General features: G+C 71.4%; 54 protein-coding genes and 2 pseudogenes (2 of these 56 running past the window's edge). 29 read left to right on the forward strand and 27 right to left on the reverse strand.

Going from position 1 to position 115,343, the window contains the following annotated elements:
- The 6 genes from ACH4U7_RS01985 to ACH4U7_RS02010 form a co-directional block, all read left to right on the forward strand.
- A protein-coding gene (locus ACH4U7_RS01985; protein WP_398526080.1) for a type I polyketide synthase crosses the window boundary here: on the forward strand, positions 1–2,567 show its final stretch. 30,043 nt of this gene lie to the left of the window's left edge; only the last 2,567 of its 32,610 coding nucleotides appear in the window; its start codon lies off the left edge, out of view; the stop codon is at positions 2,565–2,567.
- Positions 2,568–2,617: 50 nt separating this feature from the next.
- Positions 2,618–13,543 (forward strand): type I polyketide synthase, encoded by a 10,926-nt coding sequence (locus ACH4U7_RS01990; protein ID WP_398526081.1) that lies wholly within the window; start codon positions 2,618–2,620, stop codon positions 13,541–13,543.
- Position 13,544: 1 nt separating this feature from the next.
- Positions 13,545–19,022 (forward strand): SDR family NAD(P)-dependent oxidoreductase, encoded by a 5,478-nt coding sequence (locus ACH4U7_RS01995; RefSeq protein WP_398526082.1) that lies wholly within the window; start codon positions 13,545–13,547, stop codon positions 19,020–19,022.
- A 45-nt stretch (positions 19,023–19,067) separates the two neighbouring features.
- Complete coding sequence (locus tag ACH4U7_RS02000; protein WP_398526083.1) at positions 19,068–29,882, forward strand: type I polyketide synthase; 10,815 nt, start codon at positions 19,068–19,070, stop codon at positions 29,880–29,882.
- Positions 29,883–29,994: 112 nt separating this feature from the next.
- Complete coding sequence (locus ACH4U7_RS02005) at positions 29,995–31,050, forward strand: DegT/DnrJ/EryC1/StrS family aminotransferase (protein ID WP_398526084.1); 1,056 nt, start codon at positions 29,995–29,997, stop codon at positions 31,048–31,050.
- Positions 31,051–31,182: 132 nt separating this feature from the next.
- Complete coding sequence (locus ACH4U7_RS02010) at positions 31,183–61,053, forward strand: SDR family NAD(P)-dependent oxidoreductase (RefSeq protein WP_398526442.1); 29,871 nt, start codon at positions 31,183–31,185, stop codon at positions 61,051–61,053.
- Positions 61,054–61,114: 61 nt separating this feature from the next.
- Here the strand turns inward: ACH4U7_RS02010 and ACH4U7_RS02015 are convergent, their stop codons facing one another.
- The 4 genes from ACH4U7_RS02015 to ACH4U7_RS02030 form a co-directional block, all read right to left on the reverse strand.
- Positions 61,115–62,251 (reverse strand): mandelate racemase/muconate lactonizing enzyme family protein, encoded by a 1,137-nt coding sequence (locus ACH4U7_RS02015; RefSeq protein ID WP_358644783.1) that lies wholly within the window; start codon positions 62,249–62,251, stop codon positions 61,115–61,117.
- The gene (locus ACH4U7_RS02020; protein ID WP_398526085.1) at positions 62,248–63,210 is read right to left on the reverse strand and encodes a dihydrodipicolinate synthase family protein; all 963 of its coding nucleotides are present in this window, start codon (positions 63,208–63,210) and stop codon (positions 62,248–62,250) included. Before ACH4U7_RS02020 ends, ACH4U7_RS02015 begins: the two co-directional genes overlap by 4 nt.
- Complete coding sequence (locus ACH4U7_RS02025; protein WP_398526086.1) at positions 63,207–64,508, reverse strand: MFS transporter; 1,302 nt, start codon at positions 64,506–64,508, stop codon at positions 63,207–63,209. The genes ACH4U7_RS02020 and ACH4U7_RS02025 overlap by 4 nt, the downstream gene beginning before the upstream one ends.
- Before the next feature lie 444 nt (positions 64,509–64,952).
- Positions 64,953–66,128 (reverse strand): DUF2235 domain-containing protein, encoded by a 1,176-nt coding sequence (locus ACH4U7_RS02030; protein WP_398526087.1) that lies wholly within the window; start codon positions 66,126–66,128, stop codon positions 64,953–64,955.
- A 422-nt stretch (positions 66,129–66,550) separates the two neighbouring features.
- Between ACH4U7_RS02030 and ACH4U7_RS02035 the strand changes: the two genes are divergently transcribed.
- Genes ACH4U7_RS02035 through ACH4U7_RS02050 form a run of 4 tightly spaced genes read left to right on the forward strand, consistent with a single transcriptional unit; the run spans position 66,551 to position 70,838 of the window.
- Complete coding sequence (locus tag ACH4U7_RS02035) at positions 66,551–67,666, forward strand: ABC transporter substrate-binding protein (RefSeq protein WP_398526088.1); 1,116 nt, start codon at positions 66,551–66,553, stop codon at positions 67,664–67,666.
- A 39-nt stretch (positions 67,667–67,705) separates the two neighbouring features.
- The gene (locus tag ACH4U7_RS02040) at positions 67,706–68,548 is read left to right on the forward strand and encodes an ABC transporter ATP-binding protein (protein ID WP_398526089.1); all 843 of its coding nucleotides are present in this window, start codon (positions 67,706–67,708) and stop codon (positions 68,546–68,548) included.
- A gap of 8 nt (positions 68,549–68,556) precedes the next feature.
- Positions 68,557–69,336 carry an ABC transporter permease gene (locus ACH4U7_RS02045; protein WP_358644795.1) on the forward strand — a complete coding sequence of 260 codons (780 nt, stop codon included), beginning with the start codon at positions 68,557–68,559 and terminating at the stop codon, positions 69,334–69,336.
- A complete protein-coding gene (locus ACH4U7_RS02050) occupies positions 69,333–70,838 on the forward strand; it encodes a dihydroorotase family protein (protein ID WP_398526090.1) in 1,506 nt (501 codons plus the stop codon). The genes ACH4U7_RS02045 and ACH4U7_RS02050 overlap by 4 nt, the downstream gene beginning before the upstream one ends.
- Before the next feature lie 92 nt (positions 70,839–70,930).
- On the opposite strand, the gene ACH4U7_RS02055 is transcribed toward ACH4U7_RS02050, so the two are convergent.
- Positions 70,931–72,163: a right-handed parallel beta-helix repeat-containing protein gene (locus tag ACH4U7_RS02055; RefSeq protein WP_398526091.1), complete on the reverse strand. Its 1,233-nt coding sequence runs from the start codon at positions 72,161–72,163 to the stop codon at positions 70,931–70,933.
- 310 nt (positions 72,164–72,473) lie between these two features.
- Here ACH4U7_RS02055 and ACH4U7_RS02060 point away from each other — a divergent pair, with 310 nt between their 5' ends.
- From ACH4U7_RS02060 to ACH4U7_RS02070, 3 genes and pseudogenes are all read left to right on the forward strand, one after another.
- Entirely contained in the window at positions 72,474–72,911 is a 438-nt protein-coding gene (locus ACH4U7_RS02060) for a Fur family transcriptional regulator (protein WP_014174569.1), read from the forward strand.
- 33 nt (positions 72,912–72,944) lie between these two features.
- The gene (gene katG, locus ACH4U7_RS02065) at positions 72,945–75,167 is read left to right on the forward strand and encodes a catalase/peroxidase HPI (protein WP_398526092.1); all 2,223 of its coding nucleotides are present in this window, start codon (positions 72,945–72,947) and stop codon (positions 75,165–75,167) included.
- Positions 75,168–75,368: 201 nt separating this feature from the next.
- A pseudogene (locus ACH4U7_RS02070) lies at positions 75,369–75,656 on the forward strand (LysE family transporter); the annotation flags it as partial.
- A 96-nt stretch (positions 75,657–75,752) separates the two neighbouring features.
- Here ACH4U7_RS02070 and ACH4U7_RS02075 read toward each other — a convergent pair.
- The 6 genes from ACH4U7_RS02075 to ACH4U7_RS02100 all read right to left on the reverse strand — a co-directional run bounded on the left by ACH4U7_RS02075 (position 75,753) and on the right by ACH4U7_RS02100 (position 81,325).
- On the reverse strand, positions 75,753–76,163 hold the full coding sequence (locus tag ACH4U7_RS02075; RefSeq protein WP_398526093.1) for a VOC family protein: 411 nt from the start codon (positions 76,161–76,163) through the stop codon (positions 75,753–75,755).
- Positions 76,164–76,254: 91 nt separating this feature from the next.
- Positions 76,255–76,851: a GTP-binding protein gene (locus ACH4U7_RS02080; protein ID WP_398526094.1), complete on the reverse strand. Its 597-nt coding sequence runs from the start codon at positions 76,849–76,851 to the stop codon at positions 76,255–76,257.
- Entirely contained in the window at positions 76,832–77,206 is a 375-nt protein-coding gene (locus ACH4U7_RS02085; RefSeq protein WP_089509251.1) for a DUF742 domain-containing protein, read from the reverse strand. The genes ACH4U7_RS02080 and ACH4U7_RS02085 overlap by 20 nt, the downstream gene beginning before the upstream one ends.
- Positions 77,207–77,217: 11 nt before the next feature.
- On the reverse strand, positions 77,218–77,604 hold the full coding sequence (locus tag ACH4U7_RS02090) for a roadblock/LC7 domain-containing protein (RefSeq protein ID WP_391190850.1): 387 nt from the start codon (positions 77,602–77,604) through the stop codon (positions 77,218–77,220).
- Between the two features lie 35 nt (positions 77,605–77,639).
- Positions 77,640–79,901 carry a nitrate- and nitrite sensing domain-containing protein gene (locus ACH4U7_RS02095; protein WP_398526095.1) on the reverse strand — a complete coding sequence of 754 codons (2,262 nt, stop codon included), beginning with the start codon at positions 79,899–79,901 and terminating at the stop codon, positions 77,640–77,642.
- Between the two features lie 395 nt (positions 79,902–80,296).
- Complete coding sequence (locus ACH4U7_RS02100) at positions 80,297–81,325, reverse strand: helix-turn-helix domain-containing protein (RefSeq protein ID WP_398526096.1); 1,029 nt, start codon at positions 81,323–81,325, stop codon at positions 80,297–80,299.
- A 166-nt stretch (positions 81,326–81,491) separates the two neighbouring features.
- On the opposite strand from ACH4U7_RS02100, the gene ACH4U7_RS02105 reads away from it, so the two are divergent.
- Positions 81,492–82,895: an NAD(P)/FAD-dependent oxidoreductase gene (locus tag ACH4U7_RS02105; RefSeq protein ID WP_398526097.1), complete on the forward strand. Its 1,404-nt coding sequence runs from the start codon at positions 81,492–81,494 to the stop codon at positions 82,893–82,895.
- Here ACH4U7_RS02105 and ACH4U7_RS02110 read toward each other — a convergent pair.
- Positions 82,867–84,267 (reverse strand): hypothetical protein, encoded by a 1,401-nt coding sequence (locus ACH4U7_RS02110; RefSeq protein ID WP_398526098.1) that lies wholly within the window; start codon positions 84,265–84,267, stop codon positions 82,867–82,869. The two genes, ACH4U7_RS02105 and ACH4U7_RS02110, sit on opposite strands and share 29 nt — an antisense overlap.
- A 114-nt stretch (positions 84,268–84,381) precedes the next feature.
- On the opposite strand from ACH4U7_RS02110, the gene ACH4U7_RS02115 reads away from it, so the two are divergent.
- Both ACH4U7_RS02115 and ACH4U7_RS02120 read left to right on the forward strand, forming a co-directional pair.
- Entirely contained in the window at positions 84,382–85,632 is a 1,251-nt protein-coding gene (locus ACH4U7_RS02115) for a molybdopterin-dependent oxidoreductase (protein WP_398526099.1), read from the forward strand.
- A gap of 11 nt (positions 85,633–85,643) precedes the next feature.
- Positions 85,644–86,105, forward strand: a complete 462-nt coding sequence (locus ACH4U7_RS02120) for a hypothetical protein (RefSeq protein WP_398526100.1) — start codon at positions 85,644–85,646, stop codon at positions 86,103–86,105.
- A 22-nt stretch (positions 86,106–86,127) separates the two neighbouring features.
- Here the strand turns inward: ACH4U7_RS02120 and ACH4U7_RS02125 are convergent, their stop codons facing one another.
- Positions 86,128–86,745 carry a DUF2064 domain-containing protein gene (locus tag ACH4U7_RS02125; RefSeq protein ID WP_398526101.1) on the reverse strand — a complete coding sequence of 206 codons (618 nt, stop codon included), beginning with the start codon at positions 86,743–86,745 and terminating at the stop codon, positions 86,128–86,130.
- The gene (locus tag ACH4U7_RS02130) at positions 86,742–87,467 is read right to left on the reverse strand and encodes a glycosyltransferase family 2 protein (RefSeq protein ID WP_398526102.1); all 726 of its coding nucleotides are present in this window, start codon (positions 87,465–87,467) and stop codon (positions 86,742–86,744) included. The genes ACH4U7_RS02125 and ACH4U7_RS02130 overlap by 4 nt, the downstream gene beginning before the upstream one ends.
- A 114-nt stretch (positions 87,468–87,581) precedes the next feature.
- Between ACH4U7_RS02130 and ACH4U7_RS02135 the strand changes: the two genes are divergently transcribed.
- Positions 87,582–88,358 (forward strand): response regulator transcription factor, encoded by a 777-nt coding sequence (locus ACH4U7_RS02135; RefSeq protein ID WP_398526103.1) that lies wholly within the window; start codon positions 87,582–87,584, stop codon positions 88,356–88,358.
- Positions 88,359–88,360: 2 nt separating this feature from the next.
- Positions 88,361–89,473 (forward strand): sensor histidine kinase, encoded by a 1,113-nt coding sequence (locus tag ACH4U7_RS02140; RefSeq protein ID WP_398526104.1) that lies wholly within the window; start codon positions 88,361–88,363, stop codon positions 89,471–89,473.
- Positions 89,474–89,506: 33 nt separating this feature from the next.
- Here ACH4U7_RS02140 and ACH4U7_RS02145 read toward each other — a convergent pair whose 3' ends face one another.
- Positions 89,507–90,508, reverse strand: a complete 1,002-nt coding sequence (locus ACH4U7_RS02145) for an NAD-dependent epimerase/dehydratase family protein (RefSeq protein ID WP_398526105.1) — start codon at positions 90,506–90,508, stop codon at positions 89,507–89,509.
- Positions 90,509–90,630: 122 nt separating this feature from the next.
- On the opposite strand from ACH4U7_RS02145, the gene ACH4U7_RS02150 reads away from it, so the two are divergent.
- Positions 90,631–91,023 (forward strand): helix-turn-helix domain-containing protein, encoded by a 393-nt coding sequence (locus ACH4U7_RS02150; RefSeq protein ID WP_179284991.1) that lies wholly within the window; start codon positions 90,631–90,633, stop codon positions 91,021–91,023.
- Between the two features lie 10 nt (positions 91,024–91,033).
- Here ACH4U7_RS02150 and ACH4U7_RS02155 read toward each other — a convergent pair whose 3' ends face one another.
- The 9 genes from ACH4U7_RS02155 to ACH4U7_RS02195 form a co-directional block, all read right to left on the reverse strand.
- The gene (locus tag ACH4U7_RS02155; protein ID WP_398526106.1) at positions 91,034–91,675 is read right to left on the reverse strand and encodes a pentapeptide repeat-containing protein; all 642 of its coding nucleotides are present in this window, start codon (positions 91,673–91,675) and stop codon (positions 91,034–91,036) included.
- 154 nt (positions 91,676–91,829) lie between these two features.
- Positions 91,830–93,050, reverse strand: a complete 1,221-nt coding sequence (locus ACH4U7_RS02160) for a beta-ketoacyl-[acyl-carrier-protein] synthase family protein (protein ID WP_398526107.1) — start codon at positions 93,048–93,050, stop codon at positions 91,830–91,832.
- A complete protein-coding gene (locus ACH4U7_RS02165; RefSeq protein ID WP_398526108.1) occupies positions 93,050–93,280 on the reverse strand; it encodes an acyl carrier protein in 231 nt (76 codons plus the stop codon). The genes ACH4U7_RS02160 and ACH4U7_RS02165 overlap by 1 nt, the downstream gene beginning before the upstream one ends.
- A gap of 48 nt (positions 93,281–93,328) precedes the next feature.
- The gene (locus ACH4U7_RS02170) at positions 93,329–94,375 is read right to left on the reverse strand and encodes a beta-ketoacyl-ACP synthase III (protein WP_398526109.1); all 1,047 of its coding nucleotides are present in this window, start codon (positions 94,373–94,375) and stop codon (positions 93,329–93,331) included.
- Between the two features lie 34 nt (positions 94,376–94,409).
- Positions 94,410–94,886, reverse strand: coding sequence for a type II toxin-antitoxin system RatA family toxin (locus ACH4U7_RS02175; protein WP_398526110.1), 477 nt, complete (start codon positions 94,884–94,886; stop codon positions 94,410–94,412).
- An 11-nt stretch (positions 94,887–94,897) separates the two neighbouring features.
- Positions 94,898–96,181, reverse strand: a complete 1,284-nt coding sequence (locus ACH4U7_RS02180; protein WP_385619716.1) for an aspartate aminotransferase family protein — start codon at positions 96,179–96,181, stop codon at positions 94,898–94,900.
- Positions 96,182–96,257: 76 nt separating this feature from the next.
- Positions 96,258–97,856: an aldehyde dehydrogenase family protein gene (locus ACH4U7_RS02185; protein ID WP_398526111.1), complete on the reverse strand. Its 1,599-nt coding sequence runs from the start codon at positions 97,854–97,856 to the stop codon at positions 96,258–96,260.
- Positions 97,857–97,889: 33 nt separating this feature from the next.
- Complete coding sequence (locus tag ACH4U7_RS02190) at positions 97,890–98,513, reverse strand: hypothetical protein (protein WP_385619711.1); 624 nt, start codon at positions 98,511–98,513, stop codon at positions 97,890–97,892.
- A gap of 5 nt (positions 98,514–98,518) precedes the next feature.
- The gene (locus ACH4U7_RS02195) at positions 98,519–99,232 is read right to left on the reverse strand and encodes an AMP-binding protein (protein ID WP_398526112.1); all 714 of its coding nucleotides are present in this window, start codon (positions 99,230–99,232) and stop codon (positions 98,519–98,521) included.
- 386 nt (positions 99,233–99,618) lie between these two features.
- Here ACH4U7_RS02195 and ACH4U7_RS02200 point away from each other — a divergent pair, with 386 nt between their 5' ends.
- The 4 genes from ACH4U7_RS02200 (at position 99,619) to ACH4U7_RS02215 (ending at position 103,905) form a co-directional block, all read left to right on the forward strand.
- On the forward strand, positions 99,619–100,572 hold the full coding sequence (locus tag ACH4U7_RS02200) for a LuxR C-terminal-related transcriptional regulator (protein WP_398526113.1): 954 nt from the start codon (positions 99,619–99,621) through the stop codon (positions 100,570–100,572).
- Positions 100,573–100,742: 170 nt separating this feature from the next.
- Positions 100,743–100,901 (forward strand): hypothetical protein, encoded by a 159-nt coding sequence (locus ACH4U7_RS02205; protein WP_358644855.1) that lies wholly within the window; start codon positions 100,743–100,745, stop codon positions 100,899–100,901.
- A 108-nt stretch (positions 100,902–101,009) separates the two neighbouring features.
- Entirely contained in the window at positions 101,010–101,771 is a 762-nt protein-coding gene (locus ACH4U7_RS02210) for a DUF6065 family protein (protein WP_398526114.1), read from the forward strand.
- 19 nt (positions 101,772–101,790) lie between these two features.
- Positions 101,791–103,905, forward strand: a complete 2,115-nt coding sequence (locus ACH4U7_RS02215) for a BTAD domain-containing putative transcriptional regulator (protein ID WP_398526115.1) — start codon at positions 101,791–101,793, stop codon at positions 103,903–103,905.
- A 24-nt stretch (positions 103,906–103,929) separates the two neighbouring features.
- On the opposite strand, the pseudogene ACH4U7_RS02220 reads toward ACH4U7_RS02215, so the two are convergent.
- Positions 103,930–104,894, reverse strand: a pseudogene (locus ACH4U7_RS02220) (ADP-ribosylglycohydrolase family protein).
- Positions 104,895–105,179: 285 nt separating this feature from the next.
- Here ACH4U7_RS02220 and ACH4U7_RS02225 point away from each other — a divergent pair.
- The 4 genes from ACH4U7_RS02225 to ACH4U7_RS02240 are packed head-to-tail and all read left to right on the forward strand — an operon-like array spanning position 105,180 to position 110,871.
- A complete protein-coding gene (locus ACH4U7_RS02225) occupies positions 105,180–107,654 on the forward strand; it encodes a hypothetical protein (protein WP_398526116.1) in 2,475 nt (824 codons plus the stop codon).
- Entirely contained in the window at positions 107,647–109,032 is a 1,386-nt protein-coding gene (locus tag ACH4U7_RS02230; protein WP_398526117.1) for a hypothetical protein, read from the forward strand. The genes ACH4U7_RS02225 and ACH4U7_RS02230 overlap by 8 nt, the downstream gene beginning before the upstream one ends.
- A gap of 2 nt (positions 109,033–109,034) precedes the next feature.
- The gene (locus ACH4U7_RS02235; RefSeq protein ID WP_398526118.1) at positions 109,035–109,634 is read left to right on the forward strand and encodes a hypothetical protein; all 600 of its coding nucleotides are present in this window, start codon (positions 109,035–109,037) and stop codon (positions 109,632–109,634) included.
- 7 nt (positions 109,635–109,641) lie between these two features.
- Entirely contained in the window at positions 109,642–110,871 is a 1,230-nt protein-coding gene (locus tag ACH4U7_RS02240; RefSeq protein ID WP_398526119.1) for a hypothetical protein, read from the forward strand.
- Between the two features lie 72 nt (positions 110,872–110,943).
- On the opposite strand, the gene gndA is transcribed toward ACH4U7_RS02240, so the two are convergent.
- Positions 110,944–112,401, reverse strand: coding sequence for an NADP-dependent phosphogluconate dehydrogenase (gene gndA / locus ACH4U7_RS02245; RefSeq protein ID WP_398526120.1), 1,458 nt, complete (start codon positions 112,399–112,401; stop codon positions 110,944–110,946).
- 181 nt (positions 112,402–112,582) lie between these two features.
- Here gndA and ACH4U7_RS02250 point away from each other — a divergent pair, with 181 nt between their 5' ends.
- The gene (locus ACH4U7_RS02250; RefSeq protein ID WP_398526121.1) at positions 112,583–113,170 is read left to right on the forward strand and encodes a hypothetical protein; all 588 of its coding nucleotides are present in this window, start codon (positions 112,583–112,585) and stop codon (positions 113,168–113,170) included.
- Between the two features lie 69 nt (positions 113,171–113,239).
- The gene (locus tag ACH4U7_RS02255) at positions 113,240–114,046 is read left to right on the forward strand and encodes an SAM-dependent methyltransferase (RefSeq protein WP_398526122.1); all 807 of its coding nucleotides are present in this window, start codon (positions 113,240–113,242) and stop codon (positions 114,044–114,046) included.
- A gap of 16 nt (positions 114,047–114,062) precedes the next feature.
- Here ACH4U7_RS02255 and ACH4U7_RS02260 read toward each other — a convergent pair whose 3' ends face one another.
- A protein-coding gene (locus ACH4U7_RS02260) for a hypothetical protein (protein ID WP_398526123.1) crosses the window boundary here: on the reverse strand, positions 114,063–115,343 show its 3' portion. 873 nt of this gene lie beyond the right edge of the window; the window shows 1,281 of its 2,154 coding nt (coding positions 874–2,154); its start codon lies off the right edge, out of view; the stop codon is at positions 114,063–114,065.

Genomic DNA, 115,343 nt, shown 5'->3' on the forward strand with positions numbered 1-115,343 from the left:
TGGGCGCGGACTACTGGTACCGCAATCTGCGGCGGACGGTGGGCTTCGAGCCCGCCGTACGGGAGCTGCTGGCCCGGCGCCATCGGGCGTTCATCGAGATCAGCGCCCATCCCGTACTCACCGTCGCGGTCCAGGAGACCGTCGACGACGTCGACGAGACCGCCGTGGTCGCCGGCACGCTGCGCCGTGACCAGGGGGGACTGGACCGCTTCGCCCTGTCGCTGGCCGAGCTCTTCGTCCGTGGTGTGCACACCGGCTGGGCCGGTTTCTTCACCGCGACCGGCGCACGCCGTATCGAACTGCCGACCTACGCGTTCCAGCGGCAGCGGTTCTGGCCCGAGGCGGCCGAGACCGAGCCGCTGCCCGGTGACAAGGAAGCGGTGGACGCGGAGTTCTGGGCCGCCGTCGAAGAGGAGGAGCTGGAGTCCCTGGCCGCGCGGCTGGAGGTCGACACCGACTCGCTCGGCGCCGTGCTGCCCGCGCTGTCGTCGTGGCGGCAGCAGCGGCGCGAGCGTTCCACGGTCGACGGTTGGCGCTACCGGACCATATGGAAGCCCGTGACCGCGCAGGCCGCCGCCCCGTCGGGCACCTGGCTGGTGGTCGTACCGCAGGGCCTGGCCGACGACCCGTGGGTGTCCGCCCTGGCGGACGCGGCGGGAGCCGGCGCGGTGCGGCTGGAGGTCGGGGACGCCGATCGCGCCGCACTGGCCGACCGACTGGCGTCCTACGTCGCCCATCGCGTCGGTGGCCCGGACGGCGTGGGTGGCCCAGGCGGCCCGGGCGGCGCGGAGTTCGCGGGTGTGCTGTCGCTGCTGGCGCTGAGTGAATCGGCCCTTCCCGAGCACCCGTCGGTCCCGGCCGGAGTGGTGCTGACCGCGACCCTGATGCAGGCCCTGGGCGACGCGGGGATCGAGGCGCCGGTGTGGGCGGTCACCCGGGGCGCGGTGTCGCTGGGCCACTCGGACCGGGCGACGGCCCCGCTGCAGAACGCCGTCTGGGGCCTTGGCCGGGTCGCGGCACTGGAGTACCCGCGCAGCTGGGGCGGCCTGATCGACCTGCCCGCCGACCTGGACGACCGGATCATCGGCCGCTTCGCGGGTGCGCTGGCCGCCCCCGCGGGGGAGGACCAGCTCGCGATCCGCTCCACCGGCGTGTTCGGCAGGCGGATGGTGCAGGCCCCGGCCGAGGCGTCGGACCAGCCGTGGCAGCCCAGCGGTACGGTCCTCATCACCGGCGGCACGGGAGCGCTGGGCGGACACGTCGCCCGGTGGCTGGCCGGCAACGGCGCCGAGCATCTGCTGCTGACCAGCCGTCGTGGCCCCGACGCCCCCGGCGCGGACGAACTGCGCGCCGAGCTGAGCGCCCTGGGCGCCCGGGTCACCATCGCCGCATGCGACGTGGCCGACCGGGACGCGCTGGCCGCCCTCTTGGCCACCGTCCCGGCCGAGCACCCGCTGACCGGCGTCGTTCACACGGCAGGTGTGCTCGACGACGGCCTGATGGACGGGCTCACCCCCGAGCGCTACGAGCCGGTCTTCCGCTCGAAGGTGGCGTCGGCGCTGCTGCTGGACGAGCTGACCCGCGATCTGGACCTGGCGGTGTTCGCCCTGTTCGCCTCGTCCTCCGGTGCGCTCGGCAGCCGTGGCCAGGCGAACTACGCCGCGGCCAACGCCGTACTCGACGCCCTGGCCGAGCGGCGCCGCGCCGATGGCCTCGCCGCCACCTCGGTGGCGTGGGGTCTGTGGGCCGGCGCCGGAATGGCCGCCGACACCCCGGTGGAGGCGGTGTCCCAGCGAGCCGGTGTGCTCGCGATGGACCCGCAGCTCGCGGTGGTGGCGCTGGCCCAGTTGGTCACCGGCGTGGAGCCGACCGCCTTCGTCTCGGCCCTCGCATGGGACCGGTTCGCGCCGACCTTCAGCGCGGTCCGGCCGAGCCCGCTGCTGAGCGAGATCCCCGAGGCCCGGCGCGCCATGCGGGCGGTGTCCGACGAGGCCACCGACGGGGCCGGCGAGTCGCTGCGTGAGCGGCTGGCGCGGATGCCCGAGCCGGAGCGTGTCTCGGCCGTCGTGGGGCTCGTACGTAAGACGGCCGCGGCGGTGCTCGGGTACGACTCGGCCGACGCGGTCGAGTCCGGCGTGCCGTTCCGCGACCTCGGCTTCGACTCGCTGACCGCGGTGGAGTTCAGCAACCGGCTGGCCGCCGCCACGCAGCTGCGGCTGAAGCGGGCGCTGGTGTTCGACTACCCGAGCCCGACCGCGCTCTCGCAGCACCTGCTGGAGCAGTTGCTGCCGGCCGGCACGGCGGACGACACGGCCACGGCCACGGCCGGTGGCGCGGGCGGCCAGGGCCAGGTGCTCGCCGAGATCGACCGGCTGGAGGCCACGCTGGCCACCGCCACCACCCACCGGGAGACCCGACTCCAGGTCCGGGAACGGCTGACCAAGCTGCTCGCCCAGTGGGGCGACGAGGACCTGGACGGTGGCCCGGGCGGAGTCGACGAGCAGCTGCTCCAGGCGTCCGACGAGGAGGTGTTCGACTTCATCGGCAAGGAGTTCGGCATCTCCTGACACCGGCATCCCTCCCCGACACCGCGGCCATTGAATTGAGAGAGATTCAGATGGAAAACGAAGACAAGCTCCGTTACTTTCTCAAGAGGGTGACCGCCGACCTCCATGAGACCCGGCAGCGCCTGCGTGAAGCCGAGTCCGGGCGGCATGAGCCGGTCGCCATCGTGGGCATGGGATGCCGCTTCCCCGGCGGAGTGGACGGCCCCGAGTCGCTGTGGGAACTGCTGGCCGAGGGGCGGGACGCCATCTCGCCCTTCCCGGCCGACCGGGGCTGGGACACCGACGCGGTGTACGACCCGGAGGAGCGGCAACGGGGCACCTCCTACGTCCGCGAGGGCGGATTCCTCACGGACGTAGGGGGCTTCGACCCCGCGTTCTTCGGGATCTCCCCGCGCGAAGCGCTGGTGATGGACCCCCAGCAGCGGCTGCTGCTCGAAGTGTGCTGGGAGGCCCTGGAAAGAGCCCAGATCGATCCCCTGTCGCTGCGCGGCAGCCGTACCGGCGTGTTCGTCGGCAGCAACGGCCAGGGCTACGGCCGGCTCGCGGCCCGCAGCGAGGGCGCGGTGGACTACATGACCACCGCCACCACCTCCAGCGCGCTGTCCGGGCGGGTGTCATACGTACTGGGCCTCGAGGGCCCGGCGCTCACCGTGGACACCGCGTGCTCATCGTCCCTGGTCTCGCTGCACCTGGCCGCGCAGGCGCTGCGCCAGGGCGAGTGCTCGATCGCCTTGGCCGGTGGCGCGACGGTGATGGCCGACCCCGGCCTGTTCATCGGGTTCAGCAGGCAGGGCGGGCTGGCCGCGGACGGCCGCTGCCGTACCTTCGCGGCAGGGGCGAGCGGCACCGCGTGGGGGGAGGGCGCCGGGATCCTCGTGCTGGAGCGGCTGGCCGACGCCCGCGCCAACGGGCATCGCGTACTCGCTGTGATCAGCGGCAGCGCGGTGAACCAGGACGGCGCGTCGAACGGCCTGACCGCGCCCAACGGGCCCGCGCAGGAGCGGGCCATCCTCGCCGCTCTGACGAGTGCCGGGCTGACCACCGACGACGTGGACGCGGTGGAGGCGCACGGCACCGCCACCCCGCTGGGCGACCCGATCGAGGCGGAGGCGCTGCTGGCCACGTACGGCCAGGGCCGTACCGCCGATCCGCTGTGGCTCGGCTCGATCAAGTCCAACATGGGCCACACCCAGGCGGCCGCGGGCGTGGCGGGCGTCATGAAGATGGTGCTGGCCATCGAGCACGGCCTGCTGCCGAAGTCGCTGCACATCGACGAGCCGACGCCCGCCGTGGACTGGACCGGCGGAGCGGTGTCGCTGCTGGCGGAGGCGCGCCCGTGGCCGCTGACGGGGCGGCCCCGCCGCGCCGGAGTGTCGTCCTTCGGGGTCAGCGGTACCAACGCACACCTCATCGTCGAGCAGGCCCCGCAGCTCGCCGAGCCGCCCGTGTCTGCCGAGCCATCTGCGCCCGCGGAGCCATCCGTGCCGGCCGAACCCCCGGTGGCCGCCTCGGCACCGGCGCCGGCCTCGGCCGCGGCGCCTCCCGTGCTCGCCTACCCGCTGTCGGCGCGTACCGGCCAGGCCCTGCGGGCACAGGCCGGTCGTCTGCTGGCACACCTGGACGCCCACCCCGACACCGCCACCGCCGATATCGGCCTGTCCCTGGCGACGACCCGGGCCACGCTCCAGCACCGGGCGGCCGTGGTCGCCGCCGACCGGGACGAACTGCGGACCGCCCTCACCGCCCTCGCCGAGGGCGCACCCGCCCCCGGCGCACCCGCCCCCGGCGTGGTCCAGGGCGTCGCGGGCGATGGTCACCTGGCCTTCCTGTTCACCGGGCAGGGCGCGCAGCGCATCGGCATGGGCCTGGAACTCCGCCGCGGCCACCCCGTGTTCGCCGAGACGTGGGACGCCGTGGCCGCCGAGCTGGACAAGCATCTCGACCAGCCCTTGGACAGCGTCGTACACGGAGCGGACCAGAGTCTCCTCGACCGGACGATGTATGCCCAAGCGGGCCTGTTCGCCCTGGAAGTGGCCCTGTTCCGGCTGCTTGAGTCCTGGGGAACACGCCCCGACTACCTCCTGGGCCATTCGATCGGCGAGCTCGCGGCGGCCCACGTGGCGGGGGTGTTCGACCTTCCCGACGCCTGTGCTCTCGTGGCCGCGCGCGGCCGGCTGATGCAGGCGCTGCCCGGGGACGGGGCGATGGTGGCGCTGCGCGCCCGCGAGGACGAGGTGTTGCCGCTGCTGGACGAACGGGTGGCGGTCGCCGCGGTCAACGGGCCCGAGTCCGTGGTGGTCTCCGGTGACGCCGAGGCCGTCGACCGGCTCGCGGACCACTTCCGCGCCCTGGGCCGCAAGACCAGGCGGCTCCAGGTGAGCCACGCCTTCCACTCCCCGCTGATGGAACCGATGCTGGCCGACTTCGAGAAGGTCGCCCGCGGTCTGTCGTACGGGCCACCGGCCATCACCGTGATCTCCGATGTCACCGGCGAGGCGGCGAACTCCGAGCAGCTGGCCGACCCCGCGTACTGGGTGTCCCACGTACGCCGGACGGTGCGCTTCTACGACGGTGTCCGCTGGCTGGCCGACCGGGATGTCACCAGGTACGTCGAACTGGGCCCGGACGGAACACTCTCGGCGATGGCGCAGGAGTCCATCGGCCGTGAGAGCGCGCTCTGTATTCCCCTGCTGCGCGAGGGCCGCCCCGAGCCCCGCACCCTGCTCACCGCCGTGGCCCGGCTCCATGTGAACGGCGTGTCCCCCGACTGGGCAGCGGTCTTCGCCGGCTCCGGCGCACACCACGTCGAGTTGCCCACCTACGCCTTCCAGAACGAGCACTACTGGCTCAACCCGCCACCCGAAGAGCCCGGCGCGGACCGGCTCGGGCTCACCCCGGCGCGACACCCGCTCCTCGGCGCCCGGCTGGCCCTGGCCGAGGACGACGGCCACGTCTTTACGTGCCACCTGTCGACGCGCGCCACCCCCTGGCTCGCCGATCATGTGATCGCGGGTTCGGTGCTGTTCCCCGGCACGGCCTTCGTCGAACTGGCCCTGCATGCCGGACACGAGGTCGGCTGCCCGCTGCTGGAAGAGCTCACCATCCACGCGCCCGTACCGCTGCCCGAGGGCGGCGGCGCCCGGCTGCAGATCCTGGTGGGCGGCCCGGACGAGGCCGGCCGCAGGCCGCTGACCGTGTACGCGCGCCCGGACGACGGGCCCGGCGACACGGACGACGGCGCGGAGTGGATCCGACACGCCGTGGGCACGCTCGCGCCGGGCGGGCAGGCCGCCACCGAACCGCTCACGGCGTGGCCACCGGCCGGCGCGGACCCGATCGACCTCGACGGCTACTACGACCGGCTCGCGGAAGCCGGCTCCGACTACGGTCCCGCGTTCCGGGGGCTGCGCGCGGCGTGGCGCCTGGGCGACGAGGTGTTCGCCGATATCGAGCTGGACCGGGAACACCACGCCGCGGCCGAGACCTTCGGGGTGCACCCGGCGCTGCTGGACGCCGCCCTGCACGCCATGGGCGGGCTGCGCCAGGACCAGGGGCCGGGCGCCCGGATCCCGTTCGCCTGGCAGGACGTGGCCCTGCACGCCGTCGGCGCGTCGTCCCTGCGGGTACGGCTGACTCCTACCGGCTCCGACGGCGTGTCGGTGCTGGCCGCCGACACGGCGGGCCAACCGGTCGCCACCATCGGCTCGCTGGTGCTGCGGCCCGCGTCCCCGGTCGACGGCATGTCGCGCCGCGGGCTGCGCGACTCGCTGTTCGGCGTCGACTGGCTGCCGGTGACCACCGGACCCGCCGAGGCCGAAGAGACACCGGCCGACGCCGGGGACACACCGGCGGCCGGCGGGGGCACACCGGCCGGCGAGGCCTGGGCGGTGATCGGTCCCGAAGGGACCGCGCTGGCCGACGCCGCCGATGCCCGGCACCCGACCCTGGCCGACCTCGCCGACGCGGTCGACGAGGGAGCGCCGACTCCCGCGTACGTCCTCGTCGACCGCCCCGCACCACCCGGAGACCTGCCGGCGGCGGTGCGCGAGGCGCTGTACGACACGCTCGCGCTGGTCAAGGAATGGCTGGCCGACGAACGATTCACCGCCTCCCGGCTCGTGGTGGTCACCCGGGCGGCCGTCTCGGTTCGGCCCGCCGAGGACGTCGTGGCACCGGCGCTCGCCCCGGTGTGGGGGCTGCTGGCCTCGGCGCAGGCCGAGCATCCGGGCCGGATCGTCCTGGCCGACTTGGCCGACCTGACCGATCTGACCGGCGCCGACGGCCGCCCGGCCGATGCCGCTGCGCTCCGCGCCTCGCTGGCGTCCGGCGAACCCCGTATCGCCGTGCGTGGCGGCGAGGTCTACGCCCCCCGACTGACGCGACTCGCCGCCCCCGGCGGGGAGGCGGCGTCCTGGGCCGACGCGGCGGGCACCGTGCTCATCACCGGCGGCACCGGCGGCCTCGGCAGCCTGGTGGCGCGTCACCTGGTGGCCCGACACGGCGTACGCCATCTGCTGCTGACCAGTCGGCGCGGCCTCGACACGCCCGGCGCCACCCGGCTGTGCGATGAACTGGCCGCCGAAGGCGCACAGGTCGCCGTCGCCGCCTGCGACGTATCCGACCGGGCCGCACTGGCGGACCTGCTCGACTCCGTACCGGCCGACCGGCCGCTCACGGCCGTGGTGCACACGGCGGGGGTGCTCGACGACGCGACCATCGAATCGCTCACCCCGGAGCGGGTTGACACCGTGCTGCGGCCCAAGGTCGACGCCGCGTGGAATCTGCACGAGCTCACCGGGGACCTCTCCGCGTTCGTCCTCTTCTCCGCGGCCGCCGGCCTCCTCGGCGGGCTCGGCCAAGGCAACTACGCGGCGGCCAACACCTTCCTCGACGCGCTCGCCCAGCACCGCCGGGCCCAGGGGCTGCCCGCCGTCTCCCTCGCCTGGGGTGCTTGGCAGCCCCAGGCAGGTCGGCCAGGCGGAATGACCGGCACCCTCACCGACACCGACCTCGATCGGATGAGCCGCCACGGCACCCGGATGATCTCCGCCGAGCAGGGTCTTGAACTTCTCGACGCCGCGCTGTCCGTCGACCGCGCCGTGGTGGCGCCGTTCCGGCTCGACACGGCGACCCTTGAGAAGCTGTCCGACGTCCCGCCGCTCCTGCGCCATCTCGTACGGGGCCCGGCGCGCCGCGCCGCACACCGCGGCGCGCCCGAACCCACGGAACTCGCGGCCCGGCTCGCCGGCGCGGCTGAGACCGAACGGCCTCGCATCCTCCTCGAGCTGGTGCGCGGTCAGGTGGCCGCGGTCCTCGGATACGCGGCCACCTCCCAGATCGAGGAGGACCAGGCGTTCAAGGACCTCGGCTTCGACTCGCTCACCGCACTCGAACTGCGCAACGGCCTCAACGCGGCGACCGGGCTGCGGCTGTCCGCCACCTTGATCTTCGACTATCCGACGGTCCGCGAGCTCGCCGGACATCTGCACGACGAGCTGGTGGTGCCCGGCAGCGCGGTGCACACCGCCGCGTCCGCGGCCGGACCGGCGCGCCCGGCCGTGCCCGCGGACGACGACCCGATCGCCATCGTCTCGATGAGCTGCCGCTACCCCGGCGGCGTACGGTCGCCCGCCGACCTGTGGGACCTCGTCCTCGCGGACCGGGAAGGGATCTGCGGGTTCCCCGACGACCGGGGCTGGAACCTGGAGTCCCTTTACGACGCCGACCCCGAACACCAGGGCACCACCTACACCCGGGAAGGCGGCTTCCTCGACGACGCGGGCGCCTTCGACGCGGGCTTCTTCGGCATCTCCCCCCGTGAGGCGCTGGCGATGGATCCGCAGCAGCGGCTGCTGCTGGAGACGTCCTGGGAGGCACTGGAACGGGCCGGGCTCGACCCGCTGTCCCTGCGCGGCAGCGACACCGGCGTCTTCGCCGGGATCATGTACCACGACTACGCGAGCGGCGACGCCGAGTTCCCGCCGGAGTCCCTGGGCTTCCTCGGCACTGGCTCGGCCGGGAGCGTGCTCTCCGGGCGGATCTCCTACACCCTCGGCTTCCAGGGACCGGCGCTGACGGTGGACACCGCCTGCTCCTCGTCGCTGGTCGCGCTCCATCTCGCCACCCAGGCGCTGCGGCAGGGCGAGTGCTCCATGGCACTTGCGGGCGGTGTGACGGTCATGGCCGGCCCGGAGACCTTCCTCGACTTCGGAGCGCAGGGCGGCCTGGCCGCCGACGGCCGCTGCAAGTCCTTCGCTGACGCGGCCGACGGGGTGAGCTGGGCCGAGGGGGTCGGCGTCGTGGTCCTGGAGCGGCTGTCCGACGCGCACCGCAACGGCCACCCGGTGCTCGCCCTGGTCCGCGGCTCCGCCGTCAACCAGGACGGCGCGTCCAACGGTCTGACCGCCCCCAACGGCCCCGCGCAGCAGCGGGTCATCCGGCAGGCCCTCGCGAGCGCGGGGCTGTCGGCCGCCGACGTCGACGCCGTGGAAGGACACGGCACCGGCACCACGCTGGGCGACCCGATCGAGGCCCAGGCGCTCCTGGCCACCTACGGACAGGACCGCGCCCCCGATCAGCCGCTGCTGCTGGGATCGATCAAGTCGAACCTCGGCCACACCCAGGCGGCCGCGGGGGTGGCCGGCGTGGTCAAGATGGTGCAGGCGATGCACCACGGCCTGCTGCCGCGCACCCTGCACGTGGACCAGCCGTCCTCCCATGTGGACTGGTCGGCCGGCGGCGTGGCGCTGCTCACCGAGCCCACGCCGTGGCCGGAGACCGGCGGCCCGCGCCGCGCGGCGGTGTCGTCCTTCGGGATCAGCGGAACGAACGCACACATCATCCTGGAACAGGCGCCGCCGTCCCGGCACCAGCCGACACGGCCCACCTCCACCGTAGAGCGGCCGGAACCCGTTCTCGTGCCGTGGTTGCTGTCGGCCAAGACGCCGGAGGCGCTGCGGGCACAGGCAGCCGCGCTGCTGCCCCTCGTAGCCTACTCGGCGGACTCGGCCGATCCGCGCCCGCGTTCGCTGGACATCGGATACTCATTGGCCACCTCGCGCTCGGCCTTCGAACACCGCGCTGTGGTCCTCGCCGAGGATCCGGCGGACGTCCGGCAGGCGCTGACCGCGCTGTCCCGCGGCGAGACCGCGGCCTCGCTGGTCGTGGGCGATACGCGTGCGGGCGGTTCGACCGCGTTCCTCTTCGCCGGACAGGGCTCTCAGCGGCTGGGGATGGGGCGGGAACTGGCCGACCGCTTCCCCGCGTTCGCCGCCGCCCTGGATCCGGTGCTCGACGAGCTGGACCGCCACCTTCTCCGACCCGTCCGGGAGGTGCTGTGGGGCTCGGACGACCAGCTGCTCGACCGCACCGACTTCGCCCAGGCCGCGCTCTTCGCCATCGAGGTGGCCCTGTTCCGGCTGGTGGAGTCGTGGGGCCTGCGGCCGGACCACGTGGCGGGGCACTCGATCGGCGAGATCGCCGCCGCGCATGTGGCCGGTGTCCTGTCCCTCGCGGACGCCTGCGCTCTGGTGGCCGCCCGCGGCTGGCTGATGTCCGAACTGCCCCCCGGCGGCGCGATGGTGGCCCTGCAGGTGGCGGAGGACGAGGTGTCCGCCCTGGTCAGTGACCGAGTGAGTATCGCAGCGGTCAACGGTCCCCGGTCGGTGGTGATGTCCGGCGACAAGGACGTGATCGACGAGATCGCGGCGCGGTTCGGCGCCGAGGGGCGCAGGACCCGCATGCTGCGGGTGTCGCATGCGTTCCACTCGGTGCTGATGGAGCCGATGCTCGACCGGTTCCGGGCCGTGGCCGAGGGGCTGACCTACCACACGCCCACGATCCCGCTCGTCTCGAGCGTCACGGGCACGGCCGCGGACCCGGAAGACCTCTGCTCCGCCGAGTACTGGGTGCGGCATGTCCGGGCCACCGTACGGTTCGCCGACACCGTCCGCTTCCTCGCGGACCAGGGCGTCTCGCGCTTTGTGGAGCTGGGCCCGGACGGTTCCTTGAGCGCGGCGGCCCAGGAGTCGGTGACCTCCGATACGGCGGTGTTCGTCCCCCTCGTACGCAAGGACCGGCCGGAGCCCGCCGCCGCGCTCACCGCGCTCGGGCGACTGCATGCCCACGGTGCGTCGGTGGACTGGTCCGCGTTCTTCGCGGACAGCGGCGCCCGGCGGATCGACCTGCCCACCTATCCGTTCCAGCACGAGCGCTACTGGGCCAAGAGGCGGCGCGGTGTGGGTGATCCGGTGTCGTTGGGGTTGGGTGTGGTGGGGCATCCGGTGTTGGGTGCGGTGGTGGTGTCGGCGGGTTCGGATGGGGTGGTGTTGACGGGTCGGTTGTCGCGGGAGGGGCAGGGGTGGGTGGTTGATCATGAGGTGTTGGGTGCGGTGTTGTTGCCGGGTACGGGGTTTGTGGAGTTGGTGGTGCGGGCTGGGGATGAGGTGGGTTGTGGGGTGGTTGAGGAGTTGATGTTGGGTGCTCCGTTGGTGGTGCCGGAGCGGGGTGGTGTGCAGGTGCAGGTGGTGGTGGGTGATGAGGGGGTTGGTGGTCGGCGTTCGGTGCGGGTGTTTTCGCGGGTGGATGAGGATGCGGGGTGGGTGTTGCATGCGGAGGCGACGGTGTTGCCGGGGTCGGTTGTCCCGGCCGCCGATCTCACGCAATGGCCGCCTCCCGGCGCGGTCGCGGCCGACGTGGCGGGCGCGTACGACCGGCTCAGGGACTTCGGCTTCCACTACGGTCCGGCGTTTCGGGGGTTGCGGGCGGCGTGGCGGCGTGGTGACGAGGTGTTCGCCGAGGTGGTGTTGGACGAGTCGGCTCATGCGGACGCGCGCCGTTTTGGTCTGCACCCCGCGCTCCTGGACGCGGCCATGCACGCACCCATGGTGATCGCCGACCGAAGCGGCAGTGGCGAGGGCACCTTCCTGCCCTTCGTCTGGAATCAGGTGTCGTTGCATGCGTCGGGTGCGACGCGGTTGCGGGTGCGGTTGACGCGTCCGGGGAAGGATGCGTTGGCGCTGGAGGTGGCTGATGAGGGTGGTCGGCCGGTGTTGTCGGTGGGGTCGATGGTGGGGCGTCCGGTGACGGCTGAGCAGTTGGGTTCGGCGGATGGCGCGGGGTTGTTGGAGGTGGAGTGGCGTCCGGTGGCCGTGGAGCCGGGCGGCGAGGTGTCGTGGGTCGGCTGGGATGTGGTGGCTGCTGAGGCCGAGGGTGCTGAGGCCGAGGGTGCTGAGTCCGAGGTGGTCGTGCTGGATTGCGGCGGTGTCGTAGGTGACGAGGTGCCGTTGGTGGTGCGGTCGGTGGTGGATCGGGTGTTGGGTGCGGTGCGGGGTGTGTTGGTGGGTGGTTCGCGGTTGGTGGTGGTGACGCGGGGTGGGGTTGCGGTGTCGTCGGGGGAGGGGGTGGTGGTGTCGCAGGCTCCGGTGTGGGGGTTGGTGCGTGCTGCGGAGGCGGAGAATCCGGGGCGTTTTGTGCTGCTGGATCTGGCGGAGGGTGAGGATGTGGCGGGGGTGCTGCCGTCGGTGGTGGCCGGCGGTGAACCCGAGGTGGCATGGCGTAAGGGAGAAGCGCTGGTACCTCGGTTCAGGCGTCGGGAAGCAGCGGAAGCGGGTGCGCCGCCGTTCGGCGATGGTGCCGGAACGGTGCTCGTGACAGGTGGCACCGGCGGTCTCGGCGCAGTGGTGGCCCGTCATCTGGTGGAAGAACACGGCGTACGTCATCTGCTGCTGGTCTCCCGCCGGGGGCCGGCCGCGCAGGGTGCGGACGTGCTGCGGGATGAGCTGGCGGAGCTGGGCGCGTCGGTGGTCGTGGCGGGCTGTGATGTCGCGGACCGGGCGTCGGTGGAGCAGCTGCTGGCTTCCGTTCCTCCGGAGCGTCCGCTGACCGCCGTGATTCATGCGGCCGGTGTGGGTGACAGCGGTTTGGTCGGGTCGTTGACGGCTGAGCAGTGGGATGGAGTGCTGCGGCCGAAGGTGGATGCGGCGTGGCATCTGCATGAGCTGACTCGGGATATGCCGCTGACCGCGTTTGTGTTGTTCTCGTCGATCGGTGGTTCGGTGGCGGCGGCGGGTCAGGCGAATTACGCGGCGGCGAATGTGTTCCTGGACGCTCTCGCCCAGCAACGGCACGAGGAGGGCCTGCCCGCAACCTCCGTGGCCTTCGGCCTGTGGTCCGGCGCGGGTGCCGGTCAGGCGCTCGGCGAGGTGGACATCTCCCGGCTGCGGCGCCAGGGTCTGCCACCGCTGTCGGTCGCGGAGGGGTTGCGGGGCTTCGACGCGGCGCTGGCCTCCGGGGCGGCGACGGTGACGGCCTCGCGGGTGGACACCGCTGCCCTGCGTACTCGTAGGGGCGAGATTCCCGCGCTGTTGCGCGGGTTGGTCCCGGCGTCGCGCAGGCTGAGCCGACAGGCCGCGGGCGGCGGTGACGCCGACGGCCTCAAGCGGCAGCTGTCCGGGCTGGACGCACAGGAACGGGCGCGGGTGCTGACCGACATGGTGCGCGGCCATGTCGCCACGGTGCTCGGACACGGGTCGGCCGAGACGGTCGATCCGGACCGCAACTTCGGTGAAATCGGGCTCGACTCGCTGACCGCGGTGGAACTGCGCAACCAGCTCAACGCGGCGACCGGACTCCGGCTGCCCGCCACCTTGGTCTTCGACTACCCCACCGCGCGGGACATCGCCACGTTCGTGGGTTCGGAGCTCGTACCTGAGGCGGCCGACACCGACGCAGTGGGACACGAGGAGCGGGTGCGCCGCGTACTGACCAGCATCCCGCTCAGCAGGCTGCGCGATGCCGGCCTGCTGGACACCCTGCTGGAACTCGGTGGAGCCACCGCCACGCCGCGGGACGGGGCCGAGGACGCGGACGGGTCCGACCAGCCCGGCTCGATCGACGCGATGGACAAGAACGATCTGATCGACATGGCGTTCAACAGCCTTGGCCTTGAGGGTGCCACCTGGGAAGAGGGTAACTGACATGACCGACTCCGATGAGAAGCTGGTCAGTGCGCTTCGCCTGTCGCTGAAGGAGAACGAGCGCCTGCGGGTGCAGAACGCCAAGCTCTCCGGTGCGACGCGGGAGCCCGTGGCCATCGTGGCGATGAGCTGCCGCTACCCCGGCGACGTCACCTCGCCCGAGGAGCTGTGGCAGCTGGTGGCCGACGGCGTCGACGCGGTGTCGGACTTCCCGACCGACCGTGGCTGGGACATCGACGGCGGCTATGATCCGGAGCCGGGCAAGGCGGGGAAGTTCTACGCCCGCGAGGGCGGCTTTCTGCACGACGGCGGGGAGTTCGACCCGGCCCCGTTCGGTATCAGCCCCGTCGAGGCGCTGCACATGGACCCGCAGCAGCGGCTGCTGCTGGAGTGTTCATGGGAAGTGCTCGAGCGCGCCGGTATCGACCCGCTGTCCCTGAAGGGCGCCACCACCGGGGTGTTCACCGGGGCCATGCACCACGACTACGCACTCGGCCAGCCCGTCAGCACCACCTCGGGCGGCAGCCTGCTCAGCGGCGGCGTCTCGTACACCCTCGGGCTCGAAGGCCCCTCCGTCACGATTGACACCGCGTGTTCGTCCTCGTTGGCCGCCGTCCATCTGGCCTGCCAGGCGCTGCGCCGGGAGGAGTGCGGTCTCGCGCTCGCGGGCGGGGTCACGGTGATGGCGACCCCCCAGCTCTTCAAGGTCTTCTCCCAGCAGCGCGGACTGTCACCCGACGGCCGCTGCAAGTCCTTCTCGGACGCCGCCGACGGCACCGGCTGGGGCGAGGGCGCCGGGATGCTGCTCCTGGAGCGGCTGTCCGACGCGCGCCGCAACGGCCACCCGGTGCTCGCGGTGATCCGCGGCAGCGCCGTCAACCAGGACGGCCGCAGCAGCGGACAGACCGCGCCGAACGGCCCGGCGCAGCAGCGGCTGATCCGCCAGGCCCTCGCGAACGCGGGCCTGTCCGCCGCCGATGTCGACGCGGTGGAGGCACACGGCACCGGTACCACGCTGGGCGACCCCATCGAGGCCCAGGCGCTGCTCGCGACCTATGGGCGGGGCCGGGAAGGCCATCACCCGCTGTTGCTGGGCTCCATCAAGTCCAACATCGGGCACACCCAGGCGGCCGCCGGGGTCGCGGGCGTGATCAAGATGGTCATGGCCATGCGCCACGGCACCCTGCCCCGTACGCTGCACCTGGACGCGCCCTCCGCACAGGTCGACTGGTCGGCTGGGGCGGTGGAGCTGCTGACCGAACCGGTGGCGTGGCCGGAGACGGGACATCTGCGCCGCGCGGGCGTCTCCGCGTTCGGGGCCAGCGGCACCAATGTGCATGTGATCCTGGAGCAGAGCCCACCCGGCGAGGAACCCGAAAGCCCCGGTCCGGAGTGGTCCGGGGCGGTCCCCTGGGTGCTCTCCGGCAGGACACCGGAGGCGCTGCGCGCCCAGGCCGCCCGGCTGCTGGCCACCGTGACGGGGAACGACGGGCTCGCGCCCGCCGACATCGGGCTTTCGCTGGTCACCGGCCGGACCAGGTTCGAGCACCGTGCCGCCGTGGTCGGCCGGGACCGCGAGGAGTTCGTACAAGGACTCGCCGCGCTGGCCACCGGCACACCCGCCACCGGGGTGGTGACCGGGGCCGCCCGCGAGGCGCCGCGGGTCGTGTTCGTGTTCCCGGGCCAGGGCACCCAGTGGACCGGCATGGCGGCAGAACTGCTGGAGTCCAACACCGTCTTCCAGCAGACGATGCTCGCGTGCGAGAACGCGCTGTCGAAGGTCGTGGACTGGTCGCTGTCGGCTGTCCTCGACGACCAGGACGCGCTCGACCGGGTGGACGTGGTCCAGCCGGCGCTGTGGGCGGTGATGGTCTCGCTCGCCGCGGTATGGCGCTCCTGCGGCGTGGAGCCGGCCGCCGTGGTGGGCCACTCCCAGGGCGAGATCGCCGCCGCCTGCGTGGCGGGTGCGCTGTCGCTCGATGACGGGGCCCGGGTGGTGGCCCTGCGCAGCAGGATCATCGCCGAAGTACTGGCCGGTCAGGGCCGGATGATGTCGATCCCCGAGCCGCTGGAACAGGTCGAGCGGCGACTCGCGGGATCGGAGTCGGAGTTGAAGCCGGCAGGCGGCTTTGCGGACGCCGTGTCGATCGCGGCGGTGAACGGACCGTCGTCCGTGGTGGTCTCCGGTGAGGCCGGAGCGGTCGAGAAGTTGCACACCGCCCTGGTGGAGGAGGGTGTCCGCGCCCGGCTGATCGAGGTGGACTACGCCTCGCACTCCGCACAGGTGGAACAGATCGCCGACCGCCTGGCCGAGGCCCTTGCGCCGATCCGCCCCCGGCCCTCGGACATCCCCTTCTACTCCACCGTGGACGACGGCTGGCAGGACACGGAAGGACTGGACGCCGGGTACTGGTACCGCAATCTGCGCCAACCGGTGCGGTTCGAACCCGCGGTGCGGGCCTTGCTGGACAAGGGTTTCCGCGGGTTCGTCGAGATCAGCAGTCACCCTGTGCTGACGGTCGGCGTGCAGGAGTCCATCGAGCGTGCCGAGGTACGGGCGGTGGCCACCGGCTCGCTGCGCCGCGACGAAGGCGGCTGGGACCGGATGGTGCTCTCGCTGGCCACCGCGCATATGGGCGGGGTGGCCGTGGACTGGCCGGCGGTGTTCGCGGACACCGGTGCGCGCCGCGTGGACCTGCCCACGTACGCCTTCCAGCGGCAGCGGTACTGGCTCGACAGCGAGATCGGTGTGGGTGATCCGGTGTCGTTGGGGTTGGGTGTGGTGGGGCATCCGGTGTTGGGTGCGGTGGTGGTGTCGGCGGGTTCGGATGGGGTGGTGTTGACGGGTCGGTTGTCGCGGGAGGGGCAGGGGTGGGTGGTTGATCATGAGGTGTTGGGTGCGGTGTTGTTGCCGGGTACGGGGTTTGTGGAGTTGGTGGTGCGGGCTGGGGATGAGGTGGGTTGTGGGGTGGTTGAGGAGTTGATGTTGGGTGCTCCGTTGGTGGTGCCGGAGCGGGGTGGTGTGCAGGTGCAGGTGGTGGTGGGTGATGAGGGGGTTGGTGGTCGGCGTTCGGTGCGGGTGTTTTCGCGGGTGGATGAGGATGCGGGGTGGGTGTTGCATGCGGAGGCGACGGTGTTGCCGGGGTCGGTTGTCCCGGCCGCCGATCTCACACAATGGCCGCCCGCCCGAGCCACTGAGCTGGACGTCGACGGTGTCTACGGATTCCTCGACGGCGCCGGATACCACTACGGTCCGGCGTTTCAGGGGTTGCGGGCGGCGTGGCGGCGTGGTGACGAGGTGTTCGCCGAGGTGGTGTTGGACGAGTCGGCCCATGCGGACGCGCGCCGTTTCGGCCTGCACCCCGCGCTCCTGGACGCGGCCATGCATGTCAACAGCGTCGCCGCGGCGATGGGCGAGGACGGTCCGGTCGCGGACGACGGCGAGGGGCGCGGCGGAGTGCTGCTCCCGTTCGTCTGGAATCAGGTGTCGTTGCATGCGTCGGGTGCGACGCGGTTGCGGGTGCGGTTGACGCGTCCGGGGAAGGATGCGTTGGCGCTGGAGGTGGCTGATGAGGGTGGTCGGCCGGTGTTGTCGGTGGGGTCGATGGTGGGGCGTCCGGTGACGGCTGAGCAGTTGGGTTCGGCGGATGGCGCGGGGTTGTTGGAGGTGGAGTGGCGTCCGGTGGCGGTGGAGCCGGGCGGTGAGGTGGAGTGGGTCGGTTGGGATGTGGTGGCTGCTGAGGCCGAGGGTGCTGAGGCCGAGGGTGCTGAGTCCGAGGTGGTCGTGCTGGATTGCGGCGGTGTCGTAGGTGACGAGGTGCCGTTGGTGGTGCGGTCGGTGGTGGATCGGGTGTTGGGTGCGGTGCGGGGTGTGTTGGTGGGTGGTTCGCGGTTGGTGGTGGTGACGCGGGGTGGGGTTGCGGTGTCGTCGGGGGAGGGGGTGGTGGTGTCGCAGGCTCCGGTGTGGGGGTTGGTGCGTGCTGCGGAGGCGGAGAATCCGGGGCGTTTTGTGCTGCTGGATCTGGCGGAGGGTGAGGATGTGGCGGGGGTGCTGCCGTCGGTGGTGGCCGGCGGTGAACCCGAGGTGGCATGGCGTGACGGTCAGATGCTGGTGCCTCGGCTGACCCGCATGGCGCGGCCTGAGGCACCGGACGTTCCGTCGTTGGGCGGGGATGAGGGAACGGTACTGGTGACGGGAGGTACGGGCGGTCTCGGCGCGGTGGTGGCCCGTCATCTGGTGGTCGAGTACGGGGTGCGGCATCTGCTGCTTGTCTCCCGTCGGGGGCCGGCGGCTGAGGGCGCAGAGGCGTTGCGGGATGAGCTGGTGGAGTTGGGCGCGTCGGTCACCGTGGTGGGCTGTGATGTCGCGGACCGGGCGTCGGTGGAGAAGCTGCTGGCTTCCGTTCCCCGGGAGCGTCCGCTGACCGCCGTGATTCATGCGGCGGGTGTGGGTGACAGCGGGCTGGTCGGGTCGTTGACGGCTGAGCAGTGGGATGCGGTGCTGCGGCCGAAGGCGGATGCCGCCTGGCATCTGCATGAGCTGACGCACGATATGCCGCTGACCGCGTTTGTGTTGTTCTCGTCGATCGGTGGTTCGGTGGCGGCGGCGGGTCAGGCGAATTACGCGGCGGCGAATGTGTTCCTGGACGCTCTCGCCCAGCATCGGCACGAGGAGGGCCTGCCCGCCACCTCCGTGGCCTTCGGACTATGGTCGGACACCGGAATGGGCGGCCTGCTGAGCCAGGTGGACCGTGCCCGGCTGCTGCGCCAGGGGCTGCTGCCGCTGTCGGCTGCGGAGGGGTTGCGGGCGTTCGACGCCGCGCTGGCTTCCGGCGTGGCGACGGTGACGGCCTCACGGGTGGACACCGCTGCCCTGCGTACTCGTAGGGGCGAGATTCCCGCGCTGTTGCGCGGGTTGGTCCCGGCGTCGCGCAGGCTGAGCCGACAGGCCGCGGGCGGCGGTGACGCCGACGGCCTCAAGCGGCAGCTGTCCGGGCTGGACGCACAGGAGCGGCTGGATCTGCTGACCGATCTGGTACGCGGCCATGTCGCCGCCATTCTGGGCCACGGTTCCGCCGACGCGGTCGAGGCGGACCGTAACTTCAACGAGCTCGGATTCGACTCGCTGACCGCGGTGGAACTGCGCAACCAGCTCAACGCGGTGACCGGACTCCGGCTGCCCGCCACCTTGGTCTTCGACTACCCCACCGCGCAGGCCGCCGCGGGGTACATGGCGGCTCAGCTGTCCGATGACACCGAGACCATGGATCCGGCCCTGCGCGAGATCGACCGGCTGGAAGAGCTGCTGTTCTCGGTGTCCGACGACGAACGACGCCGCGCCGTGACCGTGCGGCTGCAATCCCTGCTGCTCAAGTGGACCGGTGGCGAGTCCGATTCGGCCTCGGTGGAATCCCGGCTCGGTGCGTCCTCGGCGGAAGAGATCTTCGCCTTCATCGACAACGAGCTGGACCTCCACTGAGCCGACGGCTGGCGACCATCTGACCGAATACGGGTGAAGGCTGCTATGGACGACGAAAAGCTCCTCGAATACCTCCGGAAGGTGACGACGGACCTGCACCAGACCCGTCAGCGGGTGCTCGCGCTGGAGACGGGCGAGCGGGAGCCGATCGCGATCGTCGGGATGAGCTGCCGCTATCCGGGCGGGGTGACGTCGCCGGAGGAGCTGTGGCGGTTGGTCGCCGAGGGCACCGACGCCATCTCGGCGTTTCCCACGGACCGCGGCCGGCCCTCCGGCTACCCGGTGGGGCGGGGATGGGACCTGTCGGAGCTGTACGATCCGGAGCCGGGCACGCCGGGCAAGTCGTATACGCGCTCGGGGGGTTTCCTCTACGACGCGGCCGACTTCGACCCGGGCTTCTTCGGGATCTCACCGCGCGAAGCCCTGCACATGGATCCGCAGCAGCGGCTGTTGCTGGAGACCTCGTGGGAAGCCGTCGAGCGGGCGGCGATCGACCCGGCCTCGCTGAAGGGCAGCCGGACCGGTGTCTTCATGGGGCTGATGTACCACGACTACGGCCTCGACGGGGCCTCGGGCTCCATCGCCTCCGGGCGGCTGTCGTACTTCTACGGGCTGGAGGGGCCGGCCGTCACCCTCGACACCGCGTGCTCGTCGTCGCTGGTCGCCCTGCACTGGGCGGTGCAGTCGCTGCGGACCGGCGAGTGTTCGCTGGCCCTGGCCGGCGGTGTCGCGGTGATGTCCACCCCCGGGGTGATCATCGACTTCAGCGCCCAGCGGGGACTGTCCGAGGACGGCCGGTGCAAGGCGTTCGCTGAGGCGGCGGACGGGACCGGGCTGTCGGAGGGGGTCGGCATCCTCGTACTGGAGCGGCTGTCCGACGCAGAGCGCAACGGCCACCAGGTGCTCGCGGTCATCCGCGGTACCGCGGTGAACCAGGACGGGGCGTCCAACGGCCTGACCGCGCCCAACGGCCCGGCCCAGCAGCGGGTCATCCGGGAAGCGCTCGACAACGCCCGGCTGACGACGTCGGATGTGGACGCGGTGGAGGCCCACGGCACCGGCACCACCCTCGGCGACCCCATCGAGGCACAGGCGATCCTCGCCACCTACGGTCAGGGCCGGGACGCCGACAGTCCGCTGTGGCTGGGGTCGATGAAGTCCAACATCGGACATTCCCAGGCCGCGGCGGGCGTGGCCGGTGTGATCAAGATGGTCATGGCGCTGCGCCACGGCACATTGCCCAGGACGCTGCACATCGATCGGCCGTCGTCCCATGTGGACTGGTCGGCGGGGGCGGTGGAGCTGCTGACCGACCCGGTCGAGTGGCCGGACCCCGGGCGGCCGCGCCGGGCGGGGGTGTCGTCGTTCGGTATGAGCGGCACCAACGCCCATGTCATCGTCGAACAGGCGCCACCGGCCGAGCAAGAGCCGGACCCGGGGACCCATGTCCCCCGCGTCGTACCGTGGCCGGTGTCGGCGAAGACCGAGGAGGCGCTGGACGGTCAGATCGAGCGCGTCGCCGCGCTCCTGGCGGACACCGGGCCCCGATCGGTGGACGTCGGTTTCTCGCTGGTGACGGGCCGTCCCGCCTTTGAACACCGTGCCGTACTGCTGGCCGGTCCGGACGGTGTGGCGCGGGCAGCCCGGGGCGTGGCGCGGCCGGGCGGCGGGCTCGGGTTGCTGTTCTCCGGCCAGGGCAGCCAGCGGGCGGGGATGGGCCGGGAGCTGTACGAGCGGTTCCCGGTGTTCGCGAAGGCTCTGGACGAGGTGTTCGGGCACCTCGACGGCCACCTGGACCGTCCGTTGCGTCAGGTGATGTTCGCGCCGGCCGGGTCGGCCGAGGCCGCGCTGCTGGACGAGACGGGGTGGGCGCAGCCCGCGCTGTTCGCTCTCGAAGTGGCGCTGTTCCGGCTGGTGGAGTCGTGGGGGGTGCGCCCCGACCACCTGGCGGGCCATTCGGTGGGCGAGGTGGCCGCCGCTCATGTGGCGGGCGTGTTGTCGCTCGCGGACGCGTGCGCGCTGGTGGCGGCGCGCGGCTGGCTGATGCAGGCGCTGCCCGCCGGTGGCGTGATGGTGTCCCTGCAGGCCACCGAGGAGGAGGTGATCCCGTATCTGGGCGAGCGCGTGTCGATCGCGGCGGTGAACGGCCCCCGTTCGGTCGTGATCTCCGGTGACGAGTCCGCGGTGTCCAAGGTCGCGGCGCGGTTCGCGGACGACGGGCGCAAGACCAAACGGCTGACGGTCAGCCATGCGTTTCACTCCCCGCTGATGGAGCCCATGCTGGAGGAGTTCCGGACCGTGGTGGCCGGGATGTCCTTCCAGGCACCGCGTATCCCACTCGTCTCCGATGTGACCGGCGCGCCCGCGCCGGCGGAACTGGTGTGTTCGCCCGAGTACTGGGTGCGGCATGTACGCGAGCCCGTCCGGTTCGCCGACGGGGTGGCCGCGATGGGCGCGGCCGGAGTGACCGCCTTCCTCGAAATCGGCCCCGACGGCGTGCTCTCCGCCATGGCGCAGGACAACCTGCCCGAGCGATCCGGCGACACGGTCGTGGTTCCGGCGCTGCGCCGGGGCCGGGACGAGGAGACCGCCCTGCTCACGGCGGTGGCCCGACTGCATGTCGCCGGGGTGGCGGTGGACTGGCCGGCCTTCTTCGCGGACACCGGGGCACACCGGGTCGAGTTGCCCACCTACGCCTTCCAGCGCGAGCGCTTCTGGCCCGAGGCGGCCGGGGAGGAGGAGGCGGACATCCGGAGCACGGTCCATGCGGACCCGGCCGACGCGGAGTTCTGGACCGCGGTGGAGCGGGAGGACGTCGAGTCCCTGGCGTCGAGCCTGCGCGTCGACGGCGCCGCGCTGAGCCCCGTGGTACCCGCCCTGTCGTCATGGCGACGGCAGCGACGGGAGCGGTCGCTGGTCGACGGCTGGCGCTATCGGGTGGTGTGGACGCCGCTGGCCGATACGGCGGTGGAGGCCGCCCCCGGGACCTGGCTGGCGGTGGTGCCGGCGGGGTACGCCGAGGACGCGTGGGTGACCTCGGTACTCGCGGCCCTTGGGACCGGTGCCGTCCTCCTCGAAGTCGACGAGCCCGGAGCCGGTGAGGCGGACCGTACGGCCTTGGCCGGGCGGCTGGCCCAGTTGGCCACAGCCACAGCCACAGCCACAGCCACGTCCACGGACGGGGCGGGCTTCGCGGGGGTGCTGTCACTGCTGGCGCTGGGCGAGTCGCCGGTCGCCGAGCATCCCGCCGTGCCCGTCGGCCTGGCACAGACCGTGGCCCTGGTGCAGGCCCTCGGCGACGCCGGGATCGAGGCGCCGCTGTGGTGTGTGACCCGGGGCGCGGTGTCGATCGGCCGCTCGGACCGGGTGGCGAGCCCCGTTCACGCCCAGGTGTGGGGCTTCGGCCGGGTGGCCGCGCTGGAGCATCCGCGGCGCTGGGGCGGTCTGGTCGACCTGCCCGAGGACGTCGACCGGCGGGCCGCCCGGCGGCTGGCCGGGGTGCTGGCCGCCGGGCCCGTCGGCGATGGCATGGGCGGCGGCAACGGCGAGGACCAGGTGGCGATCCGGCCGTCCGGTCTGTTCGGCCGCAGGCTGGCATCCGGCCGTACGGAGCGCGAGGAGCGCGGCTTCTCCGCGACGGGAACGGTGCTGGTGACCGGCGGCACCGGGGCGCTGGGCGCGGAAGTGGCGCGCTGGCTGGCCCGCAGCGGAGCCGAGCGGCTGGTGCTGACGAGCCGCCGCGGACCGGATGCGCCGGGCGCGGCCCGGCTGGCGGCGGAGCTGGGCGAGTCGGGCTGCCAGGTCTCGATCGTGGCCTGTGATGTGGCGGACCGCCCGGCGCTGGCCGCCGTGCTGGCCGACATCCCCGCCGACACCCCGCTGACCGGCGTCGTCCACACGGCCGGCGTCGGCAGGTCGGTCCCGGTGGGAGAGATGGGGCCTGCGGATGTCGCCGACATCGTGTCCGCCAAGGTGGCGGGCGCGGCCAACCTCGACGCGCTGCTCGGCGACCGTCCGCTGGACCTGTTCGTGCTGTTCTCCTCGATCGCCGGGGTGTGGGGCAGCGGTGGGCAGAGCGCGTACGGAGCGGCCAACGCGTATCTGGACGCCCTGGCCGAGGCCAGGCGGGCGCGCGGCGCCACGGCCACGTCGGTGGCCTGGGGCGCCTGGGCCGGGGCCGGAATGGCCACCGAGGACGCGATGTCCGAGTATCTGCTTCGGCGCGGGCTCGGCCTCCTCACCCCCGATCTGGCCATCAGCGCGCTGCGGGACGCGGTGACCCGGCAGGACGCGGCCGTGACCGTGGCCGACATCGACTGGGAGCGCTTCGCCCCCGCCTTCCTGTCGGCCCGGCCCAGTCCCCTGCTGTCCGGGCTCCCCGAGGTCCGGCGCGTCCTCGAGCGGGCCCGGGCGGCACGGCAGGGGGAGCGGTCGGCGGTCGCCGCGTTCCGGGAGCGGCTGGAGAGCCTGCCGGACGCCGGGCGCGCCGAGTTGCTGCTCGGCCTGGTCCGCGATCAGGCCGCGGCGGTGCTCGGACACGCCGACGCGGACGCGATCGGCGCCGACCGCGCGTTCAGGGAGCTCGGGTTCGACTCCTTGACCGCGGTGGAGCTGCGTAATGTGCTGGACGCCGTCACCGGCCTGAGCCTGCCGTCCACCCTCGTCTTCGACTACCCCACCCCGCTCCTCCTCACGGACTTTCTGCTCACCGAGCTGTTCGGCGACGGCGACGGCGACGGGGACGGCGACGGGGACGAAGTGGCGGTGCCCGCCATGGCCGCCGGCCGTCACCGGGTGGATCTACGCGACACCGACGACGACCCGATCGTGATCGTGGGCATGGGCTGCCGCTACCCCGGTGACGTCGCCTCGCCCGAGGACCTGTGGCGGCTCGTGGCCGACGGCCGGGACGCGATGTCCCCGTTCCCCGCCGACCGCGGCTGGCCGCTGGAGGGGGATTACGTGCGGGAGGGCGGATTCCTCTCCGCCGCGGGCCACTTCGACGCGGGCTTCTTCGGCATCTCCCCGCGCGAGGCACTGGCCACCGATCCGCAGCAGCGCCTGCTGCTGGAGGTCGCCTGGGAGGCCCTGGAGCGGGCGGGCATCGACCCGGCCGGTCTGCGCGGCAGCGACACGGGCGTGTTCATCGGCGCCGCCGGGAGCGGCTACACCCCGCCCCCGGAGCTCCAGGGCCGCTATCTCACCGGCGAGGCCACCAGCGTGATCTCCGGTCGGCTGGCGTACACCTTCGGCCTGGAGGGCCCCGCGGTGACGGTGGACACGGCCTGCTCGGCGTCGCTGGTGGCGCTGCACTGGGCCGCTCGGGCGCTGCGCTCGGGCGAGTGCTCCCTGGCGCTGGCCGGTGGCGTGGCGGTGATGGCCAACCCCGGGCCGTTCCTGGCCTTCAACGCACAGGGCGGGCTGGCCGCCGACGGCCGCTGCAAGGCGTTCTCGGAGTCCGCGGACGGCACCGGCTGGGCCGAGGGCGCGGGTCTTGTCGCCCTCGAGCGGCTGTCGGACGCCCGGCGCAACGGGCATGAGGTGGTGGCCGTCCTACGCGGCTCGGCCGTCAACCAGGACGGCGCGTCGAACGGCCTGACGGCTCCCAACGGCCCGTCCCAGCAGCGGGTGATCCGCCAGGCCCTGGCTGACGCCGGCCTGGCGGCCGCGGATGTGGACGCCGTGGAGGGGCACGGCACCGGAACGCCCCTGGGCGACCCGATCGAGGCCCAGGCGCTGCTCGCGACGTACGGCCGTCGGCCCGCCGAGGCGGCGCCGCTGTGGCTGGGGTCGGTCAAGTCCAACATCGGCCACGCCCAGGCGGCCGCCGGTATCGCCGGGGTCATCAAGATGGCGATGGCGCTACGGCACGGGGCGCTGCCCAGGACGCTGCACGTGGACGCGCCGTCCTCGCACGTCGACTGGTCGGCGGGGGCGGTGCGGCTGCTCACCGAACCGGTGCCCTGGCCGACGGGCGACAAGGCCCGCCGGGCGGGCATCTCGTCGTTCGGGATCAGCGGCACCAACGCGCATGTGATCCTCGAAGAGGCACCGACACCTGCACCGGCACCTGCCCCGGCCCCGGAGCGCGGACCCGGCGACGTCAGCGCGCCGTTCGACCGGCCGGCGCCCTTGTTCGTCTCCGGAGCCACCGAGGAGGCGCTGCGCGCCCAGACCGAACGGCTGTTGGCACACCTGGACCACCACCCCGGCCTCCGGCCGCTGGACGTGGCGTATTCGCTGGCGACGAGCCGTTCCGCGCTCGACCACCGAGTGGCGCTGCTGGCCACCGACGACGGAGTCGTGGAGCTGGCCCGGGGCGCGGCCGGTGGCGGTCGCAAGACGGCGTTCCTGTTCGCGGGCCAGGGCTCACAGCGACCCGGTATGGGCCGGGAGCTGTACGACCGCTTCCCGGAGTTCGCACGGGCCCTGGACGCGGTGTTCGCGCATCTGGACACCCTGCTGGACCGGCCGCTGCGGGATGTGGTGTTCGCCGAGCCGGACACCCCCGAGGCCGCCGAGCTCGACCGGACCGAATACACCCAGCCCGCGCTCTTCGCCCTCGAGGTCGCGCTGTTCCGGCTGCTGGAGTCCTGGGGCGTCACCCCGGACCAGGTGGCGGGCCACTCGATCGGCGAGATCGCGGCCGCCCACGTCGCGGATGTGCTGTCCCTCGCCGACGCGTGCGCGCTGGTGGCGGCGCGCGGCCGGCTGATGCAGGCGCTGCCCGCCGGCGGCGCGATGGTGTCGCTGCAGGCCACCGAGGAGGAAGTGACACCGCTGCTGGCCGACCGCACCGACCGGGTGTCCCTCGCCGCCGTCAACGGTCCGCGCTCGGTGGTGATCGCAGGGGCCGAGGACGCGGTGCTGGAACTCGCCGCCCGCTTCACCGCCGACGGCCGCAAGACCCGGCGGCTGACGGTCAGCCACGCCTTCCACTCGCCGCTCATGGAGCCGATGCTGGAGGACTTCCGACGGGTCGCCGAAACCCTTACGTACCAGGCCCCGCGGATCCCGCTGGTGTCCACCCTGACCGGCCACCCGGCCACGGCGGAGGAGATCGGCTCGCCCGACCACTGGGTGCGGCACGCACAGGAGGCGGTACGGTTCGACGACGCCGTGCGCCGACTGGGCGACCAGGGCGTGGACACCTTCGTCGAGATCGGTCCGGACGCGGTCCTGTCCGCGCTGACCCGGGACATCCTCGGCGAACGGGCCCCGGAGGCGGCCGTGGTGCCCCTGTGCCGCAAGGACCGCGGTGAGGAGGCCTCGGTCGTCGCGGCCCTGGCCGGACTGTATGTCGCCGGCGCCGGGGTGCGGTGGGAGGCGTTCTTCGCGGGCAGCGGCGCGCGCCGCGTGGAGCTGCCGACGTACGCCTTCCAGCGCGAGCGTTACTGGTCGGCGGCGCTCCCCGCGGCCCACGACGCCTCCGGCCTGGGCCTGGCGCCCGCCCGGCACCCTCTGCTCGGCGCCGAGGTGGAACTCGCGGGCTCCCAAGGTGTCCTCTTCACCGGCCGCCTGTCGGTGGGCTCCCACCCGTGGCTGGCCGACCATGTGGTGGGCGGCACGGCGCTCTTCCCGGGTACGGGCTTCCTGGAGCTCGCGACCCGCGCGGGCGACCAGGTCGGCTGCTCCCGAGTGGAGGAGCTCACCCTCGCCGAGCCGCTGGCCCTGGGTGAGCGGGACACGGCGGTCGTACAGCTGTGGGCGGGCGCACCCGACGCGTCGGGCCGCCGGGAGCTGAGCCTGTACTCACGCCCCGCCGACGCGCCCGACCACCCGTGGACCCGGCATGCCACGGGCACCCTGGCCCCGGGCGAGCCGCACGACATGCCGTACGACACACCCGGCGCGCCGGAGGGCGCGGCCTGGCCTCCGCCGGGTGCCGAGCCCGTCGACGTCGACGGCTTCTACGAGCGCACCGCCGCGGACGGATTCGCATACGGGCCGGTCTTCCAGGGGCTGCGGGCGGTGTGGCGGCGCGGTGGCGAGGTGTTCGCGGAGGCCGCCCTGCCGGAGGAGGCGCGGGACGCGGCCTCGTTCGGGCTGCATCCGGCGCTGCTGGACGCCGCCTTGCACGCGGTGTCCTTCGTGGACCTGGGAGCGGGCGGGGGCGGCCGGCTGCCGTTCTCCTGGAACGGAGTGTCGCTGCACGCCGGCGGCGCCTCCATGCTGCGCGTCCGGCTCGCCCAGGTCGGCACCGACGCGGTTGCGCTGACGGCGACCGATCCGGCCGGAGCCCCGGTGCTCTCGGTGGACTCGCTGGTGCTGCGCCTGGTGTCGCCGGACGCCATGGCCCAGGACGGCGGCGCGGTGGCGCGCGACGCCCTGTTCCGCCTGGACTGGATTCCCGCCCAACGCGGTGAGGGCGGCGCGGCGGCGGACGGCGCTGCGGACGTCGTCGAGCTGACGGACACCACGGCGACGGGACTGGCGGCGCTGGCGGCGCTGGAGTCGGTGCCGGACGCGGTGTCGGTGGCCATCGGATCGCCGGAGTCCACGGACGTGGCCGAGGTCCACCGAACCATCGCGCAGGTGCTCGAATTGGTCCAGACGTGGCTGACCGAGGAGCGGTTCGCCCACTCTCGGCTGGTGTTCGTGACTCGGGGCGCGGTCGCCGCCGACGACGACGGCGGACCCGTGGCGGACCTCGCCGCCGCGGCGGCATGGGGGCTGGTGCGCTCGGCCCAGACGGAGAACCCCGGCCGGTTCGTGCTGCTCGATCTCGGCGCGGAAGACGGCACACCGTCGGAGGACCACGGCGTGCTCGCCGCCCACCTGCCCGCTCTGCTGGCGTCGGGTGAGCCGCAGGCCGTCGTACGGGACGGCGCGCTGCGCGTCGGACGCCTTGCCCGGCTGGCCCCGGACGAGGACGCCACCCAGCCGTGGGACGGCACGGGGACCGTACTGATCACGGGCGGGACCGGCGGTCTGGGCGGCGAACTGGCCCGCCATCTGGTGACCGGACACGGAGTGCGCCGACTGCTGCTGACGAGCCGCCGTGGGCTGGATGCTCCGGGTGCGGCCGAGCTGCGGACGGAGTTGGTGGAGCTGGGCGCCGAGGTGTCGGTGGTGGCGTGTGATGTGGCCGACCGGGACGCGGTGGCGGGTGTGCTGGCGTCGATTCCGGCGGAGCATCCGCTGACGGCGGTGGTGCATGCGGCGGGTGTGCTGGACGACGGTGTGGTGGGGGCGCTGACGCCGGAGCGGCTGAGTACCGTACTGCGTCCCAAGGTGGATGCGGCGTGGCATCTGCATGAGCTGACGCGCGACCTGGACCTGGCCGCCTTCGTGATGTTCTCCTCCCTGGCCGGAGTCAGCGGCGCGGCCGGACAGGGCAACTACGCGGCGGCGAACGCCTTCCTGGACGCCCTGGCCGCGCACCGCGCCGCACACGGCCAGGCCGCGACCTCCCTGGCCTGGGGCGCATGGGAGCAGAGCGCCGGGATGACCGCGACCCTGGACGGGGCCGAGCTGCGGCGCAGCGCGCGGACGGGTCTGCCACCGCTGTCCGTGGCCCAGGGCCTGGCCCTGTTCGACGCCGCGGTTCCGCTGCGCCACGCCAACCCGGTGCCGGTGCGGATGAACATGGCGACCCTGCGCGCCCACGCCGACCAACTGCCGCCGCTGATGCGCGCCCTGGTGCCACCGGCCCGCCGTACCGCCACCGCCGCCACCCTGGACGGCACCGGTCCGGACTGGCTGCGCAGGCGCCTCGCCGGGCTCACCGAGGACCAGCAGGACACCGCGGTGGAGGAGCTGATACGTGGCTACGCGGCCACCCTGCTGGGCCACGGCGAGGCCTCGGCCGTCCACCCCGAACGCGACTTCCTGGAGCTGGGATTCGACTCGCTCAGCGCGATCGAGCTGCGCAACAAGCTCACCGCACTGACCGGGCTGCGACTGTCCCCGATGCTGGTGTTCGACAAGAAGACCCCCGCCGAACTCGCCCGCTGGGTACGGCGCGAGTTCGCCGGCCCCGGCGGAACCGGTCCGCAGTCGGCCTCGCGGGAGGGGACGGCCGGGGAACAGGACACCGTCAGCAGGATGTTCCGTACCGCGGTCGTCGAGGACAAGGTGGGCGACGGATTCCATATGCTGCAGGCGATCGCCAAAATCCGGCCCACCTACGACCAGCCGGACGACCCCCGGCATATGGCCCGCCCGGTGTCCCTCGCCGACGGGCCCGCCACGCCCCGCCTGATCTGCCTCAGCTCGACCGTCGTCAACGGCGGTGTGCACCAGTACGCCCGGCTGGCCGCCCACTTCCGTGGCAGCCGGCCGGTCTCGGCGATCCCGCTGCCCGGTTACGGCGCGGGGGAGAGCCTGCCCGCCACGGCCGAGGTCGCCCTCCGCACCCTGGTGGCGAGCATCGAGCAGGCCGCCGACCACGACCCCTACGTCCTGGTCGGCCACTCCTCGGCGGGCGCGCTCGCCTACTCCGTCACCGGCCATCTCGAGCGGACCGGCGGACGCCTCCCGGAGTCGGTCGTCATGATGGACACCTTCCGCCCCACCGGTGTGGAGTCACAGGGCAGCCTGGTCGGCGGGTTGCTGGACCAGATCTTCCGGAGCGAGTCGGAGTTCGGGGAGTTCCACAGCGCGCGGCTGTCCGGCATGGCCCACTGGTTCGAGATCGCCGCACACCTGGAGTACGACCCGGTGCCGGTGCCGGTCCTGTTCCTCCAGTGCGCGGAGGGGTTCCCCGGCGCCGAGCCGGAGTTCGACCGCTGGCGAAGCTCCCCGCTCGACCCCTCGCACACCGTACGGCCGATGGCGGCCAATCACTTCTCGGTGATCGAGGAAAAGGCGGCGGACACCGCGCGTGCGATCGAGGAATGGCTCGTTCCAGGGCGGTGACCGGACCCCGCACCGAAGGGCTCTGGTACTTCCCTTAGAGATTCTGCATTGGGTCGCGGATAGAGTGGCATAAGGGCAGCGCCCATGGCCACACGGCTGAATGAGGAATGGCATGACCTTCACATACCAGGCCGCGAAACCATATCTGGTGGGCGCGGAATTGAAGTACGTCACCGAGGCGATCGCCTCCGGGTGGATATCGGCCGCGGGGCCCTATGTCCGGCAGTTCGAGAGCGAATTCGCGCGCTACAACGGAGTGGCGCACGGAGTGTCCTGCTCCTCGGGTACGGCCGCGCTCACCCTGGCGCTGCGCGCCCTGGGTGTGGGCCCCGGCGACGAGGTGCTGGTCCCCGAGTTCACGTTCGTCGCGTCCGCGTGGGCGGTCACCTACACGGGCGCGACGCCCGTCTTCGTCGACTGCGGCGACGACCTGAACATCGACGCGGCGCTCATCGAGTCCAAGATCACGCCGCGTACCAAGGTCATCATGCCCGTCCATGTGCACGGGCGCCGCTGCGATATGGACGTGATCATGCGGATCGCGTTCGAGTACAACCTGCGGGTGATCGAGGATTCCGCCGAGGCGCACGGCATCCGGCCGGTCGCCGACGTGGCGTGCTTCTCCCTTTTCGCCAATAAAATCATCACTTCCGGTGAGGGCGGCATCTGCCTGACCGACGACGGCAGGCTCGCCGAGCAGATGGCGCATCTGCGTGGCATGGCCATCGGTCCCGAGCACGACTTCCTGCACAAGAAACTGGCCTACAACTTCCGTATGACCAATTTGCAGGCCGCGGTCGCTCTCGGCCAGCTGGAGAAGATCGACGAATTCCTCGACCGGCGCAGGAAGATCGAGGCATATTACGACGCCGGACTCGGGGAAATCAAGGAAATCACCCGCATGCCGCCGCGGGATGTGCTGTGGATGTACGACGTGCTGGCCGAGCGCCGCGATGAACTGTGCGCGTTTTTGGCCGAGGAGTCGATCGAGACCAGGCGGTTCTTTCAGCCGATGAGCAAGCAACCCCTCTACTTCGATCCGGACTGGGCCTCTTTGAACGCCAGCCGCTTCACCGCGGATGGCCTCTGTCTGCCCACCCACACCGGACTGACCGAGGCGGACCAGGACTACATCATCGGCAAGGTCGCGGAGTTCTACGGGCGTTGACCCGGGCTGCCGGGTGTGTTGGGCCGGCACGGGGCCGGACGAGACAACTTGTGTGTGGGGAGCGGAGCGTTGAGTCCATCCGAGTCCAGTCCTGCCGACCGGCCCGGTACACACCGGGAAAGTGCCATCGCCGTGGTGGGGCTGTCCTGCAGGCTGCCATCCGCGCCGGACCCCGCGCGGTTCTGGGAGCTGCTGCGCGACGGGGTGAGTGCGGTGTCCGAGCCGCCTCCTGGCCGTCACGGATACGCCCACCAGGAAAACGCCCACCACGAAAACGGCGACGGTGGCCCCGGCCACGGCGGCTCCGGCGACGACGGCTCCGGCCATCGCGGGCGCGGCGGCTTCCTGGCGGACGTCGACCGCTTCGACGCCGAGTTCTTCGGGATCTCCCCGCGCGAGGCCCGGGCGATGGACCCACAGCAGCGCCTCATGCTGGAGCTGGGCTGGGAGCTGCTCGAAGACGCCGGAATGCCGCCGGACGCCGTCCGCGGCAGCGACACCGGAGTGTTCGTCGGCGTGACCGCGGACGACTACGGCGCCCTGGACCGGCGTCGGGGTGTCGCGGACATCGGCCACCACACCCTCACCGGGCTGAACCGCAGCATCATCGCCAACCGTGTCTCGTACTTCCTCGGGTTGCGCGGCCCCAGCCTGGTGGTCGACACGGGGCAGTCGTCATCCCTGGTCGCGGTCCACATCGCCTGCGAGAGCCTGCGCCGCGGCGAGTCACGGGCCGCGCTGGCCGGCGGTGTCCAGCTGAACCTCACGCCCGAGAGCACCGAGGCCGCGGCCCGCTTCGGCGGGCTGTCCCCGGACGGCCGGTGCTTCACCTTCGACGAGCGTGCCAACGGCTACGTCCGCGGTGAGGGCGGCGGTCTCGTCCTGCTCAAGCCGCTGGCGGACGCCGTGGCCGACGGCGATGAGATCTACTGCGTCATCGAGGGCGGCGCGGTCAACAACGACGGCGCCGGCGACGCCTTGACCACCCCCGACCAGCGGGCCCAGCAGGCCGTACTGCGCGCGGCCTGCCGCCGCGCGGGCGCCGACCCGACCGCCGTACGGTACGTCGAACTGCACGGCACCGGCACCCGCGTCGGCGATCCCGTCGAGGCCGCCGCCCTCGGCGCGGTGTACGGGGCCGACCGCCCCGCCGACGAGCCGCTGCTGGTCGGCTCCGCGAAGACCAACGTCGGCCACCTGGAGGGCGCGGCGGGCATCGTCGGGCTGCTGAAGGTCGCGCTCTCGCTCCGCCACGGAACCCTGCCCGCGAGCCTGAACTTCGAGCGGCCCAACCCGCGGATACGGTTCGACGAGTGGCGCCTCGACGTGGTGACGGCGGCGCGCCCCTGGCCCGCCCACCACGGCTCGGTCCTGGCCGGGGTGTCGTCGTTCGGCATGGGCGGCACCAACTGCCACCTCGTCGTATCGGACGCGACGTCGCTCGGACACGCCACACCCGCCGTGGCGGGACCGGCCACGGACCTCACGGCGGCCGAGGACGGCGAGGGCCCCGAGGACTTCGAGCCCTGCGTTGTGCCGTGGCTGCTGTCGGGCAGGACACCGGACGCGCTGCGCGCACAGGCGGCCCGGCTCGCGGCCCATGTGACCGGCGATGGTGGTGCGGACGGGGCGGATGACGCGGACGGCGGCCCGGAAACCAGTCCGGCGGCCATGGCCGACGTGGGCTTCTCCCTGGCCACGACGCGGGCCACGTTCGACCACCGCGCCGTGGTCCTCGCCCGGCACCGGGACGGCGCACTGCGCACCCTGACCGCGCTGGCCGACGGTACTCCCGGCAGCGGTGCGATCCAGGGCTGGGCGCCGCGCTCTGCCGCCACCACCGCGTTTCTGTTCTCCGGCCAGGGCTCGCAGCGGGCCGGGGCCGGTCAGGAGCTGTACCGGCGGTATCCGGCGTTCGCACGGGCGCTCGACGACGTCTGCGCCCTGATGGACGGACACCTCGAAAGGCCGCTGCGCGAGGTGATGTGCGCGCCGGAGGGCACCGACGACGCCGATCTGCTGCACCACACCGCCTACACCCAGCCCGCGCTCTTCGCCCTCCACGTGGCCCTCTTCCGGCTGCTGGAGTCCTGGGGCACCACCGCGGACTTCGTGGCCGGGCACTCGATCGGGGCCGTCGCAGCCGCCCATGTGGCCGGCGTGCTGTCCCTCGCCGACGCGTGCACCCTGGTGGCGGCGCGCGGCCGGCTGATGCAGGCGCTGCCCACCGGCGGCGCGATGGCCTCGATCCAGGCCCACGAGGACGAGGTGCGTCCGCTGCTGGCCGGTCGCGAGCACGAGGTCTCCCTCGCGGCGGTCAACGGCCCGGCGTCCGTGGTCGTCGCGGGCGACGAGGGCGCGGTCGAGGACGTCGTCGCACACTTCGCCGACTCGGGGCGCAGAACCAAGCGCCTGCGGGTCTCCCACGCGTTCCACTCGCCCCGCATGGACGCCATGCTCGACGAGTTCCGCCAGGTCGTGGCCGGGCTGTCCCTCGCCGAGCCCCGGATCCCCGTGGTGTCCGACCTCACCGGCGAACTCGCCACCGCCGAGCAGCTGTGCTCCGCGGAGTACTGGGCGCGGCACGCCCGCGAGACCGTCCGCTTCGCGGACACCGTACGTACCCTTCGGGACCGGGGCGTCGGCGCGTTCCTGGAGCTGGGCCCGGACGGCGTGCTCACCGGGATGACCCGGGAATGCCTCGACCAGCTTCCCACAAGCGCCGCAAACGCCGAGGACGCTCACGGTCCCACCGACACGCCCCCCGCGGTCGTCAGGACACTCCGCCCCGGCAGTGACGAGTCGCTGACGGTACTGACCGCGATGGCCGAACTGCACGTCCACGGCGCCCCGGTGCGCTGGGACGCGTATTTCGCCCAGCGGGGCGGTCGGCGAGTGGCACTGCCCACCTACGCCTTCCAACGGGAACGTCACTGGCTGGACGGCCAGCCGGCGGGTCAGCTGACCGAATACGGCGCCGCCACGCCCCCGGGCGCCCCCGAGCCCGTACCGGGTGAGGCACCCGCGCCCGCGGAGCCGGCCGCCAGGCAGCCGCGTGTGGACGTGGCGCGGCTGGTGCGGGCCGAGACCGCGATGGTGCTCGGCTACGCCGAACCGGAGCGGGTCGACACGAGCCTGACGTTCAAACAACTCGGCTTCGACTCCACCATGACCGTGGAACTGGTGTCCCGGCTGAGGTCCGCCACCGGTCTGCGACTGCCCAACACCGCGCTGTTCGACCACCCCACACCGGACCGGATCGCCGCCCGGCTGGCCACCGAGCCCAGCGGCGCCACCGGTACCGGCGAGACCCCGCCCCGGGCCACCGCCGCGCCCGCCGATGAGCCGGTGGTCATCGTGGGCATGGGCTGCCGCTACCCGGGCGGGGCCGACACCCCCGAGGCGCTGTGGGACCTGGTGGCGAGCGAAGTGGACGCCGTCTCCGCGATGCCGACCGACCGCGGCTGGGCGGCCGAGGTGCTGGCCACACAGCGGCCGGGCGGTTTCCTGTACGACGCCGACCGGTTCGACGCGGCGCTGTTCGGGATCTCGCCCCGGGAAGCCCTTGCCATGGATCCCCAGCAGCGACTGGCGCTCGAAGTGACCTGGGAGGCGGTCGAGCGGGCGGGGATCGCGCCCTCGTCACTGCACGGCAGCCGGACAGGTGTGTTCGTCGGCGCGATGGCCCAGGACTACGGCCCGCGGCTGCACGAGGCGACCGGCGACGCCGAGGGCTATGTGCTGACCGGCACCTCTCCCAGCGTCCTGTCCGGCCGGGTCGCCTATACGCTCGGGCTGCGCGGACCGGCGCTCACGGTCGACACCGCCTGCTCCTCGTCGCTGGTGGCCCTCCACCTCGCGGCCCAGTCGCTGCGCGGCGGCGAGTGCTCGCTGGCCCTGGCCGGTGGCGTCACCGTGATGTCCGAGCCCGGCATCTTCGTCGAGTTCGCCAAGCAGGGCGGGCTGTCCGAGGACGGCCGGTGCAAGGCGTTCGCGGAGGCCGCCGACGGCACCGGCTGGTCCGAGGGCGTGGGCATGCTGGTGCTGGAGCGGCTGTCGGACGCCCGCCGCAACGGCCACCGTATCCTGGCGGTGCTGCGCGGCTCGGCGGTCAACTCCGATGGCGCGTCGAACGGGCTGACCGCGCCGAGCGGCGTGTCCCAGCAGCAGGTCATCGGCCAGGCGCTGGCCGGAGCGGGACTCGTCCCCGCGGACGTGGACGCCGTCGAGGCACATGGCACCGGCACCAGGCTGGGCGACCCCATCGAGGCGCAGGCGATCCTCGCCACCTACGGCCAGGGCCGGGACGCGACACGTCCACTGCTGCTGGGGTCGATCAAGTCCAACATCGGACATACTCAGGCCGCGGCGGGTGTTGCGGGCGTCATCAAGATGGTCATGGCCATGCGCCATGGCACGCTGCCCAGAACACTGCACGTGGACGCGCCGTCCTCGCATGTGGACTGGACGGCGGGCACGGTGGAGCTGCTGACCGAGCCGACGTCGTGGCCGGAGGCGGAACGGCCGCGCCGCGCGGGCGTGTCCTCGTTCGGCATCAGCGGCACCAACGCCCATGTCATCGTCGAGCAGGCACCGCACGAGCCGCCACCGGCCACCGCCGCGGAGCTCGTGCCCCCGGACACAACACCCGAAGCCGCCCCCCGCGTGGTGCCCTGGCCGGTGTCGGGACGGACCGACGCCGCGCTGCGGGCCCAGCTCGACCGCCTGCACTCCTTCCTCGCCGACACCCGCGCCCCGGCGCCCGACATCGGCTACTCCCTCGCCACGACCCGCGCCCAGCTGGAGCACCGCGCCGTGCTGCTGTCCACCCCGGACGGCGTGGTGGAGGCGGCGCGGGGCGTCGCCGCGAGCGCGGGGCCCCTGACGCTGCTGTTCGCCGGCCAGGGCGCGCAGCGCATCGGCATGGGCCGCGAGCTTGCCCACCGCTTCCCCGTGTTCGCCCGCGCACTCGACGAGGTGTGCACGCTGCTGGACGGCGAGCTGGGCCGGCCGCTGCGCGAGGTGATGTTCGGCGCGGACGCCGATGCGCTCGACCGTACGGAGTACGCGCAGCCCGCGCTGTTCGCGCTCGAAGTGGCGCTGTTCCGGCTGGCCGAGTCCTGGGGGATCGTCCCCGACCTCCTCGTCGGTCACTCGATCGGAGAGATCGCCGCCGCGCATATCGCCGGTGTGCTCTCCCTCGGCGACGCATGTGCCCTGGTGGCCGCGCGTGGTCGACTGATGCAGGCGCTGCCCGAGGGCGGGGCCATGGTGGCGCTGCGGGCGGGCGAGGACGAGGTGGAACCGCTGCTCGCGGACCACACCGACCGCGCGCAACTCGCCGCGGTCAACGGCGCGTCCTCGGTGGTCCTCTCCGGCGACGAGGAGACCGTGGCGGACATCGCGGCCCGCTTCGAGGCGCGGGGCCGGAAGGCCACGCGGCTGCGGGTCAGCCATGCGTTCCACTCCCCGCTGATGGCCCCGATGCTGGCGGACTTCCGGGCGGTCGTCGAGCGGCTGGCCTTCCAGGCGCCGCGCGTCCCCATCGTCTCGACCGTCACCGGCGAGATGGTCGACGCGGCGCAGATCGGCACACCGGACTACTGGGTGGACCATGTCGTACGCCCGGTGCGCTTCGCCGCGGCGATCGCCGCGGCCGCCTCCGCCGGGTCCCGGGTGTTCCTGGAACTGGGCCCCGACGCGACACTGACGGCCCTCACCGGGGACAACCTCGCCGAGCTGACAGGCGTCACCGCGGTGCCGATGCTCCGTACGGACCGCGGCGAGGACGACGACACCGCCGCCGTGACCGCCGCGGCCCGGCTGCACGCGCACGGCGTCCCCGTACAGTGGCCCGCCCTGTTCACCGGGACCGGAGCGCGGCGGGTGGAGCTGCCGACGTACGCGTTCCAGCGCGAGCGCTACTGGGCCGGGCGGACAGCCGGTGCGGCCGATGTCGCATCGGCGGGCCTCGACCGGCCGGAACACCCGCTGCTGGGCGCGGTCGTGCGACTCCCGGACACCGGAGGGCTGCTGTGCACGGGCGTCCTGTCGACGACGGCCCAACCCTGGCTGGCCGACCATGTGGTGGCCGGACAGGTGCTCTTCCCCGGCACCGGCTTCGTGGAGCTGGCGGTCCGGGCGGGTGACGAGGCCGACTGCGGCCTCGTACGTGAACTCACCCTGACCGCGCCCCTGGCGCTGCCCGAACACCGCGGTATCCCCGTCCAGGTGGCCCTCGGCCCGCCCGACGACACCGGCTGCCGGACCCTGGGGATCTACTCCCGCCCCGACGACGCACCCGACGCGCCGTGGGTCCAGCACGCCATGGGCGTGCTCGCGCCTGGGGCGCCTGGGCTGTTGGGCGAGCCGGTCCCGGCCGAGGAGGGCAGCGCGGCCGATCAGTGGGCGTACGGCCGGACTTGGCCACCGGCCGACGCCGTGCCGCTCGACCTCGACGGCTTCTACGAGCGGCGGAGCGCGGCCGGATTCGACTACGGCCCGGCGTTCCGGGGCGTACGCGCACTCTGGCAGACCGAGGAGGCCGTACTGGCCGAGGTGGCGCTGCCCGAGCACATCGCGGGCGACGCCGCCGCGTTCGGGCTGCACCCGGCCCTGCTCGACGCCGCGCTGCACATCGTGTCGTACACCGGGCTCGACGACTCCGCAGGCGGACGGCTGCCGTTCGCCTGGACGGAGGTGTCGCTGCACGCCTCGGGCGCCTCGGTGCTGCGGGTCCGGATCAGCCGGGCGGGCGACGACGCGGTCACGCTGACCGTCGCCGACACGGAGGGCCGGGTAGTGGCCTCCGTACGCTCGCTGGCCCTCCTCCCGTACACGCCCGACGGCGGCGGCCGGGCCGGGCAACCGCTCCTGCGCCTGGATTGGGCGCCCGTGGACGCGGCGCCGTCGGCGGAGGACGGTCAGGCCCGCCGGTGGGCGGTGGCCGGCCCGGACGCCTGGGGGCTGGCCGACGCGCTGCGCTCGGCGGGCGAGACCGTGGTCGACGAGGCGACGGAACCGGCGGATGCGGTCCTGGTCCCGGTCGCCGCACCGGCCGGGGCCGTGTCCGAGGACGACGCGCTCGACGCGGTGCGCGCCGCCACCTCGGCGGCGCTCGACCGGTTGCAGCGGGATCTGCGAGACGCGGACGAGCCTGGGAACACGCCTGCGGTGGTGTTTGTGACGCGGGGCGCGGTCGCGACGGACGCCGACACCTCGCCCGATCTGGTTGGTGCGACGGTGTGGGGGCTGGTGCGCTCCGCGCAGCAGGAGAGCCCCGGTCGCTTCGTCCTCCTGGACCTGGACGGAACAGACGCCCCGCCCACGGCCGGGCCGCTGCGCGCGGCGCTGGAGCTGGACGAACCGCAGCTCGCCGTACGCGAAGGCCGCCTGCTGACGCCCCGGCTGACCCCCGTGCGCCCCTCGGAGCCTGCCGCCGAGTCCCACCGGGAGGCCGTCTGGGACACCGACGGCACCGTACTGGTCACGGGCGGACTGAGCGGGCTGGGCGCCCAGGTGGCCCGGCATCTGGCCGATGCGCATGGCGTACGCCATCTCGTCCTGGCCGGACGCCGTGGCCGCGTCACCGAAGGCGCCGACGACCTGGTGGCGGAGCTGACCCGGCTGGGCGCCGAGGTCTCCGTCGTCGCCTGCGATGTCTCGGACCGCGCAGCCGTCGCCCGGCTGATCGGCGACATCCCGGCGGCACATCCGCTGACCGGTGTGGTGCACGCGGCCGGTGTGCTCGACGACGGGTTGGTCGAGGCGCTGACCGAGGAGCGACTGGACACGGCGTTCCGGCCGAAGGCGGCCGGTGCGTGGCATCTGCACGAGCTCACCCGGAGCCATGACCTCACCGCGTTCGTCGTGTTCTCTTCGGTGTTCGGCGTCCTGGGAAACGCAGGGCAGGGCAGCTACACCGCGGCGAACGCGTTCCTCGACGCCCTCGTACGGCGGCGGGCCGCCCAGGGGCTGCCGGGCCTGGCCATCGCCTGGGGTCCGTGGCCGCAGGGCAGCGGTATGACGAGCACCCTCACGGACGCAGAGATGCGCCGCATGGCGCGGGCCGGCCTGCCGCCGCTCACCATCGACCAGGGGCTGGCCTGGTTCGACGCCGCGCCGACCGCGGGCGAACCTGCCGTCGTCGCGGCCCAGGTGGACCGCGCGGCGCTGCGCGCCCGGGGCACCGTGCCGGCGCCCTTCCGCGCGCTGGTGCCCGCCCCGGCACGGCGGGCGGTGGCGGCCGGCGCGCCGGGCGCGGGGCCCGACCCGTTGGCCGAGCTGGCGGGGCTGACGGGGGCCGACCTCGCCGACGCGGTGTCCCGGCTGGTACGGGCCGCGGTCGCCGCGGTGCTCGGGCATCCCTCCGCCGAGGCCGTGGATCCGTCGCTGACCTTCCAGGACCTCGGACTGGACTCGCTGACCTCGGTGGAGTTGCGCAACCAGCTCACCGAGACCACGGGCGTACGGCTGCCCACCACCCTCATCTTCGACTACCCCACCCCCGCGGCCGTCGCTGACTTCCTCTGCGCGCGCAGCCAGGGCACCACCGCCACCCGGCAGGTGGCCGCCGCCCCCGCCGTGACCGGGGACCCGATCGTCATCGTGGGGATGGCCTGCCGCTATCCGGGCGGGGTGAGCTCCCCCGAGGAGCTGTGGGAGCTGACGGCACAGGGCCGCGACGGCATCTCCGACTTCCCCGACGACCGGGGCTGGTCCCTGCCCGACGTGTCCTTCGCCCGCGTGGGCGGGTTCCTGTACGACGCGGGCGACTTCGACGCGGGTTTCTTCGGGATCTCCCCGCGCGAAGCGCTCGCCATCGACCCGCAGCAACGGCTCCTGCTGGAGACGTCGTGGGAGGCCCTGGAGCGGGCAGGGATGGACCCGCTCACGCTCAAGGGGAGCGCCACCGGTGTCTTCGCCGGGGTGATGTACCACGACTACCCGGCGGCCGGCGACGGCTTGCCCGAGGCCCTGCGCGGCTTCGTGGTCAACGGTACGTCCGGCAGCGTGGCCTCGGGCCGGGTTGCCTACACCCTCGGCCTCGAGGGTCCGGCCGTCACCATCGACACCGCGTGCTCGTCCTCGCTGGTCGCCGTGCACATGGCCGCGCAGGCGCTGCGGTCGGGGGAGTGTTCGCTGGCGCTCGCGGGCGGCGTCACCGTCATGGCGACCCCGGAGACCTTCGTCGACTTCGACCGCCAGGGCGGCCTGGCCTCCGACGGCCGCTGCAAGTCCTTCTCCGACGCCGCCGACGGCACCGGCTGGTCGGAGGGCGTCGGCATGCTGGTGTTGGAGCGGTTGTCCGATGCCCGTCGCCTTGGGCATGAGGTGTTGGCGGTGGTGCGGGGTTCGGCGGTGAATCAGGATGGTGCGTCGAATGGTTTGACGGCGCCGAATGGTCCGTCGCAGCAGCGGGTGATTCGTCAGGCGTTGGCGAGTGCGGGGTTGTCCGCGGCGGATGTGGATGTGGTGGAGGCGCATGGCACCGGGACGACGTTGGGTGACCCCATTGAGGCGCAGGCGTTGTTGGCCACGTATGGGCAGGATCGCGAGCTGCCGTTGTTGCTGGGTTCGGTGAAGTCGAACATCGGTCATACGCAGGCGGCTGCGGGTGCTGCGGGCATTATCAAGATGGTGATGGCGATGCGTCAGGGTGCGGTGCCCAGGACGCTGCATCTGGAGGTGCCGTCCAGCCATGTGGACTGGTCCGCTGGTGCTGTGGAGCTGGTGGCGGAGCAGCGGGCGTGGCCTGAGGTGGGGCGGGCGCGTCGGGCTGGTGTGTCCTCGTTCGGGATCAGCGGGACCAACGCGCATGTGATCCTGGAACATCTTCCGGCCGAGCCGATCGCCCCGGCCGCCGAGGAGCCGGACGCCCCCGCTGTCGTTCCTTTGGCGATTTCGGGCAAGACGGATGCGGCCCTGCGTGCCCAGGCGGAACGTCTCCGGTCCCATCTCACTGCTCGGCCGGAGGTGGGCAGGCTCGATGTCGCGCTGTCCTTGGCGCTGTCCCGGTCGGGCTTCGAGCACCGGGCAGTGTTGCTGACGCGCGACCGCGAGAGCGCGCTGAGTGGTCTTGCTGCTCTGGCCACGGGGGAGTCCACCGGTGATGTGGTGCTCGGCTCGGTGGCGCCGCGGCCCGGTGTCAGCGCTTTCCTGTTCACCGGTCAGGGCAGTCAGCGCCCCGGCATGGGGCGAGAGCTGGCGAGCCGGTATCCGGTCTTCGCCGACGCGCTCGACGCTGCCGTCGAGGAGTTGGACGGGCATCTGAGCCGCCCTCTGCGCGAGATTCTGTTCGCCGAGGCCGGCACGCCCGAAGCGGAGCTTCTTGACCGTACGGAGTTCACTCAGCCCGCCCTGTTCGCGGTGGAAGTGGCGCTGTTCCGGCTGGTGGAGTCCTGGGGTGTCACGCCCCGCTTCGTGGCCGGGCATTCGATCGGGGAGCTCGCCGCGGCACACGTGGCCGGGGTGCTCAGCCTGCCGGACGCCTGCACCTTGGTGGCGGCACGCGCCCGGCTGATGCAGGCCCTGCCCGAGGCCGGCGCGATGGTGTCGCTCGAGGCCGCCGAGGACGAGGTGGCGCCCCTGTTGGCGGGCCGCGAGCATCTGATCGGCATCGCCGCCGTCAACGGCCCCGAAGCCGTGGTCATCGCCGGTGACGAGAGCGCCGTACGGGATGTCGCGGACGACATCGCCGCACGCGGGCGCAGGACCAAGCGGCTGTCGGTCTCGCACGCCTTCCACTCCCCGCTGATGGACCCCATGCTGGACGACTTCCGCACCGTGGCCGAGGGACTGACCTACCATGCGCCGCGGATCCCCATGGTGTCCATGGTGACCGGAACACCCGTCCCCGGCAGTGGCACCGACACCGGCACCGACGGCGAGACGCCGTCCGCGGACTACTGGGTACAGCACGCCCGGGCCGCCGTACGCTTCGCCGACGGCCTCCGGACACTGGAAGACGCGGGCGTCGACACCTTCCTCGAAATCGGTCCCGACGGCGTACTCTCCGCCATGGCAAGGGACTCCCTGTCCCCCGACACGGCGCTCCTGCCGCTGCTGCGCCGGGACCGCTCCGAGGAACTGTCCGTGGCCACCGCCCTCGCCCGGCTCCATGTGCGCGGAACGTCCCCCGACTGGGCCGCGTTTCTGGCGGGGAGCGAAAACGGAGACGGACGCGGCGCGCACCGTGTCGAGCTGCCGACGTACGCCTTCCAGCACGAGCGCTACTGGCCACAGCCGACATCGAACCCGGCTGGGGACATCACCGCCGCCGGACTGGGTTCCGCGGACCATCCGCTGCTCGGCGCCGCCGTGGAGCTGGCTGATGGCGAAGGCGCGCTGTTCACCAGCAGGCTCTCGCTGCGGACGCATCCGTGGCTGGCGCAGCACGCCGTCATGGGCGCCGTGCTGCTGCCGGGCACCGCGCTCCTCGAACTGGCGATCCGCGCCGGTGACGAGGTCGGCTGCGACCTCGTGGAGGAGCTGACGCTCGCCACACCACTGGTGCTCCCCGAGCACGGCGCGATCCAGGTGCAGTTGCGGGTCGGCGCGGTGGACGTGGCCGGCCGCCGCCCGGTGGCGGTGTCCGCGCGGCCCGAGGGAGCGATGGGCCAGGAGTGGGTCCGGCACGCCGACGGTGTGCTCGTTACACGTACGCACACCACCGCTCCCGACACCGCGTTCGCGGCTGTCCAGTGGCCACCGATCGGGGCCGCGCCCATCGCGCTGGACGGGCTGTACGACCGGCTCGCGGAGGACGGATTCGGCTACGGCCCCCTCTTCCAGGGGCTCACCGCGGCTTGGCGGCGCGGCGCAGAGGTGTTCGCGGAGATCGCGCTGCCCCAGGTCGGGGACGACGCAGCACCCGTCGCGGATACGGCGGGCACCGACGGCTTCGGGCTGCACCCGGCGCTGCTCGACTCCACCCTGCGCGCGGTGGCGCTGCTCGACGGGGATATTCCTCGCACGGCCCTGCCCTTCTCCTGGGAGAACGTCACCCTGCACGCGAGCGGCGCGAGGGCCCTCCGGATCCGGCTCGCCCCGGCCGGTCCCCATGCGGTGTCCCTCGACCTCGCCGACACCTCCGGCACCCCGGTGGCCACGGTCGGCTCCCTGGCGCTACGGCCGCTGGCCGCCGAGCAACTGACCTCTGCTGTGGGCGCGGCGGAGCGCGACTCGCTGTTCCGGCTCGACTGGACGGCCGCCACCGCCGACCACGCCGCGCTCCCCGCCGACCCTGGACCGCTGGCCGTGGTCGGCCCGGACCCCCTCGGGCTCGTCGGGGCGCTCGAGGCCACGGGCCACACCGTACGCCCGTACGCCGATCTCGCCGACCTCATTCAGGCGATCGGTGACGAGGTTGTTGCCCCGGGCGCCGTGCTCATCCCGCTCACCGGAGCAGGCGGCGCGGCAGACGCTGTGGTCGCCACCGCACACCACCTCAGCGCCCAGGTGCTGACGTACCTGCAGACCTGGCTGGCCGAGGAGGAACGCCTGGCGGGCTCCCGGCTGGTGTTCATCACCCGAGGCGCCGCCGGCGACCCGCCCGGTGTCCACGATGTGGCTGCCGCGACCGTATGGGGCCTGGTGCGCTCGGCGCAGGCGGAACACCCGGATCGGTTCGTCCTCGCCGACCTCGACGCCCGGCCCGAGTCGGCCGCGGCGCTGCCGGGGGCGCTCGGCTCCGCGGAACCGCAGTTGGTGATCCGTGACGGCGCGGTCCACGTCGGCCGACTGGCCCGGGTGCCCGTACCGGGCGAGCCCGGCCCCGTACCGGGCGAGCCCGGCGCCAAATGGGACCCCGAGGGCACCGTGCTGATCACCGGCGGCACCGGGGGGCTGGGCGGCATACTGGCCCGCCACCTGGTCACCGACCACCAGGTCAGGCATCTGCTCCTGGCCAGCCGCCGTGGCCGCGCCGCAGCGGGCGCCGACCGGCTGGCCGACGAACTCACCGCACTGGGCGCCCAGGTGACCGTGGCCTCATGCGACATCGCCGACCGCGACGCACTGGCCCAGCTGGTGGCCGGTGTGGAGCGGGACCACCCGCTGACGGCCGTGGTGCACACCGCGGGCGTCCTGGACGACGGCGTGATCGAGACCCTTACCCCGCAGCGCATGGCCGCCGTACTGCGCCCGAAGGTGGATGCCGCCTGGCATCTGCACGAGCTGACCCGCCACCTGGACCTGGCCGCGTTCATCACCTTCTCGTCGGTCGTGGGCACCTTCGGCGGTGCGGGCCAGGCCAACTACGCCGCGGGCAACGCGTTTCTGGACGCGCTGGCGGAGCATCGACGTACGGCCGGGCTTCCGGCGGCGTCGCTGGCCTGGGGCCCGTGGACCCAGGCGGGCGGGATGACCAGCACCCTGACCGAGGCGGACATGCGCCGCCTGGCCCGGGAGGGCATGCCCGCGTTGCCGGCCGAGCGGGGCGTGGCGTTGTTCGACGCCGCCCTCGCCGCGCCGGACGCCGTCCTCCTGCCCGTACCGCTCGATCTGCCCGCGCTGCGCGCACGTGGCGAGATCCCGCCACTGCTGCGAGGACTCATCCGCACCCCCCTCCGCCGCTCGGCGGCCACCGCGCCCGGCACCTCGGCCTCCCTCGCACAGCGGCTGGCCGCCCTGCCGCGAGCGGAGCGCTCGGAGGCCGCGCTCGACCTGGTCCGTACGCATGTGGCGCTGGTGCTGGGACATGCGACGGCGGACGTCGTGGCGCCGACGCGCGCCTTCCAGGAGCTGGGCTTCGACTCCCTGACGGCGGTGGAGCTGCGCAACCGGCTCGGCGCCGCCTCGGGCCTCCGGCTGCCCGCGACCGTCGTCTTCGACTATCCGACCGCCGAGGCGCTGGCGGGCTACCTGCTTGACGAACTGCTCGGTCCGGAAGCGACCGGTGCCGCGGATACCGCGGAGGCCGGGAACGCGGCCCACGCACTCCTCCCCGTCGCCGATGACCCGGTGGTGGTCGTGGGCATGGCCTGCCGCTACCCGGGCGGGGTGCGTTCTCCGGAAGACCTGTGGCGTCTGGTGGACGGCGGTCAGGACGCCATCTCGGGCTTCCCGGACAACCGTGGCTGGGATCTGGAGGCGCTGTACGACCCGGACCCGGATCACGTAGGCACGTCGTACACCCGGCAAGGTGGCTTTCTCCACGATGCTGGGGAGTTCGACGCGGCGTTCTTCGGGCTCAGCCCGCGTGAGGCGTTGGCGACCGATGCGCAGCAGCGGTTGTTGCTGGAGACGTCGTGGGAGGCGTTCGAGCGGGCGGGGATCGATCCGGCGTCGCTGCGGGGCAGCCGGACGGGTGTGTTCGCGGGGGTGATGTACAACGACTACGGCACTTTGCTGCGCGGTGCGGAGTTCGAGGGGTACCAGACGAACGGCAGCGCGGGCAGTGTGGTGTCGGGGCGGGTGTCGTACACGCTGGGTCTGGAAGGTCCGGCGGTCACGGTCGACACCGCGTGTTCGTCTTCGCTCGTGGCGATGCATTTGGCGGCTCAGGCGCTGCGGTCGGGGGAGTGCTCGCTGGCGTTGGCCGGTGGTGTGACGGTGATGTCGACACCGGCGTCGTTTGTGGAGTTCTCGCGGCAGCGGGGGTTGTCGCCGGACGGGCGGTGCAAGGCGTTCTCGGAGTCGGCCGACGGTGTGGGCTGGTCCGAGGGTGTGGGTGTGCTGGTGTTGGAGCGGTTGTCCGATGCCCGTCGCCTTGGGCATGAGGTGTTGGCGGTGGTGCGGGGTTCGGCGGTGAATCAGGATGGTGCGTCGAATGGTCTGACGGCGCCGAATGGTCCGTCGCAGCAGCGGGTGATTCGTCAGGCGTTGGCGAGTGCGGGGTTGTCCGCGGCGGATGTGGATGTGGTGGAGGCGCATGGTACGGGGACGACGCTTGGCGATCCGATTGAGGCGCAGGCGTTGTTGGCCACGTATGGGCAGGATCGCGAGCTGCCGTTGTTGCTGGGTTCGGTGAAGTCGAACATCGGTCATACGCAGGCGGCTGCGGGTGCTGCGGGCATTATCAAGATGGTGATGGCGATGCGTCAGGGTGCGGTGCCCAGGACGCTGCATCTGGAGGTGCCGTCCAGTCATGTGGACTGGTCCGCTGGTGCTGTGGAGCTGGTGGCGGAGCAGCGGGCGTGGCCTGAGGTGGGGCGGGCGCGTCGGGCTGGTGTGTCCTCGTTCGGGATCAGCGGGACCAACGCGCATGTGATCCTGGAACATCTTCCGGCCGAGCCGATCGCCCCGGCCGCCGAGGAGCAGGACGCCCCCGCTGTCGTTCCTTTGGCGATTTCGGGCAAGACGGATGCGGCCCTGCGTGCCCAGGCGGAACGTCTCCGATCCCATTTCGCCGAGCGGCCCGAGGCGGACAGGGCCGATGTCGCGCTGTCCTTGGCGCTGTCCCGGTCGCGTTTCGAGCGTCGAGCTGTGCTGCTGACCCGCGACCGCCAGGGTGCGCTGGATGCGCTTGCTGCTCTGGCCGGGGGAGAGTCCGCCGCTGATGTGGTGCTCGGCTCGGCGGCCCCGCGCCCCGGCGCCACTGCCTTCCTCTTCACCGGTCAGGGCAGTCAGCGCCCCGGCATGGGGCGTGAGCTGGCGAGCCGGTATCCGGTCTTCGCCGACGCGCTCGACGCTGCCGTCGAGGAGTTGGACGGGCATCTGAGCCGCCCTCTGCGCGAGATTCTGTTCGCCGAGGCCGGCACGCCCGAAGCGGAGCTTCTTGACCGTACGGAGTTCACTCAGCCCGCCCTGTTCGCGGTTGAGGTGGCGTTGTTCCGGCTGGTGGAGTCCTGGGGGATCGTCCCTGACTATCTGGTGGGGCATTCGGTCGGTGAGATTGCGGCGGCGCATGTGGCGGGGGTGTTGTCGCTGGCGGATGCGTGTGCGCTGGTGGTGGCGCGGGGTCGGTTGATGCAGGGGTTGCCCTCGGGTGGGGCGATGGTGGCGGTGCGGGCGGCTGAGGACGAGGTGGTGCCGCTGCTGTCCGGTGACGTGTCGATCGCGGCGGTCAACGGTCCTGGTTCGGTGGTGGTGTCCGGGGCGGAGCGGGAGGTGTTGGAGCTTGCGGAGCGGTTTGCGGTGCTGGGGCGGAAGACGAGCCGGTTGCGGGTGTCGCATGCGTTCCACTCCCCGCTGATGGACCCGATGCTGGACGAGTTCCGCACCGTGGCCGAAGGCATCTCCTACCGGCCCCCGGCCATTCCGGTGGTGTCCAATGTGACGGGCGGCCTCGCTACGGAGGAGCAGCTGTGCTCCGCCGACTACTGGGTCGAGCATGTGCGGGCCACAGTGCGGTTCTCCGACGCCATAGCGGCGTTGGGAGACGCCGGGGTACGCAGGTTCGTCGAGGTCGGGCCGGACGCGTCGCTGTTGGCCCTGGCGGCCGAAACGGCCTCGGACGGCGCGGTGCTGGTGCCGGTGTTGCGCAAGGACCGGGGGGAGGAGCACGCGGTCACCGCCGCGCTGGCGCAGCTGTACGTCGATGGCATGGAGGCCGACTGGGCAGCCCTGTTCCCGGGTGCCCGTCGGGTGGATCTGCCCACCTACGCCTTCCAGCGCGGGTGGTTCTGGCCGCGTACCGAACCATCGGTCGAAGATGCTGTGGCGTTCGGCCTCACCTCGGCGGAGCATCCGCTGCTCAACGGTGCCGTGGAGCTCGCGGGTTCCGAAGGGCGGCTGTTCACCGGGCGGCTGTCGCTTCCGCTGCGGTCGCATGCGTGGCTGGCCGATCACAGGGTGTCGGGGCGTGTGCTGGTGCCGGGTACCGCGCTGTTGGAGTTGGCGGTCCGGGCGGGCGATGAGGTCGGTTGCGACCGGGTGGAGGAGCTTACGCTGGCGGCGCCGCTCACGCTGCCGGAGCAGGGCGCCGTGCAGGTGCAACTGGTTGTCGGGGATCCGGACGAGGCGGGCCGTCGCCCGGTCAGCGTGTACTCCCGGCCTGAGGGCCGGTCGGAGGAGTGGGTGCTGCACGCCGACGGGGTGCTGGCGATGGCCGGGCGCGGCGACCAAGTGGGCGGCTGGCCGGTGTGGCCGCCGGAGGGTGCCGAACTGGTGGATCTGACCGGCTGCTATGAGCGGTTCGCCGAGCTCGGTTTCGACTACGGGCCGCTCTTCCAGGGCCTGCGGTCGGCGTGGCGGCGCGGCACCGACGTATTCGCCGAGGTGGCGATGCCGGACAGTCCCGAGGCGGACGCCGCTGCTTTCGGGCTGCATCCGGCGCTGCTCGACGCCGCGCTGCACGCGGCCTCCTGGGCGGGGACCGAGGTCCGGCCCGGTGTGCTGCCCTTCTCGTGGTCGGGAGTGTCTCTGTACGGGGCCGGAGCGTCGGCGCTACGGGTGCGGCTGTCGTCGGCCGGGCCGGACACCTTGTCCCTGGAGGCCACCGATCCCTCGGGGCGGCCCGTGCTCTCCGTGGAGTCGCTTGCCCTGCGCGCGATGTCGGCCGAGCTGACCGACCACACCGGTGGCGCCGTGGCGGATTCGCTCTTCCATCTGGACTGGACGCCGGTGCGCGCGTCGACGGTGCCCCCGGCCTCCGTGGCCGTCGTCGGGCCCGATGACGGTGGACTCGTCGAGGGGCTGCGGACGACGGGGCCGGCCGTTGTCGGCTGCGAAGACCTCGCCGCCCTCGCGGCAGGCGAGGACCCACCGCCCGCCGTGGTGCTGATGCCCGTGTCGGGGCCCGAGGGCGATGTGGTGGGCGCCACGTATGAGGTGACGTCCCGGATCCTGGGCGTGCTGCAGACGTGGCTGTCCGACGAGCGGTGGACGCGGTCCCGTCTGGTGTTCATGACGCGTGGCGCGACCACGGGAGAGGATCTTGCGGCCGCGTCCGTATGGGGCCTGGTCCGCGTGGCGCAGTCGGAGCACCCGGACCGGTTCGCCCTGCTGGACCTCGACGGGGGGCAGCCGTCCGCCGCGGCGGTGGCCGAGGCCCTTGGGTCGGACGAGCCGCAGACGGCCGTCCGGGACGGTGCCGTCCTGGCGGGCAGGCTGCTCCGTACCCCTGCCGTCCGTACCCCCGCTGTCCGTACCTCCGCCGCTGGTGAGGAGACGGCCGGGGCGGAGTGGGATCCTGAGGCCACCGTGTTGATCACGGGGGGCACGGGTGGACTGGGCGGTGTGCTGGCCCGCCACCTGGTGGTCGAGCACGGTGTCCGGCATCTGCTGTTGGCCAGCCGCAGTGGCGGCGCGGCGAGCGGGGCGGCCGAACTTGTCACGGAACTGACGGGTCATGGTGCCCATGTGCGCGCGGTGGCGTGTGATGTGGCGGATCGCGATGCGGTGGCGGCCCTGCTGGCGGACGTACCGGCGGACCGCCCGGTGCGGGCCGTGGTGCATACGGCGGGTGTCCTCGACGACGGTGTACTGGAGGCGCTGACGCCGGAACGGCTGGCCAAGGTGGCGCGGCCCAAGGTCGACGCGGCGTGGGCGCTGCACGAGGCGACGCGTGAACTGGACCTGACGGCCTTCGTGACGTTCTCCTCGGTGGCGGGTACGTTCGGCTCGGCAGGCCAGGGGAACTATGCGGCGGCGAACGCGTTCCTGGACGCACTGGCCGAACATCGACGTACGGCCGGGCTTCCGGCGGTGTCGCTGGCGTGGGGCCCATGGTCCCGGGCAGGTGGAATGACCAGCGGCTTGACCGACGCGGACGTGGAACGCATGACGCGCGCGGCTACGCCGCCGTTGTCCGTCGAGGAGGGTGTCGCGCTGTTCGACGCGGCGCTGGCGACGGGTGAGGCCGCCGTCGTACCGGTCCGGCTCGACCTGCCCGCGCTGCGCGCACGTGGAGAGATTCCGCCGCTGCTGCGCTCTCTGATCCGCACCCGCACCCGCCGGCATACGCTGCCGAGCTCGGGCGAGGCGGCCACCCTCGTCGAACGCCTCAGCGGCCTGACCGGCACCGACCGTCGTGAGGCGCTGGTCGACCTGGTGCGTGGCCAGGTGGCGCTGGTGCTCGGGCATACGGGCTCCGGCGAGGTCGGGGTCTCCCGCTCCTTCCAGGATCTGGGGTTCGACTCGCTGACGGCGGTGGAGCTGCGCAATCGGCTGAACACCGCCACGGGGCTCCGGCTGCCCGCCACCCTCGTCTTCGACTACCCGACGGTGGTCGCGCTCTCCGACCATCTGCACCGCGAGCTGTTCGGGGTGCGGACCGAGGGATCGGCCCCGGACCAGGCCCGCGACGAGGCGCTGCCGATCGTGTCCGACGACCCGGTGGTGGTCGTGGGGATGGCCTGCCGCTATCCGGGTGGGGTGCGTTCCCCGGAGGACCTGTGGCGTCTGGTGGCCGGCGGTCAGGACGCCATCACGGGCTTTCCGAGCGACCGGGGCTGGGATCTGGAGGCGCTGTACGACCCGGACCCTGACCACTTCGGTACCTCCTACACCCGTGAAGGCGGGTTCTTGCAGGATGCGGCGGAGTTTGACGCGGCGTTCTTCGGGTTGAGTCCGCGTGAGGCGTTGGCGACGGATGCGCAGCAGCGGTTGTTGTTGGAGACGTCGTGGGAGGCGTTTGAGCAGGCGGGGATTGATCCGGTGTCGCTGCGGGGCAGCCGGACGGGTGTGTTCGCGGGGGTGATGTACAACGACTACGGGACTCTGTTGCACGGCTCCGAGTTCGAGGGCTATCAGGCCAACGGCAGTGCGGGCAGCGTGGTGTCGGGGCGGGTGTCGTACACGCTGGGGCTCGAGGGGCCCGCGGTGACGGTCGACACGGCGTGTTCGTCCTCGTTGGTGTCGATGCATTTGGCGGCGCAGGCGTTGCGGGCGGGGGAGTGTTCGCTGGCGTTGGCGGGTGGTGTGACGGTGATGTCGACGCCTGTGGCGTTTGTGGAGTTTTCGCGGCAGCGGGGGTTGTCGCCGGATGGGCGGTGCAAGGCGTTTTCGGAGTCGGCTGATGGTGTGGGCTGGTCCGAGGGCGTGGGCGTGGTGGTGCTGGAGCGGCTGTCGGACGCCCGCCGTAATGGTCACGAGGTGTTGGCGGTGGTGCGTGGTTCCGCGGTCAACCAGGACGGCGCGTCGAATGGTCTGACGGCGCCGAATGGTCCGTCGCAGCAGCGGGTGATTCGTCAGGCGTTGGCGAGTGGGGGGCTGTCGGCTTCGGATGTGGATGTGGTGGAGGCGCATGGCACGGGGACGAGGCTGGGTGATCCGATCGAGGCGCAGGCGTTGTTGGCGACGTACGGTCAGGATCGGAAGGCGGACCGTCCGCTGTTGCTGGGGTCGGTGAAGTCGAACATCGGTCATACGCAGGCCGCGGCGGGTGTGGCTGGTGTGATCAAGATGGTGATGGCGATGCGGCACGGTCTCTTGCCGCGGACCTTGCATATCGACACGCCCTCGTCCGAGGTGGACTGGGAAGACGGCGCGGTCGAGCTGCTCACCCGGGCGGTCGAGTGGCCTGGCACCGGGCAGCCGCGGCGCGCCGGCGTCTCGTCCTTCGGGATCAGTGGCACGAACGCCCACCTCATCGTCGAGCAGCCGGGTCTCTCCGACCCTGTCGACGGCGGGCTTGAGGAGTCTTCGGACGGCGTCGGTGTGGTGCCGTGGGTGGTATCGGGTGCGTCGTCGGCGGCTCTGCGTGCCCAGGCGGGGCGGCTGCTGTCGCATATGGGGACTGGTGGTGGGCCGGGGCTGCGGGATGTGGGTTTCTCACTGGCTGCGGGTCGGTCGGCGTTTGAGCATCGGGCGGTGGTGCTGGGCGAGGACCTGGAGAGTGTGGCGCGGGGCGTGGCGGCACTGGCCGCGGGTGAGGCTGATGGGGGTGTGGTCGAGGGTTCGGTGAGCGACCAGGGCAGGATGGCGTTCCTGTTTACCGGGCAGGGTGCTCAGCGGTTGGGGATGGGGCGTGAGTTGTATGGGCGGTTCCCGGTGTTCGCGGGGGCGTGGGATGAGGTGGTGGCGGGGCTGGATCCGCTGTTGGGCGTGGCGTTGCGGGATGTCGTGTGGGGTGAGGACGAGGGGTTGCTGAATCGGACGGAGTTCGCTCAGCCTGCCCTGTTCGCGGTTGAGGTGGCGTTGTTCCGGCTGGTGGAGTCCTGGGGGATCGTCCCTGACTATCTGGTGGGGCATTCGGTCGGTGAGATTGCGGCGGCGCATGTGGCGGGGGTGTTGTCGCTGGCGGATGCGTGTGCGCTGGTGGTGGCGCGGGGTCGGTTGATGCAGGGGTTGCCCTCGGGTGGGGCGATGGTGGCGGTGCGGGCGGCTGAGGACGAGGTGGTGCCGCTGCTGTCCGGTGAGGTGTCGATCGCGGCGGTCAACGGTCCTGGTTCGGTGGTGGTGTCCGGGGCGGAGCGGGAGGTGTTGGAGCTTGCGGAGCGGTTTGCGGTGCTGGGGCGGAAGACGAGCCGGTTGCGGGTGTCGCATGCGTTCCACTCCCCGCTGATGGACCCGATGCTGGACGAGTTCCGCACCGTGGCCGAAGGCATCTCCTACCGGCCCCCGGCCATTCCGGTGGTGTCCAATGTGACGGGCGGCCTCGCTACGGAGGAGCAGCTGTGCTCCGCCGACTACTGGGTGGCCCACGTCCGTCAGGCCGTACGGTTCGCGGACGGGGTACGGACCCTGGCCGACGACGGCGTCACGGTCTTCGTGGAGCTGGGGCCCGACGGGGTGCTCTCCGCCCTGGCGCAGGAGTCTGCGCCGGAGGAGGCAGCGCTGGTGCCGGTACTGCGCAAGGGCCAGGGGGAGGAACGGTCGGCCCTCACCGCCCTGGCCCGGCTCCACGTACGAGGAGTGGAGGTGGACTGGTCTCCGCTGTTCGCGGGCGCCCGGAGGGTGGCCCTTCCCACCTATGCCTTCCAGCACGAGCGGTTCTGGCCGACGGGTACGGCGAGCCGGGCCGGCGATGTACGCGCGGCCGGCCTTGGCGCGGCCGACCATCCGCTCCTGGGTGCCGCCGTCGAGCTCGCGGGTGCCGGAGGACATCTGTTCACGAGCCTTCTCTCGGTGCGGTCCCACCCGTGGCTGGCGGATCACCGGGTGATGGGGCGGCTGGTGGTGCCGGGTACGGCGCTGGTGGAGCTGGCGCTCCGCGCGGGTGACCAGGTCGGTTGCGACCGGGTGGACGAGCTCACCCTGGCGGCACCGCTCGTGCTTCCCGAACAGGGCTCCGTACAGCTGCAGCTGACCGTGGGCGAACCGGATGAGACGGGCAGCCGCCCGGTGAGTGTGCACTCGCGGCCCGAGAGCGCGGAGGACACACCGTGGTTGCGGCACGCCACCGGCACCCTCACCGCCGCCGCGTCGCCGTCCTCCGCTGAACTCGGCGACGCGACGCCGCATGCGAGGGTGTGGCCGCCGACCGGGGCGGCGCCGCTGGACCTGGACGGCTTCTACGAACGCCGGGCGGCCGAGGGCTTCGGCTACGGCCCGGTGTTCCAGGGCCTGCGGGCCGCGTGGCGGTTGGGCGACGAACTGTTCGCCGAGGTGGACCTGCCGGAGCGGATGGAAGCAGACGCGGCGGCCTTCGGCCTGCACCCCGCACTTCTCGACGCCGCTCTGCACGTGGCCGTGCTGGACGAATCGGACTCGGACTCCGACACGGACACGAGTGCCGTGCCGTTCTCCTGGTCGGGGGTCTCGCTGCGGGCCGTGGGCGCCTCCTCGGTACGGGTGAGGTTGTCACGTCGCGCGGACGGCGCCTTGTCGATCGCGCTCGCCGATCCGGCCGGTGTCCCGGTGGCCACGGTGGACTCCCTGGTGGTGGCCGAGCTCCCGGCCGAGCACGGGAACGGCGGTGACGGTGTCCCGGACGTCGTGCGTACCTCCATGTTCCGCCTGGACTGGGTGGCGACACCCGCGGCGGCCCCCCTCGGCGAACGGCTGGCGGTCGTGGGCCCGGACCCGCTGGGCCTGGTCGCGCTCATAGAGGAGGGCGGCGCGACGGCGGAAACGCACGCCGATCTCGCTTCGCTGGCGGCCGCATCGGAGGCCGCGGCACCGGGCATCGTGCTGGTGCCCGTGGTCGGCGGCGACTCCGGATCGCCGATGGTGGAGTCCGTACGGACCACCACGACCAGCGTGCTGGAGCAGCTCAGGACCTGGCTGGCGGAGGAGCGGTGGGCGGACTCCCGGCTGGTGTTCGTCACGCGTGGCGCGACGGCCGCCGACGACCTCGCCGCCGCCCCGGTGTGGGGTCTGGTGCGCTCGGCCCAGACCGAACACCCCGGCCGGTTCGGTCTGATCGACCTCGACCTCGACCTCGCCCCGCAGTCCTGCCTCACCGCTGACCGCGCCCTCGACGGCGTGAGGACACCGGGATCGCTGCTGCTGGAAGCCCTCGCCTCCGCGGAGCCGCAAGTGGCGCTGCGCGACGGCGCGATCCGGGCGGCCCGGCTCATCCGCGTCCCCGCATCCGACGGGACCTCGCCCGCATGGGACAGCGAGGGCACCGTGCTCATCACCGGAGGCACGGGAGGACTGGGCCGGCTGGTGGCCCGCCATCTGGTGACCGAGTTCGGCGTGCGCCATCTGGTGCTGCTCAGCCGTAGTGGCCCGGCCGCCGAAGGCGTCGAGGACCTCGTCGCCGAGCTGACGGCTCATGGCGCGGATGTCACCGTGGCAGCGTGCGATATCGCCGACCGCGACGGGCTCGCCGAGGTGTTGGCCGGGGTGCCCGAGGCGCATCCGCTGCGCGGAGTAGTCCATACGGCAGGTGTGCTCGACGACGGCGTGGTGGAGGCGCTGTCGCCGGAGCGGATGGCGAACGTACTGCGGCCGAAGGTGGACGCGGCCTGGCATCTGCATGAGCTGACCCTGGACATGGATCTCTCCGTCTTCGCCCTCTTCTCCTCGGCGGCGGGCGTGTTCGGCGGAGCCGGCCAGGCCAACTACGCGGCGGGCAACGCCTTCCTGGACGCGCTGGCCGAGCATCGACGCACGGCCGGTCTGCCGGCCGTATCGCTGGCCTGGGGCCCGTGGGAGCCGGCGGGCGGGATGACCAGTGCACTGAGCGAGGCCGACCTGAGGCGGATGGCGCGCTCGGGTATGCAGGCGTTGTCGGCGGAACAGGGGGTGGCGCTGTTCGACTCCGCCCTGGCGAGCGGCGAGGCCGCCGTCGTACCCGTCCGGCTCGACCTGCCCGCGCTGCGCACCCAGGACGAGATCCCCTGGCTGTTGCGCGGACTGGTCCGGGCCAAGGCCCGCCGCGCAGCCGTCGCGGGCTCGGGGGCAGCCGCCTCGCTCATCCGACGGCTGAGCACGCCGGCCCATCGGGGGGAACGGCGTGACGCCCTACTGAGCCTGGTACGCGGCCAGGTGGCGCTCGTACTCGGGCACGCCGGAGCCGAGTCCGTCGAACCCTCCCGGTCGTTCCAGGACCTCGGGTTCGACTCGCTGACGGCGGTGGAGCTGCGCAACCGGCTGAACACCGCCACGGGGCTGCGGCTGCCCGCGACCCTCGTCTTCGACTACCCCAGACCCACCACCCTCGCCGACTACCTCATCGACGAGCTGTTCGGAGTCGAAACCGAGATGTCGGCGCCGACGCACACCCTCCCCGCCACATCCGACGACCCGGTGGTGGTCGTGGGGATGGCCTGCCGCTACCCGGGTGGGGTGCGCACTCCCGAGGACCTGTGGCAGGTGGTCTTCGAGGGAACCGACGTGGTCTCGGGCTTCCCGACCGACCGGGGCTGGGATCTGGAGGCGCTGTACGACCCGGACCCGGACCACCTCGGCACCTCCTACACCCGTGAAGGCGGGTTCCTGCGTGATGTGGGGGAGTTTGACGCGGCGTTCTTCGGGATGAGTCCGCGTGAGGCGTTGGCGACGGATGCGCAGCAGCGGCTGCTGTTGGAGACGTCGTGGGAGGCGTTTGAGCGGGCCGGGATCGATCCGGTGTCGCTGCGGGGCAGCCGGACCGGTGTGTTCGCCGGGGTGATGTACAACGACTACGCCGATCTGCTCGGCGGGGGTGAGTTCGAGGGCTATCAGGGGAACGGCAGCGCCGCGAGCATGGCCTCGGGCCGGGTGTCCTACACCTTGGGGTTCGAAGGCCCGGCGGTCACGGTCGACACGGCGTGTTCGTCGTCGCTCGTGTCGATGCATTTGGCGGCGCAGGCGTTGCGGGCGGGGGAGTGTTCGCTGGCGTTGGCGGGTGGTGTGACGGTGATGTCGACGCCTGTGGCGTTTGTGGAGTTCTCGCGGCAGCGGGGGTTGTCGCCGGATGGGCGGTGCAAGGCGTTTTCGGAGTCGGCTGATGGTGTGGGCTGGTCCGAGGGCGTGGGTCTGCTGGTGTTGGAGCGGCTGTCCGATGCGCGCCGCAATGGGCACGAAGTGCTTGCCGTCTTGCGGGGTTCGGCGATCAATCAGGACGGCGCGTCGAATGGTCTGACGGCGCCGAATGGTCCGTCGCAGCAGCGGGTGATTCGTCAGGCGTTGGCGAGTGGGGGGCTGTCGGCTTCGGATGTGGATGTGGTGGAGGCGCATGGCACGGGGACGAGGCTGGGTGATCCGATCGAGGCGCAGGCGTTGTTGGCGACGTACGGTCAGGATCGGAAGGCGGACCGTCCGCTGTTGCTGGGGTCGGTGAAGTCGAACATCGGTCATACGCAGGCCGCGGCGGGTGTGGCTGGTGTGATCAAGATGGTGATGGCGATGCGGCACGGTGTGCTTCCCGGCACGCTGCACGTGGACGCGCCGTCGTCGCATGTGGACTGGGAAGCGGGCGCGGTCGAGCTGCTGACCGGGCCGGCGGAGTGGCCGCCGACGGACCGGGTGCGCCGGGCGGGTGTGTCCTCCTTCGGGATCAGCGGCACGAACGTCCACCTGATCGTGGAACAGCCGGAACCTTCTGACGCGGTCGGTGGCGCGCCTGAGGAGGAGTCGGAGAGTAGCGGGCTGGTGCCGTGGGTGGTGTCGGGCGCGTCACCGACGGCTCTGCGTGGTCAGGCGGGGCGGCTCCTGTCGCATATGCGAGCGGGCGGAGAGCTGGGGCTGCGGGACGTGGGCTTCTCACTGGCTACGGGCCGGTCGGCGTTTGAGCATCGGGCGGTGGTGCTGGGCGAGGACCTGGAGGGCGTGGCACGGGGCGTGGCGGCACTGGCCGCGGACGAGTCGAATGCGGACGTGATCAAGGGTTCGGCGATCGGTGAGGGCAGGATGGCGTTCCTGTTCGCGGGGCAGGGTGCTCAGCGGTTGGGGATGGGGCGTGAGTTGTATGGGCGGTTCCCGGTGTTCGCGGGGGCGTGGGATGAGGTGGTGGCGGGGCTGGATCCGCTGTTGGGCGTGGCGTTGCGGGATGTCGTGTGGGGTGAGGACGAGGGGTTGCTGAATCGGACGGAGTTCGCTCAGCCTGCTCTGTTCGCGGTTGAGGTGGCGTTGTTCCGGCTGGTGGAGTCCTGGGGGATCGTCCCCGACTATCTGGTGGGGCATTCGGTCGGTGAGATTGCGGCGGCGCATGTGGCGGGGGTGTTGTCGCTGGCGGACGCGTGTGCGCTGGTGGTGGCGCGGGGTCGGTTGATGCAGGGGCTGCCCTCGGGTGGGGCGATGGTGGCGGTGCGGGCGGCTGAGGACGAGGTGGTGCCGCTGCTGTCCGGTGACGTGTCGATCGCGGCGGTCAACGGTCCTGGTTCGGTGGTGGTGTCCGGGGCTGAGGAGACAGTGCTGGAGATCGCGGAGCGGTTTGCGGCGCAGGGGAGGAAGACAAGCCGGCTGCGGGTGTCGCATGCGTTCCACTCCCCGCTGATGAACCCGATGCTCGACGAGTTCCGTACTCTGGTCGAAGGGCTGTCCTACCAGCCACCGGCCATTCCGGTGGTGTCCACACTGACGGGCGGGCCCGCCAAGGGCACAGATCTGTGCTCGGCCGACTACTGGGTCGAGCATGTGCGGGCGACCGTACGGTTCTCCGATGCCGTGGCGGTGTTGGGCGACGCCGGGGTGCGCAGGTTCCTCGAGGTCGGGCCGGACGGGGCGCTGTCGGCGCTGGCAGCCGAAAGCCTTGCCGACGAGCCCCTGCTGGTGCCGGTGCTGCGCAAGGACCGAGGCGAGGAGCGGTCCGCGCTGACGGCCATGGCGCGGATGTTCGCGAACGGTGCGGAAGTGCGCTGGGCAGCCCTGTTCCCGGGTGCCCGCCGAGTACCACTCCCCACCTATGCCTTCCAGCACGAGCGGTTCTGGCCGACGGGTACGGTGAGCCGTGCCGGCGATGTGCGCGCGGCGGGGCTGGGGGACGCCCATCACCCGCTGCTGGGAGCGTCCGTCGAACTGGCCGACAGCCAGCGGGCGTTGTTCACCAGCCGTCTCTCCGTGGGATCCCATGCGTGGCTGGCAGACCACGTCGTGATGGGCCGGGTGGTGGTGCCGGGTACGGCGCTGCTGGAGCTGACACTCCGGGCCGCGGACGAGGTCGGCTGCGACCGGGTGGAGGAGTTGACGCTGGCGGCGCCGCTCGTCCTGCCCGAACAGGGTGCCGTACAGCTGCAACTCGCCGTCCACGAGGCCGATGACTCCGGCCGTCGTCCCGTCAGTGTCCACTCCCGGCCGGACGGCATGGCGCGGGAGTGGACCCTGCACGCCAGTGGTGTGCTGGCGGAGGGCGAGCGGACAGCGACCGCGAAACCGCTGGCGGTGTGGCCGCCGGAGAGCGCCGAGCACATCGATGTGAGCGATTGCTATGACCGCTTCGCGGACATCGGCTTCGACTACGGGCCGCTGTTCCAGGGGCTGCGGGCCGCCTGGCGGCGCGGCGATGAACTCTTCGCCGAGGTCGCCCTCCCGGAACGGGGCGAGGCCGACGCCGCGGCATACGGACTCCACCCCGCGCTGCTCGACGCCGTCCTGCACACCGCCCTCCTCGCCGGGCTCGACAAAGCGGACGGGGGTGGCGGCGACGACGGGGCGGCCGGTACGGGTGCCATGGCGAGTCTGCCGTTCAGCTGGGAGGGCGTCGCCCTGCACGCCTCCGGCGCGTCGGCGCTCCGTGTCCGGCTGTCCCCGGCGGGCGACAACGCCATGTCGATCACACTGGCCGACACGGCCGGTGGCCCGGTCGGCTCCATCGATTCGCTCGTCGTACGGTCGGTGTCCGCCGACCAACTCGGCGCCGCGGACACGAGTGATACGGACGCGCTGTTCCAGGTGGACTGGACGCCGGTCTCGCCGTTGCCGCCCGCCGTCGACGCCCCGGACGCCGCCACCGCCGTGGTGCTGGGCTCCGAGCGGTCCTGGCTGACCGAGGCGCTGCGGGCCGCCGGGAGGCCCGTGGAGGCGTGTGCTGACATCGCCGGGGTGACATCGCCGCCGACGGGAGCCGACGTACCAGACGTCGTGCTGGTTCCGGTCGGGGACGGCACTCCCAAGGACCCGGTCATCCCCGAAGACCCGGTGCGCTCCGCGCACCAGGCGGCGACCTGGGCCCTGCACCTCGCCCAATCGTGGCTTGCGGACGAGGGCGCGGCCGCCTCGCGCCTTGTGTTCGTCACGCGTGGCGCGACGACGGGCGAGGACCTGGCCGCCGCGTCCGTATGGGGCCTGGTCCGCTCGGCGCAGACCGAGCACCCCGGCCGGTTCGGCCTGGTGAACCTCGACAACACGGATGCCTCCGTGGCCGCGCTGCGACAGGCCGTCGCCTCGGGCGAGCCGCAGTCGGATCTCCGCGCCGGCGCGATCACCGTCCCGCGGCTGGTGCGTGCGTCCACCGCCGCGGCGGATCCGGACACGTCGGCCGTGATGTGGGATCCCGAGGGGACGGTCCTGGTCACCGGCGGTACGGGTGGGCTGGGGCGTGAGGTGGCGCGCCATCTGGTGACGGAGCACGGTGTCCGCAACCTGATCCTGGCCAGCCGCAGCGGCCCGGACGCCGACGGAGTCGGCGAACTCGTCGCGGAACTCGCCCGGCACGGTGCGGACGCACAAGCCGTGGCATGCGATGTCGCGGACCGCGACGCCGTGGCGGACCTGCTGGCGGGGGTGGCGCCGGACCGTCCGGTGCGAGCGGTGGTGCATACGGCGGGGGTGCTGGACGACGGTGTGCTGGAGTCGCTGTCGCCGGAGCGCGTGGCCGCCGTGCTGCGGCCGAAGGCCGACGCGGCATGGGCGCTGCACGAGGCGACGCGTGAGCTGGACCTGACGGCGTTTGTCCTCTTCTCCTCGGTGGCCGGTGTGTTCGGCGCCGCCGGTCAGGCCAACTACGCGGCGGGCAACGCGTTCCTGGACGCGCTGGCCGTGCATCGGCGTACGGCCGGTCTGCCCGCGGTGTCGCTCGTATGGGGGCCGTGGACGCAGACCGAAGGGATGACCAGCACGCTGACCGAGGCGGACCTGGCGCGGCTCGCGCGGTCGGGTATGCCTCCGCTGTCGATCGAGGAAGGGCTGACGCTGTTTGACGTGGCCTTGGCGACCGGGGCGGCGGCCGTCGTTCCGGTCCGGCTGGACCTGCCCGCCTGGCGCGCCCAGGGCGAGGTCCCCGCTCTGCTGCGTGGCCTGATCAGGACGAGGACCCGGCGAGCGGCCGGAGCCGGCGTGGAAACCCGGGCCTCGCTGGCCGACCGGCTCGCCGGTCTCAGCGATGCCGAAAGGGCGGAAGCCGTCCGCGAACTGGTCAGTGCGCAGGCAGCCGATGTGCTGGGCCACGTGGGGGCCGACGCCATCGAGCCGACCCGCGAGTTCAAGACCCTGGGCTTCGACTCGCTCACCGCGATCGAACTGCGCAACCGCCTCAACGCCGCCACCGGGCTCCGGCTGCCCGCCACCTTGATCTTCGACTACCCGACACCGGAGGCACTGGCCGACCACATACGCACGCAACTGCTCCCGGAGGACGCGGGGCCGATGTCCATCCTGGCCGAGCTGGACCGTCTGGAGCTCGCCTTCGCGCAGGTGTCGGTCGATCCGGAGCTGCGCGAGCGCGTGGCGGGGCGCCTGGAGGTGCTGCGCAGCCGATGGGGGGCCCTGCAAGGGGACCCGGACCAGAAGGCCGACCACGAGTTCGACTTCGACGCCGCGACCGACAGCGAGGTCTTCGAGATGCTGGACAACGAGCTCGGGCTGTCCTGAGCCCGTGCCGCTCGACGGGTCGTGCGCGAGCCGAAACGCTCGCGCACGACCCGGCAATCATTCACATCCACGCTGTCGAGCCGTCAGGGCGTACCGGCACCTTCCTTTTCCAGCCGACCCAGTCGTCGGTCTTGAGCGCGGCCTCGTCGATCTCGACGCCCCAGCCGGGGCGGTCCGGGCGCAGCTCGAGGTATCCATCGACGGGGAGGTAGGGGTCGGGGCACCACGACACGTCGTCGGGCTTGTACTCGAGGATGTCGAAGTTGGTCGTCGCGGCCGCGAAGTGCACGTTCGCCGCGGTGGCGAGCGGACCGAGCGGGTTGTGCGGGGCGACCGGGACGTAGTGTGCGTCGGCGACGGTGGCTATCTTGACCATTTGGGTGAGGCCCCCGACGACGCAGATGTCCGGTTGCACGATGTCGGCTCCGCCCGCGCTGAGCAGCGCCAGGAACTCATGGGGGGTGTAGAGACACTCCCCGGTCGCCAGTGGCACGGCGATTTCGGACCGGATCCTTCCCCAGGCGGGGATGTGCTCGGGCCGCACGGGCTCCTCGAGGAAGAGCGGCTGGTTGGGGGCGAGCGCGGCGCCGATGTCGACCGCCTGCCGTGGCTCCCACAGACACGCGTGCGCGTCGAACGCGAAGTCCCACTCCGCGGGGTGGCTGTTGCGGACCTCGCCGAAGTACTCGCCCAGCTCGCGGACGATGAGTCCGAACCGGGTCCGGTGCGGCTCCGTCCGGTAGGGGCTCAGCTTGAACGCCGTGAAGCCGAATTGATCGTGCAACGCCGCAGTGGTGTCCGCCAGTTCCTCGACGTCCGGCGCGGAGTACAGGCCGGCGTAGACACGCACCCGGTCGCGTACGGCGCCGCCGAGCAGCTGGTAGACCGGCACACCCAGGGCCTTGGCCGCGATGTCCCACAGCGCGTGGTCGATGGCGGCGATGGCGGCAAGGCCCAGCGCCCCTTGAGGGAAGCGGCTGGACTGAAGGAGGAACTGGTTGACGCGGCTCGGGGACTGGGCGTCCATGCCCTTGATTTGGTCGAACAGGTAGTCGAGCAGGGGCGGATAGGCCAGGTCCGGGCCATGGTTGTACACCTCCGACCACCCGTCGATGCCGTCCTCCGTGCTGATCTTGACCAGCACCCGGGGGCGGTCGCCCACCCGCTGCCGGAATGTCTCCAGCGATTCGATCCTCATACCGCACGCCCCCCGGCCGCCTCGGCTACTCCGGTCGCCTCGGGCACTGCGGAGCGCCACGGCGCCATGGACTCGGTGACCTCGCGGGCGAGTGCCTCCGACAGCGGGTGGCTGGGCGGACGGACGTCGCGTCGGCACAGACCAAGCTGGTGCATGGCCTCCTTCACCACCGACACATTGTTGGCCGAGGCATCGCGGGCCCGCAGCTCTTCGAAGTGGCGGATCCGTACCCAGACCCGTCCGGCGGCACCGTAGTCACCCTGCCGGAGCGCCGTGAGCAGTTCCAGGGACACGGCCGGAGCGAGGTTGACCAGGCCGGAGGTGAAGGCCCGTGCCCCCGCCTGCCAGTAGGCCGGGGCGTACGACTCCGCCAGGCCGGCGATCCACAGCAGTCCCTCCGCCGCCTGGGCCTTGGTGGTGGCGAACACCACCGGATCGGGAGCGGAGTACTTCAGCCCGACCACGTTCGGCGCCCGTTCCACCAGGCGGGTTACGTGGGCGCCGGTGATGGCGCGATGGGTGAGGTAGGGCAACACCCCGATATCGGGTACAGCTGCCGCGACCCTCGCGTTGTACTCGACCCAGCCGTCCGCCGCCAGGTAGGGCAGGACGGGCTGATGAACCATGATGGCGTCCGCTCCCGAGTCGCGGGCGAAGCGTGCGTCGGCGATGGCCGAATCCAGGTCGAACCCTACTCCGGCGATGATGGTCGTGGCGCTCTCGCGGGCCGAGAGGACGCAGGTCAGAACCTGTCGGCGTTCGTCCGGGGAGAGGGCGTAGAACTCACCGGTGTTGCCATTGGGCGTCAGCGCGGTCACGCCGTTGCGGATCAGGCGGTCCGTCAGCGCTGCGGTCAGATCCTGGTCGACCGCACCGTCCTCGTCGTACGGAACGACGGGGATGCCGACCACGGTGGAGAGTCGGTCGACCAGGCGGGCGACATTCAGCGAGGTGTTCACGAGGTGGTCCTTTCGCGGTCTTCTGCGGGCTCCACAGGAAGGTCATCCTGAAGGGCGACGGGCTTGACACGCACCCAGAACAGATAGATCGCCGCGCTGACCAGACAGCTCGCCGCCGCGCCGAGCAGGGGGCCCACATAGGACCCGTTGCTCGAGGCCAGGAACAGTCCGATGGCGATGGGGCTGAGCAGGTTGCCCACCTGGGAGCCGAAGTTCTGGAAGCCGGCCACTGCGCCGACACACTCCGAGGAGCGCGCCACTTCCGCGGGCAGGCTCAGGATCGCGGCGCCCGCGAACGAGTGCGCGGCGCTGCTGACCGTGAGCACGACCATCAACATCAGATTGCTCTCGATGAACGGGGCGAAGCCGATACAGGCGCTCAGGCCGAGCCCGGAGACGATCGGCACCTTCCGGGCCAGGTTCGGGGAGCGTCCGGACGCCAGCATCCGGTCGGACACGATGCCGCCGAGCACGGTGGAGCCGATCGCGATGAGGGACGGGATCCAGCCCACCATGCCGAAATCCGCCTCGGAGAATCCGCGATCGTCGAGCAGATAGCTGGGGTACCAGGTGAGGAAGAACGCTCCGGCGAGCGAGCGGAACACATAGCCGACCGTCAGTGCCCACACCTGAGAGTCGCCCAGCAGCTCCCGCCACGGCACATCGGCATCGCCCGACTCCCCGGCGGCCGTGGCAGCCTGATCGGACCGAATGTGCGCCAGTTCGGCCGCGGAAACGCGAGGATGCTCCTCGGGGTCGCGGTAGACGGCCGCCCAGCCCACCAGCCACAGCAGCCCGGCGACACCGATCACGACGAATGCCAGGCGCCAGCCGCCGAAGAGTGTCAGTGCCGTCACCACCGGGATCGACAGGGTCGTGCCGATCTGCTGGCCCATGTCGAACAGGCTTGACGCGAAGGCCCGTTCCCTGCGCGGAAACCACCGCGAGACGACCTTGATGTTCGCGGGCTGCACCGGTGCCTCACCGATACCCAGGCCGAGGCGGAACACAATGACCGAACCGATGCCGCGTGCGAAGGCCATCAGCGCCGTCCAGATCGACCACCAGCCGACCGCGATGGGATAGATGACCCTCGGGCCGAAACGGTCGAGCAGCCACCCGGAGGGAATCTGGAACAGCGCGTACGTCCAGAAGAACGCCGAAAGCAAGACGCCCTGCATGGCAGAGCTGATGTGGAACTCCTTCGACATATGCGGCATCGCCACGCTCAGTGCGGCGCGATCGAGATAGGCGATGGTGAGGCCGAGCGCCGAGAAACCGACGATCGTCCAGCGCATGCTGCTGCGCTGCCGAGAAGGTGATCTCCCGGTTTTGGACAAGGGCACGCTGAAAAGGGGCACCATAGCTCCCGGAGTTGGGTAGGCTCCCCTGATAGGGAGCATTGGAACTCTCTGTCGCGGCCCGGGATCTTGGCGGTGAACGGGCCGCATCTCTCTTTCTCAGTGAATGAGCGGCGTCAGCGAATGAGCGGCTGCTTCTGTTTTCTGATCGCGCGTACCTGAGGCAACCCGCAAACGGACATACGGATCATAGGCCTCCAATCTCTGCAAAGCTGGCCTCGTATATGACGTACGATGCGCGACGCGATGAAGGTAGGAGTGCCCCAAGAGATTCGTCAACGCTTTTGACAAAATTCCGTCCTTGACGGGTCGTCGGACGGGGCAAGGCGGGGCTCACGGTGCCGTACGGATACTGACCTGCGTGTTCTGCTCCGGGTGCGACTACTCGCCCCGTGGCCGCTCGCCCAGGGTCGGCGCTGCCTGTGGTGTCGACTCGAGGTGCACCGACTCGAGGCGCACGTTCTCCGGCTGGGCGAGGTACTTGACGAGCCGTGGCGGCCGGTAGCCGGGGTCCCCGTCGTAGCGCTCCTTCGCGGTCGTAGCCAGGTACTCACAGCCGTCGGCCCGTCCGGCCCTGTGAGCGGCCTCGCCGATGGGCCGATCCAGGGGCTTGACCAAGCGGTAAAGACCCGTCCGGGAGGGGTGTGGAGGGGCCATCGGATCGGGTTCGACCCTGAAGTCGACGCTCTCGCCAGGAGATATCCGGCTGGGACCGTCAGGGCTGATTGCTCCGGGTTGGAACTCCAGTCCGTATTCCCGCGCCCGGTCGACCATCCACAGCAAAGCGATGTCCGACAGGGATGCCTCGGCGTATCCGCCGCCGATGTCGCAGTGGACGCCGGTGAACCACACCTGCTTCAGCTCCTGCCCCTCGGCTCCCGGCTGCTGATGCCAGAGTGTCGGCTCGAACGCCGATCGCCGCTCGTCGATGGCCAGCGCGTGGAATGCGCCGTCGACCCGGGTGCTGAGCTTGGTGTCGTGGAACTCCCAGCGATGGTTCAACCGCCTTATGACGGGCTTGAGCCAGCGGGGTCCGAGAGCCGGGACACCGAGGGCACCGACGGTGTCCCACACCCCGATGAAACGGATCCGCGGGTCGTACGAGTACGCCCGGCGGAACAGGCTGGCCGCGACACCGCTCGGCCTGTCGGCCGAGCTGCGGTACAGGGCCCAGGCCTCGTCGATCCGGTGGGAGTTCTCCCGGCGCAGGATGCCGCAGTTGCGGACCATGCCGGCGACACTGCGGGCGGTGAACGCACCCCTGCTGAACCCGAAGAAGTACAGGACGTCGCCGGGTTCGTAGTTGTCGACGAGGAAACGATAGGCATCCAGCACATTGCGGGACAGCCCGACACCGAACGCGCCGCCGCGCAGGCGGTCCCACCGGCTGGTCCCCACGCCACGGTGGTAGTAGACGCACTGCCGGTGCCCGGCCGCGTCCTGGGAAGCCGCGGCCAGGGCGAGCTTGGTGACGTTGGTCGGGCAGGGCTGCCTGCCTTCGACCTGATCGGCGGTGTTCCACGTGCCGTCGCAGCACACGATGAGACTTTTGGGCATGACAGCCCTCCTCCCGTTTCGTCGGAGGACCTGAGGCAACAATTACCGCCCTGCCCTGGTGGGGCTGAAGTCGGGATATTCGATTCCGGCCATCCGAATCACCAAGTCTAAGGTCGCGCACACGGGTTGTCGGCAGGCGCGCGCCCCACCCGCGGCTCAACGGAGCCAGCCCCGTATCCGCCCAAAACCATCCACGGGAATGCCGCCCGCGACAACCAGCCATCTTCCGCACCCTGTTCACCTCCGACATCCTGGAGGTCTGCCCCCGAGTCGGGCCGAGTCCTGGTTGTCCTGATGAGCGATTCGTCGACCGCTACGTCCCCGGAAACGAGACACGCCGCTCCCTCTCAGAACGGGCGCTGCCAATGGGTGTTCGCAAAACCGATACCGCTTGCTCCACCGGATCGAGAGAGGTGCCGAACATGAGACATTCCCTGCGGCTCGGCGTCACTGCCGCCACCCTTGCCGCCCTCGCGGTGCTTTCCGCCTGCGGAGGCGGCGCCTCTTCGTCTTCCAACAGCGCCTCAGGCGCCGAGGCCTCGCTCGACCTCGCCGTCGCCTCGGCCGTGATCGCGCCCAAGGAAGAGGTCGCCACCTATGCGGTGGGCGACGCCGAGGGCTACTTGTCCGAGGAGAAGCTCAGCGTCGACGTGATCAACACCGACGGCTCGGTGGCCGCGATCCAGGCCGTCGCCTCGGGCAGTGCCGACATCACGGCGGCCGACGCGGGAGCCATCCTCGCCGCGCGGGAGAAGGGCATCCCGGTCAAGGCCATCGGTGGCCTGGTGCAGAACTGGCCGTGGCGCATGGCGGTCCAGCCGGACAGCGAGATCAAGACCCCTGCCGACCTCAAGGGCAAGGAGATCGGCGTCATCAGCCTCGCCTCCGGCTCGCCCATCTACGCCCGTGCGTACGCGAGCGACGCCGGTCTGGACGCGGCCAAGGACATCGAGCTGCTGCCGGTCGGAGTGGGCGCGCAGGCCCTGTCCGCCCTGGAGGGCGGCAAGGTCGATGCGCTCGCGCTGTACACACAGGCGTACACCACGATCGAGAACACCGGAACCGAGCTTCGCTACCTGGACAACTCCGACGCCTTCGAGGGGATTCGCTCGCTGACCTTCGCGGTGACCGAGAAGACCTTGAAGGAGAAGAAGGACGTGCTGACGCGCTATCTGCGCGCCATGTACAAGGCGCTGCTCTTCTCCGCCGTCAACTCCGAGGCCGCCATGCGTGACGGCTACCAGGCCTTCCCGCAACTGCTGACCGGTAAGAAGGCCGACGACCGTATCGCCGACGACAGCAGGACGCTCAACGCGTGGATCAAGACCGCGATCCCCGCCACCGGTGAGCGCGAGAGCTTCAAGAACTGGGGCGCGATCAGCGACGCGGAGTGGAACAAGACGATCGCCTACACCAAGACGTCCGGCCAGATCACCAAGGACGTCGATCTCTCGGAGCTGTGGGACGACAGCCTGCTGGGCGGCGCGAACGACTTCGACTCCGCGGCTGTGATCGAGAAGGCGAAGGCTGCCAAGTAGCGACCGGCGCGCCACCAGCAGGAAGGTAGGGAGACCGCTATGGCCATGAGGACTGCGGGTCGCCGTCGACGCCGCCTGAACGCGCTTCCCCCGCCCGATGTGGACGAAGGCCGCTGGATCGAAGTCGACGGACTGCACAAGAGCTACCAGCCGCGCAGATCGGAGCCGACCCAGGCGCTCTCGGACATCGCCTTCACCGTCCGGCGCGGCGAGTTCATCTCGGTCGTCGGCCCCTCGGGGTGCGGCAAGACCACGATGCTGAAGATCCTCGCCGGGCTCATTCCCAGGAGCGAGGGGGCGGTCCGTGTCGCGGGCCGCGACGTGGCGGGGCCGCTTCCCGAGGTGGGCATGGTCTTCCAGGCGGCCACCCTGCTGCCCTGGCGCACCGTTCTGCAGAACGTGATGGTGCCCGTGGAGGTACGGAAGCTCGACGCCCGGGTGTACCGGGAGCGGGCCGAGCGGTTGCTCGCGATGGTCGGCCTCGACGGCTACGAGGGCAAGTACCCCCATGAGCTGAGCGGCGGGATGCAGCAGCGCGCCGGGATCTGCCGGGCCCTGGTGCATGACCCGGCCGTGTTGCTGATGGACGAGCCCTTCGGCGCGCTCGACGCCATGACCCGTGAGTACATGAACGTCGAGCTGCTGCGGATCTGGCGGGAGAGCGGCCAGACCATCGTGTGCGTCACCCACTCCATCCCCGAGGCGGTCTTCCTCTCCGACCGGGTGGTGGTCCTCAGCCCCCGCCCGGGCCGTATCGCCGAGATCGTCGACATCGAGCTGGAACGCCCGCGTGTGCTCGGCGTCATGGCCTCGGACCGGGCCGGGGTCTATGTCGAGCGGATCCGCAAGCACTTCAACGCCATCGGAGTGATCGACTCATGAGGCCCCGCGTGGACTTGAGGGAGCGGCCCGAGCTGCTGCTCGTTCCCGCCGTGTTCGTAATCGCCATGCTCGTGTGGGAGTTCGCGGTCCCCGCCTTCGGGGTCGACGACTACCTGCTGCCGCGCCCCTCCCAGATCTTCGACGCCCTGCGGACACAACTGGCCGACCCGTTGTTCTGGCGACATCTGAAAGTCACGGTGCTGGAGTCGCTGTACGGCTTCCTCCTCGCCGCGGGCGCGGCGCTGGTGCTGGGCACAGCGATCTCGCAGATGCGGCTGATCGAGCGCACCTTCATGCCGTACATCGTGGCCTTCCAGACGGTGCCCAAGGCGGCCCTCGCGCCGCTGTTCGTCGTGTGGTTCGGCTTCGGAATGACGAGCAAGGTCGTCATGGCGGCGGTCATCGCGTTCTTCCCGATGCTGGTCAACGTGGTCGAGGGGTTGCGCTCGGCCGATGCCGACCGGGTCCAGATGCTCACGGTGTTCGGCGCCGGCAGGTTCGAGGTCTTCACGATGGTGCGACTGCCGAGCGCGCTCCCCTTCATCTTCGCCGGTCTCGAGATCGGGGTCGTCTTCTCGATCCTCGGCGCTGTCGTCGGCGAGTTCATCGGGGCGAAGGAGGGCCTGGGATACCTGCTGCTGCAGACCAACTACAACTTCGACATCGCCGGGATGTTCGCCGTGCTGGTCGTGCTCTCCGTACTGGGACTGATCGCTCACTTCATCATCCGTCTTGCCCAGAGGCGCCTTGTCTTCTGGACGCAGGAGAGCCGGGTGATCGGGGCATGAGCGAGGTGACCGAGTACGACCTGGTGGTGAAGAACGCCCGTGTCGTCACCCACGACCACGATGACGCCCGGCCCGCGGACATCGCCGTCAGCCGTGGGCGGATCGCCGCCGTGGCCCCCGGCATCGCCGCGTCAGGGTCCCGGCGGGTGGCCCGGCGGGTGGTCGACGCCGGCGGCAAGCTGGCGTTCCCCGGTGTCGTCGACGCCCACCAGCACTGGGGGATCTACCACCCGCCGGCCGAGGACGCGGCCAGCGAGAGCCGCGCGAGTGCGCAGGGCGGGGTCACCAGCGCCCTGACCTACATTCGGACGGGCCGGTACTACCTCAACAGGGGCGGTGCGTACACCGACTTCTTCCCCGAGGTGCTGGGCGCCGTCGCGGGACGTGCCCATGTCGACTACGGCTTTCACCTGGCGCCGATCTCGCGGGCCCACATCGATGAGATCCCCGATCTGATCGAGCGGTTCGGCGTCACCTCGTTCAAGGTCTTCATGTTCTACGGCAGCCATGGCCTGCACGGCAGGTCCGCCGATCAGAATGCGTTCCTGATGATCCCCGAGGACGAGCGGTACGACTACGCGCACTTCGAGTTCGTCATGCGCGGGGTACAGGCCGCACGCGAGCGATTCCCCGACCTCGCCGAACAGATCTCGCTGTCCCTGCACTGCGAGACCGCCGAGATCATGACCGCGTACACCAAGCTGGTCGAGGAGGCGGGCGAGCTGACCGGGCTCGCCGCCTACAGCGCCTCCCGGCCGCAGCACTCCGAGGGGCTCGCGGTCTCCATCGCCTCCTACCTGGCCCACGAGACCCGGCTGCCGACGATCAACCTGCTGCACCTGTCCTCCCGCAAGGCGGTCGACGCGGCCGTACGGATGAGCCGGGCCTTCCCGCACATCGACTTCCGCCGTGAGGTCACCATCGGGCACCTGCTCGCCGACATCACCACCGCACACGGCCTCGGAGGCAAGGTCAACCCGCCGCTGCGGCCCCGGGAGGACGTCGAGGCGCTGTGGGAGTACGTGCTCGACGGCACCGTCGACTGGGTCGTCAGCGACCACGCGTGCTGCCGCGAGGAGCTGAAGTTCGGCGAGCCCAAGGACGATGTCTTCCTCGCCAAGGCGGGATTCGGCGGAACCGAGTACCTCCTGCCCGGCCTGATCACCGAGGGGACGAAGCGCGGCCTGCCCCTGGGCCGAATCGCAGCGCTGACCTCCTGGAACCCGGCCCGGCGCTACGGGCTGGGCACCAAGGGCACCATCGCACCCGGCTTCGACGCCGACATCGCCCTGGTCGACCCGGACCGCACCTGGACCGTGCGCGCGGCGGAGTCGGAGTCGACGCAGGAATACACCCCGTTCGAGGGGTTCGAGCTGACCGCCCGGGTCACCGACACCTTCCTGAGGGGCAACCACATCCTGCGGGCGGGCCGGATCGTCGGCGAGCCCGTCGGCGCCTACCTGCACCGCCCGACGGGCGACGCCCGGCCCGCGATGCCCTGACCGGCGGTGCCCGTGCCGCGCCACCCGGCGCCCGCCAGCCAACGCCCGCCACCCGGCTCCGGCGAGCCGGGTGGCGGGGAGGCACCTGGCCGCTATCCGCCGAAGGACACGGAGAGCTTCCCGTCCGAGGCGAAGGACCACTTCAGCGCGCCGCTGTACGACGAGCACCGAGAGCCGTTCGTGCCGGACCAGAACTGGTTCGAGGCGTCGGCATCGCCGATGGTGCGGTCCTTCGTCCCGCTGCCACTGCGGCACGACACATTGTCCCGGAACACCGAAGTGCCCCCGTCGAAGGAGAAGTTGCGCTCGGCGTTGTCGATGCCGATGTTGCTCGACACCGACATATGACCCGGGTTGCTGTTGTAGGTGAAACCGTGCTTGCCGTTGCGGTAGGCGATGCTGCGCCGGACGACGTGGTCGACGGCGATGTCCGAGCCGCCGAGTTTGAAGCCGTTGCGGTCACCCTTCGAGGCCTGGGAGCCGTCCGTGAGGGTGCCGTTGTTCAGGGCGAGGGAGTCCTCGATGGTCACCGGGCCGATGGCGCCGGTGTCCGTCTTGGTGTAGAGGTCCCAACCGTCATCGATGTTGTTGTGCGACACGTCGTACCGGAAGACGTTCCCGGAGCCGACCGTGAGCTTCGCGGCGAAGCCGTCGGCGTCCTCGCCGTCGGAGTCGGCGTTGTCATGTGACTCCGAGCTCACGATGAGGTTGTTCGCCGGCCACTGGTCGCGGGGGGTACTGGAGGCGATACGGGAGATCTGGAGCCCCGTGTCACGGTTGAAGCGCGTCACCGTGCGTTCTATGACGTTGTTGCTGCCACCGACGAAGATCCCGTTGTCGCCGGCGCGCTCGACGGTGATGTTGGAGACGCGCCAGAACGACCCGTTGACGGCGAGCCCGCGGTTTGCCGGGTCCTCGCTCATGGCCGAGAAGTTCAGCACCGGCTTCTCGCCGGGGTAGGCGGACAGCTTCTTGGGAGCGCTCGAGGTGCCGTCGTTGCCCGGTGCGATGGTGACCGTCTGCGAGAGGTTGTAGGCCCCGCCGCGCATATAGATGGTGCCACCGGGGGTGATGCGGGTGATCGCCGAGGCGAGCGTCGTCGGAGAGGACTCCGTGCCGGGCGCGCTGGCGCTGCCGTTCGCCGACACGTACAGATCGCCTGCGGCGAGGGGCGCGGCATATGAGACGGATGGCGGGATCGCGAGCAGACCCGCCGTCGCGAACACCGCCACCGCCGCGGCGGCGAGGGCACCGCGTGTGCGGCGTACGTCGGTGGCCGCGGGGGCCTTCTGCTGGGAGGCAGGGAAAATCCGGGTGTGCTTCATGGCGCTGGGACCTCCTGTTGTGGGGGGCTGCCGTGGGGGCGGCACGCAGCTCATGAGAGCGGTTACTGATCGCTGCCTGTCCTAGGAGGGGCAGTTTGAGCGCTTCTTTACAGGTGATGGCCATCACGCACAGGGCAAATTAGCAAGCGCTTGCCAACGCGTCAACGCCATCTGCGCCGCACCTTCCAGGCCGCCACTCGCACCGCATGTCACGCCACAACAAGGCAAACGTTGGCTGACCCGCGCCACCACTAAACTTGAATCATTCGTTTTCCTGTACAGGTCGTGTTTGTGGAGGTAGGTTGGCGTCATGACCGCATCCCAGAGCCCGGCCCCCGCCGAGGAGCTGCGCGGTGCCGGCCTGCGAGTGACGGCCGCCCGTGTCGCGCTGCTCGAAACCGTCCGCTACGGCGACCACCTCGATGTCGAGGCGATCGCCTCCCGAGTGCGCGATCGCGTGGGTCACATCTCCCTGCAAGCTGTGTATGACGCCCTTCACGCGCTCACCGCGGCCGGGCTCATACGCCGGATCGAGCCGGCGGGCAGCCCGGCTCGGTTCGAGGGACGTGTCGGGGACAACCACCACCACGTCGTATGCCGGTCGTGCGGTGCCGTCGCCGACGTCGACTGCGCGGTCGGCGAGATCCCCTGTCTGACCGCGTCCGACGACCACGGCTTCTCGATCGAGGAGGCCGAGGTCATCTACTGGGGCCTGTGCCCCGACTGTTCCACCGCCCGCAGTTCTTGAGCACCATGATCCGCCCAGTCCGGAAGGATTCCCATGTCAGAGAACCATGACGCTATCGCCGCAGACGCGCAGACGGAGGGCGGTGGCGGCTGCCCGGTCGCACACGGGCGCGCCCTGCACCCGACCCAGGGCGGTGGGAACCGCCAGTGGTGGCCGGAGAAGCTCAACCTGAAGATCCTCGCCAAGAACCCCGCCGTGGCGAACCCGCTCGGTGAGGACTTCGACTACGCCGAGGCGTTCAAGAGCCTCGACCTCCCTGCCGTGAAGCAGGACATCGCCGAGGTGCTGACGGACTCGAAGGACTGGTGGCCGGCCGACTTCGGTCACTACGGCCCGTTCATGATCCGTATGGCCTGGCACAGCGCCGGCACCTACCGCATCAGCGACGGCCGCGGTGGCGCCGGTGCCGGTCAGCAGCGCTTCGCCCCGCTGAACAGCTGGCCGGACAACGGCAACCTCGACAAGGCCCGCCGTCTGCTGTGGCCGGTCAAGAAGAAGTACGGCCAGAGCCTGTCCTGGGCCGACCTCATGATCCTCGCCGGCAACGTCGCCCTGGAGTCCATGGGCTTTGAGACCTTCGGCTTCGCCGGCGGCCGCGAGGACGTATGGGAGTCCGAGGAGGACGTGTACTGGGGTCCCGAGAAGGTCTGGCTCGACGACCAGCGCTACTCCGGCGACCGCGAGCTGGAGAACCCGCTCGGCGCGGTCCAGATGGGCCTCATCTACGTCAACCCCGAGGGCCCGAACGGCAACCCGGACCCGATCGCCGCGGCCCGCGACATCCGTGAGACGTTCCGCCGCATGGCGATGAACGACGAGGAGACCGTCGCCCTGATCGCCGGTGGTCACACCTTCGGCAAGACCCACGGCGCCGGCCCGGCGGAGAACGTCGGCCCCGAGCCCGAGGCCGCCCCGATCGAGCAGCAGGGCCTGGGCTGGAAGAGCACCTACGGCACCGGCAAGGGCGGCGACGCGATCACCAGTGGCCTGGAGGTCACCTGGACCAGCACGCCGGCCCAGTGGAGCCACGGCTTCTTCAAGAACCTGTTCGAGTACGACTACGAGCTGGAGAAGAGCCCGGCCGGCGCCAACCAGTGGGTCGCCAAGGACGGGGCCGGCGCGGGCACCATCCCGGACGCCCACGACTCGTCGAAGAGCCACGCCCCGCGGATGCTGACGACGGACCTCTCGCTCCGGTTCGACCCGATCTACGAGCAGATCTCGCGTCGCTTCTACGAGAACCCCGCCGAGTTCGCGGACGCCTTCGCCCGCGCCTGGTACAAGCTGACCCACCGCGACCTGGGCCCGAAGTCGCTGTACCTCGGCCCGGAGGTCCCGGAGGAGACCCTGCTGTGGCAGGACCCGCTGCCCGCGGCCGAGGGCGAGGCCATCGACGCCGCCGACATCGCGGCGCTCAAGGCCAAGCTGCTGGACTCGGGCCTCACGGTCTCGCAGCTGGTGTCCACCGCGTGGGCGTCGGCCTCGACCTTCCGCGCCAGCGACAAGCGCGGCGGTGCCAATGGCGCCCGTATCCGTCTGCAGCCGCAGAGCGGCTGGGAGGTCAACGAGCCGGAGAAGCTGCCGCAGGTGCTGCGTGTCCTCGAGGGCATCCAGCAGGAGTTCAACTCCGGCGCCAAGAAGGTCTCCCTGGCCGACCTGATCATCCTCGGCGGTGCCGCCGCCGTGGAGAAGGCCGCCAAGGACGGCGGGTACGACATCGAGGTGCCCTTCACCCCGGGTCGTGTGGACGCCACGGATGAGCACACCGACGCGGAGTCCTTCGCCGCGCTGGAGCCCACCGCTGACGGCTTCCGCAACTACGTGGGCAAGGGCAACCGCCTGCCGGCCGAGTACCTGCTGCTCGACAAGGCGAACCTGCTGAGCCTGAGCGCTCCCGAGATGACCGTCCTCGTCGGCGGCCTGCGTGTCCTCGGCGCGAACTACCAGCAGACGCAGCTCGGTGTCCTCACCGATGCCCCGGGCAAGCTGACGAACGACTTCTTCGTCAACCTGCTCGACCTGGGCACGACGTGGCGGGCGGTCTCGGAGGACCAGCACACCTTCGAGGGCCGCGATGACGCCACCGGCGACGTCAAGTGGACCGGCACCCGCGCCGACCTCGTCTTCGGCTCGAACTCCGAGCTGCGCGCGCTCGCGGAGGTCTATGCGGGCGATGACGCGAAGGAGAAGTTCGTGACCGACTTCGTCGCGGCGTGGGCCAAGGTGATGGACCTCGACCGATTCGACCTCGTCTGAGTCGATCGCGTCTGGTTCATGCCTGACGTATGACGTCCAGGTCGGCCCGTGGTGGCCGACCTGGACGTTCTCGTTTGATCCCGCGCTGGACGTGTTCTCACAGTGGCAGCGGACGGTTCTCGACGACGCTCTTCATGACGAGGGCCGCTGGTGCTGACCGTGCCGACGGCGGTGGGCGCGGTGTATCTCGTATGGCTGGGCATGGCCACCCTGGCCCGGCCTCCCGCCCCGACGGCGGGTGCGGAGGGAAGTGCAGGCTTGTGGCTGAGGCGGGCGGTGAAAGGCGCCGGGATCAGCGGTCTCAACCCGAAGGCGCTGTTGCTGTTCCTGGCGCTGCTGCCACAGTTCATCGCCCAGGGGGCGACCTGGCCGGTCGCGGCGCAGATCGCTCTCCTGGGATTGGTGCACACGGCCAACTGCGCCGCGGTCTACACGGGAGTGGGCACGGCGGCACGGGCGGTGCTGCGGACCCGCCCGGCGGCGGCACGGGCGGTGATCCGCTGCTCAGGCGCCGCGATGGTGGCCATCGGGGCGCTGCTGCTGGTGGAGCGGCTGCTCAGCCAGGGGTCGGTTCGGCTGAGCGCTTCAGGACTTCCGCTCGCAGAAGCGGATGTTGTTGCCGAAGGGGTCGCGGAGGCCGCAGTCGATTCCGTACGGGCGGTCGGTGGGCTCCTCGGTGAACTCGACGCCCCGGGCCAGCAGCGTCTCGTAGGTCTTGCGGCAGTTGTCCGTGCTGAAGAAGAGCGTGCCGGCCGTCGCGCCCTTGCTCACCAGCTCGCGGACCTGCTCCGCCGTCTCCTCGGACATCGACGGAGGGCCCGGCTTCTCCAGCAGGATCTCGCGCTCCGGGTGCCCGGGGACGCAGACGGTCAGCCAGCGCATGAAGCCCAGGGGGATGTCGGCGCAGACCTCCAGTTCGAGCTTGCCGACGTAGAAGTCGAGGGCCTCGTCCTGGTCGAGGACGTAGATGGTCGAGTGCGTGATGGCATTGAACATGCGCATCACGCTACTCGGCCGGACGGACGGAAACTTATCCAAAACTGCTCAGGATGCCCGCCCCACTCCCCAGTCGTCACCGACGCGCTCGTCAGCGAACGGCCGCCATCCGGCTCGCCATCGCGTGTTCGAGCAAGGTGACGAGGACGAGTTTGCTGGACTCGCGGGAGCGCGCGTCACACATCACCACCGGTACGTGTGCGTCGAGATCGAGCGCATAGCGGACCTCTTCGACGTCGTAGTCACACGCGCCGTCGAAGCGGTTGACCGCGACGACGAACGATGTGCCGCGGTGCTCGAAGTAGTCGACGGCGGGGAAGGAATCCTCGATTCTTCGTGTGTCGGCCAGCACGATGGCTCCGAGCGCGCCGAGGGCCAGCTCGTCCCACATGAACCAGAAGCGGTTCTGCCCGGGTGTGCCGAAGAGGTACAACACCAGGTCCTGGCTGATCGTGATCCGGCCGAAGTCCATGGCCACGGTCGTGGTGGTCTTCCCCTCCACCCCGCTGAGATCGTCCACGCCCTCGCTCGTCTGCGTGATCACCTCCTCGGTCTGCAGCGGGGAGATCTCGCTGACGGCGCCGACCATGGTGGTCTTCCCGGCGCCGAACCCGCCGGCAATCAGGATCTTGACCGCCGTCGGGAGGCCGCCGGCGCCGGGATATGGCTCAGAGCCTGCGAATACCATCGAGTACCGCCTGAAGTACGTGGATTTCCGGGGCCTCCGCCAGCGCGATCGGTGCGCGGGTGTGGATGGCTCCCATGTCGAGTAGGTCTCCGAGCAGGACCTTGGCCACTGTCGCGGGCATGTCCAGCCGAGCGGCAATCTCGGCGACGGAGAGCGGGTTGCCGGTACACATGCGCAGGATCATGATGTGTTCCGGCTCGAGACCGTGGCGTGCCGTGTCGGTGTTCGTGGCGATGATCAGGGTGATCAGGTTGAACTCGTCCCGAGTGGGCCGGGTCCGGCCGCCGGTTCTCGCGAACGAGCGCACGATGGGGCCTGCGTCCACGTCCCACCATGATTCCTCCGGTTCGGACATGGGTCCTCACCTCAGAAGGGCGACGGCGAAACGGCTGCCGCCTGTCGTGGCGCCGCGGCGAGGTATTCGCCGACACGCTTGACGATCAGGTTCATCTCGTAGGCGACGAGACCGACGTCGATATCGGCCTCACCGAGGATGGCGAGGCAGGCACCTCGTCCCGCACCGGTCACAAACAGAAAACAGCTCTCCAGTTCGACGATCGTCTGCCGCACGGGCCCTCCGCCGAAGCGTCGTCCGACGCCGCCGGCCAGGCTCTGGAAACCCGAGGCGACAGCCGACATGTGTTCGGCGTCCTCACGGCCGAGATCGCGCGAGTGGGCGATCACCAGCCCGTCGGCCGACAACACGAGGACATGCCTGGTCCGGGGGACCCGCCGGACCAGATCGTCCAGCATCCAGTGGAGGTCGTTGGCTTGCTTCGGCATCTGTGTCATCGCGGGTCCCACTGCCCTTCTCCGGCCGGCCAGTGCCCGGCCGTATCGTCTTGTCCGCTGCCCCGTTCCTGCTGCTGCTCCGCGTCGGCACGCCCCCGGTACGACTGGCGCTGGTACATCGCCATCATCCGGCCGGCCTCCTCGGCCGACCGCTCCGCGGGCCCCGCTTCGGGCTCCGTGGCCACGGGGTGGAGCAGCTGCGGTTGCATACTCGCCTGACGGACACGGCGAGGCAGCTGTTTCGACCTTCGCTGTGGCCGCTCCGGGCGCCCCGTGTCCGGGGGATCGTTGCGTTTGGGTGTGACATGGTCGGGCACGTGCGGCTCCTCCCGGCGGGGCGGCGACGTCCCCGGGTGCGGTGCCGCCGTCCCGGCCATCGCCTCGGCGCGGTCGTGGATCGGGGTGTTGGTCTCGGCCTCCGTCACCTCGAGGAGTTCCGGTGGCGCCAGCACGACGGCCGAGGTTCCCCCGTACGGGGAGGGGCGCAGGGTGACCATGATGTTGTGGCGGGCCGCCAGCCGTGCGACGACGAACAGACCGAGTCGGGTGTCCTGTGTGAAGCCCATGACGTTGAACTCGGGCGCCGCCTTCAGCAGGCGGTTGGCCTCCTCGCGGACGTCATCGGCCATGCCGATGCCACGGTCCTCGATCTCGATCCCGAGCCCCTTGGGCACGACCTCGGCGTGGATCTGCACGCTCGTATGCGGCGGGGCGAACGTCGTCGCGTTCTCGACCAGCTCGGACAGCAGGTGCATGATGTCGCCCGCCACCGGGCCGGCGAGCATGACCTCGGGAATACCGGCCAGCTTGACCCGGGAGTAGTCCTCGGTCTGCGAGGCCGCCCCACGCAGAATCTCGGCCAACTGCACCGGCTGACGCCAGCGCCGGGACGGTATCGCGCCGCCGAGAATGGACAGGTTTTCGGAGTTGCGTCGCATCCGTGTGGCGAGGTGATCCACCCGGAACAGTTCGGCGAGCAGATCGGGGTCCTCGCTTCCGCGCTCCAGCGTGTCCAGCAGGGCGAGCTGCCGGTGCACCAGCCCCTGGCTGCGCTGTGCGAGGTTGAGGAACACGCGGCTGATCCCCTCGCGGGTTTCGGCCTGCTCGATCGCCGCGCGTACGGCGATCCGCTGGGCTGTGGCGAACGCGCCGGCGACCTGCCCGATCTCGTCCGAGCCGTGTCCGACTTCGGGGACGGCCTCGGCGAGCTCGACCTTGTCGCCCTTCTGCAGCCGGGCGATCACTTCGGGCAGTTGCTCATCGGCCAGCCGCAGCGTCGCACCGCGCAGCTCCCGGAGCCGGCGGATCAGCGCCCGGGAGATGAGCACGGAGATCAGCACGGCCAGCGCGATGGCCAGCAGGGCTCCCACGCTGGTCACGATCACCGAGGTCATCAGGGTGTCGGCGCGGTCGTTGACGTATCCGACCGCGAAGTCCACCTGGTCCAGGGTGAGCTGCTGCAGGTTCTCCGCCACCTGGAGCATCGACGTCTGCCAGCGCTCGAAACCGATCGGAATCCGGCCGGACTTCATGGCCGACTGTTCCGCGGCGGCCAGTGCCTTCCACTCGGGTCCGGTGGTGACCGCCTGATAGCGCTTGGCCTGTGCTCCGCGCAGGGCCGGCGCCACCACCTTCCACTGCTCCTGCTGCACCCCGGCGAGCCGGTTGAACTGTCGCTGCTCCTCGGCGGACATGCCGTCGGGCGACGACAGTCCCGCGGACAGCACGGCGTTCTGCCGGGCAAGGCCTTCGAGGGCGCGGAACAGGGTCGCGGCGGTCGTGGCCTCGTTGAGCGATTTGGCGTCGTTGGTCAGCCGGGCTTCCGCCTCGAAGTACGACATGCCGGTGGCCAGGGCGCCGGTGTAGAACGTGTAGGCGTCGCCGTGGTTCACCTTGCGTGCGTCGACCTGCTGCCGAAATCCGGGCAGCATCCCGAGGCCCTTGCTGATCTCCGCGAAGATTCGCTTGAGAGCGGGTGGGTTGTTCTTGACCACCGGCGCGGCCGCCTTGCGCATCGCCGCGAGCTTCCGGTCGGTGTCCGCGCGCTGCCGCGTCAGCGCCCCCCGGTCCGCTCCGGGCCGGGCCAGGTAGATCATCGACAGTCGGCGCTCCTCCTGAAGCGCCACCATCGCGGTCTCGCTCGTGACCCCTACCCGCTCCACGTCCCGCACGGTCTGCCGCAGATCGAGCGCCTGGTCGAGCCCGTTGGCCGTGTAGGTGCCCCACAGCGCGGCCAGGGCCACGCTCGGGACGAGCACCAGGACGAGGACGCGGGTCCGGATCGACCAGGGGCCTCGAAGTCGGCGTGGCCGGAGAAGGGTCCGTCGACGGGCCGCGCGCTGTCTGACCCGGCCCCGTTTCGCGCGTCTACCGGCGTTCGGTGCGGCCTCGCGTCGTGGCGGCGTGGCTTTCGGGGGTGAATCCGAGGGAGGGGCCGCGTCGTCGGCATGTGGAGAATCGGACAGCAAGTCGTGTTTTCCCTGCTTGGTGGAGGACCGGAGTATTCGCGGTGACACCCCGTGTGACATCGGCGCCCACGGTGCCGGAACCCGGGGCGCCGCTGTCGACGATTCACGAACACAAACTTGTCAATTCCCGCACGGAGGCAACCGGGTGCGCACGGCCGTCGGTGGGCACCCGGCACGGGGGCCGGTCAAGGGGGCGGAGGGTCTTCCATTGTCCCGGATCGGCGGCTCTGCCCGGTCTGGGACCGACGGTATTCGCTGGGCGTGATGTCGTGGAAATGGCGGAACATGCGGGCGAAGACGGTCGGGTTCTCGACGCCGACAGCCCGCGCGATCGCGGCGATGGAGCGCTGTCGCTGCCGGGGGTTCGCCAGGTTTCTGCGAGCCTCCTCCATCCGGGTCTGGCGGATGTACCGGGCCGGTGATGTGCCACTTTCCCGGAAGACGAGCTCGACGTAGCGCACGGACACCCCGAACGCCGCCGCCACCATCTTCGACGACAGATCGGGCTCGGCGAGATGGCGCTGTATGAAGTCCCGCATGCGCAGGAGTTGGGCGTGGTGTCCGAGGAGCCCGTTCACCTCGGCCTGGTCGGTGAGCTCGTCGGACCGCAGTACGGAGAACAGCAACTCTCTTAAGGTGTGCCCCAGTTCAGGCAGCAAGTCCGGCTCGAACCGCGCGCCTCCGGCGCAGATCTCCGCGACCGTCGCCCGCAGGACGCGCAGCACCGGGTTCTCGGCGGCGATGCGGCGTCCGATGCGTTCCCCGCTGACCGGCATGACCCGTGCCACATCCGCCCGGGGCAGTGTCAGCACGAGGTGATGGGCGAACTCCTTGGCGCTGAGCTGGAAGGGAGCGGTGCTGTCGAGCAGAACCGCGTCGCCGCGCCGCAGCGGGGACCGCGCATTTCCGTTGATCGACAAGCTGTTTTCCTGGGCGATCGACAGCAGATAGAAGTCGTCCTGGTTGCCGACCAGCATCCTGGGCGCGCGTACGACCCGCACCGGGTCGGAACCGACGTCGGTCAGGGTGAGAAACCCCAGGTCGAGCTGGCGGGCCCAGCCCGTGTAGTCGGCGCCGTGTCCGGTGCCGCCGAGCGGGATCGCGTCGAGTTCGACCAGGCAGTCGTGCAGCATGCCGCGCCAGGCGTCGACGTCGGGCGACATCCCACCGACCCCATTCCGGTCCGGCCGCGAGGACTTGGGAGGCAGGCTCATCGCACAGTCCTTCCTTCGTGAGAGGTGCGGGAGCCAGAAATGTACAGACCGGGTGCGCGGATGGTCGGTTCAGGGCGGGGTTGAAAGTTCACCATGTTCTCCGCCGCTCCCTTCCCGGCGTACGGCCGGGGCGGCAGGTGCGGGCAACCGCACACAGGAGGTGGAGATGCGCAGGGCCGTCGTACTCGGGGGCAGCGTCGCGGGGCTGTTGGCTGCCCGGGTGCTCAGTGATCACGCGGACGAGGTGATGGTTCTCGAACGGGACGACATCGCCCCCTCGGGCGACTTCGGGGGTGGTCAGGGGCCTCGCCCCGGTGTTCCGCAGGGCACCCAGATGCACGCTCTGCTGGACGCGGGCCGCCGGAGGATCGACCACTGGTTGCCCGGATTCGCCACCGAACTCGTCGCCGACGGCGCCGCCCTCGCGGACACCGGGACGGATGTGCACCACTACTTCGAGGGCAGGCTCAAGGTCCTGGTCGACGGCGTGGAGATGATCAGCGCCACGCGGCCCTTCCTGGAGTCGCATCTGCGCCGCAGGGTGTTGGCGCTCGGCAATCTGCGACTGGTCAACGGTCGGGTGCGCGGGCTGGCCTTCACCGGCGAGCGGGTGAGCGGGGTGCGCTACCTGGGTGGGCAACTGGCCGGGGACGGGGCCGGGGATGTGGCCGGGAGCGCGGCCGATGAGGAGGTGCTGGACGCCGACCTGGTGGTCGACGCGACCGGCCGCGCCAGCCGGATCGGGGCCTGGCTACGGGAGGGCGGCTGGCCCGAGCCGGAGACGCGCCGTATGCAGGTGGACCTCGGCTATGCCACCGCGCTGTTCCGCCGGCCGGAGGGATCGGACGGCGCCACCTTGGCACAGTCCCTGGCCACCCTGCCGGACGGCCGACTGCGGCTGGGCACCCTCGGCAGGGTCGAGGGAGATCGGTGGATCGCCCTGGTGGCCGGGTACGCCGACGACCGACCGGGGCGGGAGATGGAGGAGTTCCTGCTCCGCTGCAAGGAGGACCCGGCGGCACCGTTCCGCCGGCTGGCCGAGGACGGCGAGCCGATCGGGGAGCCGATCGCCTACCGGCATCCGGACAATCGACGGCGCGACTTCCACCGTCTGGACCGTTTCCCCGCCGGACTCCTCGCGATCGGCGACACCATGGCCTCGTTCAACCCCATCTACGGCCAGGGCATGTCCTCGGCCGCGATCCACGCCTCATGCCTGGCGGCCCATCTCGAATCCGGGCAGTCCCCGCGGGACCCTGCGTGGTCGTACTTCAAGCAGGTCCGGGCCGTCGTGGATGACGCGTGGCAGACGTCCGCCGTCAACGACCTGAAGCTGCCGCACGTCACCGGGCCACGGCCACGGGGTTTCAAGGTCGCGTCCCGGATCAGTGACCTCATCGTCCGGGCGTCCGTGACCGATCCGGTGATACACCGACGTTTCCTGGACGTGGCACACATGCTCTCCCCGGTGAAGACCCTGATGCGCCCCGGCACGGTGTTGCGGGCCGCACGGGCGGTGCGCAAGCAGGACACCCCCGCGGTCACCAGCCGGTCAGCAGCAGGTGGTTGAGGAGGAGGGCGAGGGCGGTCTGCGCGGCGAGCCAGGGACGCGGCCGGGTGAGGAAGGCGCAGGCCGTGAGCAGCCACATGGCGAACGGCAGCCAGATGCGTTCCGTCTCCGCTTTGCTCATCCCGGACAGATCGGCGATGAGCAGGGCGAGCAGGGCCGCGGACACGAGCAGGGCGAGACGGCGTTCGGCGACCGGACGGCCCGGCGGGTCCGGTCGCCGGATGACGGCGCCGTGCCGTCCTGGTGTGAGGGCGTCGTGCCGTACGAGGGCGAGCGTCGCGCAGGCGCGGCGCAGCCCCGCCACCGTCGCCAGGCCCGTGATGAGCACGGTGCACGCGAGGTTCGCCCACACCCAGTACCCGTAGGGCCTGATGCCGCCGGCTCCCTGGTAGTAGCGCTCGACCAGCAGACGGTACGCCTCCCCCCAGGAGAAACCGGCGAGGGTGAAGAGGAGCGGGACGACGGCGAACCCGGCGAGAAGGAACGGAGGCAACTGGGCCAGATCCCGGCCCCGGACCCGGCCCAGCACCAACACGGCTCCCGCGATCAGTGCGATCAGTGTGAGCCCGTATGAGAGATAGCAGGTCAGCCCGGACAACAGTCCCGCACCGAACGCGACGGCCCGGGTCCGGGCACCCGCCCGCCCCGTCACCGCGAGCGCGAGCAGCGCGACCGACCAGGCGGCGACCGCGGCGAAGTACCCGTCGGCCGATGTCGCCATCCACACCGCGGCGGGCGCCGTGACGAGGAAGGGCGCCGCGCGTCGTGCCAGGTCCTCGTCGGCCAGTGCGCGCACCGTGATCAGAATGGCCACGCAGGTGGTGGCGCCGACGGTGATGCACCAGGCTCCGGCCCAGCCCCCGCCGCCCAGGCCGACGCGGTCGAGCAGCACGAAGGTGAGCGTGGCGCCCGGGGGGTGCCCGGCGATGTGAGCCGGCCAGTGTCCGGGCGAGTCGAGCAGGATGTGGTGGGTGAAGTCGCCCAGGGCGGCCGGGATGTCGTGGAAGCGGTCGATGACCTGGAGGTACTCGTTCCGGGTGGTGAGGCGGGTCGCGATGCCCCGGTGCCAGCCGTCGACCAGGGCGAGCGACCAGGCCCAGGCCAGGGCCGTGCCCCAGGCCGCGGCCAGCAGCGCGCCCCAGGGCAGCCGCGCGGCCAGGGACGGTCCGTACGCCACCACCGCGACCGCCACCGCCACGGCGGCCGGGGTGCCGGGCCCGAGGTGCGGGTTCCAGGAGGCGAAGAGCGGGGGCCAGCCGACGAACAGGGTGTGGCTGGTGTGCTGGATATGGCGGCCGACCAGCACGGCCGCCACGACGAGGAGCGCGGCGGCCACGGCCGCACACACATCCCTGAGATGAGCGCGAGTCACAGGGACGACGCTAGGCCGGAGGGCGCCGGACGGGAGCGAGCGCGGCCCGGACGTCAGTATTTCGTCATGCGTCGCAACCCCTTCCCCGGGGCGGTTCCGGCCTACGGTCGGGGCATGGCACGGTCTCGTACGGCACGGTCTCCCTTCGCTCCCGTCTTCTGGCGCAGTCCGCTGCGCGGTCCCTGGTTCACCTCGGTGCTCGGCGTCGTCCTGCTGGGCGGGATCACGGTGCTGTTCGTGACGGGGCTGGTCTCGTACGCCGCGTACAACCCCGATCTGTCGCCGGTGAACGACCAGACCCCGGACAAGGGGATTCTCGGCTTCTACCTCTTCGCCTGGCCGACCCATCCGGTGTGGCTGTACCGGCTCACCCAGGGCGTGCATGTGACGCTCGGCATCACCCTCATTCCCGTCCTGCTGGCCAAGTTGTGGTCGGTCGTGCCGAGGTTGTTCACGCTGCCGCCGGCCCGGTCGGCGGCGCACGCGCTGGAGCGGATCTCGTTGCTGCTGTTGGTCGGGGGCGGGCTGTTCGAGTTCACCACGGGTGTGCTGAACGTCCAGCTCGACTACGTCTTCCCCGGCTCCTTCTACCCGCTGCACTTCTACGGGGCCTGGGTGTTCTTCACCGCGTTCGTCGTGCACGCCGCGCTGAAGGTGCCCGCGGCCGTACGCAACCTGCGCCGCGCCCGGGAGGCAGGCGAAGTGCGGGAGACAGGGGAATTGGTTGCGCCCAGCCCCGCCGAGCCCACCGTGTCACGGCGGGGCGCCCTCGGCCTGGTGGGCGGCGCTTCGCTGCTCCTGTTCGGGACGACGGCGGGGCAGAGCTTCGACGGGCCGCTGCGGCAGACCGCGGTGCTCGCACCCCGCGGCGGGCCCGAGCCCGGCAGCGGACCAGGCGGCTTCCAGATCAACAAGACGGCCGGGTACGCGGGAATCAGCGCGGCGGAGACGAGTGAGGAGGCGTGGCGGCTGGTCGTCACCGGGCGCACCGGGGCCGTCCGGCTGAGCCGGGCCGACCTGCTGCGGCTGCCCCTGCACAGCTCGGCTCTGCCCATCGCCTGTGTGGAGGGGTGGGCGACCTCCGACCAGTGGTGGCGCGGGGTGCGGCTGCGGGACCTCGCGGAACTCGTCGGCCACCGCGATCCGCCCGATGTGCTGGTGGAGTCCCTCCAACGGCACGGCGCCTTCCGCCGGGCCGCCCTGCGGGCCAACCAGGTGGCGGACCCGCGCTCCCTCCTCGCCCTGGAGGTCAACGGCGAGGACCTGACTCCCGACCACGGCTACCCGGCGCGGGTCATCGTGCCGGCCGCACCCGGGGTGCTCAACACCAAGTGGGTGGCCCGGATGGCGTTCGGAGAACTGTGAAAGGTCCTGTGATGCGTCGTCGGCCCGCCATCGGCAGTCCGTTCACCGTCCTGCTCCTGGTCTGTTCGTTCGCGCTCACCGGATACGTGGGAGTGCGGCTGCTCGCGGGGGACTGGCTCGGGGTGTCGCTGTGGTTCGTGGGCGCCGCCCTCCTCCATGACCTGGTGCTGCTGCCGCTGTACACGGTGGCGGACCGCGCCGTCGTCACCGTGTTCCAGGCGGCCGGTCACCGGGACCTGGTCGGTTACGCACGCGTACCGGCCGCGTTGTCCGGGCTGCTTCTGCTGGTGTGGTTTCCACTGATCAGCGGACAGATGGCGGACCGCTATCGGTCCGTCACCGGGCTTTCCAGCGACCGGTTTCTGGCCCGGTGGCTGCTGATCACGGCCGTGCTCTTCGGCGGCTCGGCACTGCTGCTGGTCCTGCGGCTGCGCAGGGCGGCGAAACAGCGGCCACCGGCCGTCCACGACTGACGGTGTGCCGACCAGCACGTACTCATCGCCGCGTGGCCGCCGTAAGCCGGGCCAGCCGCGCCGCGAACCGGCCGTGCGGCACCTCGGCGGCGACGGCCCACGCGTCGCGGGCCGTGTCGACGTCGCGCAGGCGGGGCAGATCGCGAACCCTTAGACCCGCGGCGACCAGCCGCTCCCGCTGCAGGGCACCCGTCGCGGCGGTCGACATGGGCACACCCCGCAGCAGGCCGGGGTCTGGTTCGGCGAGACCCAGGGCCCAGAAACCGCCGTCCTCGGCGGGGCCGAAGCACGCGTCGCAGTCGGTGAAGTCCACGGTGAGGAGTTCGGGCGTGACCTGGGGTGTGTCCATGCCGATGAGCAGGGCGGGGCCGTCGCATCCGGCGAAGGCGTCGGCGAGCCGCTCGTCCAGCCCGCCCGCACACTGGGGTACGACGTCGAAGCCGGGCGGCAGCCAGGGGCCCGGCGTCCCGTCGAGCACAAGGACGCGACGGGACGCGGGGGTCGCCGCCACCGCGCTCAGGGTGTCCGCGAGGGCCGCGCGAGCGAGGGACGCGGCCTCACTGGCGGTGAACGGCGGTGTCAGCCGTGTCTTGACCCACCCGGGCCGCGGCTCTTTGGCGATGACGAGCAGCGTGGTCACCGAGGACCTCCTCCCGGTGCGGCCGGATCGCCGAGGACCCGGCTCATATCGCGCACCGCCTGCCAGGTGCCGCGCCAGGTGCCGGTGACCTTGGAGGCCCCGGCGCGCGGCAGATACGGGACGTCGTGCTCCGCGATCCGCCATCCGGCGTCGGCGGCCCGTACGACCATCTGGAGGGGGTAGCCGCTGCGCCGGTCCGTGAGCCCGAGGCCCAGCAGCGCCTCGCGGCGGGTGGCGCGCAGCGGCCCGAGGTCGCGCAGCCGCAGCCCGGTGCGACGGCGCAGTATCCGCGCGAGCGCGAGATTGCCGGCCCGGGCGTGCACGGGCCAGGCGCCCCGGCCCTGCGGACGGCGTCGGCCGAGCACCAAGTCGGCCTCACCGGCCCGGACCTCGCGGACGAAGGGGACGAGCGAGGAGGGGTCGAGAGAGGCGTCGCAGTCGCAGAAGCACACGATGTCGGTGGTCGCCGCGGTCAGACCGGCGTGACAGGCGGCGCCGAAGCCGCGGCGCGGCTCAGAGACGACGGTCGCCCCCAGCTCGCGGGCGAGGGCGGCGGAGCCGTCGGTGGACCCGTTGTCCACGACAAGCGCGCGCCAGCCGGCGGGGATGTGCGCGAGCACCCAGGGCAGGGCGTCGGCCTCGTTCAGGCAGGGGAGGATCACGTCGACAGCCGGTGCCGGGCCGTCCGCAGGCTCCGTGGGAGAGGTGGTCACGGCCTTCACTCTACGAACGCGAATGGCGCATATCGGACTTCTGCTCCTTACGAAACACGGACGTCGGAGCCGGGCGGGGCCCGGGCGGCCGCTCGGACGGGGGAGTGGTGCCAGGCTGGGCCCATGCAGCAGCCATACGAGCCGACCGGGGCCGGCCCCACGGACCCGCGCCACCGGCCGGCCGAAGTCGCCCATGTCCTGGTCGTGGAGGACGATCCCACCGTCGCCGAGGTCGTCTGCGGATACCTCGGCCGCTCGGGGTACACCGTGGACCGGGCAGAGGACGGGCCGACCGCGCTCGCCCGCGCCGCCGCGAACCGGCCTGACCTCGTGGTGCTCGATCTGATGCTGCCGGGCATGGACGGCCTTGAGGTGTGCCGGCGGATACGGGGACACGAGCCCGTACCGGTCATCATGCTCACCGCCCGCGGCGACGAGGACGACCGGATCCTCGGTCTGGAGGTGGGCGCCGATGACTACGTCACCAAGCCGTTCAGCCCGCGGGAGCTCATGCTGCGGGTGCGGTCGGTGCTGCGCCGCACGCGGCCGAACACGCCCGGAACGCCGAACACGCCCGGAACGGAAGCGCGGCCCCTCCACGCGGCCGGTCTCACCGTCGATCCCGCCGCCCGCCGCGCCGCCAAGAACGGCGTAGAACTCGCCCTCACCCTGCGCGAGTTCGACCTGCTCGCGTTCTTTCTGCGCCATCCCGGCCGCGCCTACAGCCGGGAGGACCTGATGCGCGAGGTCTGGGGCTGGGACTTCGGCGACCTGTCCACGGTCACCGTCCATGTACGCCGACTGCGCGGCAAGGTCGAGGACGACCCGGCCCGACCCCGCCTGATCCAGACGGTGTGGGGCGTGGGCTACCGCTTCGACCCCGCCGAGCGGGAGCGCTGACCGTGCGCGACACCCTGCTCATCGCCCTGCTCGCCTTCCTCGGCGCCGCCGCTGCCGGGCTGCTCGGGGCGTGCGTGCTGCGGCTGGTCCGGCGGCGCTCGCTCATCGCGCACCTCGCCGTGGTCGCCGCCGTCGCCGTGGCCGCGATGCTCGCCGGCACGCTGGCCGTGGCATGGGCGATGTTCCTGTCCGCGCACGACCTGACCGTCGTCACGACCGTGGTCGCGATGGCGGCCGTCGTCTCCCTGGCCACCGCCCTGCTGCTGGGCCGCTGGGTCGTCGCCCGCAGCCGGGCCCTCGCGGTCGCCGCCCGCTCGTTCGGCGACGGCGGCGACTTCACCAGCCCCGAAGGACCCGCGACCGCCGAACTGGACGCGCTGAGCCGGGAGCTGCGGGCGACCAGCGCCAAGCTGGCCGAGTCCCGCGACCGTGAGCGGGCGCTGGAGTCCTCCCGGCGTGAACTCGTCGCCTGGATCTCGCACGACCTGCGCACACCGCTCGCCGGACTGCGGGCGATGTCCGAGGCGCTGGAGGACGGCGTCGCCGCGGACCCCGACCGCTATCTGCGCCAGATCCGCACGGAGGTCGAACGGCTCAATGACATGGTGGGCGACCTGTTCGAGCTGTCCCGCATCCACGCGGGCGCCCTCGCCCTCACCCCCTCCCGGACCTCCCTGTACGACCTCGTCGGTGACGCTCTCGCGGGTGCGGACCCGCTCGCGCGCGAGCACGGCGTGCGGCTGGTCGGCGACCACGTTCAACCGGTGCCGGTCGAGGTCGACGGCAAGGAGATGAGCCGGGTGCTCGGCAACCTCCTGGTGAACGCGATCCGGCGGACCCCGGCCGACGGCACGGTCGCGGTGGCCGCCGAGCGCTCCGCGGACGGCGTCGTCCTGTCCGTGACGGATGGCTGCGGCGGCATTCCGGAGGAGGATCTGCCGCGCGTTTTCGACACCGGCTGGCGCGGCACCTACGCCCGCACACCCCCGGCAGGCGCCGGCCTCGGCCTCGCGATCGTCCGGGGCATCGTGGAGGCCCACCACGGGCGCGCCACCGTACGCAACGTCTCCGGCGGTTGCCGCTTCGAGGTGACGCTCCCCGCGGCCGAGGGGTGAGTGGCCGGGGCGCGGACCTCCGGGGTGCCGCGCTCACCCACCGCGCAGCTCGGCGCGGGCGAACTCCCGCATCCCCTCCTCGAAGCCGACCCGGGCCTTCCACCCCAGCTCGGCCCGCAGCCGCGACGAGTCCGCCGTGATGTGCCGGACGTCCCCCAGCCGGTACTCCCCGGTCACCACGGGTTCTGGCCCGCCGTACGCGGTGGCCAGCGCCCGTGCCATCTCGCCGACCGTGTGCGGCTCACCACTGCCGGCGTTGTACACCGTGAGCGCGCCCTCGGGCGAATCCGCCTCCAGCGCCGCCACATTGGCGGCGGCCACGTCCCGTACGTGCACGAAGTCCCGCCGCTGGCACCCGTCCTCGAACACGCGCGGGGCCTCGCCACGGGCCAGCGCGGAGCGGAAGAATGAGGCCACCCCCGCGTACGGGGTGTCGCGGGGCATCCGCGCGCCGTACACGTTGTGGTAGCGCAGCGATACCGCCGACCCGCCCGTGACGCGGGCCCACGCCGCCCCCAGGTGCTCCTGGGCGAGCTTGGTCGTCGCGTACACGTTCCGCGGATCGGCCGGGGCGTCCTCCGAGATCAGCCCGGGAGACAGCTCGGCTCCGCACACCGGGCACATGGGCTCGAAGCGCCCCGCCGACAGGTCGGCGGCGGACCGGGCGCCCGGGCGTACCACCCCGTGCCGCTCGCAGAGGTACCGGCCCTCCCCGTACACCACCATGGAGCCGGCCAGCACCAGCCGCCGCACGCCCGTGTCCGCCATGGCCGTGAGCAGGACGGCCGTCCCCAGGTCGTTGCGGGAGACATACTCGGCCGCCTCGGCGAAGCCGGTACCCAGGCCGACCATCGCCGCCTGATGGCAGACGGCGTCGACACCCGACAGGGCCCGGCGGACCGCGGCACGGTCTCGCACATCCGATCCCGCGTCGGCACACACGTCGTACACGACGGGCTCGTGCCCACGCTCCGCCAGAGCCTCGACGACATGGGACCCGATGAATCCGGCACCGCCGGTGACCAGTACGCGCATGCGCCCCACGCTAGGCCCGCGGACACCCGGCGCCACCGAACCGCGCCCACCATGTCACGGGTCCGTAAGGAGAGTACGGACGGGAGAGCGCGGTCCGGTCGTCACTGTGATGTGATGGCGCGGTGAGCCGTGCCACGGAAGAGACCAACCGCCGCATGCTGCGGGCGCGGGACGCGATGGACCGCGCCTATGCGCAGCCGCTGGACGTCCCGGCCCTGGCCCGGATCGCCCATGTGTCCCAGGCGCACTTCACCCGCACCTTCCGGGCCACGTTCGGCGAGACGCCGCACCGCTACCTGCAGCGGCGCCGGGTCGAGCGTGCGATGTTCCTGCTGCGGGAGAGCGACCGCAGCGTGACCGACATCTGCTTCGACGTCGGCTTCGGCAGCCCGGGGACCTTCAGCCGTACGTTCCGTGACATCGTCGGCCGGTCGCCGCGGGCGTACCGCAAGGAGGCGGCGTCCCTCGACGTGCCGACATGCTTCGCGAAGGCGTGGATGCGGCCGAGCGTCTGACGCGGGCCGCCTAGGTGAGATGGCTCGTACAGGAAGTCCCGGCGTTCGAGCGGGAGCCGTCCGGACAGACGACGTTCTCCCAGGTCGTCGTCGAAAGGTCGGTATCCCGCGTTCGCGCGCCGCGGAGATCCGAGTCGGACAGCGCGGCGCCGGACAGATCGGCGCCGCTCAGATCCGCTTTGGTGAGGTCGACGTGGGTGAGGGAGGCCCCCCGCAGATCCACATCGGACAGGTGGGCGCCGCCGAAGCTCACGTCTTCGAGGAGACCCTTGCCGAGCATGGCATCGCTCAGATCGGCGCCGCGCAGGTCGACCTGGGAGAGGGAGACGGAGCTGAGGTCGGCCCCGCGGAGGTCGGCCTCGCGCAGATCGACGTTCTCCAGTGACGCACCGGTCAGCCGCGCTTTGTAGAGGTTGCCGTGGCGCAGATTCGCTTCGGACACCAGCCCGGTCAGCGTGGAGCCTTCGAGGTTGACGCAGCGCAGTGTCTTCTGCAGCAGGTCGTCACCGGCGACGGTACGGCCGGAGAGGTCCTTGCCCGTGCGGCCGGAACAGCTCCGGCCGTGTTTTTCTCCCCCGCAGCCGATGAGGAGGGCCGAGGACATGGCGGTCACGATGACGCAGGAGAGCGAACGGGGCCAACGCGTGTTCATGGGCCATCCCTGCCGCCGCTTGGTCGCGGAGTGCCATGCAGTGCCGACGAGGACGCGGGACACCGTGATACCCGCGCCGTCCGTCAGCGTAGACGAGCCCCGGGAACGAGAGCGGCACTCGCCGTGGCCCCCGCGTGTTGCCTCCTTGAGTCCGTTACGCCCTCGCTATCGCCAGGACCGCGTTCTGCCCCCCGAAACCGAAGGAGTTGGAGAGGGCGAGGTCGATACGGGTGGTGGTCGGGGCGGTGGCGATCTTGATGTCGAGGCGAGGATCGGGTGTGTGCAGATTGGCGGTGGGCGGCACACGCTGCTGTTCGACGGTGAGCACGCCGAATGCCGCTTCCACCGCGCCGGCCGCGCCCAGCAGATGGCCGGTGACGCCCTTGGTCGAGGTCACCAGCGGGTCCCCGGTGAGCGCGCGGTGCAGCATACGGCCCTCGGCCAGGTCGTTCAGCGGGGTGGAGGTGCCATGCGCGTTGACATGCTGGACGTCTTCCGGGCGGGCGCCCGCGTCCGCGAGCGCCGCGTGCAGCGCCGCTTCGATGCCGATGCCGTCCGGGTGCGGCGAGGTCACGTGGTGGGCGTCGGCGGTCGCGCCGTAGCCGGCGATTCTGGCCCGTACGCGTGCGCCACGGGCCGCCGCGTCGGCGACGCGTTCGAGGATGAGCACACCCGCGCCCTCTCCCGCGACGAAGCCGTCGCGGTCGGCGTCGAAGGGCCGGGACGCGGTGGCCGGGTCGTCCTGGCGTTTGGACAGGGCGCCCATCTTGGCGAATCCGGCCATGACCAGGGGGGTGATCATCGCCTCACTGCCGCCCGTGACGACGATGTCGCAGCGGTCGAGGGTGAGCAGATCGCGCGCGGCGCCGATGGCGCTCGCGCCGGAGGCACAAGCGGTGGCCACGACCAGATTGGGGCCGGTGGCCTTGAACTCGATGGCGGTCTGCCCGGCGAGCATGTTGGGCAGTTGCATCGGCAGCAGCAGCGGGGACACCCAGGCGGGGTTCTCCTCGATCAGCACCCGGTGCTGTGCCTCCACGGTGGCGGGGCCGCCGTCGGCACAGCCGAGGACCACACCGACGCGGCCGCCGTCCCAGGTGGCCGGGTCGAGCCCGGCGTCGGCGACCGCCTCCCGCGCGGCGACCAGCGCGAACTGCACGAAGCGGTCCAGCCGGTGGGCCCGGCGGCCGCCGAGCAGCCCATCTGGGTCGAAGTCCGGGACGCGGCAGGAGATCCACACCGGGTTGCCGGCGAGTTCCGGGTCAGGGGCTGCGGTGGGCCGCCCCTCCAGGGCCGCCTCCCAGCTCGGCCCGACCCCGATTCCCGCCGGGGTGACCAGGCCGAGTCCGGTGACGGCGACATCGTGGCGGCCCATCAGACCTTCGCGCTCCGCTCTTCCATGAGGCGCGCCATGTCGCCGATGGTGTCCACCTCCAGCAGTTCGTCGTCGCTGATGACGATGGAGAACTCCTTGTCCAGTACGAGGGAGAGCTCGACGACGGCCAGCGAGTCGAGCTCGACGTCCTCCCTGGTGGCCTCGGGGACGACCTGCTCCGGTGTCACCTTGAGCTTGTTGACCAGGATTTCCTTGAGGGTGTCGAACATGGCTGCGTTCCTTCCGAAGGGTGCACAGTGGGGGAGTGGCCGAGGGCCTCAGCCGGGCTTGACGTCCGGCCAGAGGACGGTCGCCGCGCCCCAGGCCAGCCCGGCGCCGAAGGCGGTGAGCAGCACCCGGTGGCCGGCCGCGAGGCTGCCGTCGGCGGTGGCGTCGGCCAGCAGCAACGGGATCGAGGCGGCGACGGTGTTGCCGTTGTACGCGATGTTGGAGAGCCGCCGGTCCTCGGGGATGCCGAGGTCGTCCGCGACCGTCGCGAGGATGCGTGCGTTGGCCTGGTGGGCGGCGAGCCGGTCGATGTCCGCGAGACCCCAGCCGGCGGCCTGCACCGCCTGCCGGGACGCCTCTGTCATCCGCCCCACCGCGTGCCGGTAGGTGTCGCGCCCGGCCATCCGCAGGAACTCGTCGCCGGGTTTCACCGGCCCGCCCAGGCTGCGCTGCCGGGATCCGCCGCCCGGCACCTGGAGCAGTCCGCTGAGCGAGCCGTCGCTGCCGAGTACGACACGGCCGACCGCACCGGGCTCGTCCGGCTCACCGGCCCGCAGCACCACGGCCCCCGCCCCGTCGGCGAAGATGACGGCGGTGGCGCGGTCCTGCGGGTCGATGAGGGTGGTGAACGCGTCCGCGGCGATGAGCAGGACGCGGCCGGCCGTGCCCGCCGCGATCAGCCCGGTCGCGGTGGCCAGCCCGTACAGGAACCCGCTGCACACGGCCGAGACGTCGAAGGCCGCGACCGTGCCGAGCCCCAGCCGCGAGGTGACCTCGGGCGCGGTCGCGGGGCACGCCCGGTCGGGTGTGGTGGTGGCGAGCACCACGGCGTCCACGCCCTCCGCATGCTCTGGGCCCGCCGACTCCAGCGCCCGCCGGCCCGCCTCGACCGCGAGATCCGAGGTGGCCTGTCCGGGCAGCACCATATGCCGGGACGAGATGCCGGTACGGGTACGGATCCACTCGTCGGAGGTGTCCAGACGGGCGGTGAGGTCGTGGTTGGTCACCGGGTTCGGGGGGACGTACGCCCCGATGCCGACGATCACGGACGCGGGCGCGCCGCCGGCCACGGCGACACCCTCCAACGAACCGTTCATGGTTGCGCGTTCTCCTTACGCGTCCGGGCCTGGTCTACGCGCCGCCGGTGACCGCGGTCTCGGGGGTGCCCACGTCGCCACGTATCTCCGTACGGGCGAACAGCCCGGTGATCGCCCAGGCGACCGTCTCCTTGATCACCCGCTCGGCGATGGGGTCGAGAATCCCCTCCAGGCTCGGGATGCCGAAGTCGAAGTCGGCGTCGAAGCGGACCAGCACATCATCGCCGCTCTGCGTGATCTGCCACTGCCCGGCGAAGCTGTCGAAGTCGCCGTCGGTCTGCTCGAAGTGGATCTCACCACGCTCGGGGACGAACCGCTCCTCCTCGGTCCAGCGCAGCAGCCCGCTGCGGAAGTGCAGCTCCCAACTCGAGCTGCCCTGCTCGGCGGGGTGGGCGACGTGTGCGGTGGCGGCCTGCACATGCGGGGCGAGCTGCGGATACTTCTCCCACTTGACGACGCATCCGAAGACGTGTTCCGCCTTCTCGGAGCGCACCACGGCGTCCAGTTCCACGTGCCGCACGTTCAGTTACCGCCTTCCGGCATGGTGGCCGAGCCGCTGATCAGATCGCGGGTGGCCTTGTCGAAGGATTCGAGGAAGAACTTCACATCGCCGTCGGTGAGGGTGGCCGGCGGTGTGAAGCGCACCACCGAACTGCCGATCATCGAGTGGTTGGCGACGACTCCGTTGTTGAACAGCTCGATCAGCAGCTCGCCGGCCAGCCCCGCCTCGACCAGCTCCACCCCGATCAGCAGGCCCTGGCCGCGTACCTCGACGAGCTGGTCGGGGATGTTGCGGTGGGCGATTTCGGAGATCCGCGACAGCAGCACCGCCCCGAGGTCCATGGACCTGGACACCAGCCGCTCCTCCTTGACCGCCCGGATGGCGCCCTGCACGGCGGCCATCAGCAGCGGCTGTCCGGAGAAGGTGGCGGTGTGGACGTACGGGTCCTTGTCGAACGGGCGGAACGCCTGGCGGGTGGCGACCGCCGCGGAGACGGGCAGAACACCGCCGCCGAGGGCCTTGCCGGTGAGCAGGACATCGGGGACCACGCCTTCGGTGTCGGCACCCCACCACTCGCCGAGCCGGCCGAACCCGGTCTGCACCTCGTCGAGGATCAGGAAACCGTCGTAGGCGCGGACGAGTTCCTCGACGCGCTTGAGATAGCCCTTGGGCGGGATGATCACTCCGCCCTCGCCCTGGACGGGTTCGAGGATGACGCACACCTCGCCGGGGTGGGCGCGCAACTCCGCCTCCAGCGCCTCCGCGTCGCCGAAGGGCAGATGCCGGACGTCGGGGATGAGCGGGCGGAACGGCGCCTGGTAGACCTCCTTGGCGGTGGTCGACAGCGCGCCGAGCGTCTTGCCGTGGTAGCCGCCGAGCATCGAGACGGTGCGCCTGCGGCCGCCCGCGCGGGCCAGCTTGAGACCGGTCTCGACGGCCTCGGCGCCGGACAGCGCGAAGTGCACCCGGTCCAGGCCCTCGGGCATGACGGAGACCAGCGCCTCGGCCGCGCGGGCGACGGTGGGCTCCAGCAGGATGCGGGTCGCGGTGGGGTGGGTGTGCAGCTGGCGCTCCACCTCCTCCATGACGATGGGGTGCCGGGCGCCCATGATGAAGACGCCGTAGCCGCCAGTGTTCAGGAACCGCTCGCCGTCGCTGGTGGTCAGCCAGGCCCCGGAGGACTCCACCTCCATATGGCTGCCGAACAGCTCGGCGAGAGTCGCCCGCCCCTTGCTGAGGTGGGCGCGGTACAGGCTGAGGATTTCCTCCTCGGTGTCGACCCGGGCTCCCTGGATCACGGTCACGGGTAACGTCCTCCGGATTGTGCGGTGGTGAATCAGAGCGGTTCGAAGAGGTGGGGCGTACGTCGGCGGCGGGCCGTCAGGACCCGAAAACCGCCTCACGCGGGCTGGCGCCACGGGCGATGGACACGCCCTGGAGGTGCGAGGTCTTGAGCATCGGATAGTTGGCCTCGCCGAAGACCCCGCCGGTCAGGCCGGTCCCGCCATGGCTGGGCAGATAGGGCAGGAACCCGATGTGCGAGTCGTTGATTTTCAGCAGGCCGCCGTTGACGACGCGCTGGACGAACGCGTCGATGACGTCCTCGGACTCCGCCCACAGCGAGTTGCGCAGCCCGTACTCGTTGGTGTTGACGAAATCGAGGAACCCGTTGAGGAGTTCGTCATCGGCGGACGGCTCCGGGACGACGATCGGCAGCAGCGGGAAGAACGTCTCCTGGCGTACGACGTCCAGGCGGCGCGCACCGGGCAGCCCGTTCACCCGCACCACGGTGGGCTGGAGGAAGACACCGGTGTCCGAAGGGGTGCCGTCCAGTTCGGTGCGCCTGCCGCCGGTGACCAGCTCCGCGCCGCCCGCCAGGGCCTGCTGGAGCAGTCCGAAGAAGCGCTCGCTGCGGCGGACCGGGGACAGCAGCACGCCCTCGTCCTCGGGATAGCCGGGGCGTACGGTCTTGGCCTGCTCCTTGACCGCGGCGATCAGCTCGTCGGCGACGGCGGGGTGCACCAGGACGCAGTTGGGCACCATGCAGATCTGCCCGGAGCCGTAGAACGACTCACAGATCGCCTCGGCGGCGCGCGTGAGGTCCGCGTCCTTCCATACGACGATGCTGTCGTTGCCGGCCAGTTCCAGGATCGGCTTCTTGCCGTGTGCGACGCACCGCTCCTGGAAGGCCAGGCCCTCCTTGCTGCCGCCGATGTAGAAGATGTCGTCGATGAGCGGGCTTTCGATCCACCGGTCCAGTGTCTGCTTCGGGTTGGAGCAGACGGCGTTGAGCACACCGGGGGGCGCCCCCACCTCGTCGAGCAGTGGCGCGACGACCTCGCGCAGCACCCACATGGTGGACAGGGCGATGGAGCGGGGCGCCCGTACGACGACGGCGTTGCCCGCCATCAGGGCGAGCACCGCGAGGGCGGCGCTGGGCGCGGGAGCGTTCTGCGGCGGGTTGAAGGCGACCACGCCGTCGGGCCGGCGGCGTACGATCAGCCGCCGCCCGGCGTGCTCGAACTCCGTGTGCATACGCTGCCGGTACCAGCCCAGGCTCTCCTCGCTGTACACCTGGAACAGGCAGCTCAGTTCCCAGCGGGCCAGGCTCACCGGATGCCCCTCGGCGACCAGCATGTCCAGGAACTCGTCCCGGCGGCGGTCCAGCGCCTCGCGGAACAGCGTGCCAAGACGCATCCGCCGCTCCAGCGGGATCGCCGCCCAGCCCGGTGCGGCCGACGCAGCGGCCTCCGTGGCCAGATCGATCGCGGCATCGGACGCGACGGCGCAGCGGCCCACCACATAGGGGTGGTCCGCGGCCGTGGATTCGGGATTCCGCTCCAGATCCCTTTTCAGGCTGACGCTCGTGAAGACGTCTTCGAGCAGCGACTGTGCGCTGACGGTGTACACCCAGCCGTCGCCCTCGACGTCCTTGCCCGCGATATAGAGCTTGTAGCTGTGCAAGGGGTTCTCACGCATCAAAGGACCCTCCGAGTCGGCCCCGCGGCACGCTCAACCCTGGACTCCGGGCGGCGGAATGAACATGGGAGTCAAGGTGACGTCGGATTCCGGCAGTTGGATCGGCTCGCCGATGCGCTGCATGCCAAGCCGCTCCCACAGCAGGGCGTTCCGCTCGGACGAGGCCTCGCAGTAGCCTCCGAGATCGAGGGATACGGCGAGTCGTACCAGCTCGTCCGTGAGGGCCGTCCTGGCATCCGTCCCGCGCGCATCCGGGTGGACGGCGGCGAGCGCGACATGTCCGTGCCGCGGAAGGTCGTGCGGATAGTTGGAGTCGAGCGCTTCGATGAGCTGCAGGCAGCGTTTCTCCGCGGGGCCGGTGGAGGCTGCGATATCGGCGAGGAACGCCTCCTCGTCCTCCGCGGTGAGGGGCACTGTCCTGCCCGAGGGCGAGGGCTCCCATACGAGGACGCCACTGTGGTCCGGTGTGACGATGGCGGTCCCCTCGTGGTCCAGCATGAATTTCACCCAGGCCCGCAGAAAGCCGCGCAGATAGCGCTCCCGCTCCGGAGTCCCGGGCGGTATCAGCCAATTGACGACCGGGTCGTCCTCGAGGAAGGCCGCGGTGAGGGTGTCAACAATCGCGTCCAGATCCGTGGACGTCTTCACTTCGTTCACTTTCATCACTTTCCATCTGCGGTTCGCGATACAGCGGGAAGCCTGACCGCGCACTGTTGCCAGACGCCGGTCAGCCAGTCGGCGGCGATCCCGATCGGGGCGTCCTGTGCGTTCCCGCCGCCCTGCCCGCCCTTTGGCGGGGCGTCATCGGATGATTCCTTTGCCTGCTGAGGGGCGAGGGTGTACGACGGGCTGACCGTCGGCTCCCGGAACCCCGTGGGGGCAGAGCGCCGCGTGAATGCGTACGGCGGAGGGGGCCAGGTGGGGGTCTCGGGGGAGTACGGCAGGAAGAGGGTGGGGTCGTCCGGCCGCTCCGCCCGGCGCTCGGTCGCCTCACCGGCGGACAGCTGGGCATAGAGCAACGGCCGCTCGCCGACGCACTCCGCGCACAGGTCGAAGAGCCGTTCATCGGCGATGACCTGACGCGGCAGGCACGACGCATGAAGAGAGGCCAGACGTTCCCGGTAGGCATCGGTCCGGGTCGGCAGGGCGGGTGGGAAGACGGGGACCGGGATCACCCCGGCCCGCTCCATTCCCAAGAAGGCGGTGATGAACTCACGCTGGTCCGAGAGCATGAGAATGGCGCGGTCCCCTGGCGTGAAGCCGGCGGCGGCGACCCCTCTGCCGATACCCTCGGCAGCCTCTTTGAGATCGGCGAAGCTGAGAAATTCGGCCGACTCTCCTGAGACAAACGTGAACCCTCGGGTAGTAGACAACATTCTACTAATGACACGAGACAAGCTCACGTAACGGAAACCTCCACCTGTGTGTTCTCCGGGCCGGGAGAACAGTTACCCGATAAGGCACTCGGCAATTCCAGTGGCGTGCCGCTGAACGTATCAACGCAACCAATCGCGAACATACAGCGGCCGGTGTAGCAGTAACTGCACTCTCTGCGGATGCCCGTCATCCACCCTCGACCGTATTCGGCCCCCGTGTACTCCCAGGCGGTGAGCCGGGCCGGGCTCGGCCGACTGGTCGAAGGGAAGCCGAAGAAAAAGGGGAAGCGATAATTCCGAACATTGCCGCAGGTGGGAAGGGGTTTGTGGCCCGCCGACCGGCCAGGCGGAGGTATGCGGCCAGGCGCTTCGGGCTACCGCGCGGAGTGGAAACCGGCCTGGTGGGCCGATGGGCGTACCGCGATGGACGACGGCCATCCGCGTCTTTCATCACCTGTTCACCCGTTGACCTGGAAGGCCTGGATTCCGCCGACTTACGCGTAATCAGCGACCTGCGCGGTCAGTTTTTCCTTGCGTGTGTCACCGGTGCATGCAAGGGTTTCTGGTGTCTGGTCGGCCGGTTCGGCCCGGAGGAGGAACATTTGATCAGCGGGGGAGACAGTGATGTGGTGGCGGGTGCGGAGACCACATTACTCATCGCGGATGCGCACCCCTGGACAAGGCTGGGGCTTTCCGCACTGTTGAACGCGGTGCCGGGGCTGAGCGTGGTGGCTCAGGCCGCAGACAGTGAAACAGCTTGTGCGCTGGCCGAGGGTGCCAAACCGGATATCGTCATCATCGACACCGATTTCCCGGATCTCGGCGGGGCGGAAACCATCCAGCGCATCTTGGAGGCGGACCCCGAGGACCCGCCGACCGCCCTCCTCGTCACCTCGACAGTCGATGACAATGACATATACGCGGCCCTCCACGCAGGTGCTCGCGGAATTCTCCTGAAGAACATCCCGCCGGAGCAGATGACCGCGGCCGTCACGGCCGCCGCCCGCGGCAATATGGTGTTCTCGCCCGGCGTCATGTCACGTCTGGTCGACATCTGCACCCATCGCACCACGCCGGTCGAATACGACGGTTCGAGACTGGCCACGCTCACCATGCGCGAGGCCGAGGTACTCAAGCTGGTCGCCAAGGGGTACGGGAACTCGACTGTCGCCAAGATTCTGCACATCAGCGAAGCGACGGTGAAGACACATCTCAACCGCGCCATGGGGAAGCTGGAAATCAGCAGCAGGGCCCAAGCCGTCGCGCTGAGCTATGAGTTCGGCCTGGTGATACCGCGGCAGCGGGTCGCGGGCCCGATGTCGAACGCCAACAGCGCATAAGCGCCGAAACGACCCGGATTCGGTCGTGGTGCTCGCCGGCTTCGCCGACCCGTCCGGACCTCTGGCGCCGGGGTCGGAGGCAAAAAGAAAGTGTTTTCGAAGCGGACGCGAAGTGTCGTGCGCAAGCATGGTCGGGCAAGCCCTGGTACACCACCGTAGGAGGATTTGTCATGGGGAACGGAAAGACGACCGAAAAGGCCCCGGTTTCCGGCCTGGAGACCGCTGTTCTGCGGGACGCCCTGGTGGTCCCGGTCCGGATGAGCCTCGGATGGCCGGCCGCGCGCAGCTCTTCGGAACTCGTCGACGCGGTGCGTGGCGCCCAGCGCTGACCACGCACTTGGGACGGCCTTGGGCGCCGCGCGGCGCCCAAGGCCGGACGGTCCGCAGGCGCTTGGGGAAGCTTGAGGAACCTTGAGGAAGAAGGCAACACCCGGCTCATGACGCTCTTCTCGTTCCGCTCCTGCTTCGACGGAGCCGTGCCGCCGACGGTGGCCGACCCCGCGGCGCTCGGCACCGCCGCGTTCCGCGCCGTCTCCTACTGTGAACCGTTCCGCGCCGCCTCGGCGTACGGCTGGTACCTCTACCCGCCGCTGGACTGCTTTGTGAAGTGGGACGGGGCCTCCTTCCGCTGGCTCGCCGAAGGCTGCCCCGACTGGCTGCCGCTCACCGAGGTGGCGGCCCAGACCATGCTGCGCGTGCGGGACGGCGAGGCGCCCGACGACGACCCCGTGCTCGGACTGCCGGTCTTCTCCGCCGCGCCCGAACCCGGGCTGCTCCAGGTGTGGACGGGCCTGGTCGCGCGCACCCCGCCGGAGTGGAGCCTGCTGGTGCGGGGCGTGCCGAACCTGCCGGGCAGCCTGACGTACGAGGTACAGGACGGGCTGCTCGAATCCGGCTGGTGGCACGGACCGCTCATGGGCAACCTGCGGTTCCGCCGCACCGACGAGGTGGTCCGACTCTCCCGCAGGTACCCGCTGTTCGCCGTGCAGCCGGTGCCGTCCGAGGCGTATCAGAGCCGGACGCTGCGTCAAATGGAGTTCGTACCGGCCGACTCCGACAGCCTCTCGGAGACCCGGCAGATGATCGCCGACGCTCTCTCGGTCCGGGATGATGACCGGCCGGGCGGCTACCGCCGCGAGGTGGCGCGCCGGCGGCGCGGAGACGAGACGCCGGACGCCAAGGCCGCATCGCCGCAGTAGCCGAGGACGAGAACGCACGATGCGCTACCAGCTCCTGGGCCCCGTGACGGCCACCGGCCCGGAAGGCCCCGTGCCCGTGGCCGGGCCCAAACGACGGGCGGTGCTGGCGGCCCTGCTGCTGAACGCCAACCGGGTGGTGTCCGAGAGCCGGCTGTCCCATCTGGTGTGGGGGAACGACCCGCCGCCCAGCGTCCGCGGACAGATCCACGTCCACGTGTCGGAGCTGCGGAAACTGCTGGGCCGTGGCGCCATCCTCCGGCAGGCGCCGGGCTACCTCATCGTGGTGGGGCCCGGTGAACTCGACCTGCACGTCTTCGACGAGGCCGTGGCACGGGCCCCGGAAGAACTCGAAGCCGACCGCCCCGAGCAGGCCGCCGAACGGCTGCGCGCCGTGTTGGACACCTGGCGCGGACCGGCGTTGGGCGGGGTGACCGAATCGCTTCGCGCGCTGGAGGTACCCGGGCTGAACGAGCGGCGGCTGAGCGCCCTGGAGGACTACTTCGACGCCCGGCTCGCCGCCGGCCGGCATGTCCACACCGTCGGCGAGCTCCAGCAGGAGGTCGGCCGTCACCCGTTCCGGGAGCGGTTGCAGGTGCAGCTGATGCTGGCGCTGCACCGGTGCGGCCGTACCCCGGAGGCCCTTCAGGTGTACGCGAACACCCGCGCCCGGCTCGCCTCCGAGGTGGGCATCGAACCGGGCCGCTCGCTCCGCGACACCCATCTGCGGCTGCTGCGCGACACCACCGGATGCGGGACGGCCAACACGGCCGGGTGCGCCCCGGACCCCGGCGTCCCGGCCCCGGTACCGACCGCCATCTCAGTCGGCGCATCGGACGGCCGCGGACCACTCGTCGAACAGGCGCTGGTGCCCCGGCAACTGCCGCCTGATGTCCCGCTGTTCGTCGGCCGAAGTGAGCAGCTGGCGTATCTGGACGGCCTGCTCGCGGCCACGGCGACCACCACCGTGGTCGCCGCGATCGGCGGCGGCCCGGGGGTGGGCAAGACCTCGTTCGCGGTGCACTGGGCCCACCGGGTCCATGACCGGTTCCCCGACGGCCAGCTGTATGTGCCCCTGCGCCAGGGCGGGCCGGACGCCCCGGCGCTGGACCCGGCGGAGGCGGCGGCCACCGTGCTGGAGGCGTTCGGCGTGCCCGCGCCGCGGATCCCGGCCGGCCGGGCCGCCCGGCTCGGCCTCTACCGCAGTGTGCTGGCCGGCCGGCGGGTGCTCATCGTGCTGGACGACGCCCAGGACGCCGACCAGGTACGGCCGCTGCTGCCGGGCGTACCCGGCTGCCTCGTCGTGGTCACCAGCCGCACCCGGCTGGTCGGCCTGGTCGCGGCCGAGGGCGCCTGGCCCGTCACCCTCGACCTGCTGTCGGCCCGTGAGGCCCGTGAGTTCCTGGCCCACCGCCTCGGCGCGGCCCGGGTGGCGGCCGAACCGGAGGCGGCCGGCCAACTCGGCGAGGTGTGCGCCCGGCTTCCGCTCGCCCTCGCGGTGGTGGCCGCCCGCGCCGCCACCTGTCCGCACTTCCCGCTGGGCGCGGTGGTCGAGGAGTTGCGGGACGACTGTGTGGGCCTGGACGCGCTGGACAGCGGAGACCCGGCCACCGACCTGCGCGCGGCGTTCGCCCGGTCGTACCGCTCCCTCAGCCCGCCCGCCGCCCGGCTGTTCCGTCTGCTCGGCCTCCATCCGGGGCCGGACGTCACCCAGGCCATCGCCGCCGGGCTGCTCGGCGAACCGGTACGGCGGGCCCGCGCGCTGCTCGCGGAGCTGAGCCGGGCCCATCTGGTGACCGAAGACGCCCCGGGCCGCTACCGTGGCCACGATCTGCTCCGCGCCTACGCCCTCGAGCTCACCCTGGTCCACGACACCGACGAGGACCGCCGGGCCGCCCTCCACCGACTGCTCACCCACCCGCCGCACCCCGCCCACCGGGCGGCCCGGCCGCTCCCCGTCCCGGCGCCCACCCCGGCCGAACCCGCGCGCCCGGCCGTGGCTTCACCTCGTCTCCTGCCACCGACGGGACCACCGGCGGGACCACCGGCGGGACCGCCGGCGCCGGGGCAGGACGGCGCCGACGGCCAGGTGGTCGTGACGGCCGCGAGCCTGGGGCCCTGCGGCGGCGAGCCATAGCCGGCCGAGCGCGGCGCGGCCGTCTTACGCCGAGCGGCCCTCCGCGTCGTGCGGCTCGGATCGGGCAACGAGGCGGCGGACGAGGCCGAGGAGTTCCGGTAGCCGCAGCGGGGGCTGCCGGAGCCCGGCAGGGGGACATGAAGCGGCTCGGTCCAGCGGCTCGGGATCGCCTCCAGCCCGTAGCACGCGCCGGCGAGACCGCCGGTCACCGCGGCGACGGTGTCGGTGTCACCGCCGAGGTCGATCGCGGCGCGCACCGCCTCCTCGTAGCTTCCGGTGGTGCGCAGCGCCCAGACGGCGGAGCCCAGACAGGGCCAGACGGCGCCGTTGAACTCGGTGGCCTGATCCGGGTGCCAGCCACGGTCGAGGACGACGGCGTACCGGTCCCGGTGGTCCGGGTGCACCAGGTCCAGGACGTCCGGGAGCGCCGCCAGAGGGTCGCCGCCGTCGAGTGCGATGCGTACGAGTTCATGGAAGACGGCAGTGCCTTCCCAGGCGGCGCGGTAGCCATGGGTGAGGGCGGCGATGCGGCGGGCGGCGTCCATGGTGGCCTGCTGTCCGTCGCGGGCGTAGCGGACCGCCGAGGTGGACGCCCGCATCACAGAGCCGTTGCCGGCCGCCCGCAGATTGATCTGGAAGTGGACGGCCGCGGCCAGGTCCCAGGGCAGACCGTTGGTCAGCACGTCTTCGGTCTGCAGGCCGATGTCCTTGGGCCCGGCCGCGGCCCACCGCTGAAAGCGGGCGAAGATGTCCGGCAGGTCCAGCTCGCCCCGCTCGATCAAGGACTCCGCGACCAGGACCGCCATCTGTGTGTCGTCCGTGGCCTCGCCCCGGTCCCAGCCACCGCCCCCGCACATCTCGCCACCGACACCGCACGCCGGGAACCGGGCGGAGAACGCTCCCGCCGGGCCGAACTCGAACGGGGCTCCCAGCGCGTCGCCCACCGCCGCGCCGACGACCACACCGGCCGCCTGTTCCTTCCCACTCACGTGATCAGAGTACTCAGGCCGAAGGGTGTGGTGTTCGGGCCGAAGAGTGCGTTGTGCAAGACGGATGCCACCGCATATGTACGAACCCAGGACGATCTTATGTACTGAATTCACATAGGACTCACTCATCCGGAATACATGCATCCCGCCGCTATGTCCGTTACCGCGCCCTATTATCGCCACTGGTTCGGTAATTCGCTTGAGACTGACGGGGGAAGCGTGACACTGACCGATCATCAAGCATGGACACCCACCTCCCCATTCCGCTCCGAAGAGCGGGGGAGCGTGTCCGACGAGGAAGAATGGACCGAGGCGCCGTCCGCGTCGTATCTGGACAGCCCGTTCAGAGGCGCCGCCCGGGACACCGGGCGCGGGCCCGTGGACGCGCACAGCGAGGCGGTGCGCGAACTGCTCGCCGAGCTCTACTCGGACGAGATGGAAGAAGCCCTCTCCGAACTGCTCGAGGAGACCGCGGCGTTGCACGCCGAGCATGCGGCCGCCCTCGTGGGCGCCTCGGCCTCGGAGGCGGCGGAGCAGCCGGTGCGCGAGCGGCTGGAGGCGCTGGCCGATCAGGCGGAGCGGTACTTGGAGGCGCTGGCCGAGGCCGCCGGGGAGGCGGATACGCGTTCGCTCACCGAGGCCGAGCTGGAGAGCGTCTTCGAGTCGGTGGCGCCGCCGGCCGCGCTGGGGGAGTCGCCCGCCTTCGAGCAGTTCTTCGGGGCACTGAAGAACTTCGCGAAGAAGGCCGTGAGCGGCGCGGTGAATCTGGCGAAGAAGGGCGTCCAGGCCGTCAAGACGGGTGTGCAGGCGGTGGCCAAGGTGATGCCCATCGGGCTGATCCTGCGCCAGCTGCGCCCGATCGTCCAGCCGCTGCTGACGCGGGTGCTGAAGATCGGCATCGGCCGGCTGCCCGCCCCGGTCCGCCCGATCGCCACCCAGCTCGCCCGCCAGTTGCTGCGCGAGGCGCCGATGACGGAGGCCGAGGAGGCCGAAGCGTCCGAGTCGGCCGAGAGCCACGCCCCGGCCGCCCAGGCGCTCGGCGCGGAGCCGACGCCCGCCGCCCTGCTCAGCCTGGAACTCGCCGGGGCCACTGCCGGTCTGCTGCTGGCGCGCGACGAGAGCGAGGGCGAGGCATGGGCCGCGGAGGCGGCGCAGTCCCTGTCCGGCGGGGCGGGCGAGGCGTACGGGCGGCAGAGCCCGGCCACCGAGGCCGAGGCGCTGGCCGAGGCCCGGGAGCGGTTCACCGAGGCGCTGAGCCGACTGCCGGACGGCGGTGATCCGCGGCCCGCGCTGGAGGAGTTCCTGCCGGTGGTGATGGCCGCGCTGCCCATCGTGCGCAAGATCATCCAGATCGCCGGGCGGCAGAACGTCGTCGGGGCGCTGTCCAATCTGCTCGCCGCGCTCATCGGCAAGTTCACCGGGCCGCGCAACGCCCGCATCCTGGCCACGGCGATCGCGGACACCGGCCTGAAACTCCTCAGCCTGGAGACCGCCGCGGAGGCGCCGGAGCGGCTGGCGGCGAGCGCGCTCGCCGCCACCGCCGAGGACACCGTACGGCAGCTCGCCCAGCTCCCCGCCGAGGAGTTGGAGGACCCGGTGCGCCTCGAGGTCGCCGCGGGCAAGGCGTTCAACGTCGCCGCCGCCGCGAACATCCCCTCCACCCTCCTGCGCGAGGACCTGGAGGAGACGGAGGCCCGCGGGGTGAAGGGCATGTGGGTGCCGCTGCCGCGCGGCGCCAAGGGGCAGCTGCGCTACAAGAAGTACTCGCGCGTCTTCGAGGTGGAGGTCGGCGCCAAACAGGCCGCCACGCTGCGCACCGGCGGCGGGACACCGCTGGCCACGGTGTTGCGCGACCAGTTCCGGGTGCGCGCCTTCCCGGTCCGACTGAAGATCCATCTGTACGAGGCCGGCGCCCACACCTGGGCGCGCCAGATCCAGGCCGCCGAGCAGCGCGGCGCCGGCCGCGGCGGCGCCCGGCTGCTGGCCCTGCTCCCGCTCACCCGGCAGGCCGCCGACTCGCTCCTCGGCCACCCCGGGCTCGGCATGGCGCAGGTCCCGAAGGTCGTCAAGGGGCGCCAACTGCCCAGGGGGGTAAGGCTGTACGGCATCGAGCTCGCCGACCGGCAGTCGGGCTCGGACCGGGCCCGGGCCGCGGGCGGTGGCGCGGAGGCGCCCGAGCAGCTGCGCAGGCCCACCGAGGCGCGGGTCACCGTGGACGCCCGGGCCGGCCAGGAGAGCCTGACCATCGCGCTCCACCTGGCCGAGGAGCGGGCGCAGGAGATCTTGCGGTCGGCGGGCACACCGCCCGCCGTGGGCCCCTTCCTCGGCGCTCTCGCCTCCGCGCTGGCCGAGTCCACGGCGACGGCGCTGCTCGGCGGCGAGGGCCGGAGCGTGCGGGTGTTCCGCGAGGCGCATGAGCAGTCCTCCCATCTGTCCCCGGCGGACGAGGGCGAGGAGTTGGTCTCGTCGCTCCCGCCACGGCTGCGCGAGGCCATCGCGGAGGGGCTGAAGCGGGCCGCGGGCCAGGCGTTCGCGCAGTACTTCAAGGGCCGCGTCGACGAGTTCGTCCGCGCGCTGCAGGATCCGCGGGACGGGGTCACGCTGGTCGTCACCCTGCCCGGTGCCCCGCTGGTCGGGATCGTCACCGGCATCCTGGGGCGCCGGCTGCCCTCCCGGTCCGAGGTGTCCCGGGCCATCGGCGCGCTGGCCGCCGAGCCCGCCGCCAAGGTGGAGGTCAAGGCGGGCCGCCACCGTGGTTGACACGCTCCGGCCGAGACCTAGAGCGGTACCGGTCGAGGCACCTCCGCCCGCCGCCGTGCACGACGGCGCGGCGGCTCCGCCGGGGCCCGCCAACACCGCCACCGCCACCGCCACCGCAGCGCAGGAGGGACCGGACACGGCGGCGCTGCGTGTCCAGACCGCCCGGCAGCTCGCACACTGGACCGCCGCCACCGAGGGCCTGGCCCAGCCGGAGAACTTCGCTTCGGCAGCGGCCTGGGCCTCGCTGGAACACCGGCTCGGCCTCGCCCTGCGCTCCGAACTGCAGCGCGCCGTGGACCGGCTGCGCCCGAAGACACGCGCGCTCGCGGGCGCGCTGGCCCGGGCCCGTACGGTCGAGGAAGTGCAGGCCGTGCGCCGGGGCGTGGTGGCGGTGCGCCGCGACATCCAGCGGGTGGAGACCGTCGCCGACTTCTACGGCGACGCCGTCAACACCCGTACCGGGCAGCGGCTGGCCGCACTGCTGCGCGCCTGCGACTATCTCGCCGTCCGTAGCATGACGGCGGTCCTGCCGCGCCTCGGGCAGCCCGTGCCCGAAGTGCTCACCTACATCGACAAGGGGATGGGGGCCTCGATCCTCCGCGCGGGGGTGCGGCTGTGGGATCCGGCCGCCATCAGCCCGGTGGCCGCCATCAAGATCACCCGGCACAATCTGCTCCGGCCGACCGCGCTCATCCACGAGACCGGCCACCAGGTCGCGTTCCAGCTCGGCTGGAACGAGGAACTGGCCCGCGCGCTGCACACCGCCGCCCGCCCGGGCGGCGAGGACGTCGCCGACGCCTGGGCACGGTGGGCGCAGGAGATCGCCGCGGACGCGTACGCCTTCGCGCACACCGGCTACGCGGCGCTGGCCGCCCTGCACGACGTCATCGCGGGACCGCCGCAGGCCGTGACCACCATCCTGGTGGGCGACCCGCACCCGCCCGCGTATCTGCGCGTCCTGCTCTCCACCGCGATGTGCCGTGACTGGTACGGCAGCGGGCCCTGGGACGACATGGAGCGCGCCTGGCTGCGCTCGTACCCGCTCGACGACCTGCCGACGGAGCGCCGGGACGCGCTGCGGCGGGCCGTACCGGTGATCCCCCGGCTGGCGCGCGCGTGTCTGCGCCAGTCCGCGTCCGCCTTCCGCGGACGGTCGCTCGCGGAGCTGCTGGACCCCGGCCGGGTGTCGCCCGGCGAGCTGGCCGCCCTGGCCCGACGCGGCGGGCCCGCGCTCTACACATCCGACTACTGGGCCGATGCGGAACCACTCCGGATTCTCGCCCTGGGCTGCCTGCGGCTGTCACTCGACGGCCCGGACGCACAGCAGGCACGCGCGGAGTTCGAGAACTGGCTGCTGGCGCTCGGCAGGAAAGGCTGACCATGACCAACACGAACACACCCAAACCGATCGCCGGCACAACCAAATCGATCGAGTCAGGCAATGCCATAGCCGTCGTGGCCGAACCGGCCCCCAACCCGCTCCAGCAGATCGTCGACCAGCTGCGCCTGCTGCCGCGGCGGCTGGCCCGGCAGGAGCTCACCGACGAGGAGAAGCTGGGCGCGGCCTCGTTCAACTCCCTGTACGCCGAGTTCCTGACCGCGCACGACGCCATCGCCGGGCGCAAGCCGACACCCGCGTATCCGCCGTTCGCCACCCGCTGGAGCGACGCGGTCGAGTTGCAGGCGCAGGTCATCACGCATGTGGTGAACTCACCGTCGAAGCCCGAGGCGTTCAAGGTCTCGATCAGGATCGACGGGGTGGAGAAGTACACCTACCCGGGCGGGCAGAAGCCCACCGTGGCCCCGGGCGGCTATCTCGTAGCCCCCGTGAGCATCCCGAAAGGGCCCGGCCCCTTCGCCGTCACCGGCAGCGTCGTCTACAAGGACACGGCGGGCGAGACCCGGACGTACAGCCCGGACGCGACGGTCTCCCGCCGCAGGCTCTCCCTGCCCGCCGATGTCCTGACTCCCGAGAGGTGACCGACCCGTGTTTATGCAACTCGCCGGCGCCCTGCTGGCGGCTTCCCAGCCCAAGAAGACATTCGCGCAGGTGGCGGAGTTCATCTCGCGGCAGACGGCGGGCGATCTGGCCTCGCTGATCGAGGCGACCTGGCAGCAGAAGAGCGAGTCCTTCCCCGTACGGGACCCCGCGTACGCCCGCGAGGCCCAGGAGAACGCGAGACGAGTGCTGACGAGCTTCCAGGGCACCGAGCTGCCGCTGCCGGAGAAGACCGACCATCTCGTCTACGCCTACATGCTGGAGAACACCCGGATCCTGGAGATCTTCCGCCGCATCCTGGTGTCCTTCTTCAACACGGAGAACTTCAACACACCGTCCGCCGAGACCCTGCAGTGGCTGGACCAGACCGAGCGGCTGTTCTTCCGCGACCCCGGCCCGTTCTCCGTGCTCGCCGTCACCGGCGAGCTGCGGCCCGACGCGGACGCCGTCCGCCGCAACGCCTACCACCGGCTGCTCGGGCTCGATCTGAACCACGGCCGTGGCGGTAAGCCCGGGGCGTATCCGTACCACCGCACCGATGTCGCCAACAACCGCTTCCCGGTGCTCTTCGGGCAGCTGCTGGAGGAGGTGTCCATCGGCATCCAGCACTCCAGCAACACCTCGGGCGCCAATCCGACGGACGACTTCCGCATCCAGGACCTGGTCCAGGAGATCGGGGACGTCATGCTGGACCGGCGCGGCCCCTCGCAGGCGGGGCTTGCGCACGAGGAGTTCGTCGCGGTGACCTTCCTGTCCTGGCTGCACCTGGCGGTCAGCTGGGAGAGCCCGGTGGTGCGGGACCTGCGGGCCACCGCCAGCACCCCGCATGAGCGGCTGCGGCGGCTCGGCGCCCGGGTCAAGCTGGACGCACACCAGGACTCGCGGTCGTTCCTGCAACTCGGGCCGGATGTCTCGCTGCTGCTGTACTCGATCGAACGGAGGCTGGAGCCGACCCAGCAGCCGGAGTACTTCTACACCCGCGGTTCGCAGCTGCGCCCGGTCATGGACCGGATCATCCACCACTGGTCCCATGTCACGGGCACCAACATCCGCTCCCGCGCCACCCGTCTGGACCCCGGCACCGTACGGGCGCTCGGCAACGCGAGCGTGATCGCCTCGGCGCCCGCGTCGGTGGGCACCGGGGCGTCGGGAAGCCTCCACGGCGCGGCGATGCCCGCCGCGCGCAGCGGCGTCAAGGACCCGATGCCGCTGCGCTGATCGCGGTGCGGCGGACGACGGGTGCGGCTCCGGACGGCGATGTCCGGGGCCGCACCCGGGGGGCCCTGAGGTTCAGTCGGTGGTCTCCGGGCGGTCGGGGTGGGACCAGTGGGTGTGGAAGGTGCCGGGGCGGTCGGTGCGCCGGTAGGTGTGGGCGCCGAAGTAGTCGCGCTGGCCCTGGAGAAGCGCGGCGGGCAGGCGGTCGGCGCGCAGGGTGTCGTAGTAGGCGAGGGCCGCGGAGAAGGCGGGGACGGGGATGCCGCGGCGGGCGGCAGAGGCCACGATCTCGCGCCAGGGCACCTGGGCGTCGGTGATCTCCGCGGCGAAGGACTTCTCGCCGACCAGGCTGACCAGCTCCGGATCGGCGGCGTACGCGGCGCGGATGCGGTCCAGGAAGGAGGCGCGGATGATGCAACCGCCGCGCCAGATCCGGGCGACCGCTCCCAGGTCGATCTTCCAGCCGTACTCGGCCGCCGCGTCCTGGATCATCTTCCAGCCCTGGTCGTACGCGATGACCTTGGAGGCGTACAGGGCGTGCTCGACCTGTGCGGTGAACCGCGCGGCCTCGGAGCGGCTGAGCGGCGGTGTGGTGCCGCCGGGCAGACCGCGGTAGGCGGCGCGCAGCTCGGCCTGGCCGGAGGCGGCGCGGGCGAAGGTGGCCTGGGCGATGGCCGTGACCGGGGAGGCCAGGTCAAGGGCGGTCTGCACGGTCCAGCGGCCGGTGCCCTTCTGGCCCGCGGCGTCGGCGACGACGTCGACGAAGGGGCCGCCGGTGTCGGCGTCGGTGTGGGCGAGGACTTCGGCGGTGATCTCGATCAGATAGGAGCCGAGCCGACCCTCGTTCCAGGTGCGGAAGATGTCCGCGATCTCGGCCGGGGTGTATCCGGCGACCTGGCGGAGCAGGTCGTACGCCTCGGCGATGAGCTGCATATCGGCGTACTCGATGCCGTTGTGGACCATCTTGACGAAGTGTCCGGCCCCGTCGGTGCCGATATGGGTGGCACACGGCTCACCGTCGATCTTCGCGCTGATGGCCTCGAACATCGGGCCGAGGACGCCGTACGACTCCGCCGAGCCGCCGACCATGATGGACGGGCCGTTGAGGGCGCCCTCCTCGCCGCCGGAGATGCCGGTGCCGACGAAGTGGAGGCCGCGCTCGCGCAGTGCGGCCTCGCGGCGGCGGGTGTCGCTGAAGTGGGCGTTGCCTCCGTCGATGATCATGTCGCCGGGCTCGAGCAGCGGGGCGAACTCGTCGATGACGGCGTCGGTGGCCGCGCCCGCCTGCACCATGATCACCAGACGGCGGGGGCGCTCCAGAGCGGCCACGAACTCCTCCGCCGTCTTGGCCGGGACGAAGGTGCCCTCGTGGCCGAACTCCTCGATGAGCGCATGGACGCGGTTCACGGAGCGGTTGTGGACGGCGACGGGGTAGCCGTGGCGGGCGAAGTTGCGGGCCAGGTTGCGGCCCATGACTCCCAGGCCGGTGACGCCGAGAGAACCGAGAGAACCGAGAGAAACTGACGTGTTCATGGGGCAGTTCCTTGACTGTGGCGGGTGGTCAGGGCGCGGGCGATCCCGTGACAGCAGATACGCAGCGGCGGCCGGGACGTTTCAATGCCGACTGCGCGGCGCCCGCCCCGCTCCGGCTCACCCCGCGGACCTGGGATAATGTGCGCTCTGTCCCGGGCCTACCCCCTGACGGTCGGAGCACATGATGAGTGGCGAAAGCGGCACCTTCTCCCAGCGCGTATCCCGCCTCGGGGAGCGGCGGCGGGCCCAGTACGCGCCGCTGTTCGACGGCCGGCCCGAGGTCGCGATCGCCAATACGCAACTCCTGCCCGACCAGGCCATCCAGCTGGCCACCGCCTACGGCTACCGCTACGCCCGCACCCTGGGCAAAAAGTCCGTCCGCCGGCGGATATTCGTCCCCGACCCCGACCCGGCAGTGCGGTTCGAGGCGCTGCCGCCCGGTACGCCCTGGGAGGTGGCCGAGGCGCACCCGGCGTTCCACGGGCGCAGCGCCCGCGCCGCCCGCAACCACGCCGCGATGATCAGGGGCGAGCGCAAGCTGGTCAAGCTGGTGCCGGTCATGGCGGTGGTACTGCTGGGCGTCGTCGGGATGGTCGTACAGGCCATCGCCACCGACAAGATGGTGTTGCTGGTCCCCGCCACCTTCTTCACCCTCCTGGAGGTGGCCTTGGCGGCCATGATCCGGGCCGGATTCCGTAAACAACGGGAATTGGAAGCGGCGGCCCAGCGATTGATGCGAGAGTTTCCCCCACATGGCTTCGCGCCGTGACCTTGTGATGTGGGCGGACCGGACCGCGACATCGCGCATTCGACAGAACGGAGAGGGGCACTGTCCCGGATGAGCTGGTCGGCCGATGAGATCGACACCGGAAGTGCGCATTCCGCGCGCATGTACGACTACTTCCTGGGCGGGAAGGACAACTACCCCCCGGACCAAGAGGCGGCCGAAAAGGTGTTGGCCGTCCTGCCGCACGCCCGCACCATCGCACGGAACAACCGGTACTTCATGCGCCGATCGGCGCGCATGCTCGCCGAAGAGACCGGGATTCGACAGTTCTTAGACATCGGAACGGGAATTCCCACCTCCCCCAACCTCCACCAGGTCATCCAGGAAATCGCCCCCGAGGCGCGCATTGTCTACACGGACAACGACCCGATCGTGCTGACGCACGCCCGCGCCCTCCTCACCAGCGCCCCGCAGGGAATGACCGCCTACGCGGAGGCCGATCTGCGAGAGCCCCGCTCCATACTCACCGCCCCTGAGCTGCTGGAGACGCTGGATCTGAGCAAGCCGGTGGCGCTGATGATGATCTCAATCCTGCACTTCGTCCCCCCGGAACACGATCACTACGCCATCCTCGGCGAGCTGGTGGACGCCCTCCCCTCCGGAAGTTATCTGGCATTGACCTACGGCACCTCGGACTTCGCTCCCGAGGAGATGAAGCGCGCGGCGGACGTGTACGCGGCATCGCGGGTTCCGGTGCAGCAGCGCCCTAAGGAAGAGGTCCAACAGTTCTTCCAGGGGCTGGAGCTGGTCGAGCCGGGACTGGTCCCGATCCACCGCTGGCGTCCCGACGACCCCGCGCTCGGCAGGCTGTCGGATGCGGATGTCTCCATGTACGGCGGCGTGGCCAGAAAACCTTGAGTCAACCGTTCCGGCCCTACACGGCGCGTGCCAACCCCTCCCACCGCACGCGCCACCGGCCGCCGGACGGGAAGCCGGGCGCATCGCCCCTGGCACCGTCCCACCCGGCGGCCATCAGGGCCACGGCGTAGAGCAGCCCGCCCGCGCCCGGGAAGTACGGCGTGGCGACCCGGGAGCCGCCGAGCGGCATCCCGGCGTCGTCGAACCCGAACTTCTCATGCAGCAGAAAGTCGACGGCGCGGTCCGGCTCGCCCATCCGCGCCGCGTTCATCGCGAGCATCGGGAAGTCCCAGCCCCAGGCGGCGTCCCAGGCCCATACGTCCCACACCTTGCGGGCGGTGGCGCGCATGACCGTCGCGTCCACGTCGTGCCCCGGCAGCCAGCCGTACAGGCCGACCAGCGAAGGGTGGTCGTAGATGTACTCGGTCCACATGTCGCGCACCCCCTCGTACGCCACATACACCCCGTCCTGCACGGGCAGCGGCGCGAGGCCGTCGAGCACCGTCTGCCAGCCGGGGTCCGCGGGGCGGCCCAGCCGCTCGCGCCACCGCTGCGCAAGCCGCAGTCCAAAGCGCCAGTAGGACAGTTCGAAGGCGCCGTTCACGGTGACCTTGGGGTCACTGTTCTCGGAGACGAGATGCAGGGGCGGGCCCAGCACCTGGCGGCCCGCGTCCTCGAAGGCGTACGAGGCCATGAACTCGGCCGTGGCGAAGACGACTTCCCGCCACTTGTCCAGGGTCGCGCGGGTCGGGTGGGCCCGGTAGTCCAGTTCGGCGAGGAAGATCGGATGGGGCTGCTGCCAGAGCAGCAGCGCGTTGATCTCACCGGGCGACTGGCGGCCGCCGGGATCGGTCATCTTGGGCCAGCGCGCGCCCTGGTAACCCTGGAGCCGGGCGCGTTCCCGGGACGAGTCGAGGAGGCGTTCATAGACGCCGACGCCGCGGTCCAGCTGCGGCCAGCGGTTCCACAGCGCGTAGTGCGCGGCGTGCCACCAGTACATCTCCATATGGAACTTGCCGTACCAGCCGTTGTTGACCAGCCCGGACTCCTGGGGCGGGGTGCTGCCGGCCTCGTTGACCGCCAGCAGGTACTGGCTGAGCACCACCCGGCGCTCCAGCTCCCGCCACCGGGGATCGGCGCTCTCCGAGAGGTCGAGGGCCCCGCCGGAGCGCCAGAACGCCGGCCAGGCCCTGGCCGTGGCCGCCTCGACCGCCGTGGCGCTGGGCACCCGGGGGGAGGGCCGGGGCGCGAAGAGGAAGGTGGCCTCCAGCCGGGTGCCTCCGCCACCGCGGAGCAG

The sequence above is a fragment of the Streptomyces sp. NPDC020845 genome (assembly GCF_044334165.1).
Taxonomy (GTDB): Bacteria; Actinomycetota; Actinomycetes; order Streptomycetales; family Streptomycetaceae; genus Streptomyces.

What these genes read in the sequence shown, in the direction of transcription:
- ACH4U7_RS02105 (WP_398526097.1), top strand. Translation starts at nt 81,492, where the DNA reads ATGCGCAGGGCCGTCGTACTCGGGGGCAGCGTCGCGGGGCTGTTGGCT.
- gndA (WP_398526120.1), bottom strand. Translation starts at nt 112,401, where the DNA reads ATGAACACGTCAGTTTCTCTCGGTTCTCTCGGTTCTCTCGGCGTCACC.
- ACH4U7_RS01995 (WP_398526082.1), top strand. Translation starts at nt 13,545, where the DNA reads ATGACCGACTCCGATGAGAAGCTGGTCAGTGCGCTTCGCCTGTCGCTG.
- ACH4U7_RS02100 (WP_398526096.1), bottom strand. Translation starts at nt 81,325, where the DNA reads ATGAGCCTGCCTCCCAAGTCCTCGCGGCCGGACCGGAATGGGGTCGGT.
- ACH4U7_RS02195 (WP_398526112.1), bottom strand. Translation starts at nt 99,232, where the DNA reads ATGTTGTCTACTACCCGAGGGTTCACGTTTGTCTCAGGAGAGTCGGCC.
- ACH4U7_RS02185 (WP_398526111.1), bottom strand. Translation starts at nt 97,856, where the DNA reads ATGCGTGAGAACCCCTTGCACAGCTACAAGCTCTATATCGCGGGCAAG.
- ACH4U7_RS02015 (WP_358644783.1), bottom strand. Translation starts at nt 62,251, where the DNA reads ATGAGGATCGAATCGCTGGAGACATTCCGGCAGCGGGTGGGCGACCGC.
- ACH4U7_RS02250 (WP_398526121.1), top strand. Translation starts at nt 112,583, where the DNA reads ATGATGAGTGGCGAAAGCGGCACCTTCTCCCAGCGCGTATCCCGCCTC.
- ACH4U7_RS02235 (WP_398526118.1), top strand. Translation starts at nt 109,035, where the DNA reads ATGACCAACACGAACACACCCAAACCGATCGCCGGCACAACCAAATCG.
- ACH4U7_RS02170 (WP_398526109.1), bottom strand. Translation starts at nt 94,375, where the DNA reads ATGAACGGTTCGTTGGAGGGTGTCGCCGTGGCCGGCGGCGCGCCCGCG.
- ACH4U7_RS02035 (WP_398526088.1), top strand. Translation starts at nt 66,551, where the DNA reads ATGAGACATTCCCTGCGGCTCGGCGTCACTGCCGCCACCCTTGCCGCC.
- ACH4U7_RS02115 (WP_398526099.1), top strand. Translation starts at nt 84,382, where the DNA reads ATGGCACGGTCTCGTACGGCACGGTCTCCCTTCGCTCCCGTCTTCTGG.
- ACH4U7_RS02060 (WP_014174569.1), top strand. Translation starts at nt 72,474, where the DNA reads ATGACCGCATCCCAGAGCCCGGCCCCCGCCGAGGAGCTGCGCGGTGCC.
- ACH4U7_RS02165 (WP_398526108.1), bottom strand. Translation starts at nt 93,280, where the DNA reads ATGTTCGACACCCTCAAGGAAATCCTGGTCAACAAGCTCAAGGTGACA.
- ACH4U7_RS02120 (WP_398526100.1), top strand. Translation starts at nt 85,644, where the DNA reads ATGCGTCGTCGGCCCGCCATCGGCAGTCCGTTCACCGTCCTGCTCCTG.
- ACH4U7_RS02135 (WP_398526103.1), top strand. Translation starts at nt 87,582, where the DNA reads ATGCAGCAGCCATACGAGCCGACCGGGGCCGGCCCCACGGACCCGCGC.
- ACH4U7_RS02055 (WP_398526091.1), bottom strand. Translation starts at nt 72,163, where the DNA reads ATGAAGCACACCCGGATTTTCCCTGCCTCCCAGCAGAAGGCCCCCGCG.
- ACH4U7_RS02000 (WP_398526083.1), top strand. Translation starts at nt 19,068, where the DNA reads ATGGACGACGAAAAGCTCCTCGAATACCTCCGGAAGGTGACGACGGAC.
- ACH4U7_RS02080 (WP_398526094.1), bottom strand. Translation starts at nt 76,851, where the DNA reads ATGGTATTCGCAGGCTCTGAGCCATATCCCGGCGCCGGCGGCCTCCCG.
- ACH4U7_RS02090 (WP_391190850.1), bottom strand. Translation starts at nt 77,604, where the DNA reads ATGCTGGACGATCTGGTCCGGCGGGTCCCCCGGACCAGGCATGTCCTC.
- ACH4U7_RS02085 (WP_089509251.1), bottom strand. Translation starts at nt 77,206, where the DNA reads ATGTCCGAACCGGAGGAATCATGGTGGGACGTGGACGCAGGCCCCATC.
- ACH4U7_RS01990 (WP_398526081.1), top strand. Translation starts at nt 2,618, where the DNA reads ATGGAAAACGAAGACAAGCTCCGTTACTTTCTCAAGAGGGTGACCGCC.
- ACH4U7_RS02145 (WP_398526105.1), bottom strand. Translation starts at nt 90,508, where the DNA reads ATGCGCGTACTGGTCACCGGCGGTGCCGGATTCATCGGGTCCCATGTC.
- katG (WP_398526092.1), top strand. Translation starts at nt 72,945, where the DNA reads ATGTCAGAGAACCATGACGCTATCGCCGCAGACGCGCAGACGGAGGGC.
- ACH4U7_RS02050 (WP_398526090.1), top strand. Translation starts at nt 69,333, where the DNA reads ATGAGCGAGGTGACCGAGTACGACCTGGTGGTGAAGAACGCCCGTGTC.
- ACH4U7_RS02255 (WP_398526122.1), top strand. Translation starts at nt 113,240, where the DNA reads ATGAGCTGGTCGGCCGATGAGATCGACACCGGAAGTGCGCATTCCGCG.
- ACH4U7_RS02030 (WP_398526087.1), bottom strand. Translation starts at nt 66,128, where the DNA reads ATGCCCAAAAGTCTCATCGTGTGCTGCGACGGCACGTGGAACACCGCC.
- ACH4U7_RS02040 (WP_398526089.1), top strand. Translation starts at nt 67,706, where the DNA reads ATGGCCATGAGGACTGCGGGTCGCCGTCGACGCCGCCTGAACGCGCTT.
- ACH4U7_RS02005 (WP_398526084.1), top strand. Translation starts at nt 29,995, where the DNA reads ATGACCTTCACATACCAGGCCGCGAAACCATATCTGGTGGGCGCGGAA.
- ACH4U7_RS02025 (WP_398526086.1), bottom strand. Translation starts at nt 64,508, where the DNA reads ATGCGCTGGACGATCGTCGGTTTCTCGGCGCTCGGCCTCACCATCGCC.
- ACH4U7_RS02155 (WP_398526106.1), bottom strand. Translation starts at nt 91,675, where the DNA reads ATGAACACGCGTTGGCCCCGTTCGCTCTCCTGCGTCATCGTGACCGCC.
- ACH4U7_RS02160 (WP_398526107.1), bottom strand. Translation starts at nt 93,050, where the DNA reads ATGGGCCGCCACGATGTCGCCGTCACCGGACTCGGCCTGGTCACCCCG.
- ACH4U7_RS02210 (WP_398526114.1), top strand. Translation starts at nt 101,010, where the DNA reads ATGACGCTCTTCTCGTTCCGCTCCTGCTTCGACGGAGCCGTGCCGCCG.
- ACH4U7_RS02215 (WP_398526115.1), top strand. Translation starts at nt 101,791, where the DNA reads ATGCGCTACCAGCTCCTGGGCCCCGTGACGGCCACCGGCCCGGAAGGC.
- ACH4U7_RS02075 (WP_398526093.1), bottom strand. Translation starts at nt 76,163, where the DNA reads ATGTTCAATGCCATCACGCACTCGACCATCTACGTCCTCGACCAGGAC.
- ACH4U7_RS02205 (WP_358644855.1), top strand. Translation starts at nt 100,743, where the DNA reads ATGGGGAACGGAAAGACGACCGAAAAGGCCCCGGTTTCCGGCCTGGAG.